Origin of the sequence: Ralstonia sp. 22111 (assembly GCF_052045895.1) — a bacterium.
In the GTDB taxonomy this organism is placed as follows: Bacteria; Pseudomonadota; Gammaproteobacteria; order Burkholderiales; family Burkholderiaceae; genus Ralstonia; species Ralstonia wenshanensis.
Map to the genome: position 1 here is coordinate 456,674 of NZ_JBQEPR010000003.1, position 115,343 is coordinate 572,016.

Annotated in this window: 91 protein-coding genes and 1 pseudogene (1 of these 92 cut by a window edge); 38 read left to right on the plus strand and 54 right to left on the minus strand. The window is 63.5% G+C overall.

Going from position 1 to position 115,343, the window contains the following annotated elements; all coding sequences use genetic code 11:
- Nucleotides 1-71 precede the first annotated feature (71 nt).
- The 6 genes from ACTJK4_RS11035 to ACTJK4_RS11060 are packed head-to-tail and all read right to left on the minus strand — an operon-like array spanning nucleotide 72 to nucleotide 3,802.
- Nucleotides 72-719 carry a BON domain-containing protein gene (locus tag ACTJK4_RS11035; RefSeq protein WP_232039433.1) on the minus strand — a complete coding sequence of 216 codons (648 nt, stop codon included), beginning with the start codon at nucleotides 717-719 and terminating at the stop codon, nucleotides 72-74.
- A gap of 30 nt (nucleotides 720-749) precedes the next feature.
- Nucleotides 750-1,112 (minus strand): TraR/DksA family transcriptional regulator, encoded by a 363-nt coding sequence (locus ACTJK4_RS11040; protein ID WP_232039432.1) that lies wholly within the window; start codon nucleotides 1,110-1,112, stop codon nucleotides 750-752.
- Between the two features lie 46 nt (nucleotides 1,113-1,158).
- Nucleotides 1,159-1,689, minus strand: coding sequence for a flavodoxin family protein (locus tag ACTJK4_RS11045; RefSeq protein ID WP_045203943.1), 531 nt, complete (start codon nucleotides 1,687-1,689; stop codon nucleotides 1,159-1,161).
- A gap of 45 nt (nucleotides 1,690-1,734) precedes the next feature.
- Complete coding sequence (locus ACTJK4_RS11050; protein ID WP_260801735.1) at nucleotides 1,735-2,388, minus strand: BON domain-containing protein; 654 nt, start codon at nucleotides 2,386-2,388, stop codon at nucleotides 1,735-1,737.
- A 33-nt stretch (nucleotides 2,389-2,421) separates the two neighbouring features.
- Nucleotides 2,422-3,261 (minus strand): universal stress protein, encoded by an 840-nt coding sequence (locus ACTJK4_RS11055; protein WP_260801736.1) that lies wholly within the window; start codon nucleotides 3,259-3,261, stop codon nucleotides 2,422-2,424.
- A 40-nt stretch (nucleotides 3,262-3,301) separates the two neighbouring features.
- Nucleotides 3,302-3,802 carry a universal stress protein gene (locus tag ACTJK4_RS11060; protein WP_232039429.1) on the minus strand — a complete coding sequence of 167 codons (501 nt, stop codon included), beginning with the start codon at nucleotides 3,800-3,802 and terminating at the stop codon, nucleotides 3,302-3,304.
- Between the two features lie 285 nt (nucleotides 3,803-4,087).
- On the opposite strand from ACTJK4_RS11060, the gene ACTJK4_RS11065 reads away from it, so the two are divergent.
- The gene (locus ACTJK4_RS11065) at nucleotides 4,088-4,555 is read left to right on the plus strand and encodes a CBS domain-containing protein (RefSeq protein WP_253534295.1); all 468 of its coding nucleotides are present in this window, start codon (nucleotides 4,088-4,090) and stop codon (nucleotides 4,553-4,555) included.
- Between the two features lie 45 nt (nucleotides 4,556-4,600).
- Here the strand turns inward: ACTJK4_RS11065 and ACTJK4_RS11070 are convergent, their stop codons facing one another.
- Nucleotides 4,601-5,827 (minus strand): MgtC/SapB family protein, encoded by a 1,227-nt coding sequence (locus ACTJK4_RS11070; protein WP_316871046.1) that lies wholly within the window; start codon nucleotides 5,825-5,827, stop codon nucleotides 4,601-4,603.
- 152 nt (nucleotides 5,828-5,979) lie between these two features.
- Here ACTJK4_RS11070 and ACTJK4_RS11075 point away from each other — a divergent pair, with 152 nt between their 5' ends.
- From ACTJK4_RS11075 to fliD, 6 genes are all read left to right on the plus strand, one after another.
- Complete coding sequence (locus tag ACTJK4_RS11075; protein ID WP_433868023.1) at nucleotides 5,980-6,990, plus strand: zinc-dependent alcohol dehydrogenase family protein; 1,011 nt, start codon at nucleotides 5,980-5,982, stop codon at nucleotides 6,988-6,990.
- An 80-nt stretch (nucleotides 6,991-7,070) separates the two neighbouring features.
- Nucleotides 7,071-7,526: a universal stress protein gene (locus ACTJK4_RS11080; RefSeq protein ID WP_232040256.1), complete on the plus strand. Its 456-nt coding sequence runs from the start codon at nucleotides 7,071-7,073 to the stop codon at nucleotides 7,524-7,526.
- 242 nt (nucleotides 7,527-7,768) lie between these two features.
- On the plus strand, nucleotides 7,769-8,002 hold the full coding sequence (locus ACTJK4_RS11085; protein WP_440817930.1) for a hypothetical protein: 234 nt from the start codon (nucleotides 7,769-7,771) through the stop codon (nucleotides 8,000-8,002).
- A gap of 77 nt (nucleotides 8,003-8,079) precedes the next feature.
- Nucleotides 8,080-8,973, plus strand: coding sequence for a class II glutamine amidotransferase (locus ACTJK4_RS11090; protein ID WP_024978952.1), 894 nt, complete (start codon nucleotides 8,080-8,082; stop codon nucleotides 8,971-8,973).
- A 245-nt stretch (nucleotides 8,974-9,218) separates the two neighbouring features.
- Entirely contained in the window at nucleotides 9,219-15,068 is a 5,850-nt protein-coding gene (uvrA, locus tag ACTJK4_RS11095) for an excinuclease ABC subunit UvrA (RefSeq protein ID WP_440817931.1), read from the plus strand.
- Between the two features lie 194 nt (nucleotides 15,069-15,262).
- The gene (gene fliD, locus ACTJK4_RS11100; protein WP_440817932.1) at nucleotides 15,263-17,299 is read left to right on the plus strand and encodes a flagellar filament capping protein FliD; all 2,037 of its coding nucleotides are present in this window, start codon (nucleotides 15,263-15,265) and stop codon (nucleotides 17,297-17,299) included.
- Between the two features lie 37 nt (nucleotides 17,300-17,336).
- Here fliD and ACTJK4_RS11105 read toward each other — a convergent pair whose 3' ends face one another.
- The 5 genes from ACTJK4_RS11105 to ACTJK4_RS11125 all read right to left on the minus strand — a co-directional run bounded on the left by ACTJK4_RS11105 (nucleotide 17,337) and on the right by ACTJK4_RS11125 (nucleotide 26,326).
- Nucleotides 17,337-17,564, minus strand: a complete 228-nt coding sequence (locus tag ACTJK4_RS11105; protein WP_440817933.1) for a hypothetical protein — start codon at nucleotides 17,562-17,564, stop codon at nucleotides 17,337-17,339.
- A gap of 94 nt (nucleotides 17,565-17,658) precedes the next feature.
- Entirely contained in the window at nucleotides 17,659-18,831 is a 1,173-nt protein-coding gene (locus ACTJK4_RS11110; RefSeq protein WP_440817934.1) for a T6SS immunity protein Tli4 family protein, read from the minus strand.
- A gap of 270 nt (nucleotides 18,832-19,101) precedes the next feature.
- Nucleotides 19,102-22,116 (minus strand): phospholipase D-like domain-containing protein, encoded by a 3,015-nt coding sequence (locus tag ACTJK4_RS11115; RefSeq protein WP_440817935.1) that lies wholly within the window; start codon nucleotides 22,114-22,116, stop codon nucleotides 19,102-19,104.
- Between the two features lie 5 nt (nucleotides 22,117-22,121).
- Nucleotides 22,122-25,400 carry a type VI secretion system Vgr family protein gene (locus ACTJK4_RS11120; RefSeq protein ID WP_440817936.1) on the minus strand — a complete coding sequence of 1,093 codons (3,279 nt, stop codon included), beginning with the start codon at nucleotides 25,398-25,400 and terminating at the stop codon, nucleotides 22,122-22,124.
- A gap of 149 nt (nucleotides 25,401-25,549) precedes the next feature.
- Nucleotides 25,550-26,326: a hypothetical protein gene (locus ACTJK4_RS11125; RefSeq protein ID WP_440817937.1), complete on the minus strand. Its 777-nt coding sequence runs from the start codon at nucleotides 26,324-26,326 to the stop codon at nucleotides 25,550-25,552.
- Between the two features lie 261 nt (nucleotides 26,327-26,587).
- Between ACTJK4_RS11125 and ACTJK4_RS11130 the strand changes: the two genes are divergently transcribed.
- The 8 genes from ACTJK4_RS11130 (at nucleotide 26,588) to ACTJK4_RS11165 (ending at nucleotide 37,692) form a co-directional block, all read left to right on the plus strand.
- Nucleotides 26,588-27,445, plus strand: coding sequence for a M15 family metallopeptidase (locus ACTJK4_RS11130; RefSeq protein ID WP_232039413.1), 858 nt, complete (start codon nucleotides 26,588-26,590; stop codon nucleotides 27,443-27,445).
- A 25-nt stretch (nucleotides 27,446-27,470) separates the two neighbouring features.
- Nucleotides 27,471-27,740: a PAAR domain-containing protein gene (locus ACTJK4_RS11135; RefSeq protein ID WP_440817938.1), complete on the plus strand. Its 270-nt coding sequence runs from the start codon at nucleotides 27,471-27,473 to the stop codon at nucleotides 27,738-27,740.
- Between the two features lie 11 nt (nucleotides 27,741-27,751).
- Nucleotides 27,752-29,236 (plus strand): hypothetical protein, encoded by a 1,485-nt coding sequence (locus ACTJK4_RS11140; protein WP_440817939.1) that lies wholly within the window; start codon nucleotides 27,752-27,754, stop codon nucleotides 29,234-29,236.
- A 52-nt stretch (nucleotides 29,237-29,288) separates the two neighbouring features.
- Nucleotides 29,289-33,248 (plus strand): type VI secretion system membrane subunit TssM, encoded by a 3,960-nt coding sequence (gene tssM / locus ACTJK4_RS11145; protein ID WP_440817940.1) that lies wholly within the window; start codon nucleotides 29,289-29,291, stop codon nucleotides 33,246-33,248.
- Complete coding sequence (tagF, locus tag ACTJK4_RS11150; protein ID WP_045203965.1) at nucleotides 33,245-34,240, plus strand: type VI secretion system-associated protein TagF; 996 nt, start codon at nucleotides 33,245-33,247, stop codon at nucleotides 34,238-34,240. Before tssM ends, tagF begins: the two co-directional genes overlap by 4 nt.
- A 2-nt stretch (nucleotides 34,241-34,242) precedes the next feature.
- The gene (locus ACTJK4_RS11155; protein WP_037032349.1) at nucleotides 34,243-35,058 is read left to right on the plus strand and encodes an OmpA family protein; all 816 of its coding nucleotides are present in this window, start codon (nucleotides 34,243-34,245) and stop codon (nucleotides 35,056-35,058) included.
- A gap of 155 nt (nucleotides 35,059-35,213) precedes the next feature.
- Nucleotides 35,214-36,047 (plus strand): hypothetical protein, encoded by an 834-nt coding sequence (locus ACTJK4_RS11160; RefSeq protein ID WP_433868036.1) that lies wholly within the window; start codon nucleotides 35,214-35,216, stop codon nucleotides 36,045-36,047.
- Between the two features lie 73 nt (nucleotides 36,048-36,120).
- Complete coding sequence (locus ACTJK4_RS11165) at nucleotides 36,121-37,692, plus strand: TIGR04222 domain-containing membrane protein (protein WP_440817941.1); 1,572 nt, start codon at nucleotides 36,121-36,123, stop codon at nucleotides 37,690-37,692.
- A gap of 5 nt (nucleotides 37,693-37,697) precedes the next feature.
- Here the strand turns inward: ACTJK4_RS11165 and tssA are convergent, their stop codons facing one another.
- From tssA to ACTJK4_RS11235, 14 genes are all read right to left on the minus strand, one after another.
- Nucleotides 37,698-38,774, minus strand: a complete 1,077-nt coding sequence (gene tssA / locus ACTJK4_RS11170) for a type VI secretion system protein TssA (protein ID WP_440817942.1) — start codon at nucleotides 38,772-38,774, stop codon at nucleotides 37,698-37,700.
- Nucleotides 38,775-38,807: 33 nt separating this feature from the next.
- The gene (locus ACTJK4_RS11175; RefSeq protein WP_440817943.1) at nucleotides 38,808-39,215 is read right to left on the minus strand and encodes a hypothetical protein; all 408 of its coding nucleotides are present in this window, start codon (nucleotides 39,213-39,215) and stop codon (nucleotides 38,808-38,810) included.
- 187 nt (nucleotides 39,216-39,402) lie between these two features.
- Nucleotides 39,403-40,293 carry a DUF6708 domain-containing protein gene (locus ACTJK4_RS11180; protein WP_322018306.1) on the minus strand — a complete coding sequence of 297 codons (891 nt, stop codon included), beginning with the start codon at nucleotides 40,291-40,293 and terminating at the stop codon, nucleotides 39,403-39,405.
- A gap of 48 nt (nucleotides 40,294-40,341) precedes the next feature.
- Nucleotides 40,342-43,476, minus strand: coding sequence for a T6SS effector BTH_I2691 family protein (locus tag ACTJK4_RS11185; protein ID WP_322018304.1), 3,135 nt, complete (start codon nucleotides 43,474-43,476; stop codon nucleotides 40,342-40,344).
- A gap of 4 nt (nucleotides 43,477-43,480) precedes the next feature.
- On the minus strand, nucleotides 43,481-44,425 hold the full coding sequence (locus ACTJK4_RS11190; RefSeq protein ID WP_322018303.1) for a DUF4123 domain-containing protein: 945 nt from the start codon (nucleotides 44,423-44,425) through the stop codon (nucleotides 43,481-43,483).
- An 8-nt stretch (nucleotides 44,426-44,433) separates the two neighbouring features.
- Nucleotides 44,434-47,187 (minus strand): type VI secretion system Vgr family protein, encoded by a 2,754-nt coding sequence (locus tag ACTJK4_RS11195; RefSeq protein ID WP_440817944.1) that lies wholly within the window; start codon nucleotides 47,185-47,187, stop codon nucleotides 44,434-44,436.
- Between the two features lie 21 nt (nucleotides 47,188-47,208).
- A complete protein-coding gene (tssH, locus tag ACTJK4_RS11200; protein ID WP_440817945.1) occupies nucleotides 47,209-49,932 on the minus strand; it encodes a type VI secretion system ATPase TssH in 2,724 nt (907 codons plus the stop codon).
- A 39-nt stretch (nucleotides 49,933-49,971) separates the two neighbouring features.
- Nucleotides 49,972-51,063 carry a type VI secretion system baseplate subunit TssG gene (tssG, locus tag ACTJK4_RS11205; RefSeq protein WP_440817946.1) on the minus strand — a complete coding sequence of 364 codons (1,092 nt, stop codon included), beginning with the start codon at nucleotides 51,061-51,063 and terminating at the stop codon, nucleotides 49,972-49,974.
- Nucleotides 51,027-52,877 carry a type VI secretion system baseplate subunit TssF gene (gene tssF / locus ACTJK4_RS11210; RefSeq protein ID WP_232039400.1) on the minus strand — a complete coding sequence of 617 codons (1,851 nt, stop codon included), beginning with the start codon at nucleotides 52,875-52,877 and terminating at the stop codon, nucleotides 51,027-51,029. Before tssF ends, tssG begins: the two co-directional genes overlap by 37 nt.
- 78 nt (nucleotides 52,878-52,955) lie before the next feature.
- Nucleotides 52,956-53,429, minus strand: a complete 474-nt coding sequence (gene tssE / locus ACTJK4_RS11215; RefSeq protein ID WP_009241814.1) for a type VI secretion system baseplate subunit TssE — start codon at nucleotides 53,427-53,429, stop codon at nucleotides 52,956-52,958.
- 68 nt (nucleotides 53,430-53,497) lie between these two features.
- On the minus strand, nucleotides 53,498-54,001 hold the full coding sequence (locus tag ACTJK4_RS11220) for an Hcp family type VI secretion system effector (RefSeq protein WP_009241815.1): 504 nt from the start codon (nucleotides 53,999-54,001) through the stop codon (nucleotides 53,498-53,500).
- Between the two features lie 105 nt (nucleotides 54,002-54,106).
- Complete coding sequence (gene tssC / locus ACTJK4_RS11225; RefSeq protein WP_232039399.1) at nucleotides 54,107-55,591, minus strand: type VI secretion system contractile sheath large subunit; 1,485 nt, start codon at nucleotides 55,589-55,591, stop codon at nucleotides 54,107-54,109.
- A complete protein-coding gene (gene tssB / locus ACTJK4_RS11230; RefSeq protein ID WP_009241817.1) occupies nucleotides 55,584-56,096 on the minus strand; it encodes a type VI secretion system contractile sheath small subunit in 513 nt (170 codons plus the stop codon). Before tssB ends, tssC begins: the two co-directional genes overlap by 8 nt.
- A gap of 34 nt (nucleotides 56,097-56,130) precedes the next feature.
- Nucleotides 56,131-56,763: a hypothetical protein gene (locus ACTJK4_RS11235; RefSeq protein ID WP_232039398.1), complete on the minus strand. Its 633-nt coding sequence runs from the start codon at nucleotides 56,761-56,763 to the stop codon at nucleotides 56,131-56,133.
- 328 nt (nucleotides 56,764-57,091) lie between these two features.
- Between ACTJK4_RS11235 and tssJ the strand changes: the two genes are divergently transcribed.
- From tssJ to ACTJK4_RS11290, 11 genes are all read left to right on the plus strand, one after another.
- Nucleotides 57,092-57,796 carry a type VI secretion system lipoprotein TssJ gene (gene tssJ, locus ACTJK4_RS11240; RefSeq protein WP_392397745.1) on the plus strand — a complete coding sequence of 235 codons (705 nt, stop codon included), beginning with the start codon at nucleotides 57,092-57,094 and terminating at the stop codon, nucleotides 57,794-57,796.
- A gap of 15 nt (nucleotides 57,797-57,811) precedes the next feature.
- Complete coding sequence (tssK, locus tag ACTJK4_RS11245) at nucleotides 57,812-59,158, plus strand: type VI secretion system baseplate subunit TssK (RefSeq protein WP_027678923.1); 1,347 nt, start codon at nucleotides 57,812-57,814, stop codon at nucleotides 59,156-59,158.
- The gene (gene icmH, locus ACTJK4_RS11250) at nucleotides 59,155-59,940 is read left to right on the plus strand and encodes a type IVB secretion system protein IcmH/DotU (protein WP_232039397.1); all 786 of its coding nucleotides are present in this window, start codon (nucleotides 59,155-59,157) and stop codon (nucleotides 59,938-59,940) included. The genes tssK and icmH overlap by 4 nt, the downstream gene beginning before the upstream one ends.
- A gap of 70 nt (nucleotides 59,941-60,010) precedes the next feature.
- The gene (locus tag ACTJK4_RS11255) at nucleotides 60,011-62,806 is read left to right on the plus strand and encodes a type VI secretion system Vgr family protein (protein WP_440817947.1); all 2,796 of its coding nucleotides are present in this window, start codon (nucleotides 60,011-60,013) and stop codon (nucleotides 62,804-62,806) included.
- 20 nt (nucleotides 62,807-62,826) lie between these two features.
- Nucleotides 62,827-64,368, plus strand: a complete 1,542-nt coding sequence (locus tag ACTJK4_RS11260; protein WP_440817948.1) for a hypothetical protein — start codon at nucleotides 62,827-62,829, stop codon at nucleotides 64,366-64,368.
- Nucleotides 64,365-65,432 carry an Imm71 family immunity protein gene (locus ACTJK4_RS11265; protein ID WP_440077166.1) on the plus strand — a complete coding sequence of 356 codons (1,068 nt, stop codon included), beginning with the start codon at nucleotides 64,365-64,367 and terminating at the stop codon, nucleotides 65,430-65,432. The genes ACTJK4_RS11260 and ACTJK4_RS11265 overlap by 4 nt, the downstream gene beginning before the upstream one ends.
- A 156-nt stretch (nucleotides 65,433-65,588) precedes the next feature.
- Complete coding sequence (locus ACTJK4_RS11270) at nucleotides 65,589-66,332, plus strand: hypothetical protein (RefSeq protein ID WP_440077165.1); 744 nt, start codon at nucleotides 65,589-65,591, stop codon at nucleotides 66,330-66,332.
- Nucleotides 66,333-66,481: 149 nt separating this feature from the next.
- Nucleotides 66,482-67,543, plus strand: a complete 1,062-nt coding sequence (locus tag ACTJK4_RS11275) for a hypothetical protein (RefSeq protein WP_440817949.1) — start codon at nucleotides 66,482-66,484, stop codon at nucleotides 67,541-67,543.
- Nucleotides 67,544-67,569: 26 nt separating this feature from the next.
- On the plus strand, nucleotides 67,570-68,346 hold the full coding sequence (locus tag ACTJK4_RS11280) for a hypothetical protein (protein ID WP_433868052.1): 777 nt from the start codon (nucleotides 67,570-67,572) through the stop codon (nucleotides 68,344-68,346).
- A 57-nt stretch (nucleotides 68,347-68,403) separates the two neighbouring features.
- Entirely contained in the window at nucleotides 68,404-69,114 is a 711-nt protein-coding gene (locus ACTJK4_RS11285; protein WP_440817950.1) for a hypothetical protein, read from the plus strand.
- 50 nt (nucleotides 69,115-69,164) lie between these two features.
- Complete coding sequence (locus tag ACTJK4_RS11290) at nucleotides 69,165-69,677, plus strand: hypothetical protein (protein ID WP_440817951.1); 513 nt, start codon at nucleotides 69,165-69,167, stop codon at nucleotides 69,675-69,677.
- A 27-nt stretch (nucleotides 69,678-69,704) separates the two neighbouring features.
- Here the strand turns inward: ACTJK4_RS11290 and ACTJK4_RS11295 are convergent, their stop codons facing one another.
- Together ACTJK4_RS11295 and ACTJK4_RS11300 are read right to left on the minus strand one after the other, a co-directional pair.
- Nucleotides 69,705-72,458, minus strand: coding sequence for a DNA translocase FtsK 4TM domain-containing protein (locus tag ACTJK4_RS11295; RefSeq protein WP_440817952.1), 2,754 nt, complete (start codon nucleotides 72,456-72,458; stop codon nucleotides 69,705-69,707).
- A gap of 95 nt (nucleotides 72,459-72,553) precedes the next feature.
- Nucleotides 72,554-73,339: an MHYT domain-containing protein gene (locus ACTJK4_RS11300; RefSeq protein WP_440817953.1), complete on the minus strand. Its 786-nt coding sequence runs from the start codon at nucleotides 73,337-73,339 to the stop codon at nucleotides 72,554-72,556.
- 254 nt (nucleotides 73,340-73,593) lie between these two features.
- Between ACTJK4_RS11300 and ACTJK4_RS11305 the strand changes: the two genes are divergently transcribed.
- The gene (locus ACTJK4_RS11305; protein WP_440817954.1) at nucleotides 73,594-74,175 is read left to right on the plus strand and encodes a hypothetical protein; all 582 of its coding nucleotides are present in this window, start codon (nucleotides 73,594-73,596) and stop codon (nucleotides 74,173-74,175) included.
- 23 nt (nucleotides 74,176-74,198) lie between these two features.
- Here ACTJK4_RS11305 and ACTJK4_RS11310 read toward each other — a convergent pair whose 3' ends face one another.
- The 9 genes from ACTJK4_RS11310 to ACTJK4_RS11350 all read right to left on the minus strand — a co-directional run bounded on the left by ACTJK4_RS11310 (nucleotide 74,199) and on the right by ACTJK4_RS11350 (nucleotide 85,608).
- Complete coding sequence (locus ACTJK4_RS11310) at nucleotides 74,199-75,500, minus strand: MFS transporter (RefSeq protein WP_440817955.1); 1,302 nt, start codon at nucleotides 75,498-75,500, stop codon at nucleotides 74,199-74,201.
- 54 nt (nucleotides 75,501-75,554) lie between these two features.
- Nucleotides 75,555-76,457 (minus strand): SMP-30/gluconolactonase/LRE family protein, encoded by a 903-nt coding sequence (locus tag ACTJK4_RS11315; RefSeq protein WP_260804284.1) that lies wholly within the window; start codon nucleotides 76,455-76,457, stop codon nucleotides 75,555-75,557.
- A gap of 4 nt (nucleotides 76,458-76,461) precedes the next feature.
- Nucleotides 76,462-77,307 carry an NAD-dependent epimerase/dehydratase family protein gene (locus tag ACTJK4_RS11320; protein WP_232039385.1) on the minus strand — a complete coding sequence of 282 codons (846 nt, stop codon included), beginning with the start codon at nucleotides 77,305-77,307 and terminating at the stop codon, nucleotides 76,462-76,464.
- A 1-nt stretch (nucleotide 77,308) separates the two neighbouring features.
- On the minus strand, nucleotides 77,309-78,910 hold the full coding sequence (gene garD, locus ACTJK4_RS11325; protein ID WP_440817956.1) for a galactarate dehydratase: 1,602 nt from the start codon (nucleotides 78,908-78,910) through the stop codon (nucleotides 77,309-77,311).
- Nucleotides 78,911-78,945: 35 nt separating this feature from the next.
- Complete coding sequence (locus ACTJK4_RS11330; protein ID WP_440817957.1) at nucleotides 78,946-80,355, minus strand: enolase C-terminal domain-like protein; 1,410 nt, start codon at nucleotides 80,353-80,355, stop codon at nucleotides 78,946-78,948.
- Nucleotides 80,356-80,373: 18 nt separating this feature from the next.
- Nucleotides 80,374-81,726: an MFS transporter gene (locus ACTJK4_RS11335; RefSeq protein WP_313903718.1), complete on the minus strand. Its 1,353-nt coding sequence runs from the start codon at nucleotides 81,724-81,726 to the stop codon at nucleotides 80,374-80,376.
- A gap of 99 nt (nucleotides 81,727-81,825) precedes the next feature.
- The gene (locus ACTJK4_RS11340; protein WP_232039382.1) at nucleotides 81,826-83,397 is read right to left on the minus strand and encodes an aldehyde dehydrogenase (NADP(+)); all 1,572 of its coding nucleotides are present in this window, start codon (nucleotides 83,395-83,397) and stop codon (nucleotides 81,826-81,828) included.
- A gap of 27 nt (nucleotides 83,398-83,424) precedes the next feature.
- Nucleotides 83,425-84,363, minus strand: coding sequence for a 5-dehydro-4-deoxyglucarate dehydratase (kdgD, locus tag ACTJK4_RS11345; RefSeq protein ID WP_232039381.1), 939 nt, complete (start codon nucleotides 84,361-84,363; stop codon nucleotides 83,425-83,427).
- A 183-nt stretch (nucleotides 84,364-84,546) separates the two neighbouring features.
- Nucleotides 84,547-85,608 carry an SMP-30/gluconolactonase/LRE family protein gene (locus ACTJK4_RS11350; RefSeq protein WP_440817958.1) on the minus strand — a complete coding sequence of 354 codons (1,062 nt, stop codon included), beginning with the start codon at nucleotides 85,606-85,608 and terminating at the stop codon, nucleotides 84,547-84,549.
- A 118-nt stretch (nucleotides 85,609-85,726) separates the two neighbouring features.
- Here ACTJK4_RS11350 and ACTJK4_RS11355 point away from each other — a divergent pair, with 118 nt between their 5' ends.
- From ACTJK4_RS11355 to ACTJK4_RS11375, 5 genes are all read left to right on the plus strand, one after another.
- Complete coding sequence (locus tag ACTJK4_RS11355; protein ID WP_440817959.1) at nucleotides 85,727-86,623, plus strand: LysR substrate-binding domain-containing protein; 897 nt, start codon at nucleotides 85,727-85,729, stop codon at nucleotides 86,621-86,623.
- Nucleotides 86,624-86,677: 54 nt separating this feature from the next.
- Nucleotides 86,678-87,043 (plus strand): hypothetical protein, encoded by a 366-nt coding sequence (locus ACTJK4_RS11360; protein ID WP_232039378.1) that lies wholly within the window; start codon nucleotides 86,678-86,680, stop codon nucleotides 87,041-87,043.
- A 250-nt stretch (nucleotides 87,044-87,293) separates the two neighbouring features.
- On the plus strand, nucleotides 87,294-87,941 hold the full coding sequence (locus ACTJK4_RS11365) for a cysteine dioxygenase (RefSeq protein WP_316871105.1): 648 nt from the start codon (nucleotides 87,294-87,296) through the stop codon (nucleotides 87,939-87,941).
- Nucleotides 87,938-89,578 (plus strand): rhodanese-related sulfurtransferase, encoded by a 1,641-nt coding sequence (locus ACTJK4_RS11370; RefSeq protein WP_316871106.1) that lies wholly within the window; start codon nucleotides 87,938-87,940, stop codon nucleotides 89,576-89,578. The genes ACTJK4_RS11365 and ACTJK4_RS11370 overlap by 4 nt, the downstream gene beginning before the upstream one ends.
- A 394-nt stretch (nucleotides 89,579-89,972) precedes the next feature.
- Complete coding sequence (locus tag ACTJK4_RS11375) at nucleotides 89,973-90,860, plus strand: EamA family transporter (RefSeq protein WP_322018285.1); 888 nt, start codon at nucleotides 89,973-89,975, stop codon at nucleotides 90,858-90,860.
- Between the two features lie 60 nt (nucleotides 90,861-90,920).
- On the opposite strand, the gene ACTJK4_RS11380 is transcribed toward ACTJK4_RS11375, so the two are convergent.
- The 6 genes and pseudogenes from ACTJK4_RS11380 to ACTJK4_RS11405 form a co-directional block, all read right to left on the minus strand.
- Nucleotides 90,921-91,322 (minus strand): type II toxin-antitoxin system MqsA family antitoxin, encoded by a 402-nt coding sequence (locus ACTJK4_RS11380; protein WP_232039374.1) that lies wholly within the window; start codon nucleotides 91,320-91,322, stop codon nucleotides 90,921-90,923.
- 2 nt (nucleotides 91,323-91,324) lie between these two features.
- Nucleotides 91,325-91,624, minus strand: a complete 300-nt coding sequence (locus ACTJK4_RS11385) for a type II toxin-antitoxin system MqsR family toxin (protein ID WP_232039373.1) — start codon at nucleotides 91,622-91,624, stop codon at nucleotides 91,325-91,327.
- A 74-nt stretch (nucleotides 91,625-91,698) separates the two neighbouring features.
- On the minus strand, nucleotides 91,699-93,711 hold the full coding sequence (locus ACTJK4_RS11390; protein ID WP_440817960.1) for a putative bifunctional diguanylate cyclase/phosphodiesterase: 2,013 nt from the start codon (nucleotides 93,709-93,711) through the stop codon (nucleotides 91,699-91,701).
- Nucleotides 93,708-94,280 carry a YfiR family protein gene (locus ACTJK4_RS11395; RefSeq protein ID WP_232039371.1) on the minus strand — a complete coding sequence of 191 codons (573 nt, stop codon included), beginning with the start codon at nucleotides 94,278-94,280 and terminating at the stop codon, nucleotides 93,708-93,710. Before ACTJK4_RS11395 ends, ACTJK4_RS11390 begins: the two co-directional genes overlap by 4 nt.
- Nucleotides 94,277-96,236 (minus strand): annotated as a pseudogene (locus tag ACTJK4_RS11400) (TonB-dependent receptor plug domain-containing protein). Before ACTJK4_RS11400 ends, ACTJK4_RS11395 begins: the two are co-directional and overlap by 4 nt.
- A 300-nt stretch (nucleotides 96,237-96,536) precedes the next feature.
- The gene (locus tag ACTJK4_RS11405; RefSeq protein WP_232039370.1) at nucleotides 96,537-96,956 is read right to left on the minus strand and encodes a F0F1 ATP synthase subunit epsilon; all 420 of its coding nucleotides are present in this window, start codon (nucleotides 96,954-96,956) and stop codon (nucleotides 96,537-96,539) included.
- A gap of 239 nt (nucleotides 96,957-97,195) precedes the next feature.
- Between ACTJK4_RS11405 and ACTJK4_RS11410 the strand changes: the two genes are divergently transcribed.
- The gene (locus ACTJK4_RS11410) at nucleotides 97,196-98,131 is read left to right on the plus strand and encodes a LysR substrate-binding domain-containing protein (RefSeq protein ID WP_440817961.1); all 936 of its coding nucleotides are present in this window, start codon (nucleotides 97,196-97,198) and stop codon (nucleotides 98,129-98,131) included.
- A gap of 44 nt (nucleotides 98,132-98,175) precedes the next feature.
- A complete protein-coding gene (locus ACTJK4_RS11415; protein WP_440817962.1) occupies nucleotides 98,176-98,859 on the plus strand; it encodes an HAD family hydrolase in 684 nt (227 codons plus the stop codon).
- Between the two features lie 60 nt (nucleotides 98,860-98,919).
- Here ACTJK4_RS11415 and ACTJK4_RS11420 read toward each other — a convergent pair whose 3' ends face one another.
- From ACTJK4_RS11420 to ACTJK4_RS11445, 6 genes are all read right to left on the minus strand, one after another.
- Nucleotides 98,920-100,149 (minus strand): TIGR03364 family FAD-dependent oxidoreductase, encoded by a 1,230-nt coding sequence (locus ACTJK4_RS11420; protein WP_440817963.1) that lies wholly within the window; start codon nucleotides 100,147-100,149, stop codon nucleotides 98,920-98,922.
- Nucleotides 100,150-100,152: 3 nt separating this feature from the next.
- Entirely contained in the window at nucleotides 100,153-101,178 is a 1,026-nt protein-coding gene (locus tag ACTJK4_RS11425) for a putative 2-aminoethylphosphonate ABC transporter substrate-binding protein (RefSeq protein ID WP_232039366.1), read from the minus strand.
- 55 nt (nucleotides 101,179-101,233) lie between these two features.
- The gene (gene phnX / locus ACTJK4_RS11430; RefSeq protein ID WP_440817964.1) at nucleotides 101,234-102,112 is read right to left on the minus strand and encodes a phosphonoacetaldehyde hydrolase; all 879 of its coding nucleotides are present in this window, start codon (nucleotides 102,110-102,112) and stop codon (nucleotides 101,234-101,236) included.
- A gap of 51 nt (nucleotides 102,113-102,163) precedes the next feature.
- Entirely contained in the window at nucleotides 102,164-103,927 is a 1,764-nt protein-coding gene (locus tag ACTJK4_RS11435) for a putative 2-aminoethylphosphonate ABC transporter permease subunit (RefSeq protein WP_440817965.1), read from the minus strand.
- Between the two features lie 7 nt (nucleotides 103,928-103,934).
- Nucleotides 103,935-105,077 carry a putative 2-aminoethylphosphonate ABC transporter ATP-binding protein gene (locus tag ACTJK4_RS11440; RefSeq protein WP_440077152.1) on the minus strand — a complete coding sequence of 381 codons (1,143 nt, stop codon included), beginning with the start codon at nucleotides 105,075-105,077 and terminating at the stop codon, nucleotides 103,935-103,937.
- A 77-nt stretch (nucleotides 105,078-105,154) separates the two neighbouring features.
- Nucleotides 105,155-106,021, minus strand: a complete 867-nt coding sequence (locus tag ACTJK4_RS11445) for a LysR family transcriptional regulator (RefSeq protein ID WP_322018276.1) — start codon at nucleotides 106,019-106,021, stop codon at nucleotides 105,155-105,157.
- A gap of 324 nt (nucleotides 106,022-106,345) precedes the next feature.
- Between ACTJK4_RS11445 and ACTJK4_RS11450 the strand changes: the two genes are divergently transcribed.
- Nucleotides 106,346-108,049 carry a M30 family zinc metallopeptidase gene (locus ACTJK4_RS11450; protein ID WP_440817966.1) on the plus strand — a complete coding sequence of 568 codons (1,704 nt, stop codon included), beginning with the start codon at nucleotides 106,346-106,348 and terminating at the stop codon, nucleotides 108,047-108,049.
- Between the two features lie 153 nt (nucleotides 108,050-108,202).
- Here the strand turns inward: ACTJK4_RS11450 and acnB are convergent, their stop codons facing one another.
- The gene (acnB, locus tag ACTJK4_RS11455; RefSeq protein ID WP_440817967.1) at nucleotides 108,203-110,788 is read right to left on the minus strand and encodes a bifunctional aconitate hydratase 2/2-methylisocitrate dehydratase; all 2,586 of its coding nucleotides are present in this window, start codon (nucleotides 110,786-110,788) and stop codon (nucleotides 108,203-108,205) included.
- 216 nt (nucleotides 110,789-111,004) lie between these two features.
- Between acnB and ACTJK4_RS11460 the strand changes: the two genes are divergently transcribed.
- The gene (locus ACTJK4_RS11460; RefSeq protein ID WP_440817968.1) at nucleotides 111,005-111,502 is read left to right on the plus strand and encodes a hypothetical protein; all 498 of its coding nucleotides are present in this window, start codon (nucleotides 111,005-111,007) and stop codon (nucleotides 111,500-111,502) included.
- Nucleotides 111,503-111,652: 150 nt separating this feature from the next.
- Here ACTJK4_RS11460 and ACTJK4_RS11465 read toward each other — a convergent pair whose 3' ends face one another.
- Nucleotides 111,653-112,609 carry a LysR family transcriptional regulator gene (locus tag ACTJK4_RS11465; RefSeq protein ID WP_440817969.1) on the minus strand — a complete coding sequence of 319 codons (957 nt, stop codon included), beginning with the start codon at nucleotides 112,607-112,609 and terminating at the stop codon, nucleotides 111,653-111,655.
- A gap of 132 nt (nucleotides 112,610-112,741) precedes the next feature.
- Between ACTJK4_RS11465 and ACTJK4_RS11470 the strand changes: the two genes are divergently transcribed.
- Nucleotides 112,742-113,455: an SDR family NAD(P)-dependent oxidoreductase gene (locus ACTJK4_RS11470; protein WP_440817970.1), complete on the plus strand. Its 714-nt coding sequence runs from the start codon at nucleotides 112,742-112,744 to the stop codon at nucleotides 113,453-113,455.
- 66 nt (nucleotides 113,456-113,521) lie between these two features.
- On the opposite strand, the gene ACTJK4_RS11475 is transcribed toward ACTJK4_RS11470, so the two are convergent.
- The 3 genes from ACTJK4_RS11475 to ACTJK4_RS11485 form a co-directional block, all read right to left on the minus strand.
- A complete protein-coding gene (locus ACTJK4_RS11475) occupies nucleotides 113,522-113,848 on the minus strand; it encodes an EthD family reductase (RefSeq protein ID WP_440817971.1) in 327 nt (108 codons plus the stop codon).
- A 267-nt stretch (nucleotides 113,849-114,115) separates the two neighbouring features.
- Nucleotides 114,116-114,628 carry a lipocalin-like domain-containing protein gene (locus ACTJK4_RS11480; RefSeq protein ID WP_316871119.1) on the minus strand — a complete coding sequence of 171 codons (513 nt, stop codon included), beginning with the start codon at nucleotides 114,626-114,628 and terminating at the stop codon, nucleotides 114,116-114,118.
- A 210-nt stretch (nucleotides 114,629-114,838) separates the two neighbouring features.
- Complete coding sequence (locus ACTJK4_RS11485) at nucleotides 114,839-115,231, minus strand: cupin domain-containing protein (protein WP_260804311.1); 393 nt, start codon at nucleotides 115,229-115,231, stop codon at nucleotides 114,839-114,841.
- A 3-nt stretch (nucleotides 115,232-115,234) separates the two neighbouring features.
- Between ACTJK4_RS11485 and ACTJK4_RS11490 the strand changes: the two genes are divergently transcribed.
- A protein-coding gene (locus ACTJK4_RS11490) for a winged helix-turn-helix domain-containing protein (protein ID WP_322018271.1) crosses the window boundary here: on the plus strand, nucleotides 115,235-115,343 show its beginning. Its footprint extends 1,616 nt past the window's final position; the window shows 109 of its 1,725 coding nt (coding positions 1-109); the start codon lies at nucleotides 115,235-115,237; its stop codon lies off the right edge, out of view.

The window sequence follows — 115,343 nt, forward strand, 5'->3', positions numbered from 1 at the left end:
TAATCCACTAAAAAACGCTGCTCCGGATTTGCTGCCGGGCAGCGTTTTTTTTTCTTGCATGACTCCCGCCCCTACGGCGCGATCTGGAGATGATCGATGACTTCCGTCACGCCCGGTGCGGACCATGCCGCGCCCTTGGCAGCGCGCCGCTCCGCCGCGGAACCGATGTGGCCGCTGAGGGTCACCGTCCCGCCCTGAACGGAGACGCGGATGTGATCGGCCTCGCGTGCGGCATGCCGCTTGAGCGCCGCACCGATCTGCTCGGCCACATTGGCCGGTACCACGCGCGCTTTGATCCGCAACCGATTGATCAGACCTGCTACACCGCGCAACGATCCCACCGCATGCGCCGCCTGTTCGCTCTGGTATGGCCAGTCGACCTCGCCCGAGAGCGTTACCCAGCCGTTCTCGACCAATACCTCGATGCGATTGGACGGCAGGCTGACCTGCCATTCAAGCGCGTCACGGGCCGCTTGAGCAACGTCCGCATCGGTGTGTGCACCCGGCAGGCGAACTTCGATCTTCTGCACGACACCACGCACGCCACCTACGCGCTCAGCTGCATGCTCGGCTGCAAGCTTCTCCATGTAGCTGCGCACGTGGCCGGTCAGTGTCACCACGCCGTTCTCCACTTCCACACCAATCCCTGCGGCATCCACCGCAGGTTCCCAAAGCAGTTCGTCGTTGACGTCCTGCTTGATGCCCAGATCGCTTTTCATATCTCGCTCCTGCTGGATAGAGTCGCCTGGCTATGCCCAGTGGCGTTCACGCGCCGTTTGGCAAGACAGACAGCGCATGGCTGTCGGCTGGGCTTGCAGGCGTAAAAACGGAATCGTTTCGCCACAATCGACGCAGATGCCGTAGCTGTGCTGCTGCATGCGCTCGCGTGCAGCATTCAGTTGCTCCAGTTCCGTTCGGTAACGGGCGAGCATGACGTCGTTCGTTTGGTCCCCCGCCTCTTCATCGGCAAGATCCGCGTTTTCGAACGGCGCTTCACGCTGGATCGGCACAACGGATTCGCCCAGCGCCGCTAGTTGACGTTGCACGCGGGCTTCCTGTTCGTCGAGCAAGCTCGTCAGCCGTTTCCATTGCGCCTCGGTAAAGCGGGTCATGCCCAGTCTCCTTCGGTTGATTCAGCGTCGCGCTGTGTGTCCGGTTTCAAGCTTCGGTTGGCGACAGCCAGGCTGGGCGCTGCCTCGATTGCTCCCACCGCCCGGCGGTCTTCACCTGATCGATAAAGCCCGCGATCTCCTCCTGCGACAACCCGCTGAGCACGTCGCGCTGGAACAACGCCAGCACCGGCGCCGGAATGGTGGCCGTGATCCGCATGATTTCTTCCACAGCGCGGAATGCCCCGCGCGCCGCCATGACACAAATCACAGACAAGTGCGTGGACGCCGGCAATTGGTCAGCCAGGAAGTCCCGCATGGGCGAAGCCAGATGGCCCATCCAGATGGGCGCGATCACGACAACGTGCTCGACTTCACCAAGCGGCGGACCTTCATAGCGATACTTGGCGCGCGCATGGAATACCGTTTCGATGACGCAGCGCGCATCGCCCAGGAAGCCGGCGCGCGGATGCTCGTCGGTTACCTCGGCAAGCTGCCATCCGCTCTGCGCAGCCATCTGCTCGGCAACCTGACGTGCCGTACCGGTACGCGAGTAGTACACGATCAGCTTCTTTTCCATCTCGGACTCCAGGGTTTTCGAAAGCAGTGGAACGGGCAATTGCGTCTAGGAAACAACCCACATCTGATCGACAACGGCACGCACGCCGGGCGCGTCCCATGCAGCTTCACGGGCCGCACGGCACTCGTTGAGGTTGCGCAGCGGCCCATACAAAGTCACCGTCCCGTCCGCCACGGAAACACTGAGGCGCGAGGCGTCGACCACAGCCAGGCGTTGCAGCGCCTTCGCAATGCGATCACTCAGATCTGCCGGGCCGGAGGCGGGGCGCAATGTCAGCGCATTGGCCACGGACTTCACGCCGTGGACTCTGCGCACCGTGTCCAGCGCCGCGCGGCGCTGGAAGTCCTGGTCGACTTCACCGCGCAGCGTCACGGCCCCGTTTTCAACAGTGATCTGGACAACATTCGGCGGCACCGAAGCATTCCAATGCAATGCACTGCTGATCGCCTGCGCAATCTCGTCATCCGGGCGTTCCATCTCTGGCGGCATCCGTACATCCACATGGATGACAAGCGCGGTCACACCGGCAACGCGGCGGATCGCCTCCTCCGCGGCATGCTTGTCGGCAAACCTGTCGACACCGCCGGAGAGCGTGACGACGCCGTCCTTGGCCTGCACCGCAAAGCGGCTGGCGTCCACCGCCGGATCCCATAGCAGCTCCTCTTCGACATCGTGCTTGAGCTGGATATCGTTCTTCATGGCGATCTTCTCAGGTGCAATCGAGGTCAAGGCTCAGTGCGACATCAGCACCGGTACGGTCATCGTCTTGAGCAGGGTGCGTGTCACGCCGCCCAGCACGAGTTCACGCAGGCGGCTGTGCCCATAGGCGCCCATCACGATGAGATCGGCATTGAAGTCGGCCGCTCGCGAGAGCAACAGCTCGCCCACGGCGGTGTCGGAATCTGCGCAGTCGGCCTCTTCCACAGTGGTGTTGATGCCGCGCGCGTTCAGCGCACGCGCAACCTGCCCAACCGTGGTTTCTTCAGCCCAGTGCTTGGGCTGCGTGCTCGTGATCTGCAGCACGTGCACCGTTGCGCCCGTCATCATGGGCAGGGCATCGTGCAGCGCGCGAGCCGATTCGCGGCCGCCGCTCCAGGCCAGAAGCACACGCTTGGGCAATGCGGTGAAGTTGCCGGCATACGGCACCACCAGCACCGGGCGGCCCGACTCCAGGATCAGGGTTTCCACAAAGTCGCCGGCGATGAATTCATCCGGGTCGTCATGGTTGCGTTGTCCGACGACCAGAAGATCGGTCTCCCGCGCCTCACGCAGCACCAGTGCCACGGGGTCGCCTTCCACTGCACGCCATTCCGTTTCGACCGCAAGCTTCTCGGTCGCCTGGCGAAAGCGCGCGTGCACGGCATCCCGCACGCTGTCGCGCCGGATCCGGTCTTCCTCCAGATAACGTGCGGCGTTTTCCATCATGTAGAACCAGCTGAGGCTTGGCGCAAAGCTCGCATAGATGCCGACGAGTTTGGCACCGTGCGCCTGTGCGAACTGGGCCGCAAGGTTGAGGCGGTGCATGGCGCGTTCGCTGCGGTCCAGATGCACCATCACACTGGCGTAGCTCATGGTCAGATCCCGATGTCGTGTCAGAGGATGCGCTACCCGACTAGGCAATGACGGCATTGCTCAGCGGTTCCGTAGCGGCGTGCGGTGCTTGCGTCTCCACCGCGCGGACGAGCAGCACCGGCAGCGTGCTCCGGCGTACAACGCTCTCGGCCACACTGCCCAGGAACAAGCGCTGGAAGCCGCGACGCCCGTGGGTGCCCAGCACCAGGGCTTGCGCGCCGACGTTGTGGGCGGCCTGCTCAATGGCAGTGCCGATATCGAAGGTGCCGATGGGGTCGTCAACCACCACGCTGTGAACGTGCACACCTGCCTTCTCGGCCTTGGCCCGCGCGTCGGCAACGATTTGGTTGCCTTGTTTGACCAAGGCTTCGGTAAAGGCGCCGACATCGATGTAGCCAACGTCGTACATCAGATACGAGTTGTCGATCACGTGCGCGATGACCAGCTCAGAGCCGAGCTTTTGCGCAAGCTGGATGGCCTCGTCCAACGCGCGATCTGCCGTCGGGCTGCCATCCACCGCTACCAGAATCCTGTCGTACATGATGTGCCTCCATCGAATCCGTCGTCCGCCCCAAACGGGGTTGCTGGATTCAATGTTGGACCACCAAGCGGATCACCCCTTGATTTACATCAGCGTTTGGCTCGGCGGACTCCCCAGCGACGCCACTTGATCTGCCTCAAGGGCATGTGTCCGACGCTCAATAGACTCCTCCGCTATCGGCTGCCGCCTCGTGCAGTCATGGAAAGCTCACGGCACCTTGTGCGGGATCAACTTCTGACACCGGCCCGTTCTTATAGTGAAAACGTACGCGCATCGGAGTTCAGCATGAGGGTCGACGAGATTTGCTCCCGCCGCATCGTCCACGTCCAGTCAACGGCGACGCTGCAGCAGGCCGCCCGATTGATGCGGGACGAAAGCGCTCGTGCGCTCCTTGTCACGGAACGCACCGGCTGCGGAGCGCGGGTGGTCGGCATCGTCACAGACCGGGACATGGTGGTGCACGGGATAGCCAACCGCGGCGACTGCACCGAGACCGCCGTATCGGAAGTCATGACGCGCGGTCTTCTGACCATTCACGATGACGCCATGATCAGTGAAGCCTTGCGCTCGATGCTCAGTCACGGCCTGCACCGTCTGGCAGTGGTCGATCGTCAGCAACGACTGGTGGGGATGCTCAGCCTGGACGACACCATCCGCGCGATGGGTGGCGAATGGACCTTGCTGGCCGGCATTCTCGGTCGCGACAACGCTAGCGGGTCCCGCCAGCATGCGCCGTCCGATTTGATCCTCTAAGGCTCCCCCCCCTGCCGACACCGCATGTGCACTGGGCAGAATTGACTAGGCGACAAACCAGAACACCGCCCAGCTGGACAGAAGCATGGTCAGCAGACCAGCGGTGACTTTGCCAGCAAAAGCGCGGCCCCCGCTGATGGCCACGACAACCTTCGAGAAGGTGTTGGCCGTCAGCGCAAGCATCACCAGCGCGCCTGCCGTCGAAGTCTGCAGCGTGTGGCCAGCCACCTGCGTTGCAATGGATGCGGTGGCGGCATGCACATCGGCAAATGCACCAAACACGGTGACAGCCACCACCGCTGCTGTCCCAAACCATGTGCGCGCGGCGGCGGCGGCAAGCAGCAAGGCCGCCGTCCACAGGGCAAAACCAATCGCGACACGCCAGTTGATGGATGACGCTGAACTCTCCGGCGCCTCCTCAAGCGGCTCGCTGCCACGCCATACCCATAGAGCGGACCATGCCACCGTCGCAATCATGCCGACCGCCAGCGGAGCCCCCAGCACGCGCAAAAAGTCGATGTTGATGGCGGCAATCAGCAGCAGCATCTGCACCAGCGTAGCGACGTTGGACAGCAGCGCCGCGGCAACGGCACCGTCAATGGGGCGATGGTCCTTGCGCACGCGCGCTGCCATGGCCGTGATCGTTGCCACACTCGATGCAAACCCGCTGAACAGGCCTGCCAGCGGCAAGCCGATACGCTCTCCAAACCATCGCGCCGCAAAATGGCCCGTGTTGCCGGTCAGCATGACAAGCAGCACAACCAGCCACAGCGTATGTGGGTTCCAGGCGTTCAGCGGCCCCATGTTCCGGTCTGGAACCGCGGGCCAGACCAGCAATGCCGCGACGGCGAGGATCAGCAGATCGGCGAGTTCACGCTGGGTGATGACCGTACGGGCAAACCGATGCAAACCCGCTTTCGCATAGAGCAGGACAAGAAGTACCGTGCCCAGGCCAGCCGTCATTTCGGGCTCGCTCACGGCATAGGCGCCTAACAGCGTGGTGGCCACCAATGCGAGTTCCGTCGTCACGCCGGGATCGACATTGGCCGAATGGTGATAACCCACCGCCGCCAACACCGCTACCGTGAGCAACACCGTGGGCACGGCCAACGGCACGGGCAGGCTTGCCGCAATGGCGCCAGCCAGCGCCCCGATCGCAAACGTTCGCATGCCCGCCGGCAGTTCTGCGCTGCCGGTGTGACTACGCTCACGCTCAAGGCCGATCGCCAGGCCCACGCCCAAGGCAACCGAGAAGGACAGCAGTGAAGTCATTCAGTGGAGCCGGATGGCCGTTGCATTGCACCCATTCAGTATTGCGCGCGGCAACGCCTTCCGATTGATCTGGCGCAGCCGATGGTCGACTGCCGAGACTAAGTTTTTCAGGGCTGATCCATACTGACCAGACACGCCATACGGAGACAGCGATGTCTGAATCGATGCGGGCCATGGTGATGGAAGGCGCCGGGAGGCCATTGATTTGGCGGGAAGTTCCCACGCCCAAGCCTGGGCCGGGCGAGGTCCGGATCGCGGTGTCCGCTTGTGGTGTCTGCCGTACCGACCTCCATATCGTGGACGGCGAACTGACTGCCCCGAAACCCTCCCTCATTCCTGGGCACGAAATCGTCGGCATCGTCGAGACGTGCGGCGAAGGCGTGACGACGCCCGCCCCGGGCGAACGCGTGGGCGTGCCGTGGCTGGGCTGGACGTGCGGTGTCTGCCCGTACTGCCTGCACGGGCGCGAAAACCTGTGCGATCACCCGGCCTTTACCGGATACACGCGCGATGGCGGGTATGCGCAATACGTGGTCTGCGACGCGCGGTACTGCCTGCCGATTCCGGCGCGGTACGACGATGCCCACGCGGCGCCGCTGCTCTGCGCCGGCCTGATCGGCTACCGCACGCTGCGCATGGCAGGCGATGCGCGCCGGATCGGCATCTACGGCTTTGGCGCCGCGGCCCACCTCATCACGCAGATTGCCGTGGCAGAGCAGCGGGAAGTGTTTGCCTTCACCCGGGCCGGCGACGCTGCGGCTCAGCAGCTTGCGCTGGACACCGGCGCCAGGTGGGCGGGCGCCAGCGACACCGCCGCCCCGGAGCCACTCGACGCCGCGCTGATCTTCGCACCCATCGGCGCGCTCGTACCGCAGGCGCTGCAGGCCGTGGTCAAGGGCGGTTCAGTGGTCTGCGGCGGCATTCACATGAGCGACATTCCCGCGTTTCCGTACCGGTTGCTGTGGGAGGAACGCAAGCTGGTTTCGGTGGCGAACCTGACGCGAGCCGATGGACTCGCGCTCATGCGCATCGCCGCGGAAGTCCCCTTGCGGGTTCACGTCACGCCCTACCGGCTGCAAGATGCCAACACCGCCTTGGAAGACCTCCGCGCTGGGCGGGTGGCCGGCGCTGCCGTCCTGCAGGTGTCTTCGGAAGACCTTTGACACGCATCAACAGCCCCTGCGCCACGCTGTCTACGCTGATTACACGCGGTGCCCTACTGCGCAACGCCTTGGAGACCACCATGTACCAGCGAATCCTGCTCGCCATCGACGGCAGCCACGCGTCCTATCTCGCGCTGCACCAGGCTATTGTGGTCAGCAAGGCGACGGGCGCGGAAGTCGAAGCCCTATTCGTTGCCGATAGCAGCGACATCACCTTCGACATGGTCGGAGCTGACTCGATTGCCTACGCAAACCAGGTGGCCGGCTACGGCCGCGACACGCTTGCCGAGGTATCAAAGAAGCTGGACGCTGCGGGCGTCAAGCATTCGACCAAATTGCTCGAAAACTCCATTGCGCCGGGGCAAATTTCCGCAACGATTGTCGGGGAAGCCAACGAGACCGGAGCCGACCTGATCGTGCTCGGCACGCATGGCCGGCGCGGGCTCAAGCACCTGGTGCTCGGCAGCGTGGCCGAGGGCGTGGTGCGCAAGACCAACAAGCCGGTATTGATGGTGCGCAGTGAGGTCGAGGAGTAAGAGGCAGCGAGCAGCACGGCCTCCCGATCCTCTTGTGCGAGAGCGGCACACCCTGACGCCGCCCGCCTGGAAACCCCGGACGGGCGGCGAAGTCTTTCTGGAAACCGAGCCTGTCGCGCGGCGGCCAGTGCATTCAAGCGCACTCAGTTCTCTGCACCCTCCCCGTCCGGACCGGCCCTCCGCCCGTCGGACCAAGCCGAGAGAGTGCAAAACGCAGCCGCCCCGGAACGCGAGCCAATGTGATGCGTTTTGACGACAGTGTTGCCGCGCTGAACGTGCACGTCTGGGTCACGACCGAGCACTTCTGTGACACGCGTTGGACGCTTGCCCAGCAAGTCCGCGCCACCCTCGCAGAGACCCGATGCGCCGTGCCCATGCGGATTCGCGAGCTGCATATCGTGCGAGACGACACACAGGAAATGGATGGCGGACCTGCCCGTCAGGGCCGCAAATCCGCCCAGACCATGGCCGGATGAGGGTCGGGATTTTCTTGTGCATTCGCAAACGCATTGCATAGACTCACTCTCCAAGGCATCTCTATAGGCAATGCATCATGTGTCGCTGGCTGGCGTATTCAGGCAATCCCATTCAGATGGAGACAGTGCTGTTCCGGCCGCGGCACTCGTTGATCGACCAGAGTCTGCGCTCCCGCCTCGGCGGCGAGACGACCACCAACGGTGACGGTTTCGGCATCGGGTGGTACGGCCGCTACTCTGAAGTGCCCTTCCGTTATCGTTGCCTGCACCCCGCGTGGAACGACACCAACCTGCGTGAAGCCGCCCGCGCCATCCGGTCTTCGATGTTCATCGCCCACGTGCGTGCGGCCACCGACACCCCGGCCCAGGAGACCAACTGCCACCCGTTCCGCTACGGCCGGTGGCTTTTTGCGCACAACGGGCTGATCCGCGAATACCCGTTGCTCCGCCGCGCCCTGATGATGGAAGTGGCGCCGGAGCTGTTCCGCTGGATCGAAGGTTCGACCGATTCCGAGATCATGTTTTTCCTGGCGCTCTCGTTCGGGCTCGACCGCGACCCGCGCGGCGCCCTGGAGCAGATGGTCGGGCTGATCGAAGACATCGGCCGGCGCCACGGCGTCGAATACCCCTTGAACATGACGGTCTGCGCAACGGACGGCGTTCAGATCGTCGCAGCGCGCTATTCCAGCGAGGGCGAATCACGCTCCCTCTTTCACAGCACATCTTTCAAGCACCTGCACCAGCTCTATCCTGACAGCGCTGCAATTGAAGACGCAGGGGACGGGGCCTTCCTTGTGCTGTCCGAGCCGCTTGTCGACCTGCCTGGCGCCTGGGCGGAGATTCCCGAAGAGACGGTCGTCATCGTCAAGGGCGGTGTGGTTGAGCACCACCGTTTTGTGCCGCGCAAGCCCGGTCCCACGGGTTTTGACCTCCCCGCCAACCAAGCCACTTACGGACGCGAGGCAGGCTGATCGCGCTCCCGCCGGGGTGATACCAGCATCACCCCGTTCTTTTTTCTCCCTCCGCTGAAACCTCCTGACAAAACGCTGTCAGGAGCCCTGCGTTACGCTCGTGCTCGCGACATGTTTCGTAGACGAACCGGATCTTCATAATCCGCTACAGTTTACGGCTCGAATTCTGATTGCCAGGCGCGGCTGCAAGTGATTCACCGGCGCCGGCATTCCCCTCTACCTCCAAGCTCCAAGGAACGCCCTCCATGTCCTCCGGTGTCATTCGCCTGCGCGGAGCCCGTCAGCACAATCTCAAGAACCTCGACCTGGACCTGCGCACGGGCGAGATGACCGTCGTGACCGGCCCGTCGGGGTCTGGCAAGTCCAGCCTCGTTTTCGACACGCTTTACGCAGAAGGCCAGCGCCGCTACGTCGAAACCTTCAGCGCCTACGCGCGCCAGTTCCTCGACCGCATGGACCGGCCGCAGGTCGAGCACGTCGAAGGCGTGCCGCCCGCCATCGCCATCGACCAGACCAACCCGGTGCGCAGTTCGCGCTCGACGGTCGGCACGATGACGGAGCTGAACGATCACCTGAAGTTGCTGTTTGCACGCGCCGCACAACTGTTCGACCGCGACACCGCGCTGCCGGTGCGGCACGACACGCCGGAAACCATCTACGACGAGCTGCTTTCGCGCACGCGCGAGGGCGATCCGCGACTGGTGGTGACGTTTCCCGTCGAGCTGCCCGCCAATACGAGCCCCGAAGAAGTCACGCAGTGGTTGTCGGTCAGCGGCTATACACGCGTACAGGCCGAGCGCGTGGTCGAGTCGTCCACGGGCAAGCGCAAGCTGCTCGATGTGGTGGCCGACCGCTTCCGCCTGCAGGGCACCGAGCGTGCCCGTGCGCTGGAGGCCATCGAGTCGTCGCTCAAGCGCGGCGGTGGGCGCGTCAGCGTCTATGTGCTCCCTGCCGATGAAGGTGCGGAGCCAACCATCTGGCGCTTTTCCACCGGCCTGCACTGCCCCGAAAGCGACCTGCGCTACGCAGACCCGCAGCCGGCGCTCTTCTCGTTCAATTCCGCTTACGGCGCGTGCGATGCCTGCCGTGGTTTCGGCCGCGTGATCGGCGTCGATCTGGGGCTGGTGATTCCGGACGAGCGCAAGACCCTGCGCGACGGCGCCATCAAGCCGATGCAGACGCCGGCCTGGAAGGAGTGCCAGGACGATCTGATGCGCTACGCCGCCGCAGCCGACATCCCGCGCGGCACGCCGTGGGCAGAGATGACGGAAGCCCAGCGCAACTGGGTCATCAACGGCGACCCGGCCTTCAAGCGTGGCGGCTGGAACAAGCAGTGGTACGGCGTGCGCCGCTTCTTCGACTATCTGGAGTCGAAGGCGTACAAGATGCACATCCGCGTGCTGCTGTCCAAGTACCGCAGCTACACGACGTGCGAAACCTGTGGCGGCGCACGCCTGAAAACCGAGTCGATGCAATGGCGCCTCGGCAGCAAGGAAAACGCGGATGCCGTGCTCGCGCCCGAACACCGCTTCATGCCGCGCGGCGTGGCCTGGAGCCGCGCCCAGCTCGAAGCCCTGCCCGGCCTGACCGTGCACGACCTGATGCTGCTGCCCATCGAGCGCATCCGCCGCTTCTTTGACGAACTGACGCTGCCCTCCACGCTACTCGACGACGCACTGAAGCTGCTGCTGGACGAGGTGCGCACGCGCCTCGCCTATCTGTGCGACGTCGGCATCGGGTATCTGACGCTCGACCGCCAGAGCCGCACCCTCTCTGGCGGCGAAGTGCAGCGGATCAACCTGACGACGGCGCTCGGCACGTCGCTCGTCAACACGCTGTTCGTGCTGGACGAACCCAGCATCGGCCTGCACCCGCGCGATCTGGACCGCATCGTCCAAGCCATGCAGCGCCTGCGCGACGCGGGCAACACGTTGGTGGTGGTCGAGCACGATCCTTCCGTGATGCTGGCCGCAGACCGCCTGATCGACATGGGCCCCGGCCCCGGCGAGCGCGGCGGCAACATCGTCTTTGACGGCACACCGGCGGCCATCCGCCAGGCCGATACGCTCACGGGCGCTTATCTGTCCGGACAGCGGCGCGTGGCTGATGCAACCGACTGGCAAGCGCGCGCCGTCGATAACGCCACGCCGCGTCTGGTGCTCGAGGGCGCGGCGGAACACAACCTGCGCGATGTCACGGTCGAGATTCCGCTGCAGCGCCTGGTGTGCGTGACCGGCGTGTCCGGCTCGGGCAAATCGACGTTGATCCAGGATGTGCTGCACCCCGCGCTGGCGCGCCATTTTGGCAAGGCGACGGAATCGCCCGGCGTATTCCGCGCGTTGCGCGGTGCCGCTCAGATCAGCGACGTGGTGTTCGTCGACCAATCGCCCATCGGCAAGACGGCGCGCTCGAACCCGGCCAGCTACGTTGGCGCGTTCGACGAAATCCGGAAGCTGTTCGCCAAGGCGCCGATGGCGCTGCAGCGCGGCTACACGGCGGGCACGTTCAGCTTCAACTCGGGCGACGGCCGTTGCCCGACCTGCGGCGGCTCGGGCTTCGAGCACGTCGAGATGCAGTTCCTCTCCGACATCTACCTGCGCTGCCCCGATTGCGACGGCACGCGCTATCGCGCCGAAATCCTGGAAGTGAAGCTGCCGCGCGCCGGCCGTGCATTGTCGGTGGCCGATGTGCTGGAGCTGACGGTGAGCGAAGCCGCCAGCGTGTTCGCCGATGACACCGACGTACTGCGCGTGCTGCAACCCATCGTTGACGTGGGCCTGGAGTACGTGAAGCTTGGCCAGCCGGTGCCGACGCTCTCCGGCGGCGAGGCCCAACGCCTGAAGCTGGCGGGCTTCCTGGCCGAAGCCGCACAGGCTGCCCAGGCGGCCGCCCGCAAGCGCGTGAAGCAGGACGTGCCCGCCAACGCGGGCCGCCTGTTCATGTTCGACGAGCCGACCACCGGCCTGCACTTTGACGACATCGCCAAGCTGATGCGCGCGTTCGGCAAGCTGCTCGACGCCGGGCATTCGCTGATCGTGATCGAACACAACCTCGACGTGGTGCGCGCGGCGGACTGGATCATCGATCTCGGCCCCGAAGGCGGCGACGCCGGTGGCCTGCTGGTCTGCGCCGGCACGCCTGCGCAGGTCAAAGGCTGCGCCGCATCGCACACGGGCGCAGCGCTCAAGCAATACGAAGCCAGCGTCGGCCAGCCGGAGGCCATCGAAGGCGTGCCGCTGCAAACCGCCCTGGCTGAGCGCCGCGCCAAGCGTGCTGCCCTGGCGGAAGTCCAGGGCGAAAACGTCGTGCGCATCGTCCACGCACACGAGCACAATCTCAAGGGCCTGAACGTCGATATTCCGCACGGCAAGTTCAACGTGGTGACGGGCGTGTCGGGTTCGGGCAAGTCGACGCTGGCGTTCGACATCCTCTTCCATGAAGGGCAGCGGCGCTATCTTGAATCGCTCAATGCGTATGCGCGTTCGATCGTGCAGCCTGCCGGGCGGCCGGAAGTGGATGCCGTGTACGGTATTCCGCCCACCGTGGCCATCGAGCAGCGCCTGTCGCGCGGCGGCCGCAAGAGCACGGTGGCGACCACGTCCGAGGTGTGGCACTTCCTGCGCCTGCTGTATGTGAAGCTGGGCGTGCAGCACTGCATCCACGACGGCACGCCGGTGTCGGCGCAAAGGCCGGAGGCGATCTTTGCCCAACTCATGCGCGATTATCGCGGTCAGCACATCGGCCTGCTCGCGCCGCTGGTCGTCAACCGCAAGGGCGTCTACACCGACCTGGCCAAATGGGCCAAGGCGCGCGGCTATACGCATCTGCGCGTCGACGGCGAATTCCTGAGCGTCGACCCATGGCCGCGCCTGGACCGCTTCCGCGAGCACACGCTGGAACTGCCTGTGGGCGACATCGTTGTCTCGCCGGAAAACGAAGCCGCGCTGCGTGCGTTGCTGGAGCAGGCGCTGGAATACGGCAAGGGCATCATGCACGTTCTCGCGCCGCTCGACGGCCTGCAACACGCCATGCACAACGGCGGCACGGCGCACGTCGGCAACGTGAAGGTGTTTTCGACCAAGCGCGCGTGCGCCACCTGCGGCACCAGCTACCCCGAGCTGGATCCGCGCATGTTTTCGTACAACAGCAAGCACGGCTGGTGCCCAAGCTGCGTCGGTACCGGATTGGCACTCACGCGCGAACAGCGGGCCGCGTTTGACGACACCGTGCTCGGCGGCGACGATCGCGGCCGCGAGCAGACGCTGCCATCGGAAGAAGTCGATCCGGAAGGCATGACCGACCTGCCCTGCCCGGATTGCCACGGCACGCGCTTGAACCCCACGGCGCGCGCTGTCACCTTTGCCGCCAAACCCATCGTCGACATTGCACAGTGGACGGTCAGCCAGACGCGTCGCTGGGTCGAGGGCCTGGACCTGACCGGCCGCGACGCCGACATCGCCCGCGACGTGGTCGCCGAGATTCACAGCCGCCTGTCATTCCTGGAGGAGGTTGGCCTGGGTTACCTGAGCCTGGATCGCGCCGCGCCGAGCCTGTCGGGCGGTGAAGCCCAACGCATCCGCCTGGCTGCGCAACTCGGCAGCAACCTGCAGGGCGTCTGCTACGTGCTGGATGAGCCGACCATCGGCCTGCATCCGCGCGATAACCAGATCCTGCTCGACGCGCTGCGCAAACTGGGCGACAAAGGCAACACGCTGGTGGTGGTCGAGCACGATGAAGACACCATCCGCCGCGCCGACCACATCATCGACATCGGCCCGGGCGCGGGCAAGCGCGGCGGCACACTCGTCGCGCAAGGCGGCGTGGCAGACCTGGCAGCGCAGCCGGATTCGCTCACTGGCCGATTCCTGTCGCAGCCGATCGAGCATCCGCTGCTGCCGCGCCGTCAGGTGGTTGCGCCGCGTGCCGGCAAGCAAGCCGTGCCGGAGCAATGGCTCACTGTGCACGGCGCCAAGCTGCACAACCTGCGCAACGTGACCGCGACGATGCCGCTGTCGCGCCTCGTGGCCATTACGGGCGTGTCGGGCTCGGGCAAATCGACGCTGGCGCGCGATGTGTTGATGACGAACCTGCTCGATGCGGTCGGCCGTTCGGTGCTGTCTTCGCCGGCAACCCGCCGCGCACGCAAGGCCGCGCAGGCTGAGACGCCTGAGGCGAAGATGCCGCGCAAGCTCGACGTCAAGCACGACTGGCACGGCTGCGACAGCGTCACCGGCTGGGAAACCATCGACCGCGTGCTGGAAGTCGACCAGACGCCGATCGGCAAGACGCCGCGCTCCTGCCCCGCCACGTACATCGGCGTGTGGGACACCATCCGCAAGCTCTTTGCCGACACGCTTGAAGCCCGCGCGCGTGGCTACACCGCCTCGCGCTTCTCGTTCAACACCGGCGACGGCCGCTGCCCCGCCTGTGAAGGCCAGGGCGTGCGCACCATCGCCATGAGCTTCCTGCCTGACGTAAAGGTCGGCTGCGACGTCTGCCACGGTCAGCGCTTCAATGCAGAAACGCTGGCTGTCACCTGGCGCGGCAAGAACATCGGCGATGTGCTGACCATGGAGATCGACGAAGCAGTCGAGTTCTTCGGCGCGATGAACAGCATCGCCCATCCGCTGCAGTTGATGAAGGACGTGGGCCTTGGCTACCTGACGCTCGGCCAGCCCTCGCCCACGCTGTCCGGCGGCGAGGCGCAGCGCATCAAGCTCGTCACCGAGTTGTCGAAGGTGCGCGATGACGTGACGCGCCGCGGCCAGAAGGCGCCCCACACGCTGTACGTGCTGGACGAGCCGACCGTCGGTCTGCACATGGCCGACGTGGCCAAGCTGATTCGCGTGCTGCATCGCCTGGCGGACGGCGGCCACAGCGTGATCGTGATCGAGCACGACCTCGACGTGATTGCCGAGGCGGACTGGATTCTCGATCTCGGCCCCGAAGGCGGCGATGAGGGCGGCACGATCGTCGCGGCTTGCGGGCCGGAGGCGCTGACGCGCGTGCCGGCCAGCCATACCGGTGCAGCGCTGGTGCCGGTGCTGGCGCGCGGCAAGCAGGTCGATCCGAGCAAGGAAGGCGAGACGGTTTAACGTAGCGCGGCGGTCTCCACCCTGATGGAGACCGCCGGCGCTGGCCGCTGCGTCGTGTGGCGTCGGCAATTCTTTCGCTTTCCTGAGCAAACCCGGACAAAAAGGCTGCCCGAGCAGGGTTTGCCCTAAAGAACGGGGCTGCGCTGCCGTCACATTGTGGAGATTGTGAAGAAAGCGTTTGCGCGCGTCCGACCATGGCCACCTCGTCCACGAGCAACAACTACATTCCGCCGATCTCCGTTCCGGGCATCGGTACGAACATCGACGTCAACAGCCTTGTCACGAAGCTGATCCAGGCGGAAAGCAAGGGCATGACGCTGCGGCAGACGCAGCAGAAGGCGTTTCAGACGCAGTTGTCGGCGGTCGGCTCGCTCAAAAGCGCCCTGGCGACCTTCCAGACGGCGATGGCCGCCCTGAATAACCCGGATACGTTTACCGGCAACAAGGCCAGCGGACACGACACGTCGATCCTCACAGCTTCGCTGTCCAACACGGCACCGGCGGGCACGTATCAAGTCAACGTGACGCAGCTTGCGCAGGCGCAGGTGCTGTCAGCCGCCGGGCAGGCGTCGAGCAAGACGCCCATCGGCAGCGGCACGCCCACTACGCTAACTTTTTCATTTGGCAGCGTCTCGGGCGGCAGCTTTGCCGACGGCAAATACACCGGCGCCACCTTCACGCAGAACGGCAACCAGGCCGGCGGCTCGATCACCATCGACCCGTCGAACAACACGCTCGCCGGCATCCGCGATGCCATCAACAGCGCCAACGTGGGCGTCTCGGCCAGCATCGTCAACGACGGCAGCAATTCGCCGTACCGGCTGGTGCTGACGTCCACCGCAGGCGGCGCGAATTCAGAAATGAAGATTGCCGTCTCGGGCGCCCCGGCACTGCAATCCCTCCTGAGCCACGACCCGGCCGGCACGCAGAACATGAGCGAGGTCGCGACGGGCCGCAACGCCATGGCTACCGTCAACGGCATCGCCGTGCAAAGCGCCACCAACACGCTGACGGACGTGGTGGACGGCACCTCGTTCACGCTCGCCAAGACGGGCAGCACGACGGTCACGGTCGGCAGCGACGCCGGCCAGGCCAGCCAGTCGGTACTCAACTTCGTCAAGGCGTACAACGCGCTGCGCATCCAGCTCAACGCGTTGACCAAGTTCGACACCGCCAATGCCGCCAACAACGGCGCGCTGGCCGGCGACGTCAGCACCAAGGCGATGATCAACCAGCTGACCGACGTGCTGGGCCAGGGCATCGGCAACGGTGCGTTCCAGTCGCTCGGCAGTATCGGCGTGACGATGGACAAGGAAGGCACGCTGTCGATTGACGACGCGAAGCTCACGACGGCCCTGAAGAAATCGCCCAGCCAGGTGGCGGCGCTGTTTGCCGGCACCGGCACGGCGACGGATTCATTGCTGAAGGTTTCGGCGTTCTCGACGACCACGCAGGCCGGCAGCTACGCCATCAACGTCACCCAGCTGGCAACGCAGGGCTCGCTCAAGGGCTCGGCGGCTGCCAACACGACCATCCAGAGCGGCGTGAACGACAGCCTGTCCGTCACGCTCAGCGGCATCACGACCAACATCAAGGTCCCGGCAGGCAACTACACCGCGTCGAGCCTGGCCACGCAGATCCAGAGCCAGATCAACGCCTCGCCCGACCTGCAGAAAGCCAAGGTGGAAGTCGCCATCGGCACCGATGCCAACGGCGTGCTGACGTTCACCGACAAGCAATACGGCTCGGTATCGACGGTGTCGGTGTCGGGCAATGGCGCGGCATCGCTGCTCGGTGGCAGCCCCACGGCCACGGCCGGGCGCGATGTGCAGGGCACCATCAACGGCGCGGCCGCCACGGGTTCGGGCCAGAACCTCTACGGCGCCAGCGGATCGGCCGTCGATGGCCTGACGGTGCAAGTGACCGGCGGCGCGTTGGGCGACCGCGGCACCGTCACCGTGCAGCGCGGCTATGCGGCGCAACTCCACACCGTGTCGGGCAACTTGTTGTCGAACAACGGCATGGTGCAGAACGCCAGCGACGCCATCAACAGCTCCATCACATCGCTCGGCAAGCAGATCGATCTGATGCAGAAGCAGCTCGATGCCAAGCAGGCGCTGTATTACGCGCAGTTCAATGCGCTGTCGAAGGTGGTAGCGAGTATGACGAATACGAGCAATTACCTGGCGACGCAGTTGGCGATGTTGCAGAAGCAGCGGACGGGGGGCTGATCGCGCCTTGGCGCATCCGCTGCGGCCATTTGCCTGGTTACTGCTGCGGCTTTCCCCACAACGGGTTCTTGTTATCCGAACCCAGCACCTGGGCGAGCACTTCTGCATCGCCATCGCGAGCCACCGGGGCACTCTTGCGCGCGCGGGTGACCTTGCCCCGCTTGCCGTGCTTCTTTGCGTGCACGGCCTTCTTGATTCCGCTTTGCGGGGCATTGCCTGAGGTCGGCACGGTGGACGTGTGCTGGGCACAGATGCCTGTGGTCATCCAGGCGGTGGTGAGGAGGGCTACGGCGAGTTTTCTGTACATCATCGATTCGAGAGAGATTTTGATTTGGGTTTCGTGACACCGTTGTAGCGCACTACTGCTTCACCACGTGCTCCAGCTCGGGCATCGGCGGAGACGTGGGGCGCAGGCGAATGCTCTTGAGCAGCGCGTCGAACCTTGGCCGCGCTTCGGCATAGGGAGGCGCATCGGCATTCAGCCTGGGATGCGCGTTGCGGCTGGCAGACTCCATCACCACCTCGATCGTTGGCAAAATCTGTGAGCCAGACCACCCCGCATTGCCGGCATAGACGTGGTATCCCTCACGCGTGTTTTGGCCGGGTCGTTGAGCTTCGACAACGATGCCGCCTTGTACGGAAGTCAGCGCACCGATCTTCACTGGGCGGGGCCCGAGCCGCTGGGTCACTTTCATTCCGGCAGGCGAACGGTCGCCCAAGGCGGCCATGGAGCGGCCCGCTGCGTTGATCAACGATGTGGGCGACGGCGTTCCTGCAGGAATTGCCGCGAAGTTAAGCTGGTAGGTGACGGCCGGGCTGTCAGCAAATCGGAACGACGAGGAAATCTCGTTCCCATAGGTACCGTCGTCACGGAGGAAGGCATATGGCAGGCAAAAGCCGCGCTCCTTGGGAATTTCGTAGAGGTCTCGTGCTTGAAGCTGGCCGATTAGCTTGCGCAGAGCGTTTTCGGCCGTCGTCCATTGCGCTTCGGTTGGATCGTCATCATTCTTGAGGCCACGAAGCATCGACTCGAACGCAACGAGGTGGTTACCCAACACGATCGCACCCCGCAGATACGACGCACTCTGTACGTGCTCATCTGAGCGAAAAGCCGCACTATCGGGCCGCCCCAGATCAATAGCCTTCTGGTAGCGATCTGCCTTGAGATCCGCGATGTCTTGTTCGATTTTTCGGCGGCTTTCTGCCAAATTTTCTTTGGTGTTCGGGCCGAGAAGCTCAGGCCTTCTTTTATAAAGGTCTTCGTCTTCTTTCTGGCTCTGCAGCGAGTCCAGTTTTCCGTGCAATGTTGCGGCATTCATGCGTGCCCGATAGCTCAGAAATTCCTCACGTAGCTTTGGCGTATCTGGGCCGTACACAGCAAATGTCGTTCGCAACTCGGGCGTTTCGATTTCCATCCGACCTCGTCCGGTACCGTTGTCGAAATACTGAAACAGTTGTTCGTAAGGCCCTTGCCGTGAAGATTTGGATGCGATTGCCCATTCGAACCCCAAACTGCGCGGGACATCGAACATCAGTCGGCCCAGGCATTCGGAGCGGCTTTCTGCTGGCGTGACATAGCCCGGAGCCGTGGCCTCAAGGCGGTCTGCGTTGCTTGGGTTCGGTATCCGTACTCGCTCCCCTGAACGGCTTGTAACCTCCACCTCTTTGGGGATTGGCTCCTCCGCATGGCCACCTCGGCCGCAGGCAGCTAGAAGAACGGTCACAGCACAGACTGTTAGTCGCCGTACGCCAGCTAGAGAGAATCGATACTGCATCAATATGTTTCCTATTTGCCTATTCTTCTAAGTGTTCATCCGATCCGATTGCTCGGGAGATAGCGCAGCAGTCTGTTGGGACATATCCAAACCGCCCTCAGGGCCAACGTCTGCGAGTGTCGTCAGATTCATTCCAGAGTTGTTGTCCTCGCCCTGCGTCCACATGATAGGTAGAGCCACAATGAATCCACGCACACCTACAGGGGCACGTTCCGGCAGCAATTTTTTTGCATCCCACGTAAAAGACTCTGCTCTTGGTCCGGGGTCGCGCCAAAAACGCTCATTGAAAGGCATGTAGCCTTCCAGTTTGGACTCGTCTTTATTCCAAGTTGGCCAAATGGACGTTGCCTTGTCGAGCGCAGGTAAAAATGGGAATGCTTTTCTATAAGCCACAGCATTATTCGCAGCAACTTTCTGTATCACTCTCCACGTTTCGGGATCAGCCGGCTTGTCCAGGGCCGCCCCGAGTTCGGTGGCTGCCGCCGAGCCGCTCATCAGCCCAAAGTGCTTGCGCCACAGCGCCTTACGCAAATTGTGCGCCGATACGCCTACGTTCTGGATGTTCTTGCCGTCCAGCGGCACCGATATGGGTGAGTCGTCGTGCATGATGACGGCCAGTTCCGAATCCCGGTCGCCCATCTGACTGCGGTCGTTAATGTTGGCACTGCCAAGTACCACGGTGCGGTCATCAGCGATCAGCAGCTTGCTATGGATATAGATCTGCTCTGTTACCGGCCTGCCACCGATCGTGTCCCAATTGCGCAGGTTCAGTAGCGTCAGATATCGCGCCCACTTGTCGTTCGAAACGCGGCGACCGAGCTCCAACGAATCGACGTCTTGTGCTGCCACCACCGCCTCCCGCCAAGAGATCTTCCGCTCCTTCACATACTGCTTGGCCAACAGCGCACGGCGGACCCGGTTCACGAGACTGTCAGAACCGAACACCAGCGATTGCATCGTCAAATGCAGCTGCGTCATGATGTTCAACGTGTCGAGGGTTCCCTCTGGGTGTACAGGCAATAAGAGATACGCGTGAAACGACAGGTCATCTCGAATAGCTCGGGCAATACGATCACCCAGCGCCTTGCCAATCGGGTTCAGCAACGTCTTCTGCGCCGGCCCCAATGCAGCAAAACCTGCGATCGTGCCTTGGTTGCCGGCAACCTTCATCAGATCGTTGATAAAGTCAGCACCTCCGCCCTTCAGATCGCTGCGCACAGAGTCTATTTGGCTCCAGCGCAAGCGACTTAGCATCTTCGAAGCCGGTACGCCATCGATGCCCAGTTGCTTGGCGTACTTCGCATACCCGGGGGATCCACGAAGATCAAGCAATGCCCGCATCGGGCCTGATCGGCTGCCTTGTGCATTCGCCCCCGCCTCATCATCGCCAATGATCTCGTGGCCGTGTTCAGACTGAAAGAACTGGCCTTCGATGTACACGAAGTGAACCGCTCCTTGAATCGCTCTAAGCATCGCGCTCAGGCATCCGCTCTCGCGAACGGTGGGTACCGCTTGCTCACCTTCGCCCAGGGCCTCTGCTTTACGCATTTTCAGAGGTGCACTACGCAGTAGCTGGATCCAGCATTTCCCGGGCATCCCCGCGGGCTCTCCCGGCGGCTCCGCGGGCTTAACTGGACGGTGCTCAGTTGCAATACGAGGCGCTTTCAGTGGCTTATTCATGCCCATCTTCTTCAGCAAAACCTCGACGGTAGCGCGATCGCTCATTTCATACTGCTTAGCCACACCATTCCATCGACGCACGAAGTTGCGGCTCAGGTCGTACACAGATGGCCCTTCAATACGGCTATGGACGTCATGCCACGGCATGCGCGGCTGCTTCTCGGGGTCGACACTCTTGGCGCCTACTGGCAATAGCTTGCCTAACTTGACTAAATTCTCATAAGGCGCCTCGCGTGTAGCACCCTGCGCCTGTAGAGCTAGGACAACCCGAATTGCAAAAGATTGGATGGCGGCCGCAGTTTCCTCCAGCAGATGTGGAGGCAGATTCGCCAAGCTTGCGCCGTTCAGCCACGCCAGCAATGCCGTCGCTTTGTCTTGGACTTGCGCGCTGCCAAAGTCGCGCAGCTTCCTGATCTTCGCCCGCGTGCCCGCATCCAACTGGTGATACGCCCATTTGGCCGCGGCCGTGGCGGCATTCTGACCTGCGTCGACAACAGCCTCGCGGGCCTTATGAACAAAGTCTGGGACTAGATCGACGGTATTCCACCAGTCGGAAACTTCTTTCTGGGTGTCCTTAACCCGATCACTTGCGGTGCTCCACATATCCATGGGTACCGCCAGTTGCTTCATGGGCGCCGAAAGAAGGAACTGCGCAACACTCCCAAGCTTGTTGTCAAAGCACGCAGCCACCAGTTCGGCGCGCGTCAGATAGTCGCCTTGCTCAACTTTGGAGAGCGAGTGGATTGCAGGTACGCAGCTGTTATAGAGCTCGCTTCCTTGTCGCCCATCCGACTTCAGCAGGAAGCGACCGTCGTCTCGCCGGCCATACGCCAAGTCAATCCCGCCAACAAAAGCGACCTTGTTGTCGATCACGACCTGTTTCTGGTGATGCGAGAACGCAATACCCAGACCGCCGGCCTGATCGCACTGCGATACCGCAGGCAACACAAACGCGCGAGGCGCAGAAAAACCAGCGTTGAGCTGGAGAATGGCCAGTGCGGTTTCAAAGTCGCCTGTATCGACCCCCGCCTTTGGTGACATCCATGGCATCACGTAGACGCTGGCGCCGCCCTGCACGGCGGTACGCAAGCACGTCCACAGCGTCTTCTTTCCGGTGAGCACCACGTCGAAGTTCACCTGCCAACCAGCAATGAAGACGCAAGTTTTGGCACCCTCGATCGCACTGGCAACCTGCTCGAAATACTCTGCGCCTGTCGGATAGTAGTGAACGGCGTTGCCTTTCCTTGCTTTCGAGAAAAACTCGTCCCCTTGAAGGAAGCAACCCGGAGCCGAGGCAGCAGTCTTTGCTGGCTTTCCGTCTTTCCCGACAATCTGGTGGATCTGCTTTTCAGGTGCGCCCATCTGACTTACTTGGTGAGTTTTTCGTAGATCTGCTTGGCAGAATCGGCGTCGAGCGCCTGCCGCGCATAGCTCAGGTGATGCTGGGTTTGATCACTCGTCATGGTGGCGGGCAGCTCAGCGGTGAAATCACCTGCATTCAATGCGTGGCGTGCTGCGTCTTGCTCCGTCCAATCGTCCTGCTGCTCTGCCACGTTGATTCGAACGGTTTGCCCCGGATACACCAGCCAAGTGGCGCCGGGGTTGCTGCTGTAGGCTCGTGCCAAGGCTTCGTGCTGTTCACTCGTCAGATTCAGATGTCCATCCTGATCCGTCACGCCTTGTGCAACGAGATGCTCGTCCGCAATCAACCCAAGCCCTTCAGGCGCATCCCCGGTTGCGATCTTCCATGGCGCGTGAGCGATGGCGTGCCCCCCAAGGCCAGGCGTATTTGCAAGCTTCATGCTGAATTCCATGGGCTTGTACGGAATGGCTGACACGGGGAATACAGGCAGTGGATAGTCCGCATTAACCGGCCCCTGAAACACCCGCTGCGCCGCCTTATACGTAATCGGCCCCGCACACTCCACGGTGATATTCCCACCTTCCAGCGTGATCGACGCCCCGCCGGCCGTGGCGATGCGAATGCGCTTGGCGGCTGCAAAGTCCACATTCATATTGGCCGACACCAGCTTCAGGTCCTGCTTGGCCATCAGCTTGAGCACGTCATGCTGGGCTTGCACGTCGATGTTGTCTTGCCCTGCGGTGAGCTGCAGGCCGATGTTGTTGTCACCCGCCTTCGACAAACCTGCGGCCACGCCAATCGCCTGGCCGGCATGCATGCGCGCCTGTTTGCCGATGGCGAGGTTGGTGTCTTGGCCGCTGCCCAGCGCGATGCTTTCGCCGTTGGCGAGCTGCAGGTCTTGCCCCGCCACCATGACGAGGCCCGCTCGGCCTGCGAGATGCGCAATGGCCTCGCCCTGATGCGGCACCTTGCCTTGCGTGTTGGTGTTGCCGGCGCTGGCGTCTTGCTTGGCTGCGTCGAGCGCCTTGCCGTCGACCATACCCGCGACTGCTTTGGCTTGCTTGGCCAGCGGCGCGTCGTCGTTCTTGGCGGTGTCGAGCGCGGCGGTCTGATGCGTGACCGCGCCTTGCCCGAGCGATGACGTCAATTCCTTGGCTTGCTTGATCAGCGCAATGCCGGCCGCGTTGTCGCCGGTGGGCACGGCTTTGCCGGTGCTGGCGTCGCGGTAGGTGGTCAGCAGCAGGCCGGCTTGGCCCCGCACGGCGGCGTGGCCATCGGTGCGCAGCTCAAAGCCTTGGCCACGGAAGCTGCCGCGCCGGTTGTCTTGCTGATGGACAAGATGGCCCAGGTTGAGCTGGCTGAATTGCTGCGTGGTGGCGAGCTGCGTGCGCAACTGGCCGTCGCTGTCGTCAAAGACGAGGTGGTTGTAGCCGCTGCCGCCGTGTTCCGCGCTCTTGAAGCCCGTGTGGGCGGCGGCGTTGCGGTGGCCTTCAGCCTCAGTGCCCATGCCGTGCCACGCGGGGCTGTGGCCGCCGGCCACGTTGCCTTGCGCGCTTGCGGCGCTGTCGCTGCCTTGCTTGTAGAGGGCTGTGCTGTCGCTTTGGTCGGATGCGCCCTGCCCGCCCGGCGTGGGCGCAATGCCTGCTTCGCCTTGGCCGTTGTACAGCGAGCCGATCACGACGGGCTGGTCGATGTCGTCTTCGCTGAACTTGACGAGCACTTCCTGCCCGATGCGCGGCAGCCATTGCCAGCCCATGCCGGAGCCGGCCTGCCGCTGCGCAACTCGCACCCAGCGCGTGCTGCGGTCATCCGCGCGCTCGCCTTGTTGCCAGGGAAACCGTACGCGGATTTCACCTGCGGGGGTAGCGTGGTGTTCGCCGTCTCCGCCTGCCTGCGTCTGGCCGTCCGGGCCGACCACGATGGCGCTGTGCACGCCTTGCGCGGTGGGCGCGGCGTAGAGGCGGCCGCAATCCGGTTCTGTCACGGCCGGGCGCCAGGGCCTGCGTGCGACGCTTGCGCGGAACATTCCGGCATAGCCGTGCGTGCGTGCTGCCTTGAGCAACTCGCCAGTCGGCGTGCTGCGTTCGATGGGGCCTTCTGCTTCCTGGAAACCGAAGATGCCGGGGCCGGACTCCGGCGCGCTAGGCGGCGTATCGAATTCCAGCGCGGCATCGAGCCCGCCCAAACGCTGGCTGAGCGCGTTGTGCGTATCGACGGTCAGGTTGTTGATGCCGCAGTGTTCGACCAGATCCATCAATAGCGGATAGGCGCCTTCCACGTCTTGCGGCAGGTGCGGGCAATCCACCACCTGCAGCCGCGTGCCGCTGCGCAACGTGCGCACCGTGCCACGCCCTGAAAACAGCAGCGCGCGGGCTTCCAGGCTTTCCATGACCTGTTCGGCAATGCGCTGGGCATTAGCGGAATCGGGTGCGAGCGATGGGCTGATCGACAGGTATGCATCCGGGCTGCCCGCGCTGGTAGCAAAGCGTGCGGGCGCGTGGGCTCGGGCGTTCTGCTTGCCTTCCGGGTCCCACGCGGCCACAGCTACCCCGCCTACCGTTGTCCGCGTGTGGCAAACCAGTTGCTGAATCGCGTCGCGCTCTTCCAGGCTGTGCGCGCGGTGGAAGCGGATACCGCCCGCCGCTGCCGATTCCGCATCTTCCTGCAGTTGCGTGCTGTCGGCAAAAATCACCAGCGTGTGGCCGCCATGCGCCTGGTCGTCTTCCACCGTGGTAAAGCCGAGCCCCGCTTCGGCCAGCAGGCGCGTGACGAAGTGGTAGTCGGTCTCGCGAAACTGGGCGATGTGCGCGCGCGTACCAAAGTCGGCCATGCGCGCTTCGGCACCGGCCGCATAGCGCCACGAGGCATACGGCTCGTACGGCGACAGCATCTGCTCAAAAATGTCCGCGAGCGGCCGGTTCTGGAACACCTGGCTGTGGCGCTGCTGCGTGGTCAACCAGAACCAGGGCACCACGGTCAGGCGATAGCGTGTGAGGCTCCCATCCGCGCCGAGCTTCTCGGCAAGCCGGATCAGGCCAGTGCGCTTGGTCTGCGTTCCGTCGGCCAGCGTCGTGACCAGCGTGACGCGCTGGCCCAGCAACGACTTGAGCGCGATGCGCGCATTGGCGCTGACGGCCACCACGCGCCATTCAAACAGCTCGGACAGCGCCTCCCGACCGAGCCAGGCTTCGACCGCAAGGTCTGCAAGCGCCCCGTCCCCCTCCAGCGTGTATAGGCGGCGTGTGGGTGCGAAGAGGTTCTGAAGAAGGGTCGTGGCGTCCATTCGCTGTCCGATGCTGCAACGCGTGGCGTATCACGGGGCGATTTCGTGAAACCAGCGCGGGCATTTACAAGGCAGCGCAATGTCGAACATCGCAGCCGCCTCCGCTCAATCACCCGGTTGCAAAAACAATCAACCGGGCAGCCTGGCGGCTATTGCCCTTTGAAAGTGGTTGAATTGGCGGCCTTATTGGCGGCATTCTGCGGCGCAAGCAAAGCGGCCAGCAGATCAGCGTCAGGATCATCAGGCGCCAATGTACCCTTTCGGTTCTTGGCGGCTTTGGCAGTTGAGTGCGCCTTCGGCTTTGTTGGCTGCTGCAGCGCCTTAAATGGCGTATTGGTCGATTTGGCCACCAGCTTGGCGGTTGCCGTCTTACCTTCGTCGGTATCCGCCGTGGGGCTGGCAGACTTTACCGCCACGGAATGCGCCGCCGGCGCCTCATCATGCGCCTCCTTGGCGGGCGCGCTGGCAACCGACGCGTTATCGCTCTTCTCGCTCTTTTCGCTTGCGTGCTCTTCGCCCGGCGGAACGTTGACGATGGTGGCGGCTTGCACTTCCGCCACGGGCTCGCTTGCGGAAGCGACAGGCGCGGCAGTGGCCGCAGTGGCCGTGTGAGCGGCTTCCGGCGCCGCTGCCTGCGTGGCTGCCGGCGATTGGGCGGCCGTCGGCGCGGGTTGTTCTGCCACCTGGGCGGGCGCGGATTCGCCGCTCGGATTCAGCATGATCCATGCGCCAATACCGGCGGCGAGCACCACAACCGCCGCTGCAACGCCATAGCGCTGCAGCGACTTTTTCGGTCCCTTGCCGCTGGCCGCGACGCGGCCTTCCAGGCTCGCCAGAATGCGCGTATGCCCGGCCTCATCGGTCTCGGATTCAGAATTGAAGAGCGTTGGAGGCCCTTCTTGTTTCAAATCGCCGTTATTACTCATCACGGGTCCAGAATTGAAATAGAATGCGCGGCGAACGTATGGATTACAAACAACCGCCGATTCCGGTGGTGGCTGCTGATTCTAAGTCTGGCCTTGCTGAAAGACAAATGATTGACGTAGGTTGCGGTATTTTCTTTATCGTTTCTTAATATTTCTGCGTAGCGAGCGCCCGATTATTACCGTTTATTAATAATTTAGGCTTCTAAATACAGATATAAATCTGGATGAATTGACGTAGGCGCCCACGCTCCGCAGGTCGGTATGGTTTTTCTCGCTCTTGTTCTCTACTTCGTTGCCATGGTGGTGGTGGCTGCCGTGCTGCTGCTGCCGTCGGTACGGCAGCGCTGCGCGGCGTTGCTGCGTGCCCAGTGGCGGCGCTTGAGCACGGGGGCGGCGGTGGTGGGCGCGCGCTCGGCAGGGTCGTTGCGCGAGTCGGTGGACAACGCAACGTCAGGGGTATCGGCGTTCAAGCAGTTCGTGGTGCGGCGGCGGATGTTGCTGCTCGGTGCACTGGGTGTGCTGTCGGTGCCGCCCATGCTGGCGCTGGCGCTGCGCGAGCAGCAGTCGTTCGAGTTCGATGACGATCAGGTGCGCGAACCGGATCCGCACATCTCGGCGCTGCTCAATGGCGAACGGCTGGTCCCGCCGCCGCCCTTGCCGCCCGAGGTGTTCACCACGCGTGAAGTCGAGCAGATCCGTCCGGCCATCCGCGATGCGAGCCGCGACTGGAACCTGCTCGACGCGGATTTCCGCCAGCGTTTGCTGCTTGTCTACAAGATCATGCGCGACGAACACGGATACGAGATGGCGCTGCTCGAAGGCTACCGAAGCCCCGAGCGGCAAGTGAAGCTGGCGGCGATGGGCAGCAATGTCACGCAGGCCACGGCGTTCCAGAGTTATCACCAGTACGGCCTGGCGGCGGACAGCGCGTTCTTCCGCGACGGCAAGCTGGTCATCAGCGAAAAAGACCCGTGGGCAATGCGCGGCTACGAGCTGTACGGCCAGACGGCGGAATCGGTCGGCCTGGTATGGGGCGGCCGCTGGAAGATGATGGATCTGGGCCACGTCGAGTTGCGCCGCAAGGGCGTGCTCGGCAAGCAGCCCGCACCAAGACAATGACGATAGGACACATGGAGAGCATGCAATGACACGGCCCTTCATCCTGCTGGGTGACAAGACCGACCACGGCGGCGTGGTGATCACCGCATCGGGCAACACAAGCACCGGCGGCAAGGGCATCGCCTGCGTGGGCGACAAGGTGACCTGCCCGCGGAACGGCCACGGCGGCACGACCGTCATCGTGACGGGCGACCCGAACGTCATCATCGACGGCAAGCAGGCGGCGCGCCATGGCGACAAAACCGCCTGCGGCGCCACGCTCCTGCCCAGCCAGGGCAACACCGGCAGCATCTGAACGCGCACGACATGGTTGCAAGACTCTTCCGGTCCGGGCTGACGCTGCTCGCTGTCTTCGTGGTGGTGTGGATTGCCGTCATTGTGTGGTGGCAGTCCGTCAACCGCATGCCGACCACAGGCGACATCCTCACCTACCTGCTGTTGCTGCCGGTCGGCATGCTCGTAGGCTATTGGGTCATCAAGCGCGCGCTGGATGGCATCCGCTCCAATGTGGTCGCGGGCCGCGAGCTGGCTGCCGCCACGCCGGCCGCCGCAGGCACCGACGCCAAAGCCGCAGACCCGCAAGACGCCACGCGCCAATGGCGCGCCGTGCTGCTGGCCAGCGCTCTGCGCGCGCCTGCAGGCAGTGATGCGGCATCGGTGGTGGACGCAGTGCAAGCCAACACGCAACCGGGCCTGACCGATGTCCAGGGCTTCGGCCAGCCCATCTTTGCAGCGCAAGTGGAAGGCATCGACATCGAAGACCTGCGCGCCGAGCTGGCCGAGCATCATCCTGACATCGACTGGCTGGACGAACGCCTGCGCGCCCTCTCGCTCGCTGGCCAGGTAGCCGAAGAGCTGGCCGCACATGCCGTTGCGCAGGTTCCGGAATCGACCGCCCCGGAAAGCACGCGACTGATCATCACCGCCCTGCTCCCGCGCGAGTGGACACCGCAGCATCAAGCCGCCGCCGATGGGTGGCTGCGCCAACGCATCGCGTTGATCTGGCCCGCAGACCGACTGACGCTGGAGCCCATCACCGCCAAGGGCGATGCCGATGCGCTGCTGCTGCTCGATCGCGCGACGCAAGGCGTTAATCGCGCCAGCGACGAGCGCGTGCTGCGCATGGTGGTGGTGGCGGATTCGCTGGTCGGCCCAAGCGCTGTTGAGCAACTGATGCAGCACGAGCAATTGTTCGAAGCCAATCGCCAACACGGCCGCGTGCCGGGCGAAGCCGCTGCGGGCGTGCTGCTGTGTGGGCCGGCCATGGCGCAAGGCCTGCTACCGCCGGCGCTGGAAGGCGAAGCCGCTGCATCGGAGCCGTTCACGATCACGCGCGCCGGCGTGGCGCGGCTTGAATCGCCGACGCCCGATCGCGGCCTGCCGCAACTGCAGGCGCTGGGCGATGCCGTGGGCCACGTGCTCGATACCTTGGCCGCCACACCGGTCAAGGCCAAGCAGGACGCCGCGCCCGCCGAGAACGCAGAAACTGCCGAGGGCGATTCGGCTGCCGAGGCGATCACCATTGCCGGCGTTGTCTCAGACACTGGCATGCACCCCGTGCGCACCGTCGAGGTGGCACGCGTGTTTTCCGAACGTTTCCCCGCGCTGGACCTTGCCGCAGATCTGCTGCCCGTTGGCACACCCTGCGGCTATGTGGGCGCCGCGGGCCCGCTGCTCTCGGTGGTGGTGGCGCACCAGTTGAGCCAGCAGACCGGCAAGCCGGTGCTGGCCATTACCGCCAACGACATCCAGCAGCGCGGCGCCATCGCGGTGGTGCCCAGCCTGACGTGACCTCGTTCCTGATTTCGATTCCGATTCTGTCTGTTCCCGAGCCGAAGGCAACATGCAACGCTTCCTGAACTTCCTGACCAACTCACGCACGCTGTCCATTCTTGGCGTGATCGTGCTGACCATCTTCCTGCTCCTGATGGCGCAGACCTTTGAGGTTGGCCTGGTCTGGGTCGGCGTCGCGCTAGGCGTACTGCTCGCGCTGTGGCTGCTGACGTATCTGTGGAAGCGCTGGCGTGCGCGTCAGGCCAGCAACAAGCTGGAGGGCGTGCTCGAACAAGCCGCCACCGACAAGGCCGCCACGCCAGACAAGCGTGAAGAAGTGGAAGCCCTGCGCGTGCGCCTGGCCGAAGCCGTCAAGACCATCAAGCGCTCCAAGCTCGGACAGATGTCGGGCAGCGCAGCGCTGTACGAGCTGCCCTGGTACATCGTGATCGGCAACCCGGCGGCGGGCAAGAGCACGGCCGTGTTGAACTCCGGCCTGCAGTTTCCGTTTGCCGACAAGGGCGGTGCCGTCATCCAGGGCATTGGCGGCACGCGTAACTGCGACTGGTTCTTCACCACCGAAGGCATCCTGCTCGACACGGCCGGCCGCTACTCGGTGCACGAAGAAGACCGCCGCGAGTGGCTCGGCTTTCTGGACCTGCTCAAGCGCTATCGCCCCAAGGCGCCCATCAACGGCATCGTCGTCACGGTGAGCGTGTCCGAACTCACGCAAAACCGCCCCGAATTTGCCATCAACCTGGCCAAGAACCTGCGCCAGCGCGTGCAGGAACTGACCGAACGCCTGGAAGTGTTTGCCCCTGTGTACGTGATGTTCACCAAGGCCGACCTGATCACCGGCTTTACCGAATTCTTTGGCGACAGCGAGAAACAGGAGCGCGACCGCGTCTGGGGCGCCACCCTGCCCTTCGAGCCGGATTCAAAGCCGGACGTGGCGGCCGTGTTCGACCAGCGCTTTGACGAGCTGTGCGACGGGCTGAAGGAAATCAGCGTGGCGCAGATCGCGCTGCACCGGAACAACAAGCTCTCGCCGGGGCTGCTGAGCTTCCCGCTGGAATTTGCGTCGATCAAGCCCACGCTGCGTGCGTTCCTGATGACGCTGTTCGATGAGAACCCGTTCCAGTACAAGCCGGTGTTCCGTGGCTTCTACTTCACCAGCGCGCTGCAGGAAGGCGCCACCAACAGCGTGTCGGCCGAGCGCATTGCGCGCCGCTTCGGCCTGTCGACCGACGGCGCCGCGCGCACCCGCGAAGTGTTCTCCAAGAACGGCTTCTTCCTGCGCGACCTGTTCTCGAAGGTGATCTTTGCCGACAAGCAGACGGTGCGGCAATTCGCCAGCCCCGCCAAGACGCGACTGCGCATCGCCACGTTCTTTGCGCTGGTGCTGGCGCTGGGCGTGATGCTGGGTGGCTGGACGTGGTCGTACATGGGCAACCGCACGCTCACCGCCAACGTGCAGGCCGACCTCGACAAGATCGTCAAGATGCAGCAGAACCGGGTAGACCTGCAGGCCCGCCTGGAGGCACTCGACATCCTGCAGGACCGTATCGAACAGCTCGACCGGTATCGCAATGACCACCCGCTGGCGCTGTCGCTGGGTCTGTACCAGGGCGACATGCTGCAGCACAAGCTGCTCGACGAGTACTACAACGGCCTGCGCCAGGTCATGCTCAAGCCGGTCGGCGGTGCGATCGAAACCTTCCTGGCCGAAGTGAACGCGCATCCGGATCAGTTGGCCCCGATGGTGCGGCCGCCGGAAACCGGTGCGGTGATGACCACGTCCGTGACGACGGCCACCGCCACCATGGCTGGTGCCTCGGGTGTCTCAGGTGCCTCGGGCGCGGCCGCCAATGCGCCTGCTGCACCAAACCAGGCCACGGCTTCAACCGGAGCCAAGCGTTACACCGATGCCTCCCCCACCAACGTGGAAGACGGCTACAACGCGCTCAAGACCTACCTGATGCTGTCGGACAAGCGCCACGTGGAAGTCGCGCACCTGACCGATCAGATCACACGCTTCTGGCGCGGCTGGCTGGAAGACAACCGGGGCAACATGCCCCGCGAGCAGATGATCCGCTCGGCGGAGCGCAACCTGTCGTTCTTCCTCGCCCGCGTGAACGACGACAACTGGCCGCTGCTGGAAGCCAACCTCTCGCTGGTCGACCAGACGCGTGAGAACCTGCGCCGCGTGGTGCGCGGCATGCCCGCACGCGAACGCGCATACGCCGAGATCAAGGCCCGCGCGTCCACGCGCTACGCCCCGATGACGGTCGCACGCATCGTTGGTGACACCGGTGCAGGCCTGGTTGCTGGCAGCTACGCCGTGCCCGGCACGTTCACCAAGGAAGCGTGGTTCGGCTATGTGCAGTCCGCCATCAAGGAAGCTGCCAACAAGGAACTGCAGACCAAGGATTGGGTGTTGAACGTTGCCGCCCGGGACGACCTCACGCTGGAAGGCAGCCCAGAGCAGATCCAGAAGGCGCTGGTCACGATGTACAAGACCGAATACGCGCGCGAATGGCAACGCTTCATGCAGGGCGTGGCGATCCAGGATTTCACCAGCTTCGATCAGGCCGTCACCGGCATGAACCTGCTGGGCGATCCGACCAACTCGCCGATCCGCAAGGTGCTCGACACCGCGTACGAGCAGACGTCGTGGGACAACCCGTCGATGTTCAACGCCGGCCTGAAGCAGGCCAAGACGGGCGTGCTGGGCTGGTTCAAGCAGTTGTTCGCGCGCCAGACGCCGTCGCAGGTGAACGTCAACGTGGACGTGGGTGGCACTGCTGAAGCCGGCGCCATCCCGATGGGCTCGGTTGGCAAGGAGTTCTCGGGGCTCGCACGCGTGGTGGTCATGCGCGACGACAAATCGCTGCTGCGCGGTTATATGGATTCGCTCTCCAAGGTGCGCACGCGCTTCAACCAGATCAAGAACCAGGGCGACCCGGGGCCGGGTGCACGGCAGTTGATGCAGCAGACACTGGACGGCAACGGCTCAGAACTGGCCGACACGCTCAAGTACGTGGATGAGCAGATGCTGACCGGCATGACCGACAGTGAGCGCGCAACGCTGCGTCCGCTGCTGGTGCGTCCGCTGCTGCAGTCGTACGCGGTGGCGATCCGCCCGGCCACCACCGAAGTCAACAAGGTGTGGAACGCGCAGGTGTATCAGCCGTTTGCCACCACGCTGGCAGACAAGTACCCGTTTGCGCCCAACGCCAAGATCGAGGCCAGCGCGGCCGAGATCGGCCAGGTGTTCGGCCCGGATGGCGCGATTGCCAAGTTCGCCAGCACGACGATCGGTCCGCTGTCGGTGCGCCGTGGCGACATGATCGCCTCCCGCACCTGGGGCGACCTGGGCATCGCGTTTGTGCCAGAGTTCACCACGGGCTTCACGCGCTGGATCGCGCCACTCACGGGCGGCGCGGCCGGAGGTGCAGGCGGTGCAGCAGCCGCAGCACCGCAGACGGTGTTCCAGATCCTGCCGGTGCCGTCGCAAGGCGCGACCGAGTACACGATCGAGATCGACGGACAGCAACTGCGCTATCGCAACACGCCGCCGCAGTGGGCCAACTTCGTGTGGCCGAATCCGCAAGGCACGCCGGGTGCGCGCGTGACGGCCACCTCGTTTGACGGCCGCACCGTCGAGCTGCTCAACGAGCCCGGCCGCTTTGGCCTGGAGCGACTGATTGCCACGGCCCAACGCAAGCGTCGTCCGGATGGCGCGTTCGATCTGTCCTGGACGAAGGACAACCTGACTGTATCGATCAGCCTGCGCATCATCAGCAGCCCGCAGACTGGCGGCACGACGGCATCGGATTCGCCGCAAGGCCAGGGCCTGCGCGGCCTGCGCTTGCCGACGTCGATTGCCGATGCATCGGCACCGCAGAACACACTGACCCCGCCCGCCCCGGCAGCGCCCGCAGGCACGCCGCCTGCCGCGCAAGCGGCCGTGTCAACGCAGGCCGCACGCCACAGCATCACGGAAGAGCAAGGAGGGACGGCGCAATGAGCCAGACCCAGTTGCAGCTTTCGTACTTCGGCAAGCTTCCGTCGCGCGGCGATTTCGTCAAAAGCGCCAACAATGTCCAACTGCTCGACACGCTGGACCGCTGGCTGGCACAAGGCATGGAATTGCTGGCCGAAGCGCCGGATTGGAAGACGACCTACGACAATTGGAAGCCGGTGCAGTTTGCGTTTCTCGGCTCGCAGAGCAAGCTCGCCATTGCGGGCACGCTCATGGCCAGCAGTGATCTGTCATCGCGCCGCTTTCCGTTCCTGACGGCGGCAGCCATGGAGGTCGATCGCCCGATCAACTTCATCGCGCGCAGCCCGATTGCGCTCGCTCGCCTGTGGACACGCGCCGGCCAGCAGATGATCTCGCTCGGCACCGCCACCGACGCCACCGAGGGCCTGCGCCTGCTGGCCGAAGGCCAGCACGGCGTGGAGACCGGCACGGGCGGCACGAGCACGCAATCGCACGACGCCAGCTTTTCGGATTTCATCGACTTCCAGACCGTTGCCGGCCTTGAGCAGATGCTGCGCTCGGAAGGTCACAACATCCGCCTGCGCCGCACGTTGCTGGCGCTCGGCACGCTGCTCCAACCCGTAATGGCGAACGGCTCGTCGCGGCTTGAAAAAGGGCTCACGCTGCCGCTGCCGGCAGACCCGCTCTATCGCAGCCTGGTGGCGAGTTTCTGGCTGGAGCTGGTGTCGCGCTTCCTCCAGCGGGCCGACTTCGAGCTGTCGCTGTTCCTGGGCGACATCAACGGCGCCGAGCGGCTGGTCATCGGCTTCAACGGGGCGTCATCGCGCACGCTGCACAGCGTCATGTCGCCGCTGGCGTATGCCGAACAGAACATCAACATCGACGATCCGGAATGGGTCGACCAGCACGTCAGCGGAGATTACGGCTTGGCCAAGTTCGTGAGTTACCTGGATCAACCGCAGCTCTCGCTGCGCGTGGCGGTCGATACCTTCCGCGAAGTCTTCATCGGAGAATGAACATGGGTCTGGATGCAATCAAGCGCGGCTTCCGGCCTGCAACCTTCCTGGCGAACGCTGCAATGCTGGTGTGCCTGGGCAGCGCCCTGCCCGCGCATGCCGCTGCTGGCGACGCTCCCGTGCCGGGTCAAGTCGTGGCCGGTGGCATGGTGCCGGACGAAGCCACCAAAGCGACCGTGCTGGCCAAGCTGCGCGAGCTGTACGGCAGCGCCAACGTGGTCGATCAGATCGAAGTGGGCAACGTGGTGTCGCCGCCCAACTGGTCGGCCAACGTGCAGAAGATCCTGTCGCCGGCCATCAAGCAGGTCAATCGTGGGCAGCTCAACATCGACGGCACGCAGGTTTCCCTGCACGGCGACGTCGGTAACGAGGCACAGCGACAACAGCTCACGAGCGACATGGCGACGGCGCTCGGCCAGAGCTACACGATCAAGAACGGGCTGCGCGTGGCGGCGGTGTCCGAGCAAGGGCTGCTGGACCAGACGCTGGCCAACCGCATCATCGAGTTTGAAACCGGCAGCGCCACGCTCACGCCCAAGGGCCGCGCGATTCTGGATGAAATGGCCGCCGTGCTGCCGCGCCTGAACGGCCGCAAGATCGAGATCGTCGGCCACACCGACAACTCCGGCAGCCGTGCGTTGAACCTCAACCTGAGCCAGGCGCGCGCCGAGACGGTCAAGAACTACCTGATCGCCAAGGGCGCCGAGCAAGGCACGCTCACCGCGATGGGCGTGGGGCCGGATCAGCCTGTGGCGGCCAACAACACCGATGAAGGCCGGTCGCGCAATCGGCGGATCGAGTTTCGGGCGAGTAAGTGACGCGGGAGGATGCACGCCGACGGGCGCGGTTGCGTGAGCCGTCGACAGCTACCCCATTACAGCCGGGTGATGAACGGCGTGCCTCCATCCAGATCCGCCTCGAGTACCACGACCCCACCAGGAGACCATCGCAGCCCATCGCGCAATTTTCTCCGATGAAAGAGCGCATCTGGTGGTTATGGTGCCATTTGGTATGGGCGTGGCAGCAGCTTGAGCACTGGCTTGCCAGTCGACGACAGGGCGCGCCCGTCGCGATCGTCAGCGGAATCATTCGCTCAGTACAGGTGGATAACGCGGCATTCAAGGCATATGAGGCCATGGGATGGAGCGTCGACACCAATGCGCGCAGCGCACATGACTACACCGACGATATCTCGCGAGACACCTACTATCGCGTGACCCCCGTCGTCATTACGCTGATGGACGACCGGGTCATCCACTTCTGCGAATACCAGGTCACGGACCGTCGGGTTTCGTCCAACGCGCCCTATTTCGCGGGCCTGAACGGCATGCGCGTGCGTGCTGCAGGCTGGTGGGACAACGACTGCTTTTCAGCGTGGGGCATGCGCTTAACCGGCCGTCGCGAGGCTCAGACTGTCTATGTTGCAAAGCGCCCTCGAGAGTTGCCCGAACCGCTGGACACCATAGTGTCGCGCAGGAGCCCCCACTTTAGCGAGGCGATCGGCCTTCTCGGTTATTTCAGCGCGCTGATGCTCGTGATCATGCTTTTTTTTGTGGGCAGCGAGTTTGGCCTCGAAGGCGTCGGCCCTGTCGCGGGGATGATGGTCGGGATGTTTACCCTGGCGCCGATGTTGCTCGTGATCATTTCACAGACGTTGATGCGCCTGATGGCGGGGCCCCTGCGCCCGATCCCAGAAATGATGGTGGCTGGTGAATACGGCAACCGCCATCTCCGCTTGCGCAGCTTCGACTTCGGCCGCTGTGAGCGCGCGGTGTTTCAGGCGCTGGAGCAGCCACAGCAGGAGTAATCGTCGCGATCTGCTGCCAGTGCTACTGCCCGGCGGCTCAGCCTCTAGGCACATACGGCGGACAACAACATAGATGACATCGCTCACTCCATCGACCTCCCCCGGTTCCGCCTCCGCACACCAGGCCGCTTCGACCGAAGCAGATCGCCAGGCCTGCCTGCTTCGGCTGAGCCAGTATTCACCCGATGCGCCTGACGCGCCGGTGCCCTACAGCCAACGTCTGGCCCAGGCTGAAGGGTGGTCGCGTTTATACACGCTGACCGTCATCGAGGAATACAAGCGCTTTGCGTATCTGGCGGTGTTTGCAGGGCACCCTGTCACGCCTTCCGAGGCCGTCGATGCCGCCTGGCATCTCCATCTGCAATATTCGAAAGAGTATTGGACGGTGTTTTGCGGAGAGGTACTGCGCGCGCCGCTTCACCATGCGCCGGGAATTGGCGCCCCGGACGAAGACGACACCTACGCGCAGCACTACCAGCAGACGATCGATAGCTACCGGCGCACGTTCGGCGTCGAACCGCCTGCCGACGTCTGGCCGGCGCCGGAACCAGCGCAACCGGATGGTGCGCCTGAGGCTGCCAGCCCCGCACCGCATCCGCCGCCCCTTGCTACACCGCCGCGCACGTCCACCGCTCGCTCGATCATGCCTTCCGTATGGCTTCTGATCGGAGTCATCCTCATCGTCATCACCACGAACATCGCATCGGATTTCGATGTGCTGAACTTTCCGGGGCCGCGCTTTCTCGCGTTCTATCTGGGCGTGAGCGTGATGGCGTGTCTGCTGATCCGGGGCCTGCATCGCGCGGCGTACGACCGCCAGCCATGGGGCGCCGCCGATGGCAACGTGCCCCGCCAGTTGGCGCCTGCCGAAGCCGCGCTCATCAACGGCGACGCCACGCGAATGGCGCAGGTTGCGACGCTGGCACTGCTCGGCGCGGGTGCGATCCGCGTTGCTTCTCCTGCAAAGAGAAAACGTGACCGCAAGACATACGTGGTCGCGAACGAAACACCAATGCCCCATTGCCACGTCAACGCGTGGACATGGCTCGCACGTCAACCCCAGCGCCGTTCGCCATGGCCAGCCTTTCGGGATCGATTCCTCGACGAAGCCATCGACATGACAGATCGGCTGCGCCACGAAGGTTGGATGTGGGCCGCCGGCGCGATGCGCGCAACGACTGTCGCTGCATGGGCGATCGGACTATCGGTGCTGTGGCTCGGGGTGATAAAGGTATTTGTTGGCCTGTCCCGAGAGCGCCCGGTGATGTGGCTGCTGGTCGAGATGGCGCTGTTCGGAATCGTCTACTGGTGCGTGACCGTGCAGCTGATCGGCGTAGGTCGTGCGGGCCCCACCGCAGGAGCCCGCGCCGAGCTCGATGTGCATCGTCAGCGTAGCCAGCAGGCGCCCAAGGCTAGTGTGTCGACAAGCGATCTACTGTGGTTGGCGGCGTTTGGCGGCACGAGCGTGCTGGCCAACACAGTGTGGGCAGGATACCGACCGATGATGGGAACACCCGCCGGCGCCAGTTCCGGCGGCTCCGGAGGCGACACGTCGAGCAACTGCAGCTCAAGCAGCAGTAGCTCCAGCAGTTGCAGCTCGAGTAGCTGCGGATCCAGCGGCTGCGGCGGTTGTTCAAGCAGCTAGCCTGTTCAGCTCGCGCTTTCCGACGGCGGATCGCCCAGGCCCAGCAGCTCCTCAATCTGCGACAGCGTCGCATCATCCTTGACCACCGTGCGCAGCCAGGCGTGCAGCGGCATGTCGCCCCACTTCGCGGCGCGCGCGGCGAGGTAGGCAACAGGGCTGTGCGGCTCGGTCTGGCGGAAGAACTCAGCTACATCGCGCAACTGGTTCAGCGCCTGGGCGCGCGTGCGGATTGGGCCGGAAACCACGGTTTCGATGGCGGCGCCGGCGGAAGACTGCGCTGTCTGTTGCGGAGCACTCTTCGCCTCCACGGCAGTTGGCTTTGGCTCCGGCTTGCCACCAAAGCGCTCCACCAACGCGCGCACCGCTTGCAATGCTTCACGTGCGGGGCGGAAGCTCGGCGCATGGTCTCCAGCACGAGCATCCAGCACGGATTCCAGCCGCAACAGCGCAGCGCCACAGCCCACCACATCATCATGCAGCGTCTTGTAGAACGCCGGCAGCGTGGCGCGCCGTGCAGACTCGAACTGTTCCTGCGTGATTTTTCCGCGCGACAGCTCGTCAGCCTGTTCCGGATCGCGGCGGATGGCTTCGACCAGGCTGGTCGCAACTTCCCAATCGACGAGGCTATAGCCGCCCTTGGCCGCATCCACCAGCGGCACCTCGCGAATGAGCTGGCTCGATCGCGTCGCAAGCCACGCCATGCTGCCCGTGCGGGCTTCGGGGTCGTCGGCTTCAGGCAGCGGATAGATGTGTTCCCAAAACTGCTCGCACAAACCGGCGATCAGCTCGTAGCCCTCGCGCAGGCCGGCGAAGCCACGCTCCTTCGACAATGCCTCGGCCAACCATGCGGCCAGCCGCAGATCCTTCGTGCGGTTCTGCAGCAGCGACGTGCTCTGGGCGATGACGGCACGCCAGTCGGCCTCCTTGATCTCCGTGACCCACTCGCCCTGATCGAGCGACGGGTCATCAAACCGGCGCGCATCCTGGATGCTGTCGAATTCTGCAGAGAAGAGCATGTCTTCGCCGCACGGTTGGGCGCCAGGCAGCGGAGCGAGCAATTGTTCAAACGGAAGAGAGGCCATGATCGGAAACGAAACCGGAATGCAATACAAAAATCAGGGCTTGCCGACGCGGCAGTCCGCCAGCGCCAGCGTCAGGCCAACGAACTGCCGGTTCAGGCAGTCCAGCGTGATGTCCTTGCTGGGCTTGTACGCCGCAAGCTTGTGATCGGGAAACAGCGCCTTGAGCGCGTCTCGCTGATCGTCCTGGAACGGCGCGCCCACCTTCAGGTCTTCGGTCACTGCCAGCGTGTTCAGGCTGTCGTCGGACAGCGGATAGACCTGGCCCGTGAAGACAAGGCGGTGGCCGTCGTATTTCTTCGACGCGGTCGGCGCGTCCTTGAAATATTCGGTCAGCACCTGGCGGTACGAAACCTGCAACGGGGTGTCGTCCTGGGCGAAGGCGGGCGTGACGAGCAACGCGACCACAGCAGAAGCGGCGGCGAAGCGGGACAAAGCGTTCATATCAGCGTGCGTGAAATGTGACGTCCGCACGCGCACGGGCGGACGGTGGAGATGCTACGCAGGCTTGGGGCGGTTGGGGGGATTGTTTCTAAATCTTCATGTGCGGGCGGGCCGATCGCTTACATCTGCAGGGTTGAGCTTCACTGGTGGCGCATCCCGGCACACGGAAACTCAAAGCAGTAACCGGCTAGCGCCTACACGCCAGATTCTCGATCTCGTGGTCACTCAACGCAGGCCCCCCTGCTGCGGCAATGATCTCTGGCGAAAAAGCTGGCACCTTGCCCACGCCCGAGCGGCGCGGCTTTTCTCCCGGCTGAATCGGTGCACCATCCTCTTCCATGTAGCGGCGGATGTGTTCGTAAAGTCGCCAGAGCACTGCGTCTTCCCACCAGCCTGCGTAGCCGATATTCACGATCTCTTTGCAGAGATTCGGCTTATCCGGCTCGCCCCACAGGAGGGTTAAGAAGTACGTTTCTCTACCTGCAGCCCCCGTAAACTGGGTCATCTTGTAGCTGCGCGCTTTGACCTCATCCCAGGAATAGGTGCGGGGCTTTGCGACGCGCTGTACTTTCCAAAACCGAAAGAAGATGAAGGGTTGAAGCTGGATGAAGCTGACTTGCCGCGTTTTCCTGTTAAAAAGCACAGGCAAGTCCCTTGGCAAGAAGAACACGATCTTGAAACAGGCCACTGCCACAAGAAACGCGATCACAGAACAAAAAATCATTAGTGCGGATGTGCCCATAAGCAGGGGGTCATCCGGATCCCACATCGCAACCCCTGCATACGCAAACATGACCGTGAAAACGGTCATGCTGACCAAGAACAAGGTTCCGAAAATAGTCTTGCCTTCCGATCCTAGCGGGGCCCCGATTTCTATGGCTTCCGGATAGATATTCAATAGCGATTCGCACGTGCTTCCAACCAAATGCACAGGCTGATGCTTGTTATCGGGGGCAACGCGCCATGGTTTTCGCTGCGCTTGTAATGTGCGCCTCTTCGTCTTCGGGAACTCGAAATATGGCTCGGGCTGATTCCACTCCGGTAGCAGCACGCGAAAATCAGGATTGCCCTGAGACATCTTGGGAGACCTCACAATATTCTGTTCAACAAAAAGAGGCAGTTAATTTCAAGGCAACTGCTCTTCGACCAGCACATCTCCATCCGGCGATTCAACCCGCACCTTCGCGGATGCACCACTGAACATCATTGTGTTCAGATCCGCAGACACGATGACGGTATTGCCGTCGTCCCTTACATCAGGACCCCCTTTGTCAACGCCCTCCAATGTGGCTGCCGCACTACCTGGAAAGGCCACCAATCTACTGCCGCGTTGCATCAGCAGAACGGTACGGCCGTCGCGACGCTTTCCGTATATCTGAACGGACCATGTCAATTTCTCTCGCAGTGCTTTGTTTAGCGAGAAGCTAAGCCAAGCTTCACGGGACAGTGCATAGTCCGACATCTGCGGCGAGGGCAGGCCACCCATTCCCACGACGGCCATCGAGCGCATGAAACTGTCGCCGATCCCATTTCGATAGCTGAAATCAACGCTGATGCCCAGCAGCAGCTTATTCATTTCCTCTTGTTCTTTGGCGAGACTGCCCAACGTACTCTTGCCCCACACCGTACCCGCAACCCAATCTTCTGCAGGCGTATTCTGGACCATCATGGCGATATAGCCCGCCGCCACGCCTAAGGCTACTAGCAGCAAACCCCAACCCGTCCATGAAAGTCCGAATCCTGTAACGGTGAGCACCCCCATCGCATTCGCCACTGCCGCACCACCTGCAAGTGCCGCGCTAAAGAAGAAGAACGCCTGAAAACCGTAGGCTGTTGCAGCAGCCGCGTCACCGCTGCGGCGCCGTGAAAACACCTTGGTAAGTGCCGTCACGCCGTCAAGGACACTTGAAAGAGCAGAAGCGAAACCCGCCAATACCTTGAGCCCCAAAGTGGCGCCGAGCTTTTCCCACTCCTTTGCAAATGCCGCCGAAAGCTCTGCCAAGGCCGCTGATGAACCCAGGGCAGCTGAGGCCAGGCCCAGAAAAGCTTCAACGCGAACCTCATCATTCCCGTTACGGAATTTCTCGAGGTTCTCACTCAAACACAGCAGCTGGATGACCGCACCACCAGCCGAGAGAACAGCGCCCCCCTCTTTGAGGACTTTGCCAACTCTGCGCGCGACCTCTTTAAGCTGTTCTCCGCTTTTCGGCAACTCAGCGAGTGTCGTGGTCGTAGCCGTCACGCTTTCAAAAACATAGACATCAACGCGTGCATTGCCCTTGGCACCGGACAAATCCATAGCGAAGACACCACTTCTTGTGACGTTCGTGACCTCAGACTCCCCGACTTTGCGTGTGGCCTTGCCCACATCTCCAGGACTAGTTCTAGCAATTTCGCGCCAGTAAATCTTTGCCTGCTCTTCGCTGACTTGAATACGCGTCGCCCGTATCTTTCTTGTGGTGACGCTAGTCACACTGACCCGAACGATCAGTACCTCCATCTTCCTGAGAAGATCGGGCGCCATCTTCCCGACTTTGGACAGCATGATTCCCGTCGCCCCCGCCAAAGGCATCAAGCCGTACCCCGCCGCAGATGCGAGGATCCGTAAATACGGCAAGCTGTGGGCTAACATGCCGACCAGCTTTCCGCCTTTCGCGTCCTTCTCCAGTTCCTCGATAACGTCGAATAAAGCCTTGGCCTCATCAACGGTCTTTGAACGTTGATCAGACTCTTTGAACCACTCAAAGAAATCCTTCTGGTTGCCCAGCATTGCGCGCACCAACACATTGTTCTTGTCGCGCGGATCGCCCTTTACAAAGTCTGCATACCAGCCCGCACCAACATCAGTAATGGGGCCTCCATATGCCACCTTGCTGACAACGTGTGCGTAATAGACGCCATCTTGGCGGACGGTTTCATCGAAATCATGCTCTGTGACAAGCTTACGTGCAGGGCTATTCAGCCAACTACCGTAGTCAACCTCGATACGCGCAAGCAACTTGGCATCGTTCTCGCACGCGTGATCGTATTGCTCCAGGTACTTCGCATAGCCGGTCCCAGCCTTCTTCTGCAACCTCACAGCCGGCAACTCGTCCTGCGGAATGCTGACGGTACCCAACGACGGGTTGGTGTATGTCCCACCAGGAAACATTCCGCCGCCTTGAACCGTATAAGCCTGGGGTATGAACGTCGCGCCGGGGGGCAGTGCGCCCCGGCCTTTCATATCGTCAAACTGCGCCCGTGGCATATATGACTCGCCGTACAGTCCTGGCGTGTTACCCAGATTCTTATACTGCGCGTCGAACAACTCCACCAACGCCTTGATGCTCATCGCTGATTGCAGCTTCCAGTAGCCGTTTTTCGCTGTCAGGATTTTCTTAGCCGCTTGTGGCAATTCCAGCCGAAGCTGAGCCGCCTCATGCGTAGCACCCACCGCATCCGGCACGCTGACCAGCATGGCTTTACTCACATCGAACTGTTTGCCACGCGTCACGATCACAGACGCCTGGCTATAGACGTCCTTTGCTGCTTCCTTGCGCGCCAGCGGCTTGCCGTCCCTATCTAATGGCACGCCAGGATAGGGGTTACCAAACAAAGCGGTCGCCACCGTTTGCCTATCCGGGTTGTATTCAGGCAAAGCTGCCGACAAGCTCCCCTCTGTCATCGGAATACTGCGCTTGCAAGTCGCATCGGGTGCATTGATGCAAGCCATCCGCTGATCGCGGAGCTTTTTGTCGCCGGCGTACTTCGCCCGTACTTTGTCGCTCCAGGGGGTATCACTGAAGCCCACCCAAACCTGCCCCGTATTCTGCGCATCTGGAATCACGAACAGCATAGCCGCGGCATAGCCATCGGTGCGCTGGCAGGAAAACTCTTTGGCCGCGCCCGGTACAGGCAATTGTTCGATCGGAAATGGTGTTAGATAACCAAGTGTGTCAACCTGAAGTGCCTGCCACCCCTTCTGCGCCTTTATCTCGGGGGTATGTGGCTTTTCGTAGTATGCATAGACATAGCCCGCTCGCAACGTCCGCATGACATACCCGGAATAACTGAGCGCCGGGTCTGCGACACCTGGTAGCAGCTTGGCGATAGCGTCATGCTTGCTTGCAGCGTATGACTTCTCGGCAAGTCCCGGCCGTACCAGCAGAATCGGCAACCCAGATTTGATGCAGGAAGGGCATCCGCCCGCCGAGCACTGGGGAACTCCGATCGCAGCTTGAGTGGCATTTTGTGCATACTTCCCGGTTGCTTCGCCTGCCATGACTTCACTCCACGCTCGCGTAGGTTAACGGGTCAAAAGATTGATGAGCAGCGGGCATATTCGTAAGCTCCCGTCCAATTTCATCCCACGAATCGTCAGGCAGTTCGCTTAAGCGTTGCGCGAGATTGGGAGACTCTTGGCGTGCAGATTTGACCAACTGCACTACTCGTGGATGCTCGCAGAGCCGCGGGTGAATCTGGACAATATATGCGGCGAGCAGCACGATATCCGCCGCTTGATCCAATTCGAGCGACTGCGCTGCTTCAATTGCATTGGCGGCCCGTTGAAGGTAGTCAGGGGGAAGCTCCCGTTGAAACCGACGCCAACCACGCAGCAACTGCTGGACAAGTTCGCAGTTGCGCATGCGCCTCCAACGCTTCGAATCGATCCGCAGGTAGTTGAGCTGCCAAGCGACCGATAGTTCTACGGTGTGAGGAACAAGCAAATTGCGTCTATCAAGCGTCCACCATTGGCTGATTGGGCCAAGCCACTCCTGCCGTTGCGCTAGATTGGATATGGACCAAATCAACTCAAATACTCGCCGGTCCGCCAATCGAAGATATCGAACGCCGGCAGGCATTCCCACTGGCGTCATGCAACGAGCCAGATGCTTGGCTAACAATTGCGGCTCTACAGCGGAGCGCAGCCACCCGCCGATAGCGAAACCCTCATCGTTCTCCACGGCCACGTCCACTTGTTCTTGCAAGGCGGCCTCTAGACTCGCCCTGAGGGTCTGAACGGCTGCAGGCCTGAGCCTCACAAGATAAGGAGTCTGATGTTCCGCCAGCCACACGGTAGGCATAACAATTGGAAAAATCTCGCAACCGGAATCAAGAATGAAGTCCCGTGCCAGAGGTTCGCGCAGCATTGGATCTACTAGAAGGTATGCACTCTCGTCGTCCGCCTGGAGTGACTCACCCAATGTGCGCAGCAAATCTTCGAAAGCCATATTCATCTTCAGAGCGTTGCTGCACCACCCGCTGCCGCGCGTTGGTCGTTCTCGGGGCACGCCTTCAACTCACCCTTCGCCAATTGAGTATTAGCGCCCGCCCCTCCCGGCCCCACAAACCGATGCCCCGCCCCCTTGAACGTCACCATCCCCGGCGCATGCAGCTCAATCGTTCCGTTCGTCACCTTGATCTGCGCACCGGCCGCGTTGACGAGCACATGCTGCTTCGCCTCGGCAGTGACGTTGCCTTGCGTGGATGCGACCGTCACGGCCTTCTCGGCCACCAGATGGGTCTCGCCCTTGAGGCTCGAAAGCCCGACCTTGCCGCTTGCGGCATGCATGGCGATGCCCGGTGTCGCATCGCCGGCTTGCCCGAGCGATTTGCCGTGCGCGTAGAGGCTCAGCCCCTCGGCTACCGCCACTGAGAGATTGCCGCCCGCCGCCACGTTGGTGTCCTGCTTCGCAACCAGCGTCGCCTGGGTGCCCGCGACCAGCACCGCATCCACGGGCGTCGTGCTGACGATGCCCTTGGGCGCCGAGACTTGCAGATGCGGCTCGCTGTAGGCAACGGCCTGTGCGCCTTCACCCGCGCTTTCGGTGTGACGCAGCACTTCGGTGGTGTGGCGCAGTTGCTTGAGCGCGGGGAGTTCCTTGGCGGCGGGCTCGTCGGCCAGACCGGCTTTCTGCTTCTGCGCTGCGTCGGCGAGGGATTCGGCGAGGTCGCTCACGGCTTCGATCTGGCTGGCGGCATCCTCGCTGTCTTGCAGCGACGCGCTGGTGCCGGCGCTGTGCGCGGTGAGCAGCAGGCCGGCGCCGGCGCGCACAGCGCCGCTGTCGTCAGTGGCGAGCGCGGCTCCGTGGCCGAGATCGGCCTGCCGCGCGCTGTCGACCTGTTCCTTGTGATGGCCAAGCACGAGGCCAGTCGCCGCCTGCGTGGTGCTGAGCTGTGTGCGGCCCTGCCCTTCGGAATCATCGAAGACGAGCTGGTTGTAACCCGACGAGCCCGACTGGCTGCCGGCCAGTGCCTGCGTCTTGATGCCGGACAGCACTGCGTTGTGAGCGTACGCGCCCTGGCTCTTGCTGTCGCCGGCAAACCAGGCGGGGGCATTGCCGGTGGCCCCTGCTGCGCCGGCCTGGTTCTGGTTGTATTGCGCGTCGGTCTGGCCGCTACCGTTGTAGGCGGCCCCCACCACGACGGGTCGATCGATGTCGCCTTGCAGGAACTCGACCAGCACCTCCTGGCCAACGCGCGGCAGCGCCACGCCGCCCCAGTTCGGGCCGGCCACGGGCGCAGTTACGCGCACCCATGCGCCAAGGCCGGCGCTCGCACGGGCGTTATCGTCGCCAGCCGGGTGCGATTGGCGGCTGGCGGACCGAGCGCCGCGCTGCCAATGGAATTGCACCTTGATGCGATGGTCCCGGTCGGTATGCACGGGCCCTTCCGCACCCACCACCAGCGCAGTCTGGCTGCCATTGACGGTCGGACGTGGATGCAGCGCACGGCCTTGCTCGTCACTCTGCTGCGGACGCACGGGTACGTTGTCGCGCACGACGGTGAAGTGGTTGCGGTAAAACGGCGCGTCGTCGCCCGTGCCGTGGTTGCTGCCTGCGGCCAGCACGTCGCTGCCGCGCAGTGTGCCCAGCGCTTCGGTCAGTACCTGGCCGAAGCGATCGTTGAAGTTGTTGCGCGCCTGATGCGTCACGGCCAACACGGCAAAGCGCTGCTCGCCATCGTCATGATCGAAGTGATCGAGCAACTGGAAGCGCGTGCCCGTCGCCAACGTGCGGGCTGTGCCTTCGCCGTCGAACTGCTTGTCGCGCAGCTCCAGCGCTTCCATCATCAGCCGTGCGACGCGCTGCGCCTGGTTGTTGTCTTCAAACCAGTACTGGCCGGGGTAGTCGGTGTCTTGCAACGTCAGCTGCGGGCCGTCGTTGCCTTGCTGCTGCGCCCCGAGTTGGGCCGTGCGCTTGGCGTTGGCGCGGTAGTCCCAGCTGGCAATCGACACGGCGTTGGTCTGCCAGCGGCGAGCGCCTTGCCAGCGGTCGATCACGTCTTCGGTGGCGGTGGCGTCTGCGCGGCCAAAGCGGATGCTCGCCTGTGCGTTGTCGGCAAAGACGTCATTGGAATCCGCAATGACCATGCGATGTACGCCCAGCGCATCGCCGTCCTTGGCTTCGTGCTCGAAGAAGTAAAACAGCCCTTCTTCGGCCAGCAGGCGCGTGGCGAAATCGAAGTCGCTTTCGTCGTATTGCGTGATGACGCTGCGGCGCGTGTAGACCGAGCTGTCGCGCAAGGCCCAGCGCCATGCGGGCACGAGGCGACCTTGGCCCTGGTAGTCGCCAAACAGGCTGTCGATTACCTCGATGACCGACATATCCTGGAACAGGAAGCTGTCTTGCCGATGGCGCAGGAACGCCAGCCACGGTTCGATCACCAGCCGATACCGCACCAGGCCACCGTTGGCTCCCACCTGCTCGAAGCGCGTGACGTGGCCATGGAACGGCCGCAGCGCGCTCCGGCTCTGCTGCGTCAGCAGATCCAGCCGCACGGGCTGGCCAAGCAGCTTGGCCGAATCGATGTCAGCGTTGTCGGACAGCGCCGTCAGTTCCAGCCGAAAACCACCTGCGTCGATGTGCTCGGCGGCTTCCAGCTGCTCTGGCAGCAGCGCGTTGGGCCCCAGCGGCGTTTCCAGGCGCAGCAGCCGGTCAGCCTGGGAGAACGACGCACGCAGCAGGTTTGCCAACTCGGTCGGAGAGACCATGATGTGCTCCAGCGAAGCGACTTAGTTGATGCGGTATTTGAACTCGCCGTTCTTGCCGACGCCGACCTTGATCTTCTCGACACTGCCGCCCTCGGCCATGCGCGTCAGCACCGACTCGGCGATCTGCGGCAGCAGCGTGCCGTTGAGGATGTGATCGACCGCGCGGGCGCCCGCATCCACTTCCGTGCAGCGTGCGAGCACCGATTCAACCAGCGCGTTGTCCCACTGGAACGTCGCCTTGTGGTTGATGGCGACGCGATCGCGAATGCGGCCCAGCTTGAGCGTGATGATCTCGGCCAGCACGTCGTCGGAAATCGGGTAGTACGGCACCACCTTCATGCGCCCGAGGAATGCGGGCTTGAACGCCTTGTAGAGCGTCGGGCGCAGCAGCTCTGCCAGGGCATCGGTGTCGGGCAGTTCTTCAGCGGGCTTGTTCAGGCAGGCCTGCATGATGGCCTGCGAGCCGACGTTCGACGTGAGGATGATGATGGTGTTGCGGAAGTCGATCGAGCGGCCTTCGGCGTCGTCCATCTCGCCTTTGTCGAATACCTGGAAGAACATCTCCAGCACGTCCGGGTGGGCCTTCTCCACCTCATCAAGCAGCACCACGCTGTACGGGTTGCGGCGCACGGCTTCGGTCAGCACGCCGCCTTCGCCATAGCCGACATAACCCGGCGGCGAGCCCTTGAGGCCCGAGACGCTGTGCGCTTCCTGGTACTCGCTCATGTTGATGGTGATGAGCTTGCGTTCACCGCCGTAGAGAATGTCGGCCAGTGCCAGCGCCGTTTCGGTTTTACCCACGCCCGACGGGCCGGCAAACAGAAACACGCCGCGCGGCTTGTTCGGGTCTTCCAGGTTGGCGGTGGCGGTACGCACGCGCTGCGCGATGGCATCCAGCGCGTGGTCCTGTCCGATCACGCGGGCAGCCAGCAGCGGCTTGAGGTTCAGCACCGTGCGCAGCTCGTCCTTGACCATGCGGCCCAGCGGAATGCCCGTCCAGGCGGAGACGATTTCCGACACGACATGGCCATCCACCTGCAGCGGCACCATGGGCGATTCGCCTTGCAACGCACGCAGTTCGGCGAGCAGCTTGGCCAGTTCGTCCTGATCGTCCGCCTTGTCGGCGGCACGCTTGCGCTTGGGCATCGACACCACGTCGCTGTTGGCGGCCACGGGCAGTGCGTCTTCCTCGCCGGTTTGTGCTGCACCGCTTTCGCGCGCCTCACGCAGCGCCTGAATGCGTGCGACCAGCGCGCGCTCCTGCGCCAGACGTTCGGTGTTCTGCGCGACGCGTTGTTCCAGCTCCGTGCGCTGCTCATTCAGCGCCTTCAGGCGCGCGTCGTGCTCCGCACCGGCGCTTTGCTCGCGCTCCAGTGCATTGATCTCGCCTTGCAGGCGTTCCAGCGTTTTCTGGTCGTCTTCAATGGCGCCAGGCGTGGCGCTCTGGCCCAGCGCCACCTTGGCGCAGGCCGTGTCCAGCACGCTGACGGCCTTGTCCGGCAGTTGGCGGCCGCTGATATAGCGATGCGACAAGCGCACCGCCTCCGTAATCGCCTCGTCCAGCACGCGCACTCCAAAGTGGCGCTCCATCAGCCCGGCCATGCCGCGCAGCATGGCGGCCGCCAGCGGCTCGCTCGGCTCTTCCACCTTCACGACCTGGAAGCGGCGTGCCAGTGCGGCGTCTTTTTCGAAGTACTTCTTGTATTCGCTCCACGTGGTGGCCGCAATCGTGCGCAGCTCGCCGCGTGCGAGCGCGGGCTTGAGCAGGTTGGCCGCATCGTTCTGCCCGGCCTGCCCGCCTGCACCAATGATGGTGTGCGCCTCGTCGATGAACAGGATGATCGGCTTCGGGCTCTTCTTCACCTCGTCGATCACGTTCTTCAGACGGTTCTCGAATTCGCCCTTGACGCTGGCACCAGCCTGCAACAGCCCCATGTCCAGCGTGCGCAGCGTCACGCCTTGCAGCGGCGGCGGCACATCGTTGGCGGCGACGCGCAAGGCCAGACCTTCCACCACAGCGGTCTTACCCACGCCGGCTTCGCCGGTGAGGATCGGGTTGTTCTGGCGGCGACGCATCAGGATGTCGATCACCTGGCGGATCTCGGCATCGCGGCCAATCACGGGGTCGATGCGGCCATCGCGCGCGGATTGGGTCAGGTCGACCGTGAACTGATCCAGTGCTGGTGTGGCCGTCAGGGCAGCCGCGGGCTTGCCGCCTTCGCCTTGCGCCGTGTCCCCGCTGTCGTCTGCAATGTCCACGGCCTGCTCTTGTTCGTCTGAACCGGTGGTCAGCCGATCGAAGTCGTGCTTGAGGCGGTCTGCCTCAATCTGCCCGAACAGACGCGAGCCACGTTGCGCGAGCGCAGACAGGCTTGGCTCGGTCAACAGTGCGAGCAACAGATGGCCTGAGCGGATGCGCGTGATTTGCGAATCGAGCGAGGCAATCAGCCAGCCGTGCTCGAACAGCTTGGGCAAGTACGGCGAAAACGCCGGAGTGCGCGTGTTGCCGGTCTGGAAACGGCCGATCTCGGCCTCCAGGTCACGTTGCAGCGCAGCCAGGTCGATGCCGCTGGCGCGGGCCGCGACGGCAAAGTCGCTGCGGCGGTTTTCCAGCAACGCCAGGAACAGGTGTTCGAGATCGACCTCGTAGTTGCCGCGCGCCATGCACAGCGACGCGGCGCGCTCGGCGGCTTGCCGGCTCGTCGCATTCAGCTTGGTGATCAGCGTTTTGAGTGGGATGGCCATGGCGGCAGCGCTCCGAAAAAATCGATGAATGTGTCGGTATCAATGCAGCGGCGCGAGCGTGTATTGCGCATCGCTGCGGTCCTGCTGCGCGGGGCGGGAGCACAGGAAAGTGTCCCAGCCCAGGCGCCCGTCGTTGCTGTTGTCCAGCGTGCTGCCGGTCACGTCTTGGTGGCGCAGGATCAGCTTGATCTCGAACTCCAGCGTGGTGCCGCACAGAATGGTCAGCATCTTGCGCAGTGCCAGCGCGCCCGATGCGCCCGGCAGGAAATTGCGGTACTGCGCGCGCTTGAGCGGCCCGACCCACAGGCGCACGCGCAGGTCCCTCTGCCACACCCGGCCACCAGCCAACGCCGTGGCGCCCAGCAGGTTGTTGGTGCTGCCCAACCGCGTGTATTGCGACGCCGGCACGCGATACCACCCGCCAACGAACTGCTCCACCCGCATCGGCGCCTGGAAGTAGTCCGACAGCACGCGCTGCAGATACGCCGCAGACACCGGCCGATGCCGGATCGCCGTGGCATAGCCGGCCAGCCCTTCGTCAAGGATCGGCCCGGGCGTGGTGGAAAGGTCGTGGCGCAGCGTCTTGTCGGCCGCGCCCGCCAACGACAACAGCAGCGGCAGGTAATGCTTGTTGCTGTCGACTTCGTACTGGAACGGCAGCCGGTATTTCTTCCACGCCAGGTAAAACAGCGCCGTGGCCCGGTTCGAGAAGATGTCGAAGAACGCGCGTGCAGCGCGGTCGCGCCAGAGGCTTTCTCGCTCCGCCACGATTTCGGTGTAGCGCAACGGCAAGGCGCCCTGCCCGCCCAGCATGCCGAAGAACGAGGGCGTGATTGCCAGCGAATCCAGCGCGCCTTCTTCCAGCGCGGCAATGAACGCGGCGTCGGTTTCGAGCATCTCGGCGGTGATGCCCTCGGCCTCGACGTTCTGCAGTTCGCTAGGCGGAAAGGACAGCGACAGCGTGTTGCGAAAACTCAGGCGCGTGGCCAGTGCCTGCTCGGGCGCCATGCCGCCTTCGCGCGCAAACAGCTGCTCCAGCAGGCGCACGGCCTGGAAGAACTGGTACCGGTGCGGCTGCTTGAGCAGCCGCCGGATCACACCAGGATCGATTCGCCGCTGCGGGGTGCGCATTTGACCAATTCCTTGCCGCTGCGGCGCGAGACCGCAATCAACTGCACAAAGCTGTTCATGTGGACATACAAGCCGAAGAAGTGGTCCAGCACACGGATGAACCGATGCATGCCGGTGCCCACAAAGGCGTCTTCATCCAGCGTGAGGCGCACCTCCAGGCCGCGCACGAATGTGGCGAACGGCTTGCCGGCCAGCCACTGCGTCGCCGGTTGGTAGTCCAGGGCGACGATGCCTTCGATCTGCCGCGCCGAGATCGCGTTACGCGGCAGATCGTGGAGGCGCAGCATCTCTTTCAGCGTCGGCAGACCGTTCTGCACGAGCGACAGATGGTTGAGCGCCAGCAGCGAGATCAGCCGCCACTGCGCCGCGCGCCCACCGCCAAACCGCATCGAAGGCGTCGGCTTGCGCAGGAAGGTGATGTTGCGGGCAATGGAACTGCCTTCCATCGACAGATCGCCATCGGGCTGGCCGAACGCCAGCGTCGAAGGCAAGTCACGGTTCGTGCAGGTGACGGTCAGGCTCAGCGTGTCGGTCTGCGGGCTTGCCGGGTCGAAGTGTGTATCGACAATGGAGATCTCGGTTTCGAACCCCGGGCTGCGCTGGGCGATCAGCTCATTGCGACGCGCCAGCCAGTAATGGCCCGCGCGGCCGGGCTCTTCGCCGTGGTGCAGGGAGTAGAACGGCCGGAACTCTGTGACCTTCTCGTGCGCCGTGGTTTCGCGCACCAGCTGCACGTTGTCGATGGAGTAGATGTCAAAGCCGTGCGCGCGCCGGCTGTCGGCCACCACCGGATACGCACTGGCCGTATGTTCGATGCGGATCGGGTCTGCCTTCTGCTGGAACAGATTGACCACGGGCGTGCAATGCAGGCGCAGGTGCTCGGGTTGAAGGTTCTCAAGCAGGCGAGCAGCGTGCGAATCGCTGCGCAGGTCTTTGAGCACCAGATGCAGTGTCAGACGGCGCACCGGCACGCCCGGCGTCATGCCACGTCGCAATGCCGCCAGGTCGATATCGAAGAAGTTGAACTTCTCGGCAAAGCTGAAGTGCTCGGTCAGCAGACGATAGGCCGGGTGCGAGCGGGCCGGGCAATCGATCAGGGCTTCGTCTTCACTAAAGCCGACTTCGTGCAAAGGCACCGAGATCAGCCGTTTCCAGACGCCTGCGCGTTCAGCTTCCACATATCCAGCTGCGGTGTGCAGGAACAGCGCGTCACCCAGCGCGGCCACGAAGGACGGCTCGCCGTCCATGTAGACGCGCAGCTTGTCCATCGACAGCGATTCAAAACCACCGCGCTCGCCCACGTATTCCAGCGTGATCGCAATGGAGCCGGTCGCGCCTTTGGGCAATTGCACGGCGGCCGGCGCCGACACCGCGCGCTCGAACGTTGCACCCGCAACACGCACTGGCGCGAACGTGACGTCGTATGCGGTGCGGAAACGGCATTCGACCTTGCGCACCACGCGCGTGGTGAGAAACGTGCCGCGCGCAATCGTGACCGGCGCGCTCAGTTGCGCCGCCACGCCACGCACATCGAAATGCGCCACAGAGCACGATGGAAAGGGCCGCAGGTAGTGCGGGTACAGCACCTCCAGCAGCGCCTCGGTAAATTCGGGGTAGTCGTCGTCGAGCTTCTTGCTGACACGGGCGGTCAGGAAGGCGAACGATTCGATCATCCGCTCGACATGCGGATCGTCGCAGCCGTCGCCCGACATGGCAAGGCGGCCGGCGATCTTCGGATACCGCTCGGCGAAGTCGCGCGAGTACCGGCGCAGGAAGGCCAGTTCTCGTTCGTAATAGGGCAGCAGCTCTTCCATTCTTCGTTGCGGTCCGGTGGCGATCCTGCGGGTGCTTCAGCGTGTTGCGGGTGGTGCCGTATGCAGGGTCGTGCAATCTCAGCCGCGTCCGCGCGACACGGAATACCGCAGCGTCGAGGGTTGCAGCATGGCGTCAAAACTCACGGGCTCGCGGGCGGGCCCCACCAGCAGCACCGCGCTGATCCCAAAGCACAAGGCATTGGTCGCGCGCTCATTGATCTCCAGCGACACATTCACATGCTGCAGACGCGGCTCGTGCCGCTCGATCGCCTTGGTAAGCGACTGGCAGATGTAATTGCGGTCGTAGAAACTGGCCAGGCTCAGGCCGGAAAAATCGTTCAGGCCATACGTGAGCAGCGACCGCTTGCATTCCGGCAAGCCGTGCAGGTCTTCCTCTTCCAACACGATGCGCGTGTTGAGCAAGGATTCAATATCGCGTGCCACGGTGCTCTTGAGTTCTTCAAGTGAGAGCTGGCGCAATGCCGTGGGCATGGGCGCGTGCGGCTCGTCGTCGAAGAGCTTGTCGAGCAGGCTGGGTTCGAAGCCTTTCATATGCTGCTAGAAAACAAGATGCCGCAGCACGGCGGCTGCGGCTCTTGTCATCAGGAGAACACCAAACGTTAAACCGAGTAGGTCTTGTCGTTCTTGGTGAGGCTCCAGGCGCCTTGCGAGTTGCCGCCTTGGCCGCCGGCGCTCTTCTGCTGCGTGTACTTCCACTGCACAGCGGCGTAGCGCAGGCTGAAGGTGTCGGTCGGAATGCCCTGGGCCACCACTTGCGAATCGACTTCGCTCAGGATGGCGTTCTTCAGCTTGACTTCGAGGTACTTCACGCGGTTGCCTTCGCCGTCTGCGCGGAAGAACTCGATGGTCACTTCACCGAAGGTCGTGCCGCCCGAAGCGTGCTGATACAGCAGCGGGCTGACGACGTCCAGATCCTTCGTGAAGACCATGTCGCGGTGCTCGCAACGCTCAGCCGTGTGGCCACCGGCGGTCGAAGCCGTGGCCGAACGCGGTTGGCTGATTGCTTGCGACCAGCTGTTGATTTCGATCCAGTCCTTGTGATCCTTGTCTTGCGACTCCCCCTTGATCGCCGGGCTGTCGAACTTGACGTAGATATCCTTCATACAGAGACCCTCTTCAATAGATTGGTTGTTGGAACTGCAACGGGTAACGAGCGTAACGGGTGGTTATGCCCGAACATTCCCCCCCGGGGAGAGTCCGGTCAGGAATTACGAGTTGGCCGACTTGGGCAGATCCGCCACCAGACGCAGCGAGATCGACAATTCATCCAACTGGAAGTGCGGCCGCAGGAACGCCACCGAGCGGTACGTGCCAGGCTTGCCCGGCACTTCCGCCACCTGGATCGACGCCTCGCGCAGCGGGAATTGCGCCTTCTGCTCTTGCGTGGCGTTGTCGTCCAGCAGCACGTACTGCGAAATCCAGCGGTTCAGGAACGTCTCAACGTTCTTGGCCGAGGCAAAGCTGCCGATCTTGTCGCGCATCATCGCCTTCAGGTAATGCGCCACGCGCGACACCGAGAAGATGTACTGCAACTGCGCAGACAGGACCGCATTGGCGTTTGCGCTGTCGGAGTCGTACTTCTTCGCCTTCTGCGCCGATTGCGCTGCGAAGAACGCGGCGTAGTCCGTGTTCTTGCAATGCACGAGCGGGATGAAGCCGAGGTCGCTCAACTCCTTCTCGCGGCGGTCGGTAATGGCGATTTCCGTCGGGCACTTGAGTGCGATCTCGCCGTCATCGGTCTTGAAGGTGTGCGTCGGCAGGTCTTCCACCAAGCCGCCACCCTCCACACCGCGGATGGCAGCGCACCAGCCGAAGTCGTCAAACGCGGCGGTCAGGCGTGCACCGAACGCCCAGGCGGCGTTGCACCACAGGTACTTGCTGTGATCGGTGCCGTCCACGTCTTCAACAAAGTTGAAGCTCTCGACCACGGTGCCGTCCTTCGGGTTGTACGGCAGACGGCCGAGGAAACGCGGCAAGGTCAGCCCCACGTAGCGCGAATCTTCCGAATCGCGGAACGACTTCCACTTGGCGTATTCGACCGTGTCGAACACCTTGGCCAGGTCGCGCGGCTTGCCCAGGTCGGCAAACGATTCCAGACCCAGCAGCTCCGGTGACGACGACGCGATGAACGGCGCATGCGAAGCCGCAGCCACGTGTGCCATCTGCTCGATGAAGTACATGTCTTCGGGCTGACGCGTGACTTCAAAGTCGCCGATCAGGGCGCCAAACGGCGCACCGCCAAAGGTGCCGAATTCTTCTTCGTAGACCTTCTTGAACAGCGCGCTCTGATCAAACTCGATCGCGGTCTTGAAGTCTTTCGTCAGATCGCGCTTGGTCGCGTTGAGCGCCTTGATCTTGATCGTCTGGCCGGTGCTCGTTTCCTTGACCAGATAGTGCAGGCCGCGCCAGGTGGATTCCAGCTTCTGGAATTCCGGCGCGTGCATGATCGCGCTCAGTTGCTGCGAGATCAGACGGTCCAACTCGGCCACACGTGCATCGAGCGTGGCCGACAGGTTGTCGGACACCACCACGGTGCCGCTCAGCACTTGGCTGGCCAGCTCGCCGATGATGTCTTTTGCGCGCTCGCGCTCGGAGTCGGACTTGGCGACGCGGCTTTGCTCGACGATGCTGTCCAGCAGGCTCACCTCTTCCGCAACCGAGGCACCCTGCGCAGCGGATTGGTTCTCAAGCATCCTCGCCCCCGTTTTGCTTGGCGCCCAGCTTCTTCGCGTTTTCGGTGTTCTTCAGCACTTCCGACAGCAGGTCTTCCAGCTTGTCGTTACCGGCCATCTTGTTGCGCAGGTCAGCCAGCTTGGAGCGGGCTTCGAGCAGCTTGCGCAGCGGCTCGACCTGCTCGACAACGGCTTCGGGGCTGAAGTCTTCCAGCGAGCGGAACTTCAGGTCGACGCCAAAGCGGCCACCGTCTTCCGTCAGCGTGTTCGGCACCTGGAACGCCGCGCGCGGCTCCACGCCCTTCATCACCTCGTCGAAATTGTCGCGGTCGATGTTGACGAACTTTCGATCGCGCAGCTTGGGTTGCTGCACTTCGGATTGGCCCGACAGGTCGGCCACCACGCCCACCACGAATGGCAGCTCCTTCGTCTCGATTGCGTCGCCGATTTCGACGTCATACGTCAGTTGCACACGCGGCGGACGCACCTTCTGCAGACGCTTCTGTACGCTTTCTTTCTTGGCCATCACGTTCCTCCAGGAATGCGAACCAGCGCTGCGCTTAACGCAGGGCGCCGAACGGGTCTGCGCTGCCGCTGGCAGCACCGGTGGCAGCTGCCGGCGCAGCAGTGGTGCCGTGCTCAACAGCGTGAGCCGGGCGGCGAACGACGCGGGTCGGGCGGCGCACAGGTTGCTTGACAACCGGTTGTTCGCCCGGGAACAGGACCTGCTCGCCCAGCGTGTCGCGCAGCATCTTGGCAAGCACTTGCGCGTCGGTCTTGACGTCGCCGGCCAGCGCGCTGTCTGCACGCAGCTCTTGCAGCGAACGGCGCGCCACGCGCAGGCCGCTCACAGCCAGGATGCTCTTGGCTTGGCGATCAGCGTTGTCACGTTGCAGGGCTTCCTCTGCAGCCAGGATGGCCTGCGGGTACTTCTCTGCGCCGAACTGGATCTGCGCGATTCGCACCCACGGCTCGTCACGGGTTGGGTTCTGCTTGGCGATCTGCTGGTACAGATCAATCGCCTTGTCCTGCTGGCCGCCCTTGGCCGCAGCTTCCGCCTCCGACATGCTCTGGCCGAAGGCCTCGTCGGTTTGGGGTCCGGGGTTGTTGGTCGCGCAACCCGCAAAGAGAGCGGTGGCAGCAGCCAGCACGATGAAGGAACGAAGAACGGAGGTAGACGAGGATTTGGCCACGGCGAGACTCTTCAAAGTTTCAAAGCGGTGTGTCGATACCCAATCAAATTCGCCGGAATTGGCGAGTTAAATGTTGGTCTCGACTGGCGCGAAATAGTACACTCCGCTCGTTGCCGTTGACAACCAAAAACGGATTATTAAGGAACCGAAACATCCTTTGTATTCAACGCCTTAGAGCCGCACCAGGCAACGATCTCCGATTATTAAGAAACGGAAACATTCTTCGTTTTTCCTTTATTAAGGAATCGAAACAATTCACCGGTTTCCTTAAGCGGAACAGGCGCGACAGCAGTCAAACAAAGAGAATTAAGTAATTCAGAAATCAGGCATGAAGATGATGAAATTCGATGCTGCTTGGGGGCAAGCGGCAAGGCAGCCGGGCTGCGGCAGCCTTCTGAAGCACTCTCTGAAGCACCGTCTCGCAGGGGCGCTCAAGTTGATGCTGGTAAGCGCGAGCGTGGCCGCGTTAGCCGCCTGCTCCACCGGCGCGAGCGTGCTGGCTGGTGCGGCCAACGGCGCCCTGGAAGCGATGGGGCTCAAATCGTCGAACCTGCCCGACGCGCAGAAGCCGCCGCGCGAAGTGCCGCTCAAGCTGACGGCCGGCAATAACCTGAACGCAGCAAACGACCGCCGTCCGGTGGCGATCGTGGTGCGCCTGTATGCATTGAAGGATCCGACCAGCTTCCTGCAGGCACCGTATGACACGTTCATCGACCCGGCGCGCGAGAAGCAAACGCTGGGCGCCGACCTCGTCAACGTGCGTGAGATGACGCTGATTCCGGGCCAGCGTTACGACTTCACCGAGAAAGTCTCGCGCGAAGCCACCACGCTGGGCATCGTGGCGCTGTTCCGCAGCCCCGCATCGCAGCGCTGGAAGTTTGCCTTCAACACCGAGAAGAACGAGAAGTCGGGCATCGTGATCGGGCTCCACGCCTGCGCCATGACGGTCACGTCCGGCACGCTGACCACGCCGGCCGGCGCCACACCGCTGACCGATGTCAACCTGCTCTCCCCTGCCGTTTGCGGTAGCTGAACAACAAGGGCCAACGTGAGTTACTCCGCAAAGATTCTCTGGGGCGAAGGGCTGTTCCTGCGTCCGCAGCACTTCCAGCGTCAAGACGCGTACCACGAGTCGCGCCTGCACGCGACTGCGCAAGTCATCCAGCCTTACGCATGGGGTATCCGCCATGCACGCTTCGATACCGATGCGCTGGCCAGCGGCGTGCTGCGTGTGATCGAGTTGTCGCTGTTCTTTCCCGACGGCGAGCTGTACTTCGCGCCGCAGGCCGATGCGCTGCCGCCGCCGCTGGTGCTCGACGCCATTCCCGCCGGCGTGTCGGAGCTGACCTTCCATATCGCGCTGTATCCGCTGCAAGACAACGGCGGCAACTACCGCGAGCAGATCGAAGGCGCATCGGTCTCGCGCTTTGTCGGCACGGAAGAGGAAACGGCCGACCTGTATACAGAGGCCGAGCCCGCGGCCATCACGTATCTGAAGAAGTCGGTCAAGCTGATTGCCGAGACGGAACCGCGCGAGCAGTTCATCTCGCTGCCCGTGGTGCGCGTGCGACGCACCGGCACCGGCGGCTTTGAACTGGATGAGAACTTTGTCGCCCCCAGTATGGCGATCAACGCCTCGGCCGTGCTGTATCAGCGCCTGCGCCGGCTGCTGGACGCGCTGCAGGCCAAGGTCAACGCGCTTTACGGTTTCCACCGCGAACCGACCAAGAACATCATTGAATTCCGCTCCGGCGACATTGCGTCGTTCTGGCTGCTGCATACGGCCAATGCGGCCTTTGCGGCGCTGTCGCATCTGTATCACCACCCAGACCTGCACCCGGAGCGCCTGTTCCAGGAAATGCTGCGGCTGGCCGGCGCGCTCATGACGTTCACCAAGAGCTACACGCTGGCCGACCTGCCCGCCTACGACCACGACAATCCGGGCCCGGTGTTTGCCAAGCTCGACACGATCGTGCGCGAGCTGCTCGATACCGTCATCTCCACACGCTACTTTGCGATCGCGCTGGAAGAGACGCGCCCGTCGTTCCACCTCGGCCGCATCGACTCCGGCAAGATCGACGATCAGACCAGCTTCTATCTGTCGGTGTCGGCGGACATGCCCGCAGCCGAGCTGGTGGAAGCCATTCCGGCGCGCTTCAAGGTCGGCGCCCCCGACGATGTGGAAAAGCTCGTGTTGTCGTCCATGCCCGGCGTGCCGCTCACCTACACGCCGCAGGTGCCGCCTGCCATTCCGGTGCGCCCGGGCGCGTGCTACTTCGCCGTGGAAGCGCGCGGCATGCTGTACGAGCGCATGCTGCAGGCGCAGACCCTCACCATCTATGCCCCGGCCGGTATCCGGGAACTCAAACTTGAACTGATCGCGGTGACTTCATGAGCGCTACCTCCACCCCTTCACTGTTTGGCGGTTCGGCACCGGCAGCCGCTGCCGCGGATGCACGTGAATCCAACACACACGCGCGCACGCTGCTTGATTTGCTGTACGACGGCTTCTTCATGCTCTTCCAGTTGCGCAATGCCCAGCAACCGGCCAGCGCAGAAGATTTCCTGAACCGCGTACGCGCCTTCCTTGACGATTTCGACCGTGGCGCCAAGCGCCTGAACGTGTCGGCAGAGGACGTGTTCGACGCCAAGTACGCGTTCTGTGCCGCAGTGGACGAAACCATCCTGTCGTCCAACTTTGCGATCCGTCCGGCCTGGGAGCGCCGCCCGCTGCAGCTCGTGCTGTTTGGCGAGCAACTCGCGGGCGAGACCTTCTTCGTCAAGCTTGAAGAGTTGCGTGCACACGGTGCGCCACGCCTGCAGGCGCTGGAGGTCTTCCACATGTGCCTGCTGCTGGGCTTTCGCGGTAAATACATCCTCGAAGGGCCGGAGAAGCTGGCTTACCTGACCGCACGCCTGGGCGACGAGATTTCCGCCATCAAGGGCAAGCGCGCCGCGTTTGCACCGCACTGGCCGCTGCCCGACAAAGTCGCGCATATGCTCAAGCGCGAAACGCCGCTGTGGATTTTTGGTGCCGTGTTTGCGCTGATCGGGCTGCTGGGCTTCCTGGGGCTGTCGCACACGCTAAGCACCAAGACCAACGAAACGCTGGAAGGCTACTCGCAAGTCATCAAGCTCGGGCCGCGCTTCTCGCACCTGACGATTTCGCTGCCGTGATGGCCACGATGGGCCGCGTGCCCATCCTCCTGCTGAACCGCAACACGAACCCCAGCGCGACGCTGTTCCGATGAAGCCTTTGTCCAACCTGCCGGCCGCCGTGCCACAAGCCGTCCTGGGCGCGCTGCTCGGGCAGCAGACCCGCCAGATCACGCTGGAGACGGCACTCGCTTCCGACAACCTCGTCGTGGAGCGCTTTACCGCCACCGAAGCGGTGTCGGCCTCGTTCGTCCTGCATATCGATTGCCTGAGCCCATCGGCGCATCTGGATACGGCCAAGCTGGCTTCGCAGGAAGTCACGCTGCGCCTGGTGCAAGCCGACGGCAAGCGGCGCGCGTGGCACGGTTATGTGGCCGATTGCGCATCGCTTGGCGGCGACGGCGGCCTCGCACGTTACCGCCTGCGCGTGGTGCCGTGGCTGGATCGGCTGCGCACGCGCAGCGATTGCTTCGTCTACCAGGACAAGACCGCGCTGGAGATCATCGAAGAGGTCTTCAGCGAATACCCCTCCGCGCATTACAAGGTTGCGGCCACGCAGCCGTGCACCAAGCGCTCGATCTGCTGCCAATACCGCGAAACCGACTATGCCTTCGTGATGCGCCTGCTGGCCGAGGAAGGCCTGTCGTTCCGCATTGAACACGAGCAAAGCGACGAGAAGCAGCAGCAAGGCAGCGCCCAGTCGCGCCACACTGTCGTCATCTTCGACAACGATGCGCAACGGCCCGCCTGCCCGCAGCCGGAGATCCGCTTCCACCGCGTAGACGCCACCGAAAGCGACGACGCCATCGAGCGTTTTTCGCACGCGCACAGCGTGGGCACCAACGCAGTGACGCTCGCCTCGTGGGACTACAAGGCCTTGGCCGCCACCAGCGCCCAAGCCAGCGCCAGCGACCCTGGCGGCGAGCTGCCCACGCTGGAACGCTTTGAAGCTTCGGGCTCGTATCAATATTCGAATACGCAAGAGGCCAGCCGCGCTGCGCAGTTGCGCATGCAGGCACACGAAGGCGCGTACCTGCGCTACGAGGGCCAAGGCAGCGTGCGCCAGTTGGGCGCTGGCCAGCGCTTCACGCTCACGCAGCATTTCGACAGCAAGCACAGCGAGTTCGTCACGCTGCAGGTGGAACACGAAGCCGCCAACAACCTCGGCGCCGACATCGCAAGATTGCTCTCCACCACCGAGATCGAATCGGGCGGCTACCGCAATCGGTTCGTCGCCGTGCCGGCCGAGGCGCCCATCGTGCCGCCCTATCGACGCCGCCCGACCGCGCCGGAGGGTCAGGCTGCCGTGGTCATTGCCGACGACGGTGCGCCGCTCACCACCGACCGCGACCATCGTGTGCGCGTGCGTTTCCCATGGCTGCGCGCGCCGGAGGTCAATGCGTTTTCCGACCCGTCCAGCAGCGACCGCACGCAGGTCACCGCATGGGTGCGCGTGGCCAGCGCCAGCGCCGGCCCGAACTGGGGCGGCAATCACCTGCCGCGCGCCGGCACGCAAGTGCTGTTGACCTTCATCGACGGCGACATCGACCGTCCGATGATCGCCATGCAGCTGCACAACACGCAAGACGCCCTGCCCTGGGCCCCGGCCGATGCGCCGCTTGGGCAGGCGCTGTCCGGCTGGCACTCGCAGGGTCTTGGCGGCGACGGCTACAACCAGTGGGTCGTTGACGATCACCCCGGCCAGTTGCGCACGCGCCTGGCCAGCTCCACCGCCAACAGCCAACTGAACCTCGGCTATGTCACATCGCACGGCGCCACGGGCGGAGACCGCGGCACCTGGCGCGGCACCGGCGCGGAGCTACGCACCGATGCCTGGGCCGTCGTGCGTGCAGGCGCGGGCCTGCTGCTCTCGACCACGGCGCGAGCACAAGCCGTCGGCACGTTGCTCGACGCCCACGAAGCGCGCGGGCAGCTCACCGCCGCGCAGAAGACCGCACAGCGCTTGTCGGATGCTGCCGCAAGCCAGCAAGCGCTGCCGCTGGCCGCCAACGAAGCCTTCGAGCCGATCGACAAGGCGCTCGACCCTGCGCAGGACGGCAAGTACCCCAGCAACGTCAATGGCCAGGATTCACAGCAGCCCGTCGACAAGTTCGGCCAGCCGCTGCTGGTGACCGAGTCGCCGTCCAGCATCGCGCTCGCCTCGCAAGCCACGACCACTGTCTACGCGGGGCGCCATTTGCACGGCACCGCACAGGCCGACTGGCACCTCGCCGCAGGCAATGTCATCGCCGCCGCCGCTGCAAAGGGCGTGAGCCTGTTCGCGCAACGCAACGGCATCCGCGCGATTGCCGAAGGCGGCCCGGTCTCTATTCAATCGCATACCGATGCGCTGGCCGTGCTGGCCGACAAGGCCGTTACCGTCACCTCATCGGCCGATTCGGTCGAGATCCTCGCGCAGCAGAACATCGTGCTGCATGGTGGGGATTCGTTGATCCGGCTGGAAGGGAATGCGGTGACGTTTGAGACGTCGGGGCTGCTGTCGGTGAAGGGGGCTGGGCATCCGTTTGAGGGGCCTGGGGGGCAGGCGGCGGCGTTGCCGGCGTTGCCTGTGGGGGCTTTACCCCCGTCAACCGTGCTGCTTGAGCACACATATCATGACGGTCAGGGCCTGGCTGGCGCTAAGTACTTCGCCAAATTTGCAGATGGATCGGAGCGGCAAGGCGTCCTGGATAGCCAAGGTCGCGCGACGTTGGAAAACGTTCCTCCTGGCAGTGTGCAAGTCAGCTACGGCCCCATGCCAGGTGCCTTTGAGCGCAAGGACAAGACGCCGATGCCTAATCACGATCCGAACCCATCGGACAGCAAGCTTTCCAAGCTCGTCGATAAGTACTTGTCGGCGAGGAACACGCCAACCCCTTCCGCTTAAACAATCTCTGTCCGCACGTCATGTCTTCTTCTGATACTGCACAGGCGCCGGGTGGCCTGAGCTTAAGCAAGTTCAAATCCATTTGTGCCGACGTCAGCGATTGGACTTGGGGTATGGTCCAAGGTGCCTTCAACGAAAAGGCGACCTTCTCACAAATCCTCGTCGATGCCGTGATCGGCATGATTCCCTTGGTGGGCGATGGCACTGCGGTACGCGATCTGATCGCTGTGATCATGGGCTTGATCAACGACCCCAAGAAACGTGACGAGATCTTCGAGTGGATACTGCTGGTTGTGCTCGTCTTTGCGTTGATACCCGTGGTCGGCGGCGTAGTTAAAGGCGTTGGTCGGATCCTAGTCAAAGTGTTCAAGGAAGCCTCTTTGCTGACCGGCGCGGCGCGTGCGGCAAAGCTTATGGAGGGCGCGCAGGAAATCATCGCGTTCCTGAATCGTATCGGTGTCAAGAACGCGGAGCAGTGGTTGCTGAAGCTCCGGTTTGCGGAATACCAAGCAAAAATCATGGACCGCTTTGGTGCGCTGATGGATGTGCTAGACATCGCGCTACAGCTAATCAAGGCAAAAGCGGGGTCCATGATTCCGGCGAGCCTTGCCCAGCGAATTGATGCCCTGCGCAATGGCCTCGCGGTAATCAAAGCCAAGGGGAGTGAGATGATTCCCAAGGCCATCAAGGAACTAGATCAAGAGTTGCGCGAATTGCAGGCGTACGTCCGCTCAGGGGGAGAAACCACCAGCCGCGTTGCACTACATGAAGCCGCGACCGGCGAGCGTGTCGCAACGAAAGCAGACGAGGCCCGGTTGGTGGAGGATGGAGCGCTACCGACTCGTTCAGCGCGCGGGGGCTGGAAACAGAATGAGGCTCCAGCTGGACGCCCTGACAAGTACGCTCACGTCTACAAGACCGAACCCGAATACCCAGACCTTACCAAGCGTGTCGACAAAAACGGCCAACTGGAGCAAGTCGCCGCCTACAGCGGCCGCATCGTCAATCGGGAATTAAAACAGGGAGAGGAGATCTTCCGGCTTTTTGGGCCGGGCGGTGTCACCCATGGCATAGATATCGGCCCCAGCAAGGCCGGCGGCGCATGGTGGGGCCTAGGGTCTGCCCCAAAAAACGCCAGGGAGTGGCGAGAAATGTTCGGCGTGCTCGACGAGTTCAATCGCGACGGCTTCCTTGTGACCGGCAAAATTGAAGGCAAAGTCGGGCCTAAAGCGGCTGTCGGCACCGTGTCGGAGCAGGCTGGCACCAAACTGCCCGGACAATACCTACCGGGTGGCGCAACGCAGGCTTACTTCTATCTCGACAAGACCCTCGCAGAACAACTCGTGGCCCACGGCGAGGAAGTCGTCGCAAGCGGAAAGCCCATGACACTGACCGATCCGGTCAGTGGCATGACATTCCACATACGGCCCACCGGTTGGACTGATGCTAACGGCATCTGGGGTTACCTGTGGCGCCCCGGCAGCCGCACCGTGCATACTGCCAAGGTGGCTGAACACGAAGAAGCCTCCAAAGACAACCACGAAGTCGTCGTTACCCCATGAGCACGAGTCAAGTCACGCAAGGCGGCGTTACGCTGCCAACCGAGCACGAACGCAAGCAGATTTTTTACTGGCTCAAGCAGATAAGTTCTTACACCGCATGGAACCGTATCTTCGGGTTCTATCAGGCTTGGGCTCAGGCGGCCGAAGACTGTGCCCGCCAAGCCACAGAACCGGGCGGCCCTGCTGCGGATTACAAACTTATCCTCAACGGGCTAGCGCATTGCGAAGAGGCCGTACTTCGTCTCAAGAAAGGTGACAAACGCATCTTCAAGTTTGATGCAAATGGCGAACTGGCTATGGCCGATCGCCTACCCACGTATTGGGAGAAGATGCTATTCCGCATGGAGGACGGGGAAACACTGCAACGCGATGAAAGCAATACTCCCGGCTGGACTCAGTTTCATCAAACATTCGTGAACCTGTGTGCGGCTTGGGGCGAGTGCGCTCCCGACATTCTTGAGCCTCGCTACCTCGATGCGGAAACCCACACGTTCTGCAACGATTACCTCAGGGCGAAACTCAATCAGATGGTGTTTCCGAGTCCCCTGCCTGATGTGCCGGCCCCCAAAGAGGACGTGCTGGTCTACAGCGGAAAGATGACACCCTATTCGGGTATTTGGGAACCCGTCGATGCCCCCAAGCCAAAACTGTTCAGCCTGTTCCGAAACGACGAACAGCCCAAAGGGTCGTTTCCCATCGTCGGCACAATGAGCTATCTGCACGGCGGCTCAAATGCCCCCAACATGGCCGCCTACGCAGAAGAACGCGGTTTACCGACCACGTGGCGCCTTCTTTGGCGCGATACGCGCTACGAGGATGGCACCATCCCCAACGAGGAGCGGGATTACGTCTTCCTGAAGCCAGAGTCAGCACAAGAAGAGGCTTCGTCTACTGTGTCTGCTACTCCCGATCCGCTCATCTGGGCTGAGAGCGGGCAACCAGCACCCCAGGCGGGCCGCTGGCTGGCCGAACATGACCTGCATGCCAGCATCACACTCCAAGCCGGAGAAATCTTACCGATGCATCAGGGAAGAAAATCTCGTTGGACGCTCGCGCGGGCGTAACCGGGCGGCAAACGCCTTATCGCCTGAAAGCGGCAACGGGCTTGTTCGCTCGTCGCCCCCCCTTTGGCAATCACCTGCCGCGCGCTGGCACGCAGGTGCTGCTGACTTTCATCGACGGCGACATCGACCGCCCCATCACCCGATGCGAAGTTTCAAATGAGCACGCCGCTTTATCCGCAGGAAATCTATCTGCTCGAACGCTACACCTCTGTCGAGTACTTCGGCGCGATGCGCGATGCGTGGCACGCGGCGGTCAACCATGTGGAGGACTGCCTTGCCCAGTTCATGACCAAGCTGCCGCCGGACTACCGCAGCCGGCCGCAACCTCTACAACCCGACATCGGCTGGGGACAGCGTGCACTTCCGAACTTCCGCCAAACGGCACTCATGCTGGACGACAGCGTCATCCGATTGACCCGTCAAGACTATGACGCATTGCTAGCGGCAGACGCGGTAACCGGCGATGTGCGCGGACAACGGGATTTCTCCGTGGACTGGTTTGATGAGGTACAGCCGGATGCAGCATCGCGGTATGAAGAACTTCTGTATCAGGCTAACCAATACGCGCTCAATATTAGCCACACGATCCATATCGGCTGGAATGCGACGAATTTGTCCACGGGTTACAACGCGACTGCCAGAGGTCCGTTTGATGCGCCAACCGTTTGGCCGCGCTACGAATTGGATCCAACTTTGCAGGTCAGCACAGGCAAGACGATCGTTGAATCAGGCATCTATCTACCCGACTTGGATGAATCCAGCGCTCAGTTTCTGTGCGCCGGAGAAGAAGCCCCGACGGCCCTAGTCGGTTACGACGGCCAACAAAACACGTCCGAAGCGCCAGCGCTTTGGACCCGCATCCGCCGCGTGCCAGGCGCACCAGCTCAGACGGGCTCGTAGATCTCCATCCGCAGAATCGCCACAAGCCAGTCGGACGTACCCCCGGCGGTGATACCTGCCCACCGGGCCACCATGTGCGCACCCGAAGAGCGCCCCGCACTGATTAGGTAAGCAAACAGCATCATCGTTTCACTACCCGACGACATTCAATGAGTGCAGCAAGCCTAAAACCCTACGAAGTAGAGCGCAACCTCGACCAGGATGCATGGTTTCTTTATCAAATCACGTCGATTTCACACTACGAATTGTGCGGCCGTCTGTGTGAAGAGTTCGCGAATCTCTACAACACATTCATTACTGGGCATGGGGTGCATGGCGCCTCTCGCTTGGACTACTGGGTTTCACGTTACCTGACGCATGCCCAGAATATTCGACGCGGTATTGGTTTCATCAAGAACGGCGGAGACTATCTGCCGATGATTGATTTCTTGAGCGCCCCTGACACGGATTATCGCGGCCTCGTTGAACAACCTCTGGGCTGGATGACCGATGAGCAGCGCAAGCAATGGAACAATGCGTTTGCTCGACTGGGCCATGCCTGTGGTATCGGAAGCGAGGCACTGCGCAACAACCAAACCAAGGGTGGCCATTGGTTAAATCGCACTTCAATCGGTGCAAACCAAGTCTATCTTGATCGAGACGACAGCCACGTGGGTGATAGGGCGAAAGGTATCCAGCTTGCGGAAGAATATGGGCTCATGTCGGCGCCAACCGTCTTTCCGCACTATGTGATCGACATTGCGAACAGCGTGCGCCCAGGAGCGCCATGCCCTCAGACTGGAGTATGGGTTCCCAAGCAGTGGCATCAGGACGGAGCTAGCGATTTCAGTCTTGCGTTCTGTATTGAGGGACAACCCATGCAGCCTGCGTATCGGATAAGAGGGCTGGAGCTAAATAATCCATTTTCTGGATACGATGATGAGATGGCTGCGAAGTATGAGGCAATGACAACCGGCTCACCTGTGACCGAGGCGGTAGACACAACCTGGTACTTCGTATCGCAACCTGCTGCCCAGGCCATGCCCGCAAGTGCGTTGCACCTGCGTTGTGAAGCAGGACAAGGGTGCCCAAAAGACGGCTACTGGATAACGCCAGCCAAATCAGGCTCTCGCCGGTTCTTCTCGCAAGGGACCCCGATGCCGGAAATTGCATCGGATTACGGTTCGACCATCTGGCAATGGGATAGCGATCAATCCGATCCGAAGCTGTAAGACATAGGGAACTGAGCAACTGATCGATGTTCTGGCTTCTCTATCTGGCCCTGCCCGTCTACGCCGGAGCGCAGGCCGCATCGCATGTCGCACAAAAGCACGGCTTCCTGGCAGGGCTAGGCGCCCTGATTGCCGTGATGATCGCCGTGCTGGTGCCGCAAACGGCTCTCCTCATCTGGTTGAACGCCGTGCTAGATCGTCGAAGCAAAGCCATCCCGGAGAAAGGGCCGGCCGGGACCGCTGTAGAGAGCGCAAACGTCCCGATGCCCGAAAAGACAGGCGCGCGAGCCCGTTTTCGGCAGCTCATCGTGTACGGCGAAGAAAACGGCCGCCAAGCTGCAACACGACTCATCTATGGCCTACTGCTGAAAATGGTCGCCCAACACGAGGTCGTAGAACAAGAGAATGGCGACGCCGGCACCTCAATGGTTTCCACGAGCGAGTTGGCAGACGGTCTGACACAGTTGCCGCCGAACGATGTGCTCGTGGTATTCCGCTCGCACGACAAGGCTTGGGTCGGCTTCAGATGCGGAAACGACAGCTTCCGCTTTCGGCATCGCGCTGTAGGGAAGGTGATATGCACGATTATTTATCCGGCCCGTGGAGGCGGCGGGTATGACATCACATTTGAATTCCGAGCTTCACGCAGCGATCGTCCATCGGAGCATCGCGGACGCATCGCCCGATACGAACTGCCCTTCGCCATTGAGGCACAGCACGTGAACGCGCTCACTTCGGCATTCGGCCAGATTGCAGACATGCTCAACGCCAAGTTCGTGTGCCAGCAGCATGCAGACGTCTAGGCCGGCTCTCCACTCTACAAAGCGCATATCTAAGCTGATAGACAACGACAAAACACCATGGGCCTACTGAAAAAACTATTCGGCAGAAACGCCAACGACCGCGTCTCCAACCCGCCCCCATCGCCGAAAGACGACGACCCCTCGCCCGACATCGCCCCCGAACTCGCCCCTGCCCTGGAGGCCTACCAGCAAGGCCGGCACGAAGCTGCCATCGCCGCCGCGGCACCCTACGCGAATCGCCACGCCGATGCCAACCGCCTATGCGCGCTTGCCTATTCGGATATGCGCCGCTATCCCGAGGCCTTTCCTTACTGGCTTGCGCTGTTCGAACAGGAGCCCAGCGCACATAACGCGCTGCAGCTGGCGACGACCTCCGTCATGTGCGGCGAACTCAAGCGCGGCGAAGCCTGGTTGATGAAGTTTGACGAGGTCAATGAGCAGACGCACGAGATGTCCAGCGTCACGGCCCGCACGCAGTTCATCTCGTCGCTCACGCAGAGCGGGCACATGGCCGAAGCATTGCCGTATCTGGATTGGTTGCGCGATGTCTACGCACACGTGCGCATCACGGATTCGCATTTTCTGTACACGCGTGGCATCCCGTTCTTCCCCAGCTTCCTGGAAAACAGCTTGCCCATTCTCAAGGCGAATCTGCCCGGCGAGGCTATTGTTCAATGGTATGGCGTGCTGTCGGGGCAGTTGGATGAGGAAGGCGAGGCGCAGCTTGGCCAGTGGGTGCAATCGTTGAGTGCCACCGCCGAGAGTTGAGGTTTTCCCGGCAGTTGATGCACAGCCAACACAAGAGTGAATCAGACGGAATGCAGTTGATACCGGCCGCGCGAAGCGCACGCATGCACAGATGTATCTCGCAACGATGGGCAATACTCTGTGTGGCGGCGACTATTTTTGGCTGCACTCGAACCGAGCTGCCGGTCAACACCAACGTCGCCGAGCTTCGGCAATACGTTCGTCTGAGCACACCACCTACCGCGTCGCGGTTCGAGCTTGCCACGCTGCCGGAGAACAACACCGGCATTGGCGTACCCGGCCCCACTGACTATGTGGCGTTGGTTGCCGCGATCAAGTTGCCACGCTCAGGCGCCTCGCTGATAGAAAGCCAACCCCGCTCTTCTGAATCGACTCCCGTTCCCGAAGCGTTCCTGCGCGCATGGCTGTCGGCTCCGGAGAAAGACGCGTTGCGACGCGTCTCCACTCAGGCCAGCGTGGCGTACAACATCAGCGCGCTCGCGACTGGTCCGGCAAAGCGCGCGATCGCCATCCCGGTCAGCGCCGAAGATTGGGTTCTGTACCTGGAATATGTCGCACCTTAGTCGCAACCGCCGGTAGCCACGCAGCGGTCACTCCCCACCACCCGGCGCCAGCACCTCACGCTGCCCATTCCGCCCCATCGGCGACACCAGCCCGGCCGCCTCCATCTGTTCGATGAGCCGCGCGGCACGGTTGTAGCCGATACGCAGTTGCCGCTGCACGGAGGAAATCGACGCGCGACGCGTGTTGAGCACAAACGCCGCCGCCTCGTCGTAGAGCGGATCGGCTTCTGCATCTGCGCTTTCGCCACCGAACAAATCACCGCTCGCAGCAGCTTCCCCCGGATCCCCGGCGAGGATGGCCTCGTCGTACTCGGGCTCGCCAAACTGTTTCCAGTGTTCGACCACCCGGTGCACTTCTTCGTCGGCGACGAACGCGCCGTGCACGCGTTGCGGATACCCCGTGCCCGGCGGCAGGAACAGCATGTCACCCTGGCCGAGCAGCGATTCGGCGCCCATCTGGTCGAGAATCGTGCGCGAGTCGATCTTCGATGACACCTGGAACGCCACGCGTGTGGGAATGTTCGCCTTGATCAGGCCGGTGATGACGTCCACCGATGGCCGCTGCGTCGCCAGGATCAGGTGGATGCCCGCGGCACGAGCCTTCTGTGCGAGGCGCGCGATCAGTTCTTCGATCTTCTTGCCGGCCACCATCATCAGGTCGGCCAGTTCGTCGATGACGACCACGATCAGCGGCAGCGTCGAGACCGGCTCGGGTGCATCCGGCGTCAGCGAGAACGGATTCGGGACCTTGCGCCCGGCCTGTTCTGCCGCACGGATCTTCTGGTTGTAGCCGGCCAGGTTGCGCACGCCCAGCGCAGACATCAGGCGGTAGCGCTTTTCCATCTCGCCCACGCACCAGTTGAGCGCGTGTGCGGCCTGTTTCATGTCTGTCACGACGGGCGCGAGCAGATGCGGAATGCCCTCGTACACGGATAGTTCCAGCATCTTCGGGTCGATCATGATCATGCGCACGTCGTCGGGCGTGGCCTTGTACAGCATCGACAGGATCATCGCGTTCACGGCCACCGACTTGCCCGAGCCGGTCGTGCCGGCCACGAGCAGGTGCGGGGCGCGTGCGAGATCCGTCACCACCGGATTGCCGGTGATGTCCTTGCCCATGGCCAGCACGAGGTGCGACGCATGCGACTGGAAATCCGCCGCGTTCACGACCTCCGACAAGCGGATCATTTCGCGGCGGGCGTTGGGCAACTCCAGGCCCATGCACGTCTTGCCGGGAATGGTCTCGACCACGCGGATGGACGTCACGCCGAGTGCACGCGCCAGGTCCTTCATCAGCCCGACGACTTGCGCGCCGCGCACGCCAATCGCCGGATCGACCTCGAAACGCGTGATGACCGGCCCAGCCGAGGCACCCACGACCGTCACCGGCACCTTGAACTCCGCCAGACGTTGGGCGATCAGGTTGCTGGTCTCTTCCAGGTGTTCAGCGGAGACCGCTTCAGTGCTGGAGGATGCGGCGGTCAGCAATGCGGCGCCCGGCAGGCGGTAATCGACAATGCGCGGTGCAACAGGAGCCGGCACAGGAGCATGAGCAGAAGCGGGCGCTGCCACGGGTACTGCGGCGATTGCCGGTGCCGCACGTGACACCACCTCCCCCACCACCGCAGGCAACACGATGCGCGGCTTGGACGTGGGCAAGGCAGGCGCGACTTCCGGCTGCGCGGTCGGCTCGATAACCGGCGCGGTGGGCAGCGTTTCCGCCTCGGGCAGTGCTTCGAGAATGGGGACGGCTTCAGCTCCAACTAGCGGTTCGGCAATCTGCGGATCTGGCGTCGTCGTTACGGCGGGCGCCATCAGCCCGCGCAGTTCGGCCAGGAGCGCTTCCGCCTCCTGACGCACGGCGTCCAGGTCGACGATGTGGGCTTCTGCAACGGCGGCTTGCGCTTCCACCAACTCCGGCACCGCAGGCTCTGCCACCACAACGGGCTCGCTTGGCGGCGTGGCCTGCGTCACAGTTGCCGCGGATGCTGGTGCTGACACCCTCGTCTGCGTCTGCAGACCCAGTTGCGGTTGATGGAACGGGCTGCTGACGATGGTGGCACGCGGTTTGGGGCGTGCCGGGGGCGCCTGCGGCGGAGTGGGTATTGCGACGGGTGGCGCGGCCTTCGCGCTTGCGGGCGCCTCTGCGGGCGTGCCCTTCTTTGCATCGATCAGTGGCCAGATCTCGCCCGGCTGCGGCGGGGAGGGGCGCGTTCGCGGGGGTGGCTGCCACGCGGGCTGGCGCCGCGCAGAAACGGCTTCGATGCCGCGGTGACGCACGGCCGGCTGAGCAGCGCCGGTGTTACCGCTCCAACGCGCCTCCCCTGCCCCACCAAGACCAAGCGCGGTCGGTTTCAAGCCATCGTCAACGGGTTCGTCGTGGCGGGTGTCTGGCTCAGCAGACATCTCGGCATCAGCCGTGCGGCGGCGGTTGAACACTTGGCCCCACGATCGGCCGAACACCATGGGGGCCACCCAGATCAGCACGCCCAGCATCAGCAGGAACGCACCTGTCCAGCCCAGCATGTGCGAGAAGAGCGACGACACCGCGCGTCCGGCAGCACCGCCGGCCTTGTCCTGCGGGTCGGCGCCAGACGTCAGGGCTTCAAGCGCGGCGCTGGCGCTCAGCGCGACGAGCGTCACCAGCCAGAGCCGCACGGTGCCCCGGCCTTTCAGAAAATCCCGCTCCCCCGCCAGCGCGCGCGTTACATACCGCCAAACCAAGGGCAGCAGCCATACGGTGGAAATGCCAAACCAGCCAAGCACCATTTCAAACGCCATCTACAAATGCCAGGCCGCGATTGTAGCGGTGCGCGCCACCGCGATGAGAATCGCCTGACCGAAAAACACGCGGCCGGGCGTTCTGGCAACACGTTTCAGCGCAGCGTGCCCGATGCAGTGGCGCGTGCGCTGCTTGCGCTGCGCGAGGCTTCGATCAGCAGGATGATCATCAGGATGGTGCCGGCCAGCGCAAACACCGCGTAGCCGATATTGCTGCCTTCAATGGCGAACAGCGACGGCGAGTAGCTCTGCCCCGTGCAGATCATCGTGCCGGCCGTCATGCCCGTGTAATGCATGCCGCAGACGGCCACGCCCATGATGAGCGCCGCGCCCAACTGCTGACCGCGTGTCTTGACGGTTGTTGCCAGCCACAGCGCGACCATCGACACCAGCACTGCAATCAAGGCCGAGACACCCATGATGGAGATGTCCCAGTCGAAATTGCTGTTGGTGTGCACAGCGGCCATGCCGGTGTAGTGCATCACCGCCACGCCCAGGCCGGTCAGCACGCCACCCTCGGCGACGTTTCGCATGCGGTTACCCGTGGTGCGCGATGCAATGACGAGGCCGCCAGCGGCAAACACCATCACCTCCACGAGCGACGCCAGGGTCATGAAGAGATCGAACTCGATCCGGACCGGTGTCCGGTAGGCCGCCATGCCGATGAAATGCATCGACCAGACGGCACCGCCGCCAAGCGCCACGCTGGCGCACACGAGCCTGTCCATGTCGATGGCGCCGTTCTTGTTGCGCACGCGTCTGGACCATCGCAAGCCCACATACGCCCCCGCCACCGAGATCAGATACGACAGCCCCACCAGCAGCCAGTCGTACGCATAGGGCACGACCGCGCCCGGCACCGCAGAAAAGCCGTTGAACATGACACACCCTCCCGTTGGGATACCAAAAGACCGCCGGACTGCCGGGCGGTATCGGCCGACTGCCCCCGATTTCTGGGCAGCCACGTTTTCGTTATCGCGTGGCTGGAAATTGGCCTCGATTCGGGCCTTGGTGGGCAAGTATGGCGACGAGTGGTTGCCCGGCCAATTACCTGATCTAGGTAACCTTGGATCCACTTTGGCGGCAGGCCCCCGACTTGCTTGCGCTATGGGAAATGCGTTTCTCAGGAGGCCCCATGTCGCTCATCGTCGCTGCCCGTTTCGACACGTTTGAACGCGCCGAAGGCGCCGCGCGTGCGCTGTTCGCCCAGCGCTTTTCCGAGGACGATGTGAACGTCTTCTTCGTCAACCCATCCGGCCAGCACGCGGCGTTTCCCATTGGCGGCGACCGCAACGCCGACCCGGGTGCTGCGCGTGCCCATGCAGGCGCGGGCAAGGGAATGGCGATTGGCGCCGCCATTGGCGCCGTCGCCGGGGTGGTGGTGCTGCTTGCGCTGCACGTGGCCGTGCTTTTCTCGGTGGTGGCGGCCGGGGTGGGCGCCTATATCGGCTCGCTGGCGGGTGCGATGTTCGCAACACGCGACGAGTCCAATCCTGCGCAGCCACCCGACGCCACATTGCGCACACGGCATTCCGGCGTGCTGCTGGCAGTGCGCGTGACATCCGACCGGGAAGCTGAAGCCGCGCGCATTCTGTCCAGCACCGGCGGGATGGATGTCGAAGAAGCCGCGGGCCGCTGGCGCAACGGCGAATGGGTCGACTTCGACCCACTCAGCCCGGCCAAGCTCAACCCGACGATTGCTCAGCGGGCCGCCTGACCGACGGCCTTTGCAGTTGCGGTTCAGGCAGCCGTGCTGGTTGCCGTGCTGCTCGGCTGCACCGGCACCGGACGCGCCTGGTTGTCGTTGAGCATGGTCCACACGAGGATGGCCGCCACGATGTCGAACACGGCCAGCGCCACGAACAGCGGGTTGTAGCCGATGGTCGTTGCCAGCGTGCCGACCGCCAGCGAGAAGAGCATGCCGCCCATGTAGCCCGACATGCCCGCCAGCCCCACGGCCGTGCCGACTTCATGCTTGCCGAACATGTCGGACGTGAGCGTGTAGAGCGCGCCAGAGAGCGTCTGGTGCGCAAAGCCGCCCACGCAGAACAGCGCAATCGCCGTGTAGGGGCTCGTCGCCAGACCAATGCAAGCCGGGCCAATCATGCACAGACAGCCCGTCACCATCACCAGCTTGCGCGACGTCACAAGCGATACCGAGAACCGCTTCTGGAACCATGGCGCCAGATAGCCGCCCAGCACGCAGCCCACGTCCGCCGCCAGGAATGGCAGCCACGCAAACAGGGCAATTTCCTTCAGGTTCATATGGCGCTCGGTGGCCATATAAAGCGGAATCCAATAATTGAACGTCTGCCACGCCGGCTCTGACAGAAAGCGCGGAATGGCGATACCCCAGAACCGTCGCCCGCTGACGATCTTGCCCCATGAGGGCTTGGGCACGTTGGCGGTGTCATCCGGCGTTTCCTGGCCTGCGCGGATGTAGTCACGCTCTTCATCCGACAGGCGATGGTGCTTGGCGGGCACGCGATACAACAGGAACCACAGCACGCTCCACACCAGCCCGATCCCACCGATCACGGCAAAGGCAAAACGCCAGTTGCCGTGCAAAATGCACCAGACCACCAGCGGAGGCGCCACAACCGCGCCCACGGACGAGCCGATGTTGAACCAGCCGGTTGCAATCGACCGCTCCTTGGCCGGGAACCACTCTGCCGTTGCCCGCAGCGCCGACGGGAAACCCGCCGCTTCCGTCATCCCCAGCATCGCCCGGAACGCGGCCAGCGACAGCCAGCTTCCCGCCGTACTGTGCAGCAGGCAGACCACCGACCACGCCGCTGCAAACAGCGCAAAACCCAGCTTGGTGCCCAGCACGTCAAGCACGTAGCCCGCCACCGGCTGCATCACCATGTAGGCCGCCTGGAATGCCGCGACGATATAGCCGTACTGCTGCGTGCTGATGTTCAGCACCTTGTTCACTTCGGGCGCCGCCACGGCCAGCGCATTGCGGGCCAGGTAGTTCATGATCAGTCCGCTGAGTACCAGGACGATGATCCACCAGCGCAAGCCTTTGATGGGTTTCATGTGTTGTCTCCTAAGAGCCCCGGTTTGTTCTTATGTGCGGGGCGTATTGCAGGTTCAGAGGTGCAAGACGGGTTCGGGCAATCCGGTCACGCCCGGGCGCACTGCAAACGTGGCGCCCGAGAGCGGGTCGTCGCCGATCAGGATCGACGTCACGAACAGGGTATCCAGCCCAGGCCCGCCGAACGCGCACATGGCAGGTTTGGACGTGGGAATGGCGATGCTGCGATCGAGACGACCGTCCGGCGTGAAACGATGCACAAACCCCGCATCGTTGCCGCAGATCCAGTAGCAACCGTCGGCATCAACCGCGGCGCCGTCGGGGCGGCCCGGGTACGCATTCATGTCGATGAAGACGCGGCGGTTGTGCGGCGTGCCGCTGTCGATGTCGTAGTCGAAGGCCCAGATGGTCTGCCGGCTTGCGTGCGAATCCGACAGGTACATCGTCTTGCCATCGGGACTGAAGGCCAGGCCGTTCGGCACGATCAGATCGTCAATGACGGCATCGACACGCCCTGCGCGAGCGGCCTCCGCGTCAAAGCGATACAGCTTGCCGAGCGGCAAACCCAGCGAGGTGTCGAACACCATCGTGCCGGCCCACAGACGGCCCTGGCGGTCGCAGCGGCCGTCGTTGAAGCGCATGTCGGGGCGCGAGTGCGCTACCGTGGCGAGACGCTGCAGCGGGCCAAGCTCGGCGCCGGCGCGGGGCTGTAGCGCGAGGAAAATGCCCGTCTCCATGGCCATCGCCCAACCGTTGGACGTCATGGCAATACAGCCGGCCATCTCGGGCAGCGCCCAGCTGTTGGTCTGGCCGGAGAAGAAGTTCCAGCGCCACAGCCTGCGGCCCGGAATATCCGTCCAGTACAGCGCCTGCTCGCCGGCGTGCCATATGGGGCTTTCGCCCACACCGCATTGCATGCTGCCAACGCGCTCGACTGTCGGCTCTACATTCACGTGCATTGCGTCAGTCTCCGAACGGGCCGGCTTTGACAAACGCTCCGCCCTGGTACTGCGCAGCCGGGTCATCGGCGGGCAGCGGCGGTTGTGCTTCGACCTGGGCGCGGAAGATCTCGCTCGTCTCCGTAGGTGTGTAGCCAAGATGCGCGGCGTGGCGGTTGTCCCACCAGCGGTCGCGGTTGTTCGACATGCCGTAGACCACGGTAAAGCCCACGCTCGGCACGAACAACGCGCGGCGGATGAGTTGCTCCAGATCGTCATAGCCGAGCCAGGTGACGAGCATGCGGCGGTCCTTCGCTTCGGCAAACGAAGAGCCGATGCGGATGGCTACCGTTTCGATGCCGTAGCGATCGAAATAGAAGCTGGCCAGTTGCTCGCCAAATACCTTGCTCAGCCCATAGTAGCCATCGGGCTTGGTGGGCGCGGTGCTGTCGATCACCTCGCCCTGCTTGTAGAAACCGATGGTGTGGTTCGAGCTGGCGAACACGATGCGGCGCACGCCATGGCGACGTGCGGCTTCGTACAGGTTGTAAGTGCCCGCAATATTGGCCGGCAAAATCTCTTCAAACGGCCGCTCGACCGACACGCCGCCAAGATGCACGATCGCATCCGTGCCGGCAACAAGCGCATCGACGGCCTTTGCATCAGCCAGGTCGCACGGTGCGAGCTCCTCGCCGGTGCGCGCTTCGCCGAGATTTGATATATCAGACAAGCGCAAAAAATCGGCGTACTTGGGCAGGCGCTCGCGCAGCACCTTGCCGAGGTTGCCGCCTGCGCCAGTGAGCAGCAGGCGGTGGCAACGCGTGGTCACCCCCGCGAGCGGGTCGGGTTGAACGTGTACTTCAGTGGTCATATCAGGTCACCGGGGCGGGATTGAACAGAGCCAGCGCATTATGCAGGCCCAGCTTGTCGGCGCAAACTTGCTTGCGGCCGCTCGCCACGTCAAGAATCAGGTGGAACAGCTCCCAGCCGATGTCGGCAATGGTCGCCTCGCCCGTGGCGATGCGGCCGGCGTCGAGATCGATCAGGTCATGCCAGCGCTCGGACAGCGCCTTGCGCGTCGATACCTTGATGACCGGCGCCATGGCCAGTCCATACGGCGTGCCGCGGCCGGTGGTGAACACCTGGAGGTTCATGCCGGAGGCCAGCTGCAACGTGCCGCACACGAAGTCACTCGCGGGAGTGGCCGCAAAGATCAGGCCCTTGCGACGCACCTTCTCGCCCGGACCAAGCACGTCGACGATGGGCGTGCTGCCTGACTTGACGATCGAACCGAGCGCCTTTTCCACCACGTTCGACAGGCCGCCCTTCTTGTTGCCCGGCGACGGGTTGGCGCTGCGGTCGGTCTGACCGCCGCTCAGGTAGTTGTCGTACCAGGCCATCTCGCGCAGCAGCGCACGGCCGACGTCTTCATCGATGGCGCGCGGCGTGAGCAGGTGAATGGCGTCACGCACTTCGGTGACTTCCGAGAACATCACGGTGCCGCCTGCACGTACGATCAGGTCGGCCGCAAAGCCGACGGCGGGGTTGGCCGTCACGCCCGAGAACGCATCGCTGCCCCCGCACTGCACCCCGACCACGAGGTCGGATGCCGGGCAGGTTTCGCGCTGGCGCTTGTTCAGGTGTTCCAGGCGGCGCTCGGCCATCTCCATGATGGCGTCGGTCATGCCGATGAAGCCGTCGAAGGCTTCGTCCTGCAGGCGCAGCACGGGCGAATCCGCCGTGCCGGCAACTTCGATGGGAATGCGGCCGCCCGGTGCGAGCCTTTCCGGCACAAGGCGTTCGGGCACGAGCTTTTCGCAGCCCAGGCCGATCACCATGATCTCGCCGCCAAAGTTCGGGTTGAGCGCCAGGTTCTGCAGCGTGCGAATCGGCACGATGGCGGCCGGCGCGTTGATGGCGACGCCGCAGCCGTACACGTGGTTAAGCGCCACCACGTCGTCAACGTTCGGGAAGCGCGGCAGCAGCTCGCGCTTGATGCGGCCAACGACGTAGTCCGTCACACCGGCCACGCACTGCACGCTCGTCATGATGCCGAGCACGTTTTTCGTGCCGACCGTGCCGTCTGCGTTGCGATAGCCCTCGAACGTGTAGCCCTCGAGTTTGGCGAGTTTTGGATCGGGGCGCGTGGCCAGTGGCAGCTCATCCAGCGCGGGAGCGGACGGCAGCTTCACAGCGTGCTCGTTGACCCAGCTACCGCGCGGCAGCGGCTTCACGGCATAGCCGATCACCTCGTTGTAGCGGATGATCGCGTCGCCTTCGGCCAGGTCGACCAGCGCCACCTTGTGGCCCTGTGGAACGCCTTCCACGAGCACAGTGCCATCGGCCAGTGCCGTGCCGGCAGGCAAGCCGCGTGCGTTGACGACGATGGCGACATTGTCGCTGTCGTGCACGCGGATCGTCAGCGCCTTTTCAGTTGCGTTGCCGGCCTCGGGGGCCAGCGTCGGTTCAGACATCACAGACTCCGTGATTGATACAAACGGGTTTTGCTTCAACGCCCCAGGCTCGGACGTTTCGGATCGTACGTCCAGCCCGGCACGAGGTATTGCATGGCCATGGCGTCGTCACGCGCGCCGGGGCCCAAAGTCTTGTACAGCGCATGGGCCGCCATGACGCGGTCCATGTCGATTTCGATACCGAGGCCCGGACGCTCCGGCACGGCCACGTGGCCACCCTGGATGCGCAGCGGCTCGCGCGTCAGGCGCTCCTCGGCTTCCTGCCAGATCCAGTGCGTATCGATGGCCGTGATGTTGCCCGGCGCCGCTGCAGCCACATGCGTGAACATCGCCAGGGACACGTCGAAATGGTTGTTGGAGTGCGAGCCCCACGTCAGGCCCCACTCGTCGCACAACTGCGCAACGCGCACGGAGCCCTGCATGGTCCAGAAATGCGGATCGGCCAGCGGAATATCGACCGCGTGCAGCTGGACGGCGTGGCCCATCTGGCGCCAATCGGTAGCAATCATGTTGGTGGCCGTCGGGATGCCGGTGGCGCGCTTGAATTCGGCCATCACCTCACGGCCCGAGTAGCCGGCTTCGGGGCCGCACGGATCTTCGGCATAGGCCAGCAGATGCCCTTGGCCCTTGCACAGGGCAATCGCCTCGTTCAGCGACCATGCGCCATTCGGGTCCAGCGTGACACGGGCTTGCGGAAAGCGCGCCTTGATGGCGGCAATCGCTTCCATCTCTTCAGCGCCGCGCATCACGCCGCCCTTGAGCTTGAAATCGGCAAAGCCGTAGCGCTCGGTGGCGGCTTCGGCCAGGCGGGCGATGGCGGCGGGCGTCATGGCGGCTTCGTGACGCAGGCGCAGCCAGTCGTCGACGCCGCTGGCGCCATCCAGGTACGGCAGATCGGTCTTGCGACGGTCGCCAACGTAGAACAGGTAGGCGAGCATCGGCGCGCTATCGCGCTGCTGACCGGCGCCCAGCAGCTCTGCCACCGGCACCTCCAGAAACTGGCCAAGCAGGTCGAGCAGCGCGGCTTCCACCGCCGTGATGACGTTGTCCATGCGCAGGTTGATCTCGTGCGGCTGGCGCAGCACGGCGGCTTCCGAAGCGGAGGTCACCTGGTGCACCGTCGCCTGATGCGCGGCATTGCCGCCACCGGCCAGCGCCCGGCGAATGCTGTTCAGCACACCGTTGGTACGACCGATCGATTGACCAACCACCAGCGGAATCACGCGCTCCAGCGCCCGACGGATGCCCTCCCCGCCAGGCACCTCGCCCACGCCGGTACGCCCGGCGTTGTCCTTCAGGATGACGAGATTGCGCGTAAAGAACGGAGCATGCGCGCCGCACAGGTTCAGCAGCATGCTGTCGCGGCCTGCGACCGGGATCACCTGCATCTCCGTCACACGCGGCGTGTGCGTGCGTGCGCCGGACTCGATCGATTGCAACGTCACTTGCAAGGCTCCTCTGACTTACAGCGGCTTGAGTTCCACACGCTTGATCTCGCCCACCATGAACAGGTAGCAGACGATGGCAACCGCCGCGTGGATACCGACGTACACCAGCGCACCGTTGAACGAACCCGTGGTGTTGACGATGTAACCGATGGCGATGGGCGTGGTGATGCTCGACAGGTTGCCGAACGTGTTCATCAGCGCGCCCGACAAGCCGGCGATCTGCTTGGGCGCCGTATCCGAGTTCACGGCCCAGCCCAGCGCCCCGAGGCCCTTGCCGAAGAACGACAGCGCCATCACCGCCACCACGATGGCCTGCGCGTCGACGTAGTTGCAGATCACCATGGTCATGGAGAGCAGCATGCCCAGCACGATGGGCACCTTGCGCGCCACCGACAGTGAAGCACCACGGCGAAGCAGCGCGTCAGAAATGATCCCGCCCAGAATGCCGCCCAGGAAACCGCACACCGCGGGAATCGACGCGACGATGCCCGCCTTCAGGATCGACATCCCGCGCGCCTGCACCAGATACACCGGAAACCACGTGATGAAGAAGTACGTGAGCGCATTGATGCAGTACTGCGCGATGTACACACCCATCAGCATGCGGTTCTGCAGGAGCTGCTTCACGTAGCCGAGCTTCGGCCCCTCGGCCTTGGCCACGCCCGCGCGGTCCATGTTGACCAGGCCGCCCCCGGCTTCGATGTACTCGATTTCGGCGCGGTTCACGCCCGGGTGGTCCTTCGGTTCGTGCACGAATGCCTTCCACACGACCGCCATGACGATGCCGATCACGCCCATCACGATAAACACGTGATGCCAGCCGAACGCGTGCACCAGCCAGGCCATCAGCGGGGCAAACACCACCGTGGCGGCATATTGCGCAGAGTTGAAGATGGCCGCTGCGGTGCCGCGCTCATTGGCCGGAAACCAGGCTGCCACGATACGGCTATTCGCCGGGAAGGACGGCGCCTCTGCCGCCCCTACCAGGAAGCGCAGGCAGAACACCATGATGATGGCGGTGGCACCGGTAAAGAAGCCGATCGCGCCCTGCGCCAGTGTGAACAGCGACCACAGCAGAATGCTGAACGTGTACACGCGCTTGGAACCGAAGCGGTCAAGCAGCCAGCCGCCCGGAATCTGGGCAATCACGTAGGCCCACCCGAACGCCGAGAAAATATAGCCAAGCGACACGGCATCGATGCCGAGTTCCTTCTGCATGGCCGAGCCGGCAATGGAGATGGTCGCCCGATCGGCGTAGTTGATGGTCGTCACGATGAACAGCATCGCGAGGATCACGAAACGCACGCGGCTCATGCGCTCAGCGCGCGGAACGGCCTGTGCTCCCACTGCAGGGGCTTTGATGTCCATCGTCTCCTCCTTAAGCCGGCACCCGTCGTGCCGGTCGGTTCAAGTTGCCGGGTCCTGTTCGGCCCGGCGTGTTGTTTTTGCTATTCGACTGTTACGGCTTCAGGCCCAGCTTCCATCCACCAAGCGGCGCAGCTTGAGCGGATTGGCGTCCTGCAGGGCCTCGGGCAGCAGTTCGGCCGGCAGGTCCTGGTAGCACACCGGGCGCAGGAAACGCTCGATGGCCGCCGTGCCAACCGAAGTCGTGCGTGCATCCGTGGTTGCTGGCCAGGGGCCGCCGTGCACCATCGCGTGGCACACCTCGACGCCGGTCGGCCAGCCGTTGGCCAGAATGCGGCCCGCCTTGCGTTCCAGAATCGGCAGTAGCGAACGCGCGATAGCTGTGTCGCCGGCGTCCAGATGCAGCGTGGCGGTCAACTGGCCTTCGAGCGATTCGGCCAGCGTGCGCAGCTCCTCTGCGTCGCGGCAACGCACGACCAGGCCGGTCGCGCCGAAGATCTCGTCGTGCAGCGCCGGCTGCGCCTGGAAGCTCTTCGCATCGGTGATGTAGAAGCCGGCTTGCCCGCGGTTGGGTTGGTCGCTTTCTTGCCCGCGTGCGACGCACCGCACGTTGGCCTCGGCGGCCAGCTTGTCGACACCGCGCGTGTAAGCGGTGTGGATGCCGGCCGTGAGCATCGGCTGCGCAGCCACGTCGCCCATGGCGGCAGCGGCGGCAGCTTCAAAGGCATCGAGTTCCGGCCCATCGATGGCGAGCAGCAGGCCCGGGTTCGTACAGAACTGGCCCGCGCCCATCGTGAGCGACGCCACGTATTGCTGGCCCAGCGCAGCGGCGCGCTTGGCCAAGGCATCGGGCAGCAGGAAGACTGGGTTGATGGCGCTCAGTTCGCCGTACACCGGAATCGGCTGCGGACGGGCCTGCGCAATGCGCAACAGCGCCTGGCCGCCGGCGCGCGAGCCCGTAAAGCCAACTGCCTGGATACGCGGATCTGCCACCAGTGCGCCAGCCGCATCGTTATCCGCCAGGATGAGCGAGAACACGCCCTCCGGCAGCCCGCACTGGGCAACCGCAGCCTGAATGGCGCGACCCACCAGTTCGGACGTACCCGGGTGCGCCGGATGCGCCTTCACGACCACCGGGCAACCCGCAGCCAGCGCCGACGCGGTATCACCACCCGCCACGGAGAACGCCAGCGGGAAGTTGCTCGCACCAAACACCGCCACCGGGCCCAGCGCAATGCGGCGCATGCGCAGGTCCGAGCGCGGCAGCGGCTTGCGCTCCGGCAGGGCCGAATCAAGGCGCGCGCCCACCGCATCGCCGGCACGCACCACGCTTGCGAACAGGCGCAGTTGGTTGCACGTGCGGCCACGCTCGCCTTCCAGGCGCGGACGCGGCAGTGCCGATTCGGCCATCGCGCGTTCGATCAGCGCATCGCCCAGCGCTTCGATCTGGCTGGCGATGGCTTCCAGGAAGGCGGCGCGGGTTTCCGGCGCGGTCTCGCGGTAAACGTCAAAAGCCGCGGCGGCCAGTTCAGCAGCACGCGCGGCATCGGCCTTGGAGGCCAGGGTGAATTCAGGTTCGAGCCATTCCCCGGTGGCGGGGTTCATGGCGCGAACCTTGCCGGCACCACCCGCTACGCGGGTGGCACCCAACAACAGTTCGCCGCTCAATTGCATTTCGATTCCTTGTGTTTTCGGTTGCGCTCAGGCCGCCAGCTTTTCCACTTCGGCAATGCGCGACACCAACGCAGACAGTTCTGCCGTCTCGGCATCGGTCAGGTCGGTCAAAGGGGCACGGACCGGACCTGCGTCACGGCCAATGACCTTCATACCGGCCTTGACGATCGACACCGCATAGCCGCGCTTGCGATTGCGCAGCTGGATGTACGGCAGCACGAATTCGTTGAGCATCTTGTAGACCTTGGCATTGTCGAACGCTCGCACGGCGGCGTAGAACTCTAGCGCGAACTCCGGCACGAAGTTGAAGATGGCCGACGAATATGTCGACACACCCATCGTCAGGTACGGCAGAGCAAAGGTCTCGGCGGTCGGCAGGCCACCAACGTAGGTAAAGCGGTCGCCCAGGCGGGCGTAGATGCGAGTCATCAGTTCCAGGTCGCCCACGCCGTCCTTGAAACCAACCAGGTTCGGGCAGCGGTCGGCCAGGCGTTCGAGGTGGTTTTCGTCCAGGATCTGGTTAGCGCGGTTGTAGACGATCACGCCCAGCTTCGTCGAGTTGCAAACCTGCTCCACGTGCGCGGCCACGCCATCGGCGGAGGCTTCGGTCAGGTACGGCGGCAGCAGCAGGATGCCGTCGGCGCCGGCCGCTTCAGCGGCCTTGCAGTATTCGATCGATTCGGCCGTGCCGCGGCCCGCCGGGGCGATCACCGGAATCTTGCCGCCGGTTTCCGCCACGGCAGCGCGCACCACGCGGTCGGTTTCAGCCGCGGTGAGCGAGAAGAATTCACCCGTGCCACCCGCGGCAAACAGGCCAGCGGCATCGTGGCTGAACAGCCAGTTCAGGTTGGCGCGATACGCTGCCTCGTCGAACGACAGGTCCGACGCCTTGAAGTGCGTGACCGGGAAGGACAGCAGGCCGGAGCCGATCTGTTGGGCGAATTCTTTGGGGCTGTATCGGGACATGTCTCGCTCGCGATGAATGCGTGTTGTTGATGAGCGAATTTTTGCACCCGCATCGATTCAAGTCCAAGCCAACTGCTGACTCGATTAATACAAAACTTGTATTGATACAGGGTCTTCCCTAGGTGAGCAATTCCCTTGCTGCGGCCGCACGTGACGGCACGGCCGCGTTTGGTCAGTGCCGCGTCACACCGCGCCCTCCGCCTCCACGTAAAGGGCATACAGGGAGTGCGAACTCGCCATGTACAGGCGGTTGTTTTTCGGCCCGCCGAAGGTCAGGTTGGGGCAGCGTTCCGGCAGGTGGATGAACCCGATCGGCTTGCCGTGCGCGTTGAAAATCTTCACGCCGTCGTAGTCGGCGGAATTGACGCCCAGACGCCCGTCCGAGCCCCAGCCGCACCAGAGGTTGCCATCCTTGTCGACGCGAAAGCCATCCAGCGCGCCCGCGCCGTTAGCGTCGATCAGCTTGGTCTTGTTGGACGCCGTGCCGTCGGGCGCAATGTCGTAGCTCCAGATGCTGCGCGACGGCGTGCCCTTCCACTCGACCACGTAAAGCTTCTTCTCGTCGGGCGAAAACGCCAGGCCGTTCGGGTTGACGAGGTCGGTGATGATTGCGCGGAGGCTGCCGTTCGGATCGATCCGGTAGACGTTGGTGGTGGCCTGTTCGGGCTGCGCCTTGAAGCCCTCCCAGTTGCCGTTGATGCCGAACGTCGGGTCGGTGAACCAGATGCTGTCGTCGGACTTGACGACGATGTCGTTGGGCGCGTTCAGCCGCTTGCCTTGGTACTGATCGGCCAGCACGGTGATGCTGCCGTTGAATTCGGTGCGTGTGATGCGCCGCGTAACCGAGTGCTCGCACGTGACGAGGCGCCCTTGCCGGTCGCGCGTATTGCCGTTGGCGTAGTTCGACGGCTCGCGGAACACGCTGAACGCGCCGTTCGTCTCGTCGTATTTCATGATGCGGTTGTTCGGAATGTCGCTCACCAGCAGGTAACGCCCGGCGGGAAAGTAAACGGGCCCTTCGGCCCAGCGCATGCCGGTGGCGAGCTGCTCTACCGAGCTGCTGTAGAGCCGGTATTTCAGAAAGCTCGGGTCCAGCACTTCCACCGCCACGTCGGGGTAGCGCGCGTTCGGCTTGAAGCCTTCGATCTTCTGCGCGCCGGCCAAGCCGCTGGCCGCTGCAAGGCCTGCGCCTGCCGCGTTCTTAAGAAACCTGCGACGGCCAACTTCCGCGCTTTTCATGGACATGCTTGTCTCCTGATGGTTGTTATTGGCCCTTCAAGCCGAAGGGGCGAGCCGATTCTTGCACCGGCGATCTTTCCCATCCAAGATAAGCACTGACTCAATCCATACAGGTTTTGAATCGATGTTTGAACTCAGCCAACTCCGCTGCTTTGTCGCCGTGGCCGAAGAACTGCATTTCGGGCGGGCGGCCGAACGCCTGCACATGACGCAGCCGCCCCTGTCGCGCCAAGTACGCCTGCTCGAACACCAGGTCGGTACCGAGCTGTTGGAGCGCAACAGCCGCTCGGTCAAGCTGACGGCGGCGGGCCGCAGTTTTCTGCCCGATGCGTCGCGCATCCTGCGGCTGGCCGATGAAGCAGCGGCCACGGCGCGGCGCGTGGCCACGGGCGCTGCGGGGCAGTTGGCGATCGGCTTTACCGCGTCGGTCGGCTACGGGAAGCTGCCTTCGCTGGTGAGCGCCGTGCGGGCGGCTTCACCGGGCGTGCGATTGACGCTCAAGGAGATGGTGAGCGGCGCGCAGCTCGCGGCGCTGGATGCGCGCGAAATCGACGTCGGCCTGCTGCGCCCGCCGGTGGAGCACGGCGAACTGATTGCCGTGCCGTGCTCGCAGGAAGCGCTAGTGATCGCCCTGCCGGAAGCGGTAGCCGACAGCTGGCCGCAACGCCCCAGCCTGCGCGATTGCGAGGGCCAGCCGCTGCTCATGTATTCGCCATACGAGGCACGCTATTTCCACCAGATGGTGAGCAGCCTGTTCGAGCGTGCCGAGGTGTTGCCCGACATCGTTGAATACGTCAGCCAGATCCACTCGATGCTGGCGCTGGTGCGTGCAGGCATTGGCGTGGCGCTCATCCCGGCGGCGGCGGCCATGCTGCACTTCGAGGGCGTCGTCTACCGCCCGGTGCGCACCACGCCGGCCAAGCCGGTCGAACTCTGGATGGCCTATCGGAAAGACAACGACAACCCGGTGTTCAACCTGCTCAAGACGGTGTTGCACAACTCGCTTGCCGAGGGGCGCTGAACTGGCGCGGCACCGCACTTGCTGAACCATGGCGGTCCCGACCAGGAGAGTGCCATGCCGCAAACACGCCAAAACATCCGACATTCCGCCATGTGGCCCGCCGCGATGGCCATCAGCTTGACCGTGGTGGCGCTACCGCACCCCGCCCACGGCAAACTGCCGCCGCCTACGCCGGCCGAACAAGCCGCCGCAGCCAAGCAGGCCGAGACGGAACGCGCACAAAAAGCGCAAGAGCAAGCCCAGCTGACCGAAGTACAGGACCGCTTGGCGGCACGCTTTGGCAAGGGCGGCAACAACGCCCCGGGCGCCACAACTCCAGCCACCAACCTGCCTAAGAACGTCGCGGAAGCGCCCGGTACCGCTGGCCCGCATGGCGGTTCACGCCCCAGTGCGGAATCCCATTCGGGCAACGCCCGCTAGGCCGCAAGCGGAAGCCCGCGCGTCAAAGGTGGAAGCCGCCGCGGGTGGCAATACGGCCTGCCCCTTGACCATGCATCAATCGCCCCGTTGATCAGCATCGACACGATCGCGACGTGCTGTGCAGCCGAATCCACGCTCTGCACGACAACTCCGCGCGGCTCCCAGTCGGCCGCACGGCACTAGGGGTTTCAGTAGACGCCTCCGCCCAAGTCCAGCAAGATGCGCAGAACCCCACATCAGGAACCTGCCGATGAGCACGCCTGCCCGCGCTGCCGTGTCCGCTGCGGCATCCGCACAACCCCAGTCCACGGTGCCGCTGCGTGATTTCGTGACCGCTCTGTCGCGCCTGCTGGATCAGCAGCCGACCGAAGCCGAAATCCTCTCGCGCGCCGGCACCCTGCTCGGTGCGCTTGTCGCGCGAGACGACTGGCTACCCGCTGAATACGCGCAGCCGCACCCCGAGCACTTCCAGCAGTTCCTGCTGCACGCCGATTCGGGCGAACGCTTTTCCATCGTCAGCTTTGTCTGGGGCCCGGGCCAGCGCACACCCATTCACGACCACACCACGTGGGGCCTGATCGGCATGCTGCGCGGCGCTGAATACTCGCAACCGTTCAAGCTCGACGCACAAGGCAAACCCCAACCGGACGGACCCGCCATCCGCCTGGAGCCGGGCGCTGTGGAGCGCGTTTCCCCGCGCATTGGCGACATCCACCGCGTGCACAACGCCTTTGACGATCGCACCTCGATCAGCATCCACGTGTACGGCGGCAACATCGGCGGCATCCACCGCTCCGTCTATACGGAAGACGGCGAACGCAAGCCCTTCGTCTCCGGTTATTCGAATACCCACCTGCCCAATCTCTGGGACCGCTCCAAGGACACGCCCGCACCATGAGCAGCCCTATCGACGCCATCGAATCGCTGGTCGCCGCACCGCTGGCCGAAACCCATGTCCCGACGCTAGCGTATGCCGACGTGCGCGCCGCCCTGCTAGCCCGCAAGGAGATCGCGCTGGTCGACGTCCGCGAGGAAGACCCGTACGCCCAGGCGCATCCGCTGTGGGCGGCCAACTTGCCGCTCTCCCGGCTGGAGCTGGAAGCGTGGTCGCGCATTCCGCGCCGCGATACCTTGATCGTGCTGTACGGCGTGCACGATGGCGTGGACCTCGCCCCGCAAGCGGCCGCCAAGCTGGCCGAACTCGGCTATACGCGCGTGTACCTGCTCGAAGGCGGCCTCGATGGCTGGCGCGCCGCCGGCGGCGAGGTGTTCCAAGACGTGAATGTCCCCAGCAAGGCCTTCGGTGAATACGTCGAGGCGCACCGCCATACGCCGTCGTTCAGCGCGCAGGAGGTCAAAGCGCTGCTCGACGCCAAGCGCGACGTGGTCATCGTCGATGCGCGTCGCTATGAAGAATTTCAGACCATGAGCATCCCCACGGCGACGAGCGTGCCGGGTGCAGAGCTGGTGCTGCGCATCCGCGAGCTGGCGCCCGACCCGAGCACGCAGGTCATCGTCAATTGCGCGGGTCGCACGCGCAGCATCATCGGCACGCAATCGCTCGTGAATGCCGGTATTCCCAACCCGGTGGCGGCACTGCGCAACGGCACCATCGGCTGGCTGCTGGCCGACCAAGTGCTGGACCATGGCGCCAGCCGCCGTCATCCGCTGGACGTGTCTGCCGAAACACGCGCGCAGGCGCAGGCCGATGCACGCGCCGTGGCCGAGCGCGCCAACGTGCCGCGCATAGCGCTGGCCGACGTTGCCAAATTGGAGGCGCCGGACCGCACGCTCTACAAGCTCGACGTGCGCACGCCCGAGGAATATGCCGCCGGCCACCTGCCCGGCTTTGCGAGCGCGCCCGGCGGCCAGCTCGTGCAGGAAACCGACCACACCGCCGCCGTGCGCGGCGCGCGCATCGTCCTGGCCGATGACGACGGCGTGCGCGCCGACATGTCCGCCTCGTGGCTCGCGCAAATGGGCTGGGAGGTCTATGTCGTCGACCCGGTCGACGCGAGCGAGCGCAGCGTCACCGGTACATGGCAGACACCCGCTCCCCAGCCTCCCGCCGCGCGCACGGTCGACGCCCGCGCCCTGGCCGGCTGGCTGGAAGCGGGCGACACCGCCGTCATCGACGTCACACGCAGCGCCAATTACGTTGCGCGGCATATTCCGGGCGCGTGGTTTGCCGTGCGCTCGGATTTGCCTGCGGCGCTTGCGCGCATCCCCGCAGCACGCCGCTACGTGCTGACGTGCGGCTCCAGCCAGCTCGCCCGCTTTGCCGCCGCCGACCTTGCCAAGCTGACGCAGGCCGAGGTGTGGGTGCTGGACGGAGGCACCACGGCATGGGTGGCCGCCGGCCTGCCCGTTGAAACCGGCGAGACCCGCCTCGCGTCAAACCGCATCGACCGGTATCGTCGCCCGTATGAAGGCACGAGCGCCCCGCGCACGGCGATGCAGGGGTACCTCGACTGGGAGTTCGGTCTGGTGGAGCAGTTGCGGCGCGATGGCACGCACGGGTTCCGGGTCATCTGAAGGGCCACCAAGGTTCGGAACGTCAGGCTTGGCGTTCTGAACTCGACACTTGGGGTTCCAACACTCCACGCTTGAGGTTCCAGACGCCGCGCTTGAGGTTCCGAACTCCACCGTTGGCGTTCGGAACGTGACGGGTGGCGTTCTGAACCTCGATATCTCGTAGTTCGAACGCCGACATTGAGGTTCTGAACGCCATGCATGGGGTTCAACACTCGGCACGCCGGGTTCGTAACCCCGATTGCGAGGTTCGGAACACGGCGATTGAGGTCTCAAACCTCGCATACGCCTCAGCTCACTTGCTTGCTAACACCGCTCACAACGAGCGATAACAAAACTCGTTTTGCGCATGAGCCGGCGTTGAGTAGCATCGGGACTTCCTCGCAGAGGTCCCCTCATGTCCCCCTTCATCGCCCTGTGCCTGCTCATCACCTACGTGGTGTGGGGCACAACGTATCTCGCCATCCGCTTTGCGCTGACCGATTTGCCGCCCTTTCTGATGATGGGCTCGCGCTTTCTGGCTGCAGCGTTGCTGCTCGCCCCGCTGGTCATCCTGCGCCAGCGCAAGCAGCCGGAAGATCGGCCGACCGTGCGACAAGTCCGCAACTGCGCGTTGATCGGCGCGTTCATGCTGGTGGGCGGCATGGGCATGACGGCGGTGGCCGAGCAGACCATCTCGTCGGGTGCGACCACGGTGATGATCGCGTCGATGCCGCTGTTCTCCACGCTGTGGACGCTGCTGGCCGGTGGCCGCCTGCGTGCCTATGAGATCGGCGCCATTGCGCTGGGCAGCATCGGGATTGCGGTGTTGTTTCGCGGGGCGGAGTTCCAGGCCAGCACAGTCGGCGTGCTGGCGCTGACCACCGCCATTGCGTCATGGTCGTTCGGCTCGCAACTCTCCAAGCGCATCGACATGCCCAAGGGCATGACGGCGTTCGTATTGGAGATGGCTTTTGGCGGCGTGGCGCTCGTACTGCTCAGCCTGATCACGGGCGAAGTGTGGCCGAAGCACATCGGCATGCATGCCGCGCTCGCATGGGGCTACCTCGTGGTATTCGGCTCGGCCATCGCATTCACCGCCTACATGGCGCTGGTGGAGCGCGTGTCCACCGTCATGGCGACAAGCTATGTGTATGTGAACCCGCCCATCGCCCTGCTGATGGGCGCATGGCTTGCAGATGAAGTCGTCGCGCCGCAAACGCTGGGCGCCACGGGCATCATCCTGGCGGCCGTGGTGGTGCTGACGGCCGGGGCAACGCGCGCGGCGCGGCGGGCGGCTGCTTGAACGTGCCCGATGGTGCTCGAAAAAAAGCCCGCACATTGGCGGGCTTTTCTTTTGGGGCGATCAAGCCGTCTTGATTTCAGCCAGCAGATCGGGGTGATGGTCGAGAAGCTTCAAGAGTTTCACCAGCGCCAGAGACGGCTTCGTCTTACCGGTTTCATAGCGCGAGAACGCATTGACGCCGCCACCAAAAATCTCGGCGGCCTCGCGCTGGTCCAGATTCAGTTTGCGCCGCACAGTCGCGATGTAGGCGGGGTCAATGTAGGCCGAATTCACCTGGCGCTGGAAGGCGGACACCAGTTCGCCATATCGATCGCCCTCGCCGCGTTCGAGCACAATTTCATCGCATGCCGGGCAGAAATCTCCCGTCACAGAGGGGATGACAGTGGCCTCGCCCTTGTAGACGTATGGCACATCGCGTGTGTCATGAATCAGCTCGGCGGCACCACAGCTCGGGCATTTCATGGTCAAAGCTCCTTGAAGGAAACGATCAGCACACCATCAACAACGGTCAGCTTCAGGTAGATGTCTTGCCCGCGCGCCTTGGCGTGATAGACGTCTTGCCACACGCGGTGGTCGGCATGGGTCGTCATGCTTTTGTAGAAGCAGTGGGGCGTCAGCGTCATGACGACTGCGCACATGCCCGCCAGATCCGTGATACCTAGCTCGAGCGCTCCCTCGTATGCACTGCGTGTCGCGCGCACGCTGCCGGATCGGATCAGTTCGCGAACGAGCGACAGTTTGGCGTGTGGCGTACGTTTTTCCATGCGCGCCAACTTAACCTACTTGGTTAGTATACCAAATAGGTTAATTCCGAGAAACCGACTTGAAGCGGGAAACGTTACCCCGCCAACGACGATGGCAACGACCCGCTCGGCACTGCATCGTCCTCGGCGTCCGCAGCGATGTCGCTGTCCGAAACGTTGTCCAGCCGGTTGAGCCACGCCATCAGCGCGTCGGCGTGCTGCGGGCGCGAGAACAGATAGCCCTGCCCCAGGTCGCATCCGGCATTGCGCAGCAACGCGAGTTGCTCGGGGTCTTCCACGCCTTCGGCCACCACTTGCATGCGCAGGCTATGCGCCATAGCGATCACCGCGCCGGCAATGGCTTCACCGTCGCCGGGCATGCGCTGCACGAAGCTGCGGTCGATCTTGAGCTTCTGGATCGGGAAACGCTGCAGATACGCCAGCGACGAATACCCGGTGCCGAAATCGTCAATCGACAGGCTGATGCCGGCCGCGTGCAGGGATTCGAGCAGCGCGATGTTGGCCTCGATGTCTTCCATCAGCACGCTCTCCGTAATTTCGAGTTCGAGCTGATTCGGCGGCATGCCGGTTTCGCGCAGCACGTCCATGACGTTTTCCACGAGGGCCGGGTCGCGCGTCTGCCGCGCCGACAGGTTGACGGCCACCCGCAGCGTGACGCCGTCTTCGCGCATCCAGCGCACCGCCTGTTGGCACGCGGTGCGCAGCACCCATAGGCCGAGCGGCACGATCAGGCCGGTTTCTTCCGCCACGGCGATGAACTCGCCGGGCCCGATCAGGCCGATCTCCGGATGGCGCCAGCGCACCAGTGCTTCCACGCCATAGACGTTTGCCTTGGAGAGCACCGCATCGTGAGCGTCTTCGGTCCGCAGGCGCACCTGCGGCTGGTAGGCCAGCAGCAGTTCTTCGCGATCGAGCGCGCGGCGCAGATCGGCTTCCACGCGCAGGCGGCGGCGCGCCTGCTGGTCCATCTCCGACGTGAAGCTCGCGGCTGCGTTCTTGCCGTGGTTTTTGGCGTGGTACATCGCCGTGTCGGCGTTGCGCGTGAGTACCTGCACGTCGCGTGCGTCATGCGGATACAGGCTCACGCCCACGCTCGCCGTCACGTAGATCTGATGCAGGTCGAGCGCGAACGGCGCCGCCAACGCGGCAAGAATGCGTTTGGCCAAGCCATCGGCCAGCGTTGCCGCTTCCGTGTCGGCAATCTGCGCACGGCCAGACAGCTCGGCGATCACCGCAAATTCGTCCCCGCCGATGCGGCACAGCACGGCACGCAGGTTGGCTTGGTCGATCACGTCGTTCAGCCGCCGCGCAACCTGGCGCAGCAGGCGGTCGCCGTTGTTGTGGCCCAGCGTGTCGTTGACGACCTTGAAGTTGTCCAGATCCAGCAGAAGCAGCCCCACTGCACCCGCCTGACCCGCGCGCTTGAGCGACACCTGCAGGCGCTCGTTGAAGGCATGCCGGTTCGGCAGTTCCGTGACGGAATCGATGTGGGCGAGGTAGTCCAGATGCGCCTCTGCCTGCAGCACCGCACGGCGCATGCGGGCAATCACGAGATACGCCAGACCCATCGCGCCGATGCCCACCGACACCGTCAGCACGGCATAGCCGAGCAGTTGCATGTACAGCTCGGTCAGGCTGGAGCGCACTACCACATAGCCGATCACGCGGCGCTCCGACTCCACCGGCTCCACCACCTCCAGCGTGGTGAGCGTGGACACATCCGACTCGCGCAGCATGGCGGCATCGGGCGCGCGCACCGGCGCGGCATCGTGGTGCTGATACAGCGCCAACGGCTTGCGCAGCGCACTGAAAATACCTGCCGCACGCAACGGCGGCGAGGCCTCCAGCGCGGCCAGGGTTTCTTCTGCGGCACGACGGTCATTGAAGAGCAGCGCGGCCACGCTGTTGGCGCCCACGATGCGCGCCTGCACATGCACGTCGCGCACCAGCGCCGCATGCAGCGCGATGAACTGGAACACGATGAGCAGGAAGCCGGCGATGGTTAGCGCCGCGCCAGCACCGGCCATGTTGGCCCGCACCATGGAGTGCCCCAGGCGGGGCCGAGGGGTCGTAATGGACGGGCTCATTGCACGGTCCTAGCCAGGCGCAGCAGTTGCGAGCTGAGCTGCAGACGGGCCTGCCGCGCGGCCACTGCATCGATGTCGAAAACCACGCGATCGTCATGCAGCGTCAACGCGATCATCGGTTCGGGGTTGCCGGCCACGCGCTCGCTCTTCGGGCTGTCGGACACCGTCAGCACCGGCGTGCCCGGGTCGAGGCGCACGCCGTTCTGGGCGCGCGCGTCAAACACCAGGACATGGCAGCCGGCAACGGTGCCGTCGTTGATCTTTCGGATTTCCAGGCGGTGTCCGCGCACGGGTTTTCCTGTCAGTTTTTCCAAGGCCGCCTGCAACGGATGTTGGGCGGTCACGCACACCACCATTGGCGCGTCGGCCTGCATGACATCAGCCGGCCAGTTGGTGAACAGCGCAAAGTTATAGATGAACGCCGCCTTGACCTGCACCTCGCTGGCCTGCATCTGTGCGTGCGTGGCACCCATCCATGCCACACCTGCCAGCACAGCGCCCAGCACCGCGCATAACCTGCGCGGTCGTCGCCATTGGGCGCGTCGGACGATGCCGTGCGGGGCTTTCATCGGAAGGTGTAGGTGAATTTCACGCGAAAGGCACGGCCATCCTGCTCGACGGACGGCTGCGGCAACTCCGGCCCCGCTGGATCCGCATAGCGCCGATCGAACAGGTTGTAGATACTGGTCGACATCTCCAGATTGGGCGCCAACCGTGCCGCCAGCAAGGTCAGGTTGGCGATCCAGTAACCGCCCACCTGACCGGCTGTCGTCAGCCGGTTGCTGATGTACTGCGCCTCGATCCCGGCACGCCAGTCGCTGCGCCATACAGGAGCGGTGGCGTTGATCTTGAGCATGTGACGCGGCGAGTTGCTCAACGTCTGGCCGGTATCGACATCTTCGGAACGCTGGAAGCTGTAGCTCGTGCGCAGGCGCGTGCCGCCCGGCCAGTTCTGCTCGTAGCCGAGTTCTGCGCCGCGNCGCTACGTTGCTGAAAAAGAGCAGCCCGGTGTTCGGGTCTTGGCTTTGGCTGATCAGGTTGGAAACGTTGTTCTGAAACACCGACAAGGTCGCCTTGCCGCCTGCCGCAACTTGTTGCTCGACTACCGTTTCATACGTGCGTATGCGTTCGGCCGACAGCCCATTGGTGACTTGTTGGCCCCCGGGCGCACTGGTCTGATAGTTCAGCTCGTAATCGTTCGGCGCGCGATAGGCCATGCCGTAGATCGCCTTGACGGTGGTCGTTGAGGCGGCATGCCAGATCAGGCCAACGCGCGGGCTGAAGATGCCCGGCGCAAAACTCGTGTGGTCGTAGCGCAGGCCCGTGTCCAGCACCCAGTCCCGATGGAGCATGAATTGATCCTGCACATACACGCCCACGCGGTTGTTGTCGCGATGGTCGTCCAGGTAGCTGGCGTATGGCGCTGTATCGAAATTGCGCATCGCATCACGGTAGTCGCGTTGCAGCTCCGTGCCGATGACCAGCGTGTGGCGTTCGATGCGGCGCGTCACGAACTTGAGTTCCGTGCCGTACCACGCCGTGTCGAATAGATCGCGGTTGATGCCGACCGGTGGTGGGCTGTACGCGTAGTCCCCCTGCGAGACATAGCGGCCCCAGAACAGCCGCGCCGTCACGTCGGTCGTGTCGTCCAGCGCGTGCTGCCACGTGCCGTTGAACATCTGCCGCGTGTCGACGGTGCGCGAGCGCGGGTCGTTGAAGCTTTGGTCGTACGGCGCGGTCGGCACGCCCTTCGTACGATCGACGTAGCCGAAGGTCAGCCCGAACTCGCCAAAACTGCCCTTGGCAAACAGGCGCTTGGCGCGGTCGTAATCCATGCCGCGGGCCACGCCATCGCTCACGCCCGGCTGGTTGAACTCGGGAAAGTAGAGGTCGCGCCCCGGGGCATCGTTCACGCTGGCCGACAGCAGCCATTCGGCGCCGTTCTCGGCCCGCCTGCCCCACGTCACTCGGGCATCCCGCGCATTGGCGCTGCCCGTTGATCCGCTGGCCTGCACGCCGTCAATGTCACGGCCTCGCTTGGTGATGATGTTGATCACACCGAACAGCGCGTTCGATCCGTACACCGCCGACCCGGCTCCGGGCACGTACTCCACCCGCTCGATCAGGTCGACGTTGAGAATGGCTTCGGAGCCGACGGCCGCCTGGTCGAAGATAGGATCGTTGGTGCGATGGCCGTCAATGAGCAACAGGAAGCGCGTGTCATAGTCGCCCGCGCGCAAGAAGCCGCGTGCGCCCAGCGTGGTGTAGTTGCGGTCGTAGTTGGTGTACAGCCCCGGGAGACTGCCCAGGATGTCGGCCAGCGTGCGCCAGCCATAGGCTTTGATATCCGCCGCCGTGATGACGGAAACATTGGCCGGTGCCTCATTCGCGGCTTGCGCGTACTTGGACGCCCCGGTGACGACCTGCACCTGCATGAGTTGCTCGATGGGCAGTGCGGTCAGATCGGTGACGTCTGTTTGTGCCAGCGCCGTGCGGCAAAGCAGCGCAGCGGCCACCGCAAACATTTGCGCACACCGCTTCGGCTTGGATGGCACGCGCGGCAAGCGCATGGGTAACGCGAATGAATGCTCAGCACTCGGGTGTTTGCGGCAACCAAGCGCAAACGCACGGGCCATTACAACAAGGGGCGACATCAGCAGAACCGGCAGAACCGATCACGTCTGTGGGGCGACGTTCAGCGGGAATTCGATAGTTCTGCCTTAAAACGGAGAACCGGCGCGGTTCTTTACCCCTCCCCGGCTGGGGCGACACATTAACGCCGTTATGGTGTGAGGGGAGCGGGGGCCATTTGTGACGGAAGAGGCTCAGCGGCGGCGCTTGCGCAAACGTTCGATGGCGGCCAGTTGTGCCACGGCTTCAGCCAACTCAGCCTGCGCGCGCGCGTAGTCGAACTTGCTCTTGCTGTTCTGCATCAGCTCCTCAGCCGCCTTGCGGGCCTGCTGCGCCTTTGCCTCATCCAGATCGTGTGCGCGCACGGCGGTGTCTGCCAGCACAATGACCTGCTCGGGCTGGACGTCGACAAAGCCGCCCGCCACAAACAGAATCACCTCTTCACCGTTCTCCTGTGTAACGCGGAGACTGCCCGGGCGCATGCGCGTCAGCAGACGTTCATGGCCAGGCAGGATGCCCAGTTCACCCTCGGTGCCGGGGATGACCACAAACTTGGCGTTGCCTTCGTACAGCCGCTCTTCTGCCGTGACGACATCGACCTTCAGCACCGGCATGGTGTCTCCTCTGTTGCGCGCATAGGTTCATACGGTAGCACGATGTGCGCCCGGCGCCCTCTTCGCAATGCCCTGCCACTTTGCAATCGACGCATACCACGTTCACATGCGCGTGGCAGTTGCCGGCCGCCAGCGTCTGCGGCCGTGGCTGACCGTAAGGTTTCACGGTATGTAGCGTCACAAACGCTGCCTAGACTGTGCACCTGACGATCAAAAAGACATATCAGGGAAACACAACCATGCTGGGCGATCTACTGATGTCGTTCTTCGAGGTGGCGCGCCAGGGCAGCGTTACCTCCGCTGCCAAGCACCTGCGCCTGTCGCAGCCGACCGTGACCGGACGCATCCGCCAGCTGGAAGAGATGTATGGCGTGGAGTTGTTCCACCGCCGCGGCAGCCGGCTGGACCTGTCCGACCTGGGTGTGAGCCTTATGCCCATCGTCGAGCGCCTGGCGCAGCAGGAAGGTGACGTCGATTTTCTCCTGCGCAATGCCGGCGATCTGCGCACCGGCAACCTGCGCGTGGGCGCTACGGGCCCGTACTACATCCTGCCCAGCGTGGCGGCGTTTCGCGCGCGGCATCCGACCATCGAGATCACCATCGAATTCGGCAACTCGCAGCAGATGCTCGAAGCGCTGTCGGAGGTGCGTATCGACCTGGCGGTTTCGTCTCACGCGGTGGATGACGAACGCCTGCATCGCATCACGCTGGCCGAAGACACGATGGTGCTGGTGGTGCCGCTGGACCACGCGCTTGCACGGCGCCCGAACATTACGTTGGATGACATTGCCGGCTGCCAGCTGCTGATGCGCGAGCCCGGCTCCGTCACACGCCGCGTCACCGAAGACGCGTTCGCCAAGGCTGGCATCGAGCCCGCCAGCACGAGCATCATCGGCAGTCGCGAAGCCATTTACGAGGCGATCAGCCTGGGTCTGGGCTGCAGCATCGTGCCCGCGCGTGAAGCGCCGCGCCGGCCCGACGTGCGCGTGCTGCCGTTTACCGACAACGCGCCGGTCATCCACGAATACCTGTACTTCCTGAAGGAGCGCAAGGACGCGCGGCTGGTGCGCGCGTTCCTTGACTGCGTGGACCCGCGGCTTGCACAGGCACCCAATAAAAAGGCCGATGCGTTCATCGCCAAAGTTATGGCGATGGACACGGCCGCGACGCGCTAGGGCCGTAACCTCGCGGTTTTTCAACCGCCCCCCCCGCCTGCTGTATGCAATCGCTTGCCCTGTTCGACCTGGACCACACCCTGCTGCCCATTGACAGCGAATACGAATGGGGCCGCTTCCTGGTCGCCCAGGGTGCCGTGGATCGAAGCGTCTTCGAGCAAGCCAACGAACGCTGGATGCGGGAATACCGTGACGGCACGCTCGACTTTGCGCGACACGCGCGCTTCTCGCTCGGCCTGCTGGCCCAGCACCCGCGCACGCGTCTCGACGCCTGGCGTGCCACGTTCCTGCGCGACGTCATCGCACCGGCCATGCTGCCGCGTGCGCGGCAACTGGTCGACTCGCACCTGCGCGCGGGCGACCTTTGCTGCATCGTCACCGCCACGCACCGCTACCTGACCGAGCCGATTGCTACGGCGTTCAACGTACCGCATCTGCTGGCGGTGGAGGGCGAGACCCGCAACGGCCAGAGCGATGGCGCGTTCACGGGTAACCCGCTCGGCACCGCCACGTTTGGCGCGGGCAAGATCGTGCGCGTGACGGAGTGGCTTGCGCAACGCGGCCAGCGCATGACGGACTTCTCGCGGACCGTGTTCTACAGCGATTCACGCAACGACCTGCCGCTGCTCGAAGCCGTTTCGCACCCGGTGGCCGTGAGCCCCGACACTACCTTGCGAGCCGTGGCCGAATCGCGCGGCTGGCCCATCGTTGAACTCTTTGCCGCCTGAAAACAAGAACGCCCGCGCGGCGTGAACCGTGCGGGCGTTCCTGCACTGAACGACGCTCCGTCAGGCAGCCACAACTGCGGGCGCTGCGGACGCGCCTGCCGGCGGCGTCCATTGCGGCAGCGCGGTGCCATCGACGAGCGCATCCATATGCCGGTGCGCCAGCGCCGGTCCGACGCTCATGCCAATGCCGCTGTGCATCAGCGCGACGGTGGTGCGATCGTCGACGCGGGTGATGGAGAACGCGCCGCTGCCGGGTACATGGCACTTGGCGCCATATACGCCCTGCCAACGTTCCACCACGCGCAGCTTGCCGCCAAACGTGTCACGCGCGAGGTCGAGCATGATGTTGTCGACCGACTCGGCATTGAACGGGCGGGCGTCCTGGCCGTAGTCGTGCGAATCACCAATGATCCAGTCGCCATAGGGCGTTGGACTGACCAGCAGGTGAATGCCGTGACGCGCCAGCTCGGGGCGCTGATGTTCGATCTGCATTGCCAGCGCACGGGCGGTTGGCAAATCAGCAAATGCCCCGTAGTGCGTGCATGACAGCCCGGTTAGCACGGCGTGCTCCAGACGGAAGCCGTCTTCGGGCGTGACACGCAGCATCTGCAGGCGGCACACCTGCGGTTGCAGCGCGCGAAGGTGGTCGGCGCACAACGTCTGGTAATCATGGCCGCTGCAGACAATCACACGCTCGGCATTGCACACGCCAGCGGTGGTCTCAAGCCGGCCGCCTTCCACATGGCGCACCAGCGTACCGAAATGGAAGTGCACGCCTTGCGTGGCAAGCCAAGACGCCAGCGCCGGAATGGCTTCGCGCGAATAGAGCTGCAGGTCATCGAAGCCCTGGAGCGCTGCGCGGTGGCGCATGAAGCGGCCATCGTAGAGATTGGTCAGGTCTGCGCTGCGCAACAGCTTGACGTTGTAGCCGAAGGCCGTTGCGCGCGTCGCCATGAACTCGTCCAGCACGGCCTCTTCTGAGACATTGCGGGCAAACAGCAGCGCACCGTTGGCGCGCGCAAAGATGCCTGCCTTGTCGGCCCAGTCGAGATACAGCGCGCGGCTTTCACGCGCGAGGTCCAGCATGATGCCGGGCGGCTGGCCGGTCACCAGCATCTGACCGAAATTGCGAATGGACGCGCCGACGGCAATATCACTGCGCTCGAACACCGTCACGCGCAGGCCGCGTTTGACGGCAGCGGCTGCATGCGCCAAGCCCAAAATGCCAGCCCCGACAATGGCGACGTCGGTGCTGGCATCCAGGCCCCCAAGAGTCACGGGAGCTTGCATCGCTTACTTCTTCTCCGACTTGCCGTCGTAGCGCTTCGTCCACTCGGCGAGGATGCGGTCGCGGTTGGCGCTGGCCCACGTGAAGTCGTTCTTGATCAGACGCTTTTCGTAGTCAGCCGGCAGCAGCGGATCCGGCTTGGAGAAGCCCGGCGTGGCGACCACGGCAAAGTTCTTCTCGTACAGCGCCATTGCAGCCGGGCTTGCCGAGAAGTCAGCCAGCTTCTTGGCGGCGTCCAGGTTCTTGGTGCCCTTCATGATGCCGGTGGCTTCCACGTCCCAGCCCAGGCCTTCGGACGGCAGCACGATGTCGATGGGTGCACCTTCCTTCTTCGATTTCACGGCACGGTATTCAAACGCGATACCGATCGGGAACTCACCTGAGGCCGCCATCTTGCAAGGCTTGGAGCCCGAGTGCGTGTATTGGCCGATGTTCTGATGCAGCGCGTCCATGTAGGCCCAGCCCTTCTGCTCACCCAGCATCTGCAGCCATGCGCTGACGTCGAGGTAACCCGTGCCGGACGAGGCCGGATTCGGCATGACGATCTTGCCAGCATAGACCGGCTTGGTCAGGTCGGCCCACGAAGTCGGCTTCGGCAGGTGCTGCTTTTCTGCTTCGACGGTGTTGAAGCAGATGGCGGCGCCCCAGGCGTCCATGCCAACCCATGCCGGCGGATTAGCCTTGTCGCGGTACGTCGCACCGATCTTCGCCAGATCGGCCGGCGCGTACGGCGTCAGCATGCCTTCCTTGTCCAGGATGGCCAGGCTCGATGCGGCAAGGCCCCAAACCACGTCAGCGCGCGGGTTGTTCTTCTCGGCCAGCAGCTTGGCGGTGACAACGCCAGTGGAGTCGCGCACCCACTTGATCTCGATGTCCGGATTGGCCTTCTCGAAAGCCTCCTGGTACGCCTTCACTTGGTCAGCTTCCAGTGCCGTGTACACGGTCAACGTGGTCTTGGCGAATGCCGACGTGGCAAACGCCATCGTTGCCGACGTGATTGCGACAGCCAGCAGGGAAAGACGTGCGGTCATGGTTTCCTCGGTATGGTGTGATGCAGCGGAAAAGACAACGAACAGGACTACAAACTCAAATGCACTGCGGGCGATCACCGCGCGCGAGGCGGCGGTTGATGTCGGCCACGACTTCAGGCAGATCGGCAATCGTGTCGATCTCGTAATGCGGACGGCAGGCGGAAAAACCGGCCGAGATGGCGACCCGATGGCGCGCACGCTCGTCCGCAGACAGCGCGGCGTACTGTTCGTAGGGCAGGCCGAGCGCGTTGCCCGACATCAGCAGCGCAACGGTCCACATGCCGGCCCGGCGGCCCTCTTCGATGCCGGGCACGGTGTCGTCGACCTTCACGCAGGCGGCTACGTCACCAATCGCAAGATCGACCACGCAACGCAGGGCCTGCGCAGGCCACGGGCGGGCGCGGGGCACTTCATCGCAAGCGACCACGCAGTCGGGCATGTAGCCGGCACTGGCAGCCAAGTCGACTACACGGTCCATCACCACGCGCGGGTAACCCGAGCACGTGCCGATCTTCAAACCGGCTTCGCGCAGCGCGGCGACGGTGTCCAGCGCGCCCGGAATCAGGGCGGAATGCGCGCCGACCTTTTCGATCTGCAGCGGCATGAAGCGGTTGTAGATGGCGGTGACATCGTCATCGGTGGGCATGCGGCCGTGTGCGAGCGAGAAGCGCGCGGCAATCGCGCCGTCGTTGCACAGCGTGCGGATGTGGTCCCACTTGCCCAGGCCCATGGGGCCACGTGCTTCGTCCAGCGTGATGGCCACGCCAAACTCGGCAAACGCTTCGACGAAGATCTGCGTCGGGGCAAACGAGCCAAAGTCGACCACGGTGCCAGCCCAGTCCAGGACCGCGGCCTCGAGCCGCAACGGCGTGTTGCCAGGGTTGAGGCGGTCTGCGCCCGCCTGGCGCGCCGTGATTGGGGAGGAGTCACCCATGTTCTTGCTTCCTTTCTGCTTGTTGCTGTTCTGCTATGACGGACTACGAATTCAATGCGCCGCCGTGCGCCAGGCCTGCGTGCGGCGCACGATGCCGCGCATGGCCAGCTCCAGCAGCAGCGATACGACGATCGACGTGACAAGAATGAGCGTGGACATGGCCGCGGCGGGGCCGATGTCGCCGGCGTCGTCCATGTTCAGCACGGCCACGGACGCGAGCACGGTGTCCGGGCTGTAGAGGAAGATCACGGCCGACACGGTGGTCATGGCCGACACGAACAGATAGCGCGCGCACGACAGGACGGCAGGCAGACACATCGGCAGCGTCACGCGCCAGTAGGTGCGCAGCGCCGACACCTTGAGCGAGGCCGACACCGCCTCGAACACCGGATCGAGCTGCCCCAGCGACGCTACGGATGTCAGGTGCGCCGCCGTGGCGCAATGCATGATCGTGCAGAGCACCATCAGCGCCATGCCGCCATACAGGCCGTTGAGGGGATTGGCCGGATGGTTGAAGAAGAAGACATAGCCCAGACCGAGCACGAGGCCGGGCACCGCCATCGGCAGCAGCACGGCAAAGCGGATGGCCGCATGCAGCCACGATTGCAACCATCCTGCAGCCCGCGTCTTTTCGACCAGCCATGCACCGGTGAAGATCAGTGCGGTACCGAACACCGTGGTCAGCGCAGCCAGCTTCAGGCTGTTGCGATACGCCAGCCAGCCGCCGCCATCCATGTTGTCGAAGTCGTAGTTGCGCAGCGACAGCTCGAGGTTGTACGGCCAGAGCTTGACCAGCGACGCGCCAATGGCGGTGGCCAGCATCAGCAGAATCCCGCCGACCACCAACGCACTCAGCAACAGGAAAAGCCCGTCGCGCAGACGATCCGGCTGCGGGTGATATGGCTGTGCACGGCTGGCAAGCGCGGCGTGCTGACGACGCTGCACGATGCGCTCGACCGCAAAGGTCAGCAGCGCAGGCAGTAGCAGCATCAAGCCGATGACGGCGCCGCGCGCAAACTGCTGCTGGCCGACCACCGCCTTGTAGGCCTCCACAGCCAGCACCTGATAGCTGCCGCCCACCACGGTCGGCACGCCAAAGTCGGTCGCGACCAGCGTGAAGACCAGCGCGAAGGCGCCAAACAAGCCGTAGCGCGCGCCGGGCAGCGTGACCGTGCGAAACGTGCGCCACGGGCTTGCGCCCATGGCACGTGCGGCGTCATACAGCCGGCCGTCCGCCAGTGTGAGGGTCGCCAGCAGCAGCATCAGTGCATACGGAAACGTGTAAAACACCTCACCCAGCACGATGCCCCAGAAGCCATAGATGTTGCCGCCGTGCATCCATGCCTTGAACAGGCCCTGGTTGCCGAACAGGTAGACCAGCGCAATGCCCGGCAGCAGCGACGGTGCAAACAGCGGCAGCATCGCCAGCGTACGCATCGTGCCGCGTAACGGCATGCGCGTGCGCTGCACCGCGTAAGCCAGGGCAAACGCCAGCGGCACCACAATGGCGGCCACGGCGCCGGACACGGCCAGCGTACGGCCAACCATGTCGAGAAAATTCGGCGCCCGCACCACGTGGGCAACCAGCGCCAGGCCGTGCTCGTCTGTGCTGCGCACACTGGCAACCAGCCCCGTGGCCTGCAACAACATCATCGCTGTCGGCAACAGCAAGCCGATGGTGAGCAACAGCAGCCAGCCAAGCTTCATACCGGTCAGCACGGGCGTATCGGTACGCCAGAAAGGACGGCTCGCAGAGCGAACCGGGTCGGATTGCGTGGCTGCAACCACGTTGGCCTCGGGGGGCAGCATCGACATGGCGGCCTCAGGCATACACGCGCAGGCCGTCGCGCTCCAGCGCGATCCAAAGCTTGCTGTCAGCCAGGTCATTGCGGCCGGCTTGCAGGGCGTTCGATGCCACTTCGGCCACCAGCGGTGCATCGGCCAGGCCATCGATCGACAGCGTCACGCGCGTGCGGCTGCCCAGGTAGATCTGGTCGACCACGCGGGCGAGATGGCGGTTGGGAGCGTCGTCGTCGGGGTGCAGCGTGACGGCCTCGGGGCGGCAGAACAGGCGGCCTTGCATCGATCCGCCATCGGCGAAAGCCGGATCGAGTAGCAACGGTTGGCCGGCCAGCGTGGGCGTGCCGTCCTCCGCGCGTTCGAGCGGCAGCCAGTTGGCCTGGCCGACAAACCCGGCGACAAAGCCGGTGGCCGGGCGCGAATAAATCTCCGCCGGCGAGCCCGTCTGCTCAATGCGGCCGTTGGACATCACCGCGATGCGATCGGCCATTGCCATGGCCTCGTCCTGGTCATGCGTAACCATCAGCGTGGTGACGTTCAGCTTGCGCTGCAGGCGGCGCAGCTCGATGCGCAGGTGTTCGCGCACCTGGGCGTCCAACGCCGACATCGGCTCATCCAGCAGCAACAGCGACGGCGCGGGCGCCAGCGCGCGGGCCAGTGCCACACGCTGCTGCTGGCCGCCCGACAGCTGCGACGGGTATTTCGCCTCGCTGCCGGCCAGGCCGACCAGGGCGAGCATCTCCGAGACACGCGCCTGCATGCGCGCACGGTTACCGTTGCTGCTGTCCAGCCCGTAACCGACGTTCTGCGCAACCGTCAGGTTGGGGAACAGCGCGTAAGACTGGAAGACGATGCCGTAGTCACGCTCGCGCGGGGGCAGGTTGGAAATATCGCGGCCACCGGCGACGATCTGGCCGCCGTCGTGCGCCTCCAGCCCCGCAATGATGCGCAGCAGGGTCGTCTTGCCGCAGCCCGACGGGCCCAGCAGGCAGACGAATTCGCCCTGCGCGACATCCAGCGACACTCCATCGAGCGCCGTGAATGCGCCAAAGCGGCGCGAGACGCGTCGCACGGACAGGAACGGCGCGGCGGAACCCGACGTCGGGTTGATAACAGGCTGAGGTAGGGGCACGGGGGCGCAGACAGTGGCAAAAACGGTCGCCACTGTAGCCAGCCGACATGTACCCCTTGTGGCAGTTACCCCAAAAACGCCAATGCGCGCATTTCCGGATTTTGGTTCGTCTATGACGAGACCGGCCGGACTTCGCTCAGGAAGGCGGCAATCAGCCGCGCATCGCGCCGATCCTGCAGGCAGTACAGGTATTCGCTCAGCTCCGGCGCGCCGCCTTCGAACGGCAGCACACGCAGATCGGCGTGGCTCGGTACTTCCTGGCGGGCAATGACGCTCACGCCCAGGTTGCGCGTAATGGCCTCGCGGATGGATTCCCGGCTGCCGATCTCCACCGTGGAAGCCGGCGTCACGCCAGCCTGCGCCATCATCGTTTCGGTCATGGCGCGCGTGGTCGACCCGACTTCGCGCACCAGCAGCCGGCATTGCGACAGCACGCTCACAGGCACGCTCGTCCGGTCGGCGAGCGCGTGGCTGCGATGCACCACCAGCACGAGCGGATCGCGCGCCAGCTCAATGCGTAGAAAGCGCGCATCGTCCACCCGCTGCGACGACGAGGCCACGTCCACCCGGTACTCCTGCAGCGCCTCGAGCATCTGCACCGAATTGCCTGCTTCGATGCTGACATCGATGCCAGGGTGGCTCTTGCAGAAGCGGTCAACGATGTCGAGCACGTAATACGGCGCCGTCGCGCCGATGCGCAGGTGGCCCGATCCCATGTCGCCGGAGTTGCGCAGGAAGAAGTCGATCTCGGTTTCCTGGCGCACGAGCTGGTCTACCAGCGGCATCAGCCGTACGCCGGCATCGGACAGACTCAGCCGGCGACCACCCCGGTAGAACAGCTCGACGCCGTAGGCCTCTTCCAGGGCGCGGATCTGCGAAGTCACGGTCGGCTGCGACAGGCCAAGCTGCTTGGCAGCCAGCGTGATGCTGCCCAGGCGGGCGACCATGAAAAACGATTTGAGCTGCGCAACGAGCATCGGCGGGTGACGTATTGAGCGCGTTTGCGGCGCTGTGAATGAGCGGGCGGCCCATTCTAGCGGACGGCACCGTCGCCAAAGTGGCGCCGAGCTCCCTCCTCCGTTTTCTGCATCTACATCCCGCGGCTACGACTTTTTCAACCTTTTCGACAACGCAAACTTTGCGCACCCCCACATCGGGGGGAATTGGCGCCTGTGAGGGCGTCATTTCCACGGATCGAATCCGCCACTTCACCTTGAGAATCCGTCCGCATGTTGCGCTTGAGGCAGTCACGAGCCGCCCCTGTGCAGGCATTTGTTATGTGCGGAATTGGAGAGAAGTGGATGGAACGCAGCAGCAACAACGTGCGCGGCACGAAGCAATGGACCATCGCGATGATGGTGGCCGCGGCAGGTACTCTGGCCGCCTGTGGCGGCGGCGGTGGCGGTGGCGGCTCGGGGGCCACCCCGGCGTCCACACAAGGCTCGTCAGCCAATATCACCGTGGCGGCGGCGTGCAGCGGGTCGAACTGCGGCGCACTGGGCAATACCTACGCCGGCTCCGGCGTGGGCGTGTGGCAAGCCACCAATACGGGCGGAGCAGCCGGCTCGGTGCCAGTGTCGATCGCGGGGCTGACCGGTCAGAGCGTGACGCTCGTCTACACCAACCAGAGTGCGGCGGCTCAGCCGATGCCGTCCATCTCGCTGACAGGGCTGGGGCTGCTGAACGCCACGGGCACGCCAGTCCCGAAGACTGCCGCCGACGTGGCGGGCAATGACGCCAACGCCGCGTTCGACCGCCAGCTTTCCGATTTCAACATGCATGCGCTGGACGGATACGCCACCGGTGGTGGCCCCCTCAAGACGCAAGGCGCCTCCAACGATACGGTCCTGCGTCCGCAGTCGGTGGCCAGCGTCGGCACACAGCGCACGTGGAACCACCAGCAGCCGGACGGCACCGCCACCGTGCGCACGACCACGCTGCGCCAGCAAACCACGGCCACGGATGGTCGCGTCATCAACCTGTGGGTGGAAAACACCGAGTACGGCACGAGCAAGATCAGCGACGGCATCATCAACACGCTCATCACCAAGTTTGCTTCGGGCATGCAGTCGGTCTATACGCTGGCCACTTCGCTGGTCGGCCAGCCGTGGGGCAGCTATTCCAGCTCGGCCAGCCTGATCGATCCGAACCAGGCGCTCGACATCGTGGTGCTGAACATCCAGCCCGATAGCCAGCCCTATGGCCGCGTCGGCTACTTCTGGGCGCGCAACAACTTCACCACCAGCTCGCAGCCGCTGTCGAACCAGTCGCTGTCGCTGTATGTGGATTCAGAAACCATCTACCTGGGCGGCACAGACGGGCTGAACACCGTCATCTCGACACTCGGCCATGAGTTCACCCACATGGCCAACTTCTATCAGCGCGGCGTGCTGCACGGCTCGCAGTACATGTACGGCACGTGGCTGGAAGAAATGACGGCGATGACGATGGAAGACGTGCTCTCCAGCCAGATCGACCCCACCTTCAACAACGTGCGCGACAGCCGCTTCCCGGCCTGGCTGCAAAGCGCGTACGACTGCTCGCTGACGGCGTTTGATCCGTCGCTGTCTTCGTCGTGCCCGGGGTATCCGATTTCGGGCAGCCTGGGCGGCTTCCTGCTGCGCCAGTACGGCATTGCGTACTACACGAATCTGCTGCAGAACTTCTCGTCGACGGATTCGGCTGCGGTACTGAACAGCGCCATCCAGGCCGGCGGCGGTGCAGGCCTGGGCGATGCAACGGGCCGCTGGGGCACGGCGGTCGCGCTGCTGCCGGTGCCGGGCAGCCCGTCGGGCTTCGCGTATCCGGCTCGCTCGGACAGCGGCTTTTCGATCCCGGCGCTGAACGGCCCGAACTACAGCAGCCAGCGCACCATGCCGACGTCCGTACCGGCCACGCTGCAAGGCTTCGGCCAGTTCCCGGTCGCGCGCGGCACAAAGGCTGGCACGTACAGCGAGACGATCACGGTGCCGGCGTATTCAACGGTGTCGATCATCATCCATTGACAACGCGCGGCTAAGGAAGCGGGCTCCCTTCTGGTTCCGGCCCCCGCCGGAACCTTGAGAAGAGCGAAAAGAAAAGGCGCCGAGGGTTGAATGCCCTCGGCGCCTTTGCACTTGGCTACGTCAGGAACGACCCGACGCGGCTGCGACTACGCATTACATCTGCACGGTGTCGGCCACTTCCTTGAAGTCTTCGATCTGGTCGAAGTTCATGTACTTGTAGATCTTGTCGCCGTTCGCGTTAAGCACACCCATGTCGGCCATGTACTCCTCCTTGGTCGGAATCTTGCCCAGACGCGAGCAGATTGCCGCCAGTTCCGCCGAACCCAGATACACATTCGTGTTCTTGCCCAGACGGTTCGGGAAGTTGCGGGTCGACGTCGACATAACCGTCGCACCTTCGCGCACCTGTGCCTGGTTGCCCATGCACAGCGAGCAGCCCGGCATTTCGGTGCGGGCGCCGGCCGTGCCGAACACACCGTAGTGGCCTTCTTCGGTCAGTTGCTTCTGGTCCATCTTGGTCGGCGGCGCAACCCACAGCTTGACCGGGATGTCGCGCTTGCCTTCCAGCAGCTTCGACGCCGCACGGAAGTGGCCGATGTTGGTCATGCACGAGCCGATGAACACTTCGTCGATCGTCGCGCCGGCCACGTCGGACAGCGTCTTCACGTCGTCCGGATCGTTCGGGCAGGCCACGATCGGCTCGTGGATGTCAGCCAGGTCGATCTCGATGACGGCGGCGTACTCGGCGTCGGCATCCGGCTGCAGCAGTTGCGGATCGGCCAGCCATGCTTCCATCGCCTTGATTCGGCGCTGCAGGCTGCGCGGGTCTTGGTAGCCCTGCGCGATCATCCACTTGAGCAGCGTGATGTTGCTGTTCAGGTATTCGATGATCGGTTCCTTGTTCAGGTGCACCGTGCAACCGGCGGCCGAACGCTCGGCAGAGGCGTCCGACAGCTCGAACGCTTGCTCGACCTTCAGGTCAGGCAGGCCTTCGATTTCGAGGATGCGGCCCGAGAAGATGTTCTTCTTGCCTTGCTTGGCGACCGTCAGCATGCCCTGCTTGATCGCGTACAGCGGAATCGCGTTCACAAGGTCACGCAGCGTAACGCCCGGCTGCATCTTGCCCTTGAAGCGAACCAGCACCGATTCCGGCATGTCCAGCGGCATCGTGCCGGTGGCAGCCGCGAAGGCGACCAGGCCCGAGCCTGCCGGGAAGCTGATGCCGATCGGGAAGCGCGTGTGCGAGTCGCCGCCGGTGCCGACGGTGTCGGGCAGCAGCATGCGGTTCAGCCACGAGTGGATCACGCCATCGCCCGGGCGCAGCGCAATACCGCCACGCGTGCTGATGAAGTTCGGCAGCGTCTGGTGCGTCTTCACGTCCACCGGCTTCGGATACGCAGCGGTGTGGCAGAACGACTGCATGACGAGGTCGGCCGAGAAGCCCAGGCACGCCAGGTCCTTCAGTTCGTCGCGGGTCATCGGGCCGGTGGTGTCTTGCGAGCCGACCGAGGTCATCTTCGGTTCGCAGTACGTGCCCGGACGGATGCCCTGGCCTTCCGGCAGGCCGCACGCGCGACCGACCATCTTCTGCGCGAGCGAGAAGCCCTTGCCGCTGTCGGCCGGCTGATGCGGCAGGCGGAACAGCGTCGACGGTGCGAGGCCCAGCGCTTCACGCGCCTTGGCGGTCAGGCCGCGGCCGATGATCAGCGGAATGCGGCCGCCGGCGCGCACTTCGTCGAACAGCACGTCCGACTTGACCTGGAATTCGGCGATCACCTTGCCGTCCTTCAGCGCCTTGCCTTCGTACGGGCGCAGTTCGACCACGTCGCCCATATTCATTTGCGACACGTCGAGTTCGATCGGCAGCGCGCCGGCATCTTCCATCGTGTTGTAGAAGATCGGGGCGATCTTGCCGCCGAGGCACACGCCGCCGAAACGCTTGTTCGGAACGTAGGGAATGTCTTCACCGGTGAACCACAGCACCGAGTTGGTGGCCGACTTGCGCGAGGAGCCGGTGCCGACCACGTCGCCGACGTAGGCGACCAGGTGACCCTTCTCCTTCAGCGATTCGATGAACTTGACCGGGCCGCGCTTGCCGTCTTCTTCCGGCGTGATGCCAGGGCGTGCGTTCTTCAGCATCGCCAGCGCGTGCATCGGGATGTCCGGGCGGGTGGTGGCGTCCGGTGCCGGCGACAGGTCGTCGGTGTTGGTTTCGCCCGTGACCTTGAACACGGTGATGGTCAGGCTTTCCGGCACTTCCGGACGGCTCGTGAACCATTCGGCGTCGGCCCAGCTCTGCAGCACGGCCTTCGCATGCGCGTTGCCCTTGTCGGCGAGTTCCTTCACGTCATGGAACTGGTCGAACATCAGCAGGGTTTTCTTCAGTGCGTCGGCAGCGACGGCGGCGACGGCGTCATCGGACAGCAGCTCGATCAGCGGCTGAATGTTGTAGCCGCCCAGCATCGTGCCGAGCAGTTCGGTGGCGCGGGCACGCGAAATCAGCGGGCTAGCGGTTTCACCCTTGGCCACGGCGGCCAGGAAGCCAGCCTTCACGCGGGCGGCTTCGTCCACGCCGGCGGGCACGCGATGGGTAATCAGGTCGAGCAGCGTCTGCTCTTCACCGGCGGGCGGGTTGGTCAGCAGCTCGACCAGTTCGGCGGTCTGCTGAGCCGTCAGCGGCAGGGGAGGAATACCGAGCGCGGCGCGGGCGGCCACGTGAGCGCGAAAGTTTTCAAGCATGGGAGACCTGCTGAGATGACGTTACAGGGGAATCTTTTCGGGCACCCCGAGGCTGGTCCGGGCGCCGCTTGGGCGCGATTCTAATCGCAATACCCCACCCGGTCAAATGTCTTATATCTTATATAAGAGTCAAGCAAATGATCCGCGGCCTTCCGCCCACTGAAGCCTCTTCGGTCTTCCTCAAGTTCCAGGCGAACATGCCGAAGAAAGATTCCGATGTATAGCGGCAAGCACATCACCTGCTTGCCGACATTCAAACAAGAAGAATCAGCCATGCGAGTCGATCCCTCACTCACGCCCAACGCCGTGCCGCCTGCGGCGAGCCGCCCATCCAGCGCCTCAGCAGCGAATGAAGCTGCGGCTCCATCCACCTCGAAAGGCAACGACATCCGTTCGAACACGGACCAAGCGCAATCATCGACTGGCTTGAATCCATCATCGAGCGACGCGGGCACGTCCAGCGACAGCCCTGTGGTCAAACAGTTGAAAGCACAGATCAATGCGCTGCGGCAGCGGCTATCAGCATTGCAACGCCAGATGGAAGCCGAATCGAAACAAGCCACTGTCGACCAGGAAGCGGCTGCCCGGCTTCAGGCGCTGTCGACGGAGGCAAGCTCGGTCTCTGCGGCACTTGAAACTGCGATCGGCCAACTTGCACAGGCGCAGCAAGCGGAAGGCAAGCGTTCGGGAAGCCTGTTCTCCACGACTGCCTGAGAAGGCGGCAATACACCTCGAGCGCCAGCGACGCGCCCTGCCCCCGCTATCCCGCCGTGGCGCGAAGTTTCGGCGATGCATGGCGGGACGTCCGCCTATCTTGGGTACCGGCCACCCAGCGCTCCACGCTCTCTTTCCAGCGATAACGGCCTACCTGCCTTCGGCGCGTATCTCGAGCGGATTCTGCGGATATGCCGCACGGCACAGCTCTAGAACTTCAGTGCGAAACCATTGATGCGCCGGATCGTGATCAAGGCGCGGATGCCAGATCTCTGAAATGGTGAAAGCGGGTATCGCCAGCGGCAGTTCGAAATACTGCAACCCATTGGCCGCCGTGAAATCCGTTACAAAGGCATTCCCCAGGCAGGAACGTGGAACGGCGGCGAACAAGTCCGAATGGCGCACCAGTTGCATCGCGCTCATATAAGACGGCACCACGATTGCCACCTTCCGCCGAAGGTTTGGCGGCTCCAATGACACGTCGATCGCATTTTCCGTTTGGCCTGTCCGCGAAACCATGACGTGGCCACATGCTGCCCATTGTTCCAGGCTGACGGGCGCAGCGCCGAGCTGAGGATGGCCCGCGCGACACACCCCCACATAGCGATCGCGGAAAAGCGGCCGGGTACGGACCTCAGGAGCAGCTGTCCGGACAATACCGATCTCCAGATCAATCGCTCCGTCCCGCAGCGGCTGCGCGTTCCAGTCCGGCTTGGGCGTGAAGCGGACCTGCACGCCCGGCGCGGCGCGTTGGAGGCGATCCATCAACGCCGCGCCAAGCAGATCGACGAAGCCCTCACCGGCGCGCACGGTGAAACATTGCGCAAGGGTGGTCACGTCGAACCGATGTTCAGCACGACTGAGCGCCGCCTCTGCTTCACGGGCCAGTGCAGGAATACGCTGGCTCAGTTGCTCGGCATAAGGTGTCAGCACCAGCGCGCGGCCAGCCTGCAACAGCAAGGGATCGCCCGTCGCGACGCGCAAGCGCGAAAGCGTGCGGCTCATGGCAGAGACGCTGAGATTCAGACGCCGGGCCGCACCGGTAACACTACGCTCGCTGAGCAATGCATCCAGTGCGGGCAGGAGGTTGAGATCAACGCGTGACATGCGGCCAGAATAATCGAAAACGCATCGAACCATGGCGTCCGGTGCAATCGTGGATTGCCAGCCAGGCGTCTGGTGCAAGACGCGAGTTCTGTCGACAATGCATTGCATCACCTGTGCACAACGGAGAACGCCTTGCCCGACGCTCCCATCCACACGCCTACCGTTTTGCTGATCGGCGCCTCACGGGGTCTTGGCTACGCCATGGCCGCCGAATTCCTGAAAAACGGATGGAATGTCGTGGGCACGGTCCGCGCCGGCAGCAGCCGGACGCTCTTGCATGATCTCGCCAATGCGCATCCGGACCGGATCGAGATCGAAACGCTGGATATCACGCGGCCCGAGCAGATCCAGGCCTTGCGTGAGCACCTGTCCGGCCGGATGTTCGACGTTCTGTTCGTCAACGCGGGGACAACCAACCCGGATCCGACGCAGACCATCGGCGAGGTCTCCACGGAGGATTTCGTGGCGCTGATGATCACCAATGCGCTCAGCCCGATGCGCGTGGTCGAACGCATGGCCGATCTTGTTCCGCCGGCCGGCCTGATCGGGATCATGTCGTCGGGGCAAGGCAGCATTGCCGACAACGAATCCGGCCAGCGCGAGCTCTATCGCGGCAGCAAGGCGGCGCTGAACCAGTTCATGCGCAGCTTCGCAGCGCGCCAGGCGCACACGCCCTTGGCCATGCTGCTGATCGCCCCCGGTTGGGTACGCACCGACCTCGGCGGCCCCGAGGGCCGATTGTCAATCGAGGAAAGCGTTCCGGGCGTCGTGAACGTGATTCTGAACAAACTGGGGCGGCCGGGCCTCGAATATCTCGACTATCGCGGCAGGACTGTCCGCTGGTAATTGGGATGGACTGCTTTGGAGAAAACGGCTTTCCACATACTTGCCGCACGATGCCAGAGGATGCGCTCAACGATCCGACCGCTCGACCACGACCTCGCTGACCTGAACCACCGGTGCGATGTCGGTGTAGTTGGCAATGTCACCCATGATCTCAGCGCCGTGCTCTTGCATGGCAGTCTGGAAGCCTTCGGCCGAATCGCAGATCAACGCGCACATCGCCACGAAGGCAGGCGGTGTACCGGGCGCTCCACCGGCCAAGCCTTTTTCGACGGTGTAGTAGGCGCAGGCACTGCCCAACCTCGCCTTCACCATCGGCATGTGCCGGTCGCGATAATAGGCGTGGCCGAAGCGCGCGCCTTCAGTGTACGGGTACATCACGGTGACCTTGATCATGCGGTTCTCCTTGCCATCATTGGCGTCGTCGCCGAGCGATTCTCGAGACTACTGGCGATCATACCGCCTTGAGCTCGACGGGGCTTGGGACATCCGTTCGGGCCGAACTGGAAAGCCCGCTACACCGGCATGCTCATCGTCCTGAAGGTCGACGATGCCAATGAGCCGGTTGTGGCTTGGGCGATCAAGCTGCGCAAGTCAACAGACCATTTGCGCCGCGCGCATTCCTTGAAGCCCGGGTAAGCACTCAAGCGCTACGCGCCAGCGTCATCTGGCTCGCTTCAACACAATTTCTCCAGAGCCCCCTCCCGAGGCGGCAGGCGTGGTCCATCGCAATTCATCTCCCGAGAGGACGAACGGCCTGCGCTGCTCTACCCCGTTCCAGTTCGGAAATGTGCTCGTCTCAATGCGGAAGGTGATGGTTCTGTCCGCTTGATTTACGACGTAGCTGCCAAAGTGCGCAATCGAACCTTGCGCTACCGCGCGATACTCGTCCGCACTGCCCTTCATGCGGTCGTTGGCGACGTACTTTGGCAGGTCGGCGCGTGAGTTCACCAGCGCGTAGTGACCGTGGCCGTCAAAGATGACGAGGCCCTGCGGATGCGGCCCATACATGGGCGCGCGACTGCCATCTGGGCGAACAGTATCGACCGAGACATACGTCCAGGCGCCGGCCAGTTGCTCATCAAGCGGCTTTTCACCCAATGCGACGCAGGATTGGAGCGCTAGTCCCGTAAGCACGAACATTGAAACCGTGATGAAGGTGTACAAGCGTTTCATTGGGCCCTCCGCTCGAGCAATGCCGACCGTAACACCCAATATAGGCCGCAAGCCGGAAAAGACGACCGCGAGCCGGCCCTTTTCACGCTCCCTCGGCCCGCCGGAGGAACTGCCATAAGCGGTACGCTGCGCTCCTCACGCCAGGGCAAGCAGACGCTGTAAGCATCTGCCTCCCGGCGTTCCCGCGCCTGTCGATACTCACGACGACACCTACGTACCGAGCGACGATAACTGGTCCGTGTCGTACCGGGCGCGAAGCTCGGCAATCCTTGCAGAGTCCGCTCCATTACCCCCCGCCACGATGTCGGCAATCTCCTCGAAATAGCGCTCGTGCCCGGGCGGCGACACGGTGAGCAGAACACGCACCGGCTTGCCGGAAGTATTGCCGATGTTGTGCGGGACGCCGGGCGGCAGGAAGAGGTAGGCACCCGGCGTCGCGCGCACTCGCTGGTCGCCAACTTGCCAGTCGCACTCGCCCTCCAACACATAGTAGGTTTCCTCCTGCACGCGATGCACGTGCATCCCGGTGGAAAAGCCGACCGGGATCGTCCATTCGAACATCGACGTGTAGCGGGTACTCTCTGCGGTGACGAGGAAGGCCATGGGTTGCCCGGCAAGCCGCACCTGCCTACCCTCTCCGGGCATTCGGATAATCGCTTCTGCAGTCATGATGAACCTCCACGAGTTCAGGGTATGGAAGAGTGTCTTGACTCTG

Bases quoted from the DNA above. Each gene is read 5' to 3' on its own strand.
- ACTJK4_RS11480 (WP_316871119.1), bottom strand. From the start codon at position 114,628: ATGAAACGCTTGTACACCTTCATCACGGTTTCAATGTTCGTGCTTACG.
- ACTJK4_RS11180 (WP_322018306.1), bottom strand. From the start codon at position 40,293: ATGTCTCAGGGCAATCCTGATTTTCGCGTGCTGCTACCGGAGTGGAAT.
- tssJ (WP_392397745.1), top strand. From the start codon at position 57,092: ATGAAGATGATGAAATTCGATGCTGCTTGGGGGCAAGCGGCAAGGCAG.
- ACTJK4_RS11105 (WP_440817933.1), bottom strand. From the start codon at position 17,564: ATGACCACAGGCATCTGTGCCCAGCACACGTCCACCGTGCCGACCTCA.
- ACTJK4_RS11405 (WP_232039370.1), bottom strand. From the start codon at position 96,956: ATGCCGGTGCTGAAGGTCGATGTCGTCACGGCAGAAGAGCGGCTGTAC.
- ACTJK4_RS11090 (WP_024978952.1), top strand. From the start codon at position 8,080: ATGTGTCGCTGGCTGGCGTATTCAGGCAATCCCATTCAGATGGAGACA.
- ACTJK4_RS11380 (WP_232039374.1), bottom strand. From the start codon at position 91,322: ATGAAATGCCCGAGCTGTGGTGCCGCCGAGCTGATTCATGACACACGC.
- ACTJK4_RS11190 (WP_322018303.1), bottom strand. From the start codon at position 44,425: ATGGCTTTCGAAGATTTGCTGCGCACATTGGGTGAGTCACTCCAGGCG.
- ACTJK4_RS11365 (WP_316871105.1), top strand. From the start codon at position 87,294: ATGAGCACGCCTGCCCGCGCTGCCGTGTCCGCTGCGGCATCCGCACAA.
- ACTJK4_RS11035 (WP_232039433.1), bottom strand. From the start codon at position 719: ATGAAAAGCGATCTGGGCATCAAGCAGGACGTCAACGACGAACTGCTT.
- tssH (WP_440817945.1), bottom strand. From the start codon at position 49,932: ATGGCCATCCCACTCAAAACGCTGATCACCAAGCTGAATGCGACGAGC.
- ACTJK4_RS11120 (WP_440817936.1), bottom strand. From the start codon at position 25,400: ATGGACGCCACGACCCTTCTTCAGAACCTCTTCGCACCCACACGCCGC.
- ACTJK4_RS11110 (WP_440817934.1), bottom strand. From the start codon at position 18,831: ATGTTCGATGTCCCGCGCAGTTTGGGGTTCGAATGGGCAATCGCATCC.
- ACTJK4_RS11285 (WP_440817950.1), top strand. From the start codon at position 68,404: ATGGGCCTACTGAAAAAACTATTCGGCAGAAACGCCAACGACCGCGTC.
- ACTJK4_RS11320 (WP_232039385.1), bottom strand. From the start codon at position 77,307: ATGACCACTGAAGTACACGTTCAACCCGACCCGCTCGCGGGGGTGACC.
- tssB (WP_009241817.1), bottom strand. From the start codon at position 56,096: ATGGCCAAGAAAGAAAGCGTACAGAAGCGTCTGCAGAAGGTGCGTCCG.
- ACTJK4_RS11060 (WP_232039429.1), bottom strand. From the start codon at position 3,802: ATGTACGACAGGATTCTGGTAGCGGTGGATGGCAGCCCGACGGCAGAT.
- uvrA (WP_440817931.1), top strand. From the start codon at position 9,219: ATGTCCTCCGGTGTCATTCGCCTGCGCGGAGCCCGTCAGCACAATCTC.
- ACTJK4_RS11080 (WP_232040256.1), top strand. From the start codon at position 7,071: ATGTACCAGCGAATCCTGCTCGCCATCGACGGCAGCCACGCGTCCTAT.
- ACTJK4_RS11295 (WP_440817952.1), bottom strand. From the start codon at position 72,458: ATGGCGTTTGAAATGGTGCTTGGCTGGTTTGGCATTTCCACCGTATGG.
- ACTJK4_RS11140 (WP_440817939.1), top strand. From the start codon at position 27,752: ATGGTTGCAAGACTCTTCCGGTCCGGGCTGACGCTGCTCGCTGTCTTC.
- ACTJK4_RS11445 (WP_322018276.1), bottom strand. From the start codon at position 106,021: ATGCTCGTTGCGCAGCTCAAATCGTTTTTCATGGTCGCCCGCCTGGGC.
- ACTJK4_RS11270 (WP_440077165.1), top strand. From the start codon at position 65,589: ATGAGCACGCCGCTTTATCCGCAGGAAATCTATCTGCTCGAACGCTAC.
- ACTJK4_RS11420 (WP_440817963.1), bottom strand. From the start codon at position 100,149: ATGCAAGCTCCCGTGACTCTTGGGGGCCTGGATGCCAGCACCGACGTC.
- tssM (WP_440817940.1), top strand. From the start codon at position 29,289: ATGCAACGCTTCCTGAACTTCCTGACCAACTCACGCACGCTGTCCATT.
- ACTJK4_RS11115 (WP_440817935.1), bottom strand. From the start codon at position 22,116: ATGGGCGCACCTGAAAAGCAGATCCACCAGATTGTCGGGAAAGACGGA.
- ACTJK4_RS11085 (WP_440817930.1), top strand. From the start codon at position 7,769: ATGCGTTTTGACGACAGTGTTGCCGCGCTGAACGTGCACGTCTGGGTC.
- tssG (WP_440817946.1), bottom strand. From the start codon at position 51,063: ATGCGCACCCCGCAGCGGCGAATCGATCCTGGTGTGATCCGGCGGCTG.
- ACTJK4_RS11075 (WP_433868023.1), top strand. From the start codon at position 5,980: ATGTCTGAATCGATGCGGGCCATGGTGATGGAAGGCGCCGGGAGGCCA.
- ACTJK4_RS11410 (WP_440817961.1), top strand. From the start codon at position 97,196: ATGCTGGGCGATCTACTGATGTCGTTCTTCGAGGTGGCGCGCCAGGGC.
- kdgD (WP_232039381.1), bottom strand. From the start codon at position 84,363: ATGTCCCGATACAGCCCCAAAGAATTCGCCCAACAGATCGGCTCCGGC.
- ACTJK4_RS11265 (WP_440077166.1), top strand. From the start codon at position 64,365: ATGAGCACGAGTCAAGTCACGCAAGGCGGCGTTACGCTGCCAACCGAG.
- phnX (WP_440817964.1), bottom strand. From the start codon at position 102,112: ATGGGTGACTCCTCCCCAATCACGGCGCGCCAGGCGGGCGCAGACCGC.
- ACTJK4_RS11485 (WP_260804311.1), bottom strand. From the start codon at position 115,231: ATGGCCTTCCTCGTCACCGCAGAGAGTACCCGCTACACGTCGATGTTC.
- ACTJK4_RS11195 (WP_440817944.1), bottom strand. From the start codon at position 47,187: ATGGTCTCTCCGACCGAGTTGGCAAACCTGCTGCGTGCGTCGTTCTCC.
- ACTJK4_RS11315 (WP_260804284.1), bottom strand. From the start codon at position 76,457: ATGCACGTGAATGTAGAGCCGACAGTCGAGCGCGTTGGCAGCATGCAA.
- ACTJK4_RS11055 (WP_260801736.1), bottom strand. From the start codon at position 3,261: ATGAGCTACGCCAGTGTGATGGTGCATCTGGACCGCAGCGAACGCGCC.
- tagF (WP_045203965.1), top strand. From the start codon at position 33,245: ATGAGCCAGACCCAGTTGCAGCTTTCGTACTTCGGCAAGCTTCCGTCG.
- acnB (WP_440817967.1), bottom strand. From the start codon at position 110,788: ATGCTTGAAAACTTTCGCGCTCACGTGGCCGCCCGCGCCGCGCTCGGT.
- ACTJK4_RS11160 (WP_433868036.1), top strand. From the start codon at position 35,214: ATGAAAGAGCGCATCTGGTGGTTATGGTGCCATTTGGTATGGGCGTGG.
- ACTJK4_RS11185 (WP_322018304.1), bottom strand. From the start codon at position 43,476: ATGGCAGGCGAAGCAACCGGGAAGTATGCACAAAATGCCACTCAAGCT.
- ACTJK4_RS11220 (WP_009241815.1), bottom strand. From the start codon at position 54,001: ATGAAGGATATCTACGTCAAGTTCGACAGCCCGGCGATCAAGGGGGAG.
- ACTJK4_RS11290 (WP_440817951.1), top strand. From the start codon at position 69,165: ATGCAGTTGATACCGGCCGCGCGAAGCGCACGCATGCACAGATGTATC.
- ACTJK4_RS11375 (WP_322018285.1), top strand. From the start codon at position 89,973: ATGTCCCCCTTCATCGCCCTGTGCCTGCTCATCACCTACGTGGTGTGG.
- ACTJK4_RS11065 (WP_253534295.1), top strand. From the start codon at position 4,088: ATGAGGGTCGACGAGATTTGCTCCCGCCGCATCGTCCACGTCCAGTCA.
- ACTJK4_RS11340 (WP_232039382.1), bottom strand. From the start codon at position 83,397: ATGCAATTGAGCGGCGAACTGTTGTTGGGTGCCACCCGCGTAGCGGGT.
- ACTJK4_RS11135 (WP_440817938.1), top strand. From the start codon at position 27,471: ATGACACGGCCCTTCATCCTGCTGGGTGACAAGACCGACCACGGCGGC.
- ACTJK4_RS11130 (WP_232039413.1), top strand. From the start codon at position 26,588: ATGGTTTTTCTCGCTCTTGTTCTCTACTTCGTTGCCATGGTGGTGGTG.
- ACTJK4_RS11415 (WP_440817962.1), top strand. From the start codon at position 98,176: ATGCAATCGCTTGCCCTGTTCGACCTGGACCACACCCTGCTGCCCATT.
- ACTJK4_RS11385 (WP_232039373.1), bottom strand. From the start codon at position 91,624: ATGGAAAAACGTACGCCACACGCCAAACTGTCGCTCGTTCGCGAACTG.
- tssC (WP_232039399.1), bottom strand. From the start codon at position 55,591: ATGCTTGAGAACCAATCCGCTGCGCAGGGTGCCTCGGTTGCGGAAGAG.
- ACTJK4_RS11425 (WP_232039366.1), bottom strand. From the start codon at position 101,178: ATGACCGCACGTCTTTCCCTGCTGGCTGTCGCAATCACGTCGGCAACG.
- garD (WP_440817956.1), bottom strand. From the start codon at position 78,910: ATGTCTGAACCGACGCTGGCCCCCGAGGCCGGCAACGCAACTGAAAAG.
- ACTJK4_RS11475 (WP_440817971.1), bottom strand. From the start codon at position 113,848: ATGATCAAGGTCACCGTGATGTACCCGTACACTGAAGGCGCGCGCTTC.
- ACTJK4_RS11305 (WP_440817954.1), top strand. From the start codon at position 73,594: ATGTCGCTCATCGTCGCTGCCCGTTTCGACACGTTTGAACGCGCCGAA.
- ACTJK4_RS11460 (WP_440817968.1), top strand. From the start codon at position 111,005: ATGTATAGCGGCAAGCACATCACCTGCTTGCCGACATTCAAACAAGAA.
- ACTJK4_RS11435 (WP_440817965.1), bottom strand. From the start codon at position 103,927: ATGTCGATGCTGCCCCCCGAGGCCAACGTGGTTGCAGCCACGCAATCC.
- icmH (WP_232039397.1), top strand. From the start codon at position 59,155: ATGAGCGCTACCTCCACCCCTTCACTGTTTGGCGGTTCGGCACCGGCA.
- ACTJK4_RS11355 (WP_440817959.1), top strand. From the start codon at position 85,727: ATGTTTGAACTCAGCCAACTCCGCTGCTTTGTCGCCGTGGCCGAAGAA.
- ACTJK4_RS11260 (WP_440817948.1), top strand. From the start codon at position 62,827: ATGTCTTCTTCTGATACTGCACAGGCGCCGGGTGGCCTGAGCTTAAGC.
- ACTJK4_RS11275 (WP_440817949.1), top strand. From the start codon at position 66,482: ATGAGTGCAGCAAGCCTAAAACCCTACGAAGTAGAGCGCAACCTCGAC.
- fliD (WP_440817932.1), top strand. From the start codon at position 15,263: ATGGCCACCTCGTCCACGAGCAACAACTACATTCCGCCGATCTCCGTT.
- ACTJK4_RS11390 (WP_440817960.1), bottom strand. From the start codon at position 93,711: ATGAGCCCGTCCATTACGACCCCTCGGCCCCGCCTGGGGCACTCCATG.
- ACTJK4_RS11360 (WP_232039378.1), top strand. From the start codon at position 86,678: ATGCCGCAAACACGCCAAAACATCCGACATTCCGCCATGTGGCCCGCC.
- ACTJK4_RS11070 (WP_316871046.1), bottom strand. From the start codon at position 5,827: ATGACTTCACTGCTGTCCTTCTCGGTTGCCTTGGGCGTGGGCCTGGCG.
- ACTJK4_RS11045 (WP_045203943.1), bottom strand. From the start codon at position 1,689: ATGGAAAAGAAGCTGATCGTGTACTACTCGCGTACCGGTACGGCACGT.
- ACTJK4_RS11040 (WP_232039432.1), bottom strand. From the start codon at position 1,112: ATGACCCGCTTTACCGAGGCGCAATGGAAACGGCTGACGAGCTTGCTC.
- ACTJK4_RS11450 (WP_440817966.1), top strand. From the start codon at position 106,346: ATGGAACGCAGCAGCAACAACGTGCGCGGCACGAAGCAATGGACCATC.
- tssF (WP_232039400.1), bottom strand. From the start codon at position 52,877: ATGGAAGAGCTGCTGCCCTATTACGAACGAGAACTGGCCTTCCTGCGC.
- tssA (WP_440817942.1), bottom strand. From the start codon at position 38,774: ATGGCCTCTCTTCCGTTTGAACAATTGCTCGCTCCGCTGCCTGGCGCC.
- ACTJK4_RS11125 (WP_440817937.1), bottom strand. From the start codon at position 26,326: ATGAGTAATAACGGCGATTTGAAACAAGAAGGGCCTCCAACGCTCTTC.
- ACTJK4_RS11395 (WP_232039371.1), bottom strand. From the start codon at position 94,280: ATGAAAGCCCCGCACGGCATCGTCCGACGCGCCCAATGGCGACGACCG.
- tssE (WP_009241814.1), bottom strand. From the start codon at position 53,429: ATGAAAGGCTTCGAACCCAGCCTGCTCGACAAGCTCTTCGACGACGAG.
- ACTJK4_RS11335 (WP_313903718.1), bottom strand. From the start codon at position 81,726: ATGGACATCAAAGCCCCTGCAGTGGGAGCACAGGCCGTTCCGCGCGCT.
- ACTJK4_RS11350 (WP_440817958.1), bottom strand. From the start codon at position 85,608: ATGTCCATGAAAAGCGCGGAAGTTGGCCGTCGCAGGTTTCTTAAGAAC.
- ACTJK4_RS11050 (WP_260801735.1), bottom strand. From the start codon at position 2,388: ATGAAGAACGATATCCAGCTCAAGCACGATGTCGAAGAGGAGCTGCTA.
- ACTJK4_RS11300 (WP_440817953.1), bottom strand. From the start codon at position 73,339: ATGTTCAACGGCTTTTCTGCGGTGCCGGGCGCGGTCGTGCCCTATGCG.
- ACTJK4_RS11155 (WP_037032349.1), top strand. From the start codon at position 34,243: ATGGGTCTGGATGCAATCAAGCGCGGCTTCCGGCCTGCAACCTTCCTG.
- ACTJK4_RS11255 (WP_440817947.1), top strand. From the start codon at position 60,011: ATGAAGCCTTTGTCCAACCTGCCGGCCGCCGTGCCACAAGCCGTCCTG.
- ACTJK4_RS11370 (WP_316871106.1), top strand. From the start codon at position 87,938: ATGAGCAGCCCTATCGACGCCATCGAATCGCTGGTCGCCGCACCGCTG.
- ACTJK4_RS11310 (WP_440817955.1), bottom strand. From the start codon at position 75,500: ATGAAACCCATCAAAGGCTTGCGCTGGTGGATCATCGTCCTGGTACTC.
- ACTJK4_RS11465 (WP_440817969.1), bottom strand. From the start codon at position 112,609: ATGTCACGCGTTGATCTCAACCTCCTGCCCGCACTGGATGCATTGCTC.
- ACTJK4_RS11165 (WP_440817941.1), top strand. From the start codon at position 36,121: ATGACATCGCTCACTCCATCGACCTCCCCCGGTTCCGCCTCCGCACAC.
- ACTJK4_RS11280 (WP_433868052.1), top strand. From the start codon at position 67,570: ATGTTCTGGCTTCTCTATCTGGCCCTGCCCGTCTACGCCGGAGCGCAG.
- ACTJK4_RS11175 (WP_440817943.1), bottom strand. From the start codon at position 39,215: ATGAACGCTTTGTCCCGCTTCGCCGCCGCTTCTGCTGTGGTCGCGTTG.